The sequence below is a fragment of the Chryseobacterium sp. NFX27 genome (genome assembly GCF_049887855.1).
Lineage (GTDB): Bacteria > Bacteroidota > Bacteroidia > Flavobacteriales > Weeksellaceae > Chryseobacterium.
Genome location: NZ_JAGEKK010000006.1, coordinates 173,015 through 261,601 on the forward strand (window position 1 = coordinate 173,015; position 88,587 = coordinate 261,601).

The window sequence follows — 88,587 nt, forward strand, 5'->3', positions numbered from 1 at the left end:
TAAAATCTGTAGACCGACTTCGATAGCCTTACAACGATTTTTTGAGTGAGAACAGTTCCGAAAGGAGCTGTTTTTTTATACATAAGTTTTTTTGACGCAAAGTTTCATATTCGAACCGTATTATTTTTAAGTGAGGCAAAGTTGCCGGCTACGCCGTTGATTAAGCGGATGGTAATACGAGCGTTTATTCAATCAATCGAAGATTGATTTTTACTTTGCATCCTTAATTTTTACATTTTTAAATTAAACTTTGCGTTTAAAATAAACCATTAAGATTGAATAAGCTTTTAAGAATATTAAGTTCAGCTTCACTTAAAAGCAGATGATTTTCTTAATTATATTTACCCCCTTTAACCTTCTTAATGGTTCAAAAATGTATGCTCACCAGATATTTTATATCATTTCGTGCAACATTTCCGTTAAGAATACGACAGATTCTATTAAATTATACCAAAAAAATGAAAAAACTAACCTACCTTGCTCTGACCTTTTTCTCAGCATTTACCTTTGCTCAGGAAGTTTCCAAAGAAAGAGTAACCACAATTCTTGCAACCCTTGCTTCAGACGAAATGAAAGGCCGCGAGATCGGAACTCCTGAAAATGATAAGGCTGCAGAATATATTGCAACGCTTTTCAAAGAAAACAATCTTGAATACTGTACCGGAAATTCTTACCTGATCCCTTTCGATTACGAAGGAAAGAAAGCTTATAATGTATGTGGAATCAAAAAAGGAAAAACAGATAAATATCTAGGTTTCTCCGGACATTTCGACCATATCGGGACCAGTGACAAAACAGGTGACAATATTTATAACGGTGCAGATGATGATGCGAGCGGAATTACCACTTTAGCAGGTATCGCCGATTATTTTAAGAACAAAAAACCGGAATTTTCAATGGTTTTTATGGCCTTCAACGGGGAAGAAAAAGGGATGCTGGGGTCAAGAGCTATTTCCACAGATGTCGGTTTGGATAAGGTATATAATAATATGACAGCACTTTTCAATTTTGAAATGGTGGCTACAGAATCCCAGTTCGGTAAGAATGCTCTTTTTATGACAGGGGATGAGTTTTCTGATTTTGATGAACTTTTTAATAAGTATGCGGCCAACGGATTAAAAATCAATTCCGATCCCTATGCTGCACAAAAATTATTCTACAGATCAGACAATGTAAGTTTTGTAAAGAAAAAGATCATAGCTCACTCATTTTCTACCGTGGATATGACGAAAGCTTCCCATTACCATAACGAAAGTGATGATGTAAACGTTGTAGATTTTGACAATTTAACAACCATCATCAATAACGTTGGAAAGACTTTGGAAAAACTGACTCCAAAGAATTTTGCTCCGAAATATAATGACAAAGTAAAATTTTAAATAATAAAATGACAAAAACAAAACCGCCGGACTGGCGGTTTTTTCATACCCTGAACCCTTCTGATCATTAAAAATTAAACAAACGTTTGTAACAAAACATATCTAATTGAAACATATTAACTAAAGTAAAACAGGATTAAGAACGTCTTTTACTTTAATTTTACGTAATTTTGCTATCCAATTTTTCTTGAATGAAACCATTACAAAGAATACTTTATTTCGCGAAACCGCATCAAAAATACCTTTTCGGAAGTATGTTTTTCAATATACTATACTCCTTACTCAATATCTTATCTGTGGGAACTATGCTTCCTATTTTGGGACTGATGTTCGGCACGATTGAAAGACAGGGAAAAGAACCGGTATGGAGTGGAGCCTTCGGCGATTATTTCAATTATATAAAGGATAAAGCTTATTATTTTGTACAGACACAGATTGACCAGCATGGTGCTGTTTACGTACTTGCTGTTCTGTGTGCGATTACAGGAGTTTCATTTCTATTAAGGAATATTTTCAGATATATAGGCGCTTTTCTTTTGGTGAATTACCGTGTGGGCATTACCAAAGATCTTCGTACTGCGATGTACAATAAATTCCTGCAGCTTCCGGTTTCTTTCTTTACAGAACAGAGAAAGGGAGACATGATGTCCAGGATTTCCAATGATATCGGGGGTGTAGAAGGTGGAATTATGGGTGTATTAGTGGATATCATTAATGCTCCCTTTATGATCATCTCTTCATTGATTGCATTATTTTTACTGTCTCCTCAGCTGACCCTTTTTTCACTGATTGTTTTCCCGGTTATGGGATTGTTGATCTCATGGACCGGAAAAAGCTTAAAAAAGCAGGCTCATTATGCCCAGGCTGAGCTAGGAAACCTGTTTTCACTGGTAGACGAAACTTTAAAATCTTCTAAAGTGATTAAGATCTTCAATGCGGATAAGATCCTTAAGAACAGATTCAACGAAACAACGACCAACTGGCAGAAATTTGCCATTGATATGAGCAGAAGAAGAGAACTCGCGTCTCCTATGAGCGAATTTCTTGGTTCTATTACCATTCTTATCATTACCTGGTATGCCGGAACTCAAATTTTAGAGGAGCAGACTATGAAACCTCAGGCTTTCCTGGTTTTCATCGGAATGTTCTTCCAGATCCTGGATCCTGCCAAAAAACTTTCCAGTGCAATTTCTTCTATCCAGGGAGGAATGGCGAGTTTGGAAAGAGTGGCTGAAGTTCTTGATTATGATTTAAAGGTAGAAGAAATTGCTGAGCCTGTTTCAATCTCTACACTTAACAATCAAATTGAATTCAGAAACATTGGATTCTATTATGATAAAGACAATGTTATCCTTAAAAATTTCTCGCTGATCATTCCGAAAGGAAAAACCATAGCCCTTGTAGGACAGAGCGGAAGCGGAAAAACAACCATCGCCAACCTTCTGGCCAGATTCTATGACGTGAATGAGGGGGAAATTTTAATTGACGGAACTGACATTAAACATTTAAAATTAAAAGAATACCGTCAGCTTCTGGGAATGGTAACCCAGGAGTCTGTATTATTCAATGATTCTGTTTATAATAATATCCTAATGGGTAAACCTGATGCTACCAGAGAAGAGGTAGTAGAGGCTGCAAAAATTGCCAATGCTGATGCTTTTATTTCGAATCTTCCTGATGGATATGATGCCAATATCGGAGATGACGGGAATAAACTTTCCGGAGGTCAGAAACAGAGGGTTTCTATTGCAAGAGCCGTATTGAAAAACCCACCGGTAATGATTCTGGATGAAGCCACCTCCGCCCTGGATACGGAATCGGAAAGATTCGTTCAGGATGCTTTGGATAAAATGATGGAAAACAGAACGTCCCTGGTTATTGCCCACAGACTTTCGACGATCCAAAAAGCAGACTGGATCGTAGTAATGGAGAAAGGAATTGTAGTGGAACAGGGAACACATCATGATCTTATTGCCAAAAAAGGAATGTACCACAAGCTGGTAGAACTCCAAAATTTTGACTAATCGTTTATTGAATTAAATTCAACTAAATGAATCCTATACAAGAGTATTTCTACAGAATTAAAGAACCTGAAAGAAGTACTCTTTTGTTTTTACGCAAAAAAATCCTGGCATCCGACACGGAAAATATAACGGAAACCCTAAGCTTCGGACTTCCATTCTTCAAATACAAAAGGAAAATGCTGTGTTATCTCTATTACAGCAAAAAATATAAGCAGCATTACGTAAGTTTCTATCACGGGGACAGACTAGATCATCCTCTGTTGATTCAGGATGGCAGAAAGAAGTTTAAAATCCTTCTGATTGATATGGAAGAGGATTTGCCTGTTGATATTATTTTAAACCTTACAGAAGAAGTTAAGAAGCATATAAAATAAAAGCTGCGGCATGGTTTCACCATGCCGCAGCCCTGTTTAAAAACTTTTTTCACTACTGTGTATTAATTCCGCTGAATTCTGCCTGCTTAACCGCCCATGCGATCATATTTGCAAACAGTATGGAATTTTGCACCTGCATACCTCCGGCTGAATATCCGTTTCCTGCATAACCGTACGTAGCTTTCTGAACAGGAAAATATCCTCCTGAGCTTGGTGCAACAAATGGCTCTATAGTATTGCTTGAAAAAGGGCTTCCGTTTGCATTCTCATTGCTTAAGAATCCACCATCTCCAAACCATATAAAGTTCAGACTGCTGCTTCTCAGCCCGGAAATACCGGTTCTTGCTGTTGTACTGTTAATCGGCTGTGCATAGCTGTAAGGCACAAATCCGCTTGTAAGACCTGAAATTCCAATTGTTGTGGAAGCATCCTCACCCCAGTTTTTTCCTCTTACATCCCCGAAAGGGCCATTCAATATAGGATCATCAGTGTTAGAAAGAGCATACACCGATCCTGCTCCCGCTCCATTGGAAGCTGAAATAGTAGGATCTGAAAAAATCCCTCTGAATAGATTCTGTGCAGTTCCTGTATCATCAGTTAAGGCAATCACAATTCCTTTTTTATTGAGATAGGACGCAATATATCCTGCATCAGTAGCATTTGGAGTATAGGCATACCCGATAATTACAATATCCGGTTTATTGTTCAGGGCTGTCTGAAGCGCTGCTGAAGATGGTGAGTTTCCCAGCGACGTATGGGTAAAGCCTTCATATTTTACAATACTCGAAGCCGTTGTTCCAAAATTGGTTGGAGAATCCATAAGGCTTCTGGAAGGCCCTGTAAAAGCACTATACCCGTAAGCTGTCTCCAGACCTATATGTAAAACTGTTTTTTTAGGGATTACTACAATGATACTTACATTACAGGTTGTTGAAACTCCTCCCTGGCTGTCAGAAGTAATGGTCATTGTTTTCACAGCAGTAGAAGATGGTGTTCCCGTACCGCTTAAGATCACATTTTGACTTCCTGTAGCCGTAAATGTTCCGGAACCTCTGAATGAAATTCCATCTACCGTATTTGTGGTAATGGTATAACTTCCTAATGAAGAAACGTTCACAGGTAAGGTAATAGTATTGGACGCTGTAAGAGCTGTTCCCACTTTATAAACTCCATTGGCAACAGCACTTCCACAACTCATAGTATAGGTTCCGGCAGGGCTGAGAACAGTTATAGATACAGCAGGTGTACAGGTCACATCGCTTCCATTGGCATTCAGCGATACATCATCAGTCTGAATATTCAGAGGAGTTCCCTGCCCTGCAATCTGAATGGTTTGCACTCCTGTATTGAGGAATGTTCCCGTTCCATAAAAGTTATAGCCGTTGGGAGTGGTTCCCGAGATGGTATAATTTCCTGCTTTGGTCACATTGACAGCAATACTCAGATAGTTTGACGGGGTCAATTCCTTTCCTTTTACATAGGTTCCCATTGCTTTTGTATTGGAGCAGACCACTGTAAATACAGCTTTTCCCAGCTGGCCGCAGACACTTTTCCATTCATCATCGGCAAGGCTCCAGTAATTAAAGCAGTCTTCTGTTGTATTATAGATGGTAAGACCGTCATCCTTAAGCCTATTAATGCTTATTGCATCTCTTTGGATTTCGGTAAGACGTGGAATGAGTATTCCTTTATTGTTTCCTCCGGAGACTACATCCAAGACCGAATTTTCATTAGGTAAAGATGTATTGATCCCTACTGCACCGTTCTGAGAATAGAACTGTCCAAAAACCAAAAGCATCGCCAGAAGCAGAACTTTGATTTTCGCTGTTGTAGAATTTGTTTTCATCATTTTCGAAATAATTATGTTTGTTATTTTTTAAACTGGCATTTCCGCCAATACAAAAGTATCACCCATAAAGGTTTATTATCTCAAAAAAACTTACGCAATACTACGCATGAGTAGTAAAACGTACAATAAATCAGTTATTTATAGGAAACAGTCAAAATACATGAAATGTAATAATTTGAATTTTATTCAGAAAAAAATGGCAGAAGATTATCCCGTCTTATAAATAGACTTCCATTTGGCAATGGTATTCCGGCTGGTTTTGAAATGATTGGCTGTTTCAGTATTGGTCAGCTTATTTTTCTTCTGGTAATTAAGAATTTCACGGATGGACGATTCATCATAGGAACGCAGTCGCTGATTTTTAAATTCGACAGCATATTCCGGGCGGCCAAAGATGAATGTATTGAATTTTAAAATATCTATTGCTGTATTTAGAGAATCAAGCTTATTGATTATCACAGGATCATTTATTTTTTCCGGAAATTTCTCTTTGATAATATCAGTATATATTTGTTTAAAATCTGGCATGTCTATACTTTTTTCACCCATCTGCAAATGGTTGTCTTAGGAATCTTATACTTTATCATGATTTCTTTTGCAGTCATCTTCCCGGTTATTATCTTGTCCAGTATAAACACCTTAACCTCCTCGGTATACACACTCTTCCTGAAGGTAAGAGTAGATTGAGCCAATTTAATCCCGCTGCGCATAGTAGATGGAGGAGCATAGAGAATAAGATGCCCGGTATAAATTCTAAAGAAATCAAAGTGAAGGAGCTTACTCCATCTGAGCAGCTTCTGGGTTTCCATACTTTCCTTCAGATACATCTCTTCTATTTCATTTTCGGTACAATGAAAATAATTCATGATTCTTTCTGAAGGCATTCGGAGCTCTTCTGCTTTTGCTTTCACTAAACTTCCGATATGTATTTGTTTTAAATTCATTATGACAACAAAAATATCAACAACAAAACGAATTGAAAGCCTTTCATTCTACGTAATACTACTCAATCAAGTAAAAAAATTATATTTTGAGAATAAAACTGTTGATGTTCATTTCAGAAGGAATATTCAGCTTTTTCCTGATTCTGTATTTTTTACTTTCTACTGCTCTGATGCTGCTGTTCGTACACTGTGCAATTTTTTTAGTATCAAAATCAATCTTCATTAAAGCACAGAAATAAAGTTCGGAATGAATAAGGTTCGGATTTTTTGATAAAACAGCAGGAATAAAATGTGGGAAAAAGATCTGGAATTTATCAAAGAACAGCGGCGAGTTACTTTCTGCCAGACTATAGATTTCACGGATATTCTCTTCTGTAAGATGATTGATGAGCATTTGCTGTTTTAAGAGTTCGATATTGGTGTTTTCCAGAGCTTCTATGGTAGAATCCTTTATTCTCGTATCCTCCATAAGCCCATTAATCAGGTCATCTTTCTGAGTAATAAAAGAAATATCCATCAGAAATGATCCTATGGAAAATAGAATATTGAGCAGTTTTATGGTTTTGAAATCTCCATCCTCAAAAAAAATACTTTTAGGAAGAAAATTAAAGTCAAAATAGAGGCAGGCAATACAATTGGCACTGATGATAAAAGCAAGAATCAGGATTGAAATAAAATCTTCCTTATAATTGAAAAAGAATGGGATAGCAAATAAAAGTGAGAAATAGAAATATTCAACTCCTGCATTCTTAAAAGTATAAATATGAAAGAAACTGATGATAAAAGTGAGCAGAATAAAAACAAAAATAACACTTGTTTTCAATCTTTTTCTGTAGCGGTTTGTCTTTCCTTTAACAGCCATTAAAAAAAACCAGAAAAGAGTAATAATCGTTAAAAATGTAGAGATCACTGCATCTCCGAAGAAGATAATAATAAATATTGAGTAAAATAAGAACAGCAGGAAAAGGAAAAGAAGGTATTTATTAATAAGATTAAGATAATTACGTTCATCCTCATCATATAATTCCTCCGCTTCGCCGCTGATCATTCGAAAGAAACTTTTAAAAATCATTGCGTTTGTGTTTTTGTGTTATCATAATGCTCAGGTTGCTTTTTGTACAAAACAAGGCAACTTGAATCATATTAATACTCATCAAGCACACACAAAAACATCAGGACATATGAAATGCGTCTGCGGTTTTTGCTGAATGATAATTGATTGTGAAGAGGTGTTTTTTTTAAGCTATCAAGCAGATTGTCAGCTTAATAAATCCGTATAATTTTTCAGTCTATCTACGTAAATATATGGTATTATTCATAACATAATCAATTAACATGCAAAAAATTAGTATGCCACAAATACAATTGAATGAAAAAAATATCCTTACCCCCAACAATAACTTGATAAGAATAATATCCCTGCAAAAATATTGGTTTTAAGAAAAATCTACTATAAAATGAATACTCAATAGCACGCGTGCGTACAAAAACTTAGAAATGAAGTACAACAGATTAACATAAATGGATACAAAAAAAGGAGAAAAATTAATTTCCCCTTTTATATTGTGATAGTATTCTGTATTAATCTTTCATTCTGGCGATCACATCCAGACCTCCTTTTGTAATATCTCCGATCTTGCAGATGATTTCGGTGTCCAAAGGCAGGAAAACATCCATTCTCGAACCGAATTTAATGAAACCGAACTCATGTCCCGCTTTTGCCTGATCTCCTTCATTACAGTAGAAAACAATCCTTCTCGCCACATATCCTGCGATCTGCCTGAATACGACCTGATGATTGGTTTCCGTTTCTACAGCTACTGTTGTTCTTTCATTCTCTGTAGATGATTTTTCGTGCCATGCCACAAGATATTTTCCGGGATGGTATTTCTTGTAGATCACTTTTCCCGAAACCGGATATCTGCAGATGTGAACGTTCAGCGGTGACATGAAAATGGAAACCTGAATGGCTTTTTCTTTAATAAATTCAGTCTCGTCCACTTCTTTGATCATTACCACTTTTCCATCTACCGGAGCAATTACGTTTTCTCTGTGTTCAAGTATATCACGGTCCGGAACTCTGAAAAACCAGAATACCAAACTGTACACCACCAATAATGGCATAATGATCAGCAAAGACCATATTTTAAGAAAATAAATAGCCAATACACTTATGATGATAAACAGTATCGTTGCTACGGTAATCGTCCCTTTTGATTCCTTATGTAATTTCATGAGATTAAATAAATTTTTCTAAAATAAAGTACAAATATACGACAGGAACGCAGATTAAAAAACTGTCCAGTCTGTCCAGCACGCCTCCATGCCCCGGAATGATGTTTCCGCTGTCTTTCACCCCGAAATTTCTTTTAAGCTGACTCTCTACAAGATCGCCCAGCGGAGCGAATGCAGCAACAAGGAAACCTACCACCATCCAGTTCCCGCGAAGTTCGGGCTGATAATGCTCTACAAAGTAAGATAAAACCAACGTCAGGACAACTCCCCCTCCATATCCTTCCCAGGTTTTCTTTGGGGATATTTTAGGAGCCATTTTATGTTTCCCGAAAAACTTGCCGGTAAGATAAGCGAAAGTATCACTGCTCCAGATGAGGATAAACAGGAAAAGTACTTCCAGCGAAAAAGTTCCTTCAAAACTGGAAAACTTAGGCAGACCTAATGCAAAGCTGAAAGGCAATGCCACATAGATGACCGTAAAGATAAGTTTTCCGCTGTCATAATATAATTCGTTGGGATATTTGAATAACGTAACCACTGCAATCGCGATCAGGGAAATAGCCAGTATTTCGTTCAGTCTGAAATCGAAAAAGAAATCGTGGTGGAAATATCTTTTGGAAAAAACATAGTAAATAAAAATCACCAGTGGGAGTACGATCCATTTTTCATAGCCTTTCCCAAACTTCATGATCTTAACGCATTCCCAGGTACCTACCAGCAGCAAAAGAGTGATCAGACCATGATACAGATATTCCTGTCTGATAAGGTCCGGATGGATCTTGTTGATCAGCTGGGCACCCAGCGGTGTAGTGCAAAGAATAATAACGGCAACGTAAACAAGCCCGGAAATGGTTCTTTGAATAAGGTTTTTGTCCAAAATGTAAAATTTATAAGTTGATGCTTAATCTTCAAGCAGCAATAAAAACAGTTTTGTATTCGTATTGGAAGAAGTATCTAAGCTTGACTGACCTCCGCTGATGGAAGTAAGGTTCTTGATATTCCCGTTCCTTTTTATTTTTCCCATCGCATCATTAAGGTTGTTCACGATCTGTGAAACATTGGCCATGATAATGATTTTGCCTGGAAGTCTTGAAGAGTGGTAGTGCAGGATATTGTTGTGCGAAAGCATGATCCTGCCGTCATAGGCAATAAGATATTCGCAGGTAATAAAGGCGGCATCATTGGAGTGCTCCATTTCAGACGTATAGGGTATTTTCACCACACTTAAGAAGTTCTGAAGCTCCTTGTCCCAGCAGAAAACATTACTGATTCCTTCTATTTTCACAATCTGGTTTAAAGTCTGTAAGGCTTCCGCTTCATCTGCACAGTAATTAAAAAAGCCTCCTGAATGCGTAAATAATTGCGCAAACTTATAGTCAAGATCCGCATTTTTCAGCGAATCCCCGAGCTTCTCCAGACTCTGTTTTTCTTCTTCCTCAGGCTGGTTGGTAAGTTTGCTTACAATCCTCTTGAATAAATTCAACTTAATCTATTTTTAGTCAACTTTATACAAAAATAGAAAATTAATTACAATAGATTCTAAAAATAGTCCTTAAATATGAAAAAACCTGACAATTCTAAGAATGTCAGGTTTTTTTTTATATGTTTTTGGAAGTATTTTAAAGCTGATTTGGGCTTTCAGGAGCCTGAATTTCACTTTCTTCTTCTTTATCTTGGATAATGATCTGCTCATCGGGTTGTTTTGCCGTAGAAATCGTGCTGGTAACAGGTCTTTCTGTTAACTCAGGATCCCATGCTCTTTTACCGAATATATCTTCAAGATCCTCGCGGAAGATCACTTCTTTTTCTAAAAGCTTATTCGCCAGGGCATCAAGCTTATCTTTATTCTCCGTAAGAATTCTTACCGCTCTTTCATATTGATTTTCAATGATCGATTTGATCTCTGCATCAATTTTCGTAGCAGTCTCTTCTGAATAAGGTTTCCCGAAAGAATATTCAGACTGTCCTGAGCTGTCATAGTAAGAAATGTTTCCGATATTAGGGCTCAGACCGTAAACAGTAACCATAGCCTGCGTTCTTTTCGTTACCGATTCCAGATCAGACAATGCACCTGTTGAAATATTATTGAAAATAACCTGCTCTGCTGCTCTACCTCCTAAAGTTGCACACAGTTCGTCCAGCATTTGCTCAGTAGTGGTCAGCTGTCTTTCTTCCGGAAGATACCATGCTGCACCTAAAGAACGTCCTCTCGGAACGATAGTCACCTTTAAAAGTGGGGCTGCGTGTTCTACCAGCCATGAGATCGTCGCGTGACCTGCTTCATGATAAGCCACCCTTCTCTTTTCAGATGGTTTGATTGCCATATTTTTCTTCTCAAGACCTCCGATGATCCTGTCTACAGCATCAAGGAAATCCTGTTTTGTAACAGAGGTATGACTGTTTCTCGCTGCAATTAATGCTGCTTCATTACATACATTCGCAATATCTGCTCCACTGAAACCAGGGGTTTGTTTTGCAAGGAAATCTCTGTCAACAGTATCATCCAGCTTGATTTTTTTCAAGTGAACATCAAATATTTCTCTTCTTTCGTGCAGTTCCGGAAGATCTACATAGATTGAACGGTCAAAACGTCCGGCTCTCATCAGGGCTTTATCCAGGATATCCGCTCTGTTGGTAGCAGCCATTACGATAACGTTAACGTCTGTTCCGAAACCATCCATTTCTGTAAGAAGCTGGTTCAGGGTGTTCTCTCTTTCGTCATTTCCGCCTGAGAAATTATTTTTTCCTCTTGCACGTCCGATAGCATCAATCTCATCAATAAAGATGATAGCCGGAGATTTAGCTTTTGCCTGGGCAAAAAGGTCTCTAACTCTTGAAGCACCTACTCCAACGAACATTTCTACGAAATCTGAACCTGAAAGGGAGAAAAACGGTACTTTGGCTTCACCTGCAACAGCTTTTGCCAATAATGTTTTACCGGTTCCCGGAGGTCCTACCAGAAGTACACCTTTAGGAATTTTACCTCCCAGTTTTGTGTATTTTTCGGAATTCTTCAGGAAATCTACCACTTCCTGTACTTCTTCTTTAGCTCCTTCAAGACCTGCAACATCTTTAAATGTCACCTGGATTCTTTCTTTTTCATCAAAAAGTTTCGCTTTAGATTTTCCTATTGAGAAGATCTGTCCGCCAGGGCCTCCGCCTCCCCCCATCTTTCTGAAAAGAAGGAAGTAGAAAAGACCTAAGATCGCAATCCATATCAATGCTGAAACCAGAATATCCATGAACGGGTTCTTACCTGCTCCATAGTCTTTTGTGGTTTTGATAGTAGCATCTGCAGCTTTTATCTGATCAAATTTTTGTAGGAAAAGCTGAAGATCTCCATATTTTACGGAAAAATCTGCTTTTGGAGCCATTTCGAATGCAGAAAGAGGGTTGCTTTGGTTGGCCGTTTTATTGACCATTGCTGTCTTTGCTGCTTTTGTCAGGAAAACATCAGCTTTCTCTGTGTCTTTGTATATGATAACGTTTTGGACCTTTCCTGCCTGCATTTCCCTAAAGAAAGCATCCTCATCAATAGATTTTGCACTGTCGCCTCCTAAAAAATTGGAACCGAAAAATAACAAAAGAGCCACGATTGCAATTGGAAAAAACCAGTTGAATCCTTTATTGTTCATTTATACTTTTTAAAATTTAAAATTCATATTCTATTTTGGTAATTGCTGCATCTCCCCAAAGTTCTTCAATATCGTAATATTCACGTACTTCTTTCTGGAAAATATGCACTACCACTGTTACGTAATCTACCAAAACCCACATTGAGTTTTCGGTACCCTCTACATGCCAAGGTCTATCTTTAAGATCGTTTCTTACTTTTTTCTCTACACTTCCTGCCAATGCAGAAACTTGTGTATTGGAGTTTCCGCTACAAATTATAAAAGTTTCGGCGACAGAATTTTCAATTTTTGAAAGATCAAAAATCATTATATCTTCTCCTTTTACATCCTGGATGGCTTCAACAATTTTATCTATTAGCGCCTGCTTTTCTGCTGTTTTATTCATTAAAATATCTATAATCTGCAAATTTATTGTTTTTCTTTTACTTTAGCCTTATTTTTAGCCCTTTAAAGTCTTAAAGTTTTCTTAAATGGGTCAATTATTTTATTTAAAAGAGTGTTCTTCTACTAATGACGAAATATCTCAGTTTTTACTTTACGGAAATTCAGATTTTACGGCTTTATATACATTCAACCAAACCAAAGGCCGTGGACAATACGGAAATACATGGGCGACAGCGGCTGGAAAAAATATTGCCTATACGCTGGCTGTTAAGACTGAAAGCTTTCTGCTCTCAGATTTTATATTCAATTACTATACCGCAGTTATTATCCGGGATTTCCTTGCCAATTTGACTGATAACGATGTAAAGATAAAGTGGCCGAATGACATCATCCTTAAAAATAAAAAAATCGTTGGAATTTTAATTGAAAAGAAAAAAATTAACCAAAACAATTATTTTATCATTGGGGCAGGCTTCAATGTCCTGCAGGATCATTTTGATGAAATATCGCATGCAGGATCGCTTCTGACACAGACAGGACAGGTTTATGACCTTGATGATTTCGTATCAAACCTTCACGAATATCTGTCGGAAAAGCTGAAAAATATTCCCGCTGAACAGCAAATCACTGATCAATTCAACCGGAATTTATACCGTAAAGATGAAATCTCGGTCTTCGAAATTGAAAAAGAGAGACAAAATGGCATTATCCGGAATGCTGATGAAAAGGGAGAACTCTGGATAGAGCTTGAGAAAGACGGATTAAAATCTTTCTACCATAAAGAGGTCAAACTTCTTTATTGATTGGCTCTTTTCAGATACAGATATAAGGTAAGCGGAAAGAATACAATATTGGGGAGCCACATGGCCACAGCGGGCGAAAGACTTCTGTTCTCCGAAACTACTTTTAAGGCTTCAAAAGAGAAAACGAAAACAAATGCCAGGGAAATCCCTATCGCAAGGTTAACCCCAAGACCTCCTCTTTTCTTTTGTGATGCCAGCGAAAGTGCCAGAAATGTCAATATAATAATAGCAACAGGCATTGAAGTTCTCTGATGAAACTCATTAAGATAAGAATTCAGGTTACTGTTTCCTCTTTCTTTTTCCCTGTCGATGAATTTTATAAGCTCAGGAGTTGTTTTATTCTGGCCCAGCAACTCGTTCGGAAAAAGTTCTTCAGGGGAGTGCCCATACTTTTTTCTCATTTCAACCCCGTTACCCAGCTTTTCAGTATTGTCTTTATTGACGGTTTTTTCCAGGTAGTTGGTAATGATAAACTGTTTTTTAGCTTTATCCCAATATACTTCTGACCCCTTCAGCTCATAGATCATCTTTCTATTTTTATCAAATTTCTGATAAACAAAGCCTGAACCCCTGGTTTCTCTCTTATTCCAGGAATTCACGAAGATGTATTCTGATTTGCTAAACTGGGCAGATGCCGGACCTGTCCCCAGGATCTTTTCTTTGTTCGCCGCATTGTATGTATAGGCTTCCAGCTCATTTTTCTTGATATTAGCCCAGGGAAGCACCATATGATTCACCACAAGCGATATCGTTGCGATTAAGACAGAAGTATACAGATAAGGTTTTGCAAACCGGTGGAAACTGGCTCCACTGCTGATTATCGCTACAATTTCAGTATTATTTGCCATCCTGGAGGTGAAATAAATCACGGAAATAAATACAAGGATAGCCAGGAAGGTTACGACAAGGTTAATAATCCAGAACGGATAAAAATGGATCAGGAAATACATGACATCCAGCTTGGGATCTAATGCTTTTGCATTTTCTATCCTTGGGATTTTCTGTTGCACATCGATCACCAATACGACTATAGACAGCAATATCAGCATGAAACTGAATGTTCCAAGGTATTTTTTAATGATATATCTGTCTATAATTTTGATCATGATGTTTCTGTTTTAAAGTCTCTGTCTAAGAACTGGCACTACAGATTTTTTCCATTCATAGAAATCACCTGCCACAATATGCTCTCTTGCCACTTTTACAAGATCTAAATAAAATGCCAGATTATGAACGGACGCGATCTGTTTTGCAAGATATTCTTTTGACACAAATAAATGGCGTAAATATGCTTTTGAATATTCTCTGTCTACATAACTTGTTCCAAATTCGTCCAGAGGAGAAAAATCACGCTTCCATTTTTCATTTTTAAGATTCATTACACCCTGCCATGTAAAAAGCATTGCATTTCGCGCGTTTCTGGTAGGCATTACGCAATCCATCATATCGATCCCCAAACCGATAGACTCAAGGATATTCCACGGAGTTCCCACTCCCATAAGGTATCTCGGTTTATCTTTTGGAAGAATATCCGTTACTTCATCTGTAATTCTGTACATTTCCTCTTCCGGCTCTCCTACGGAAAGCCCTCCGATTGCATTTCCTTCTGCTCCTGCTTCGGATATAACTTCGGCTGATATTTTTCTAAGATCTGAATAGGTAGATCCCTGAACAATCGGGAAAAGTCTTTGTTTGTAGCCGTACATTTCTTTATTCTGCTCGGTCCATTCAATACATCTTTTCAGCCAACGGTGTGTAAGCTCCATGGATGTTTTGGCCTGATTGTATTCGCAGGGATAAGGGGTACACTCATCAAAAGCCATGAAAATATCTGCTCCGATCTGTCTCTGGATCTCCATAGACTTTTCCGGAGTGAATAGGTGATAACTTCCGTCGATATGTGATTTGAATTTTACGCCTTCTTCAGACATTTTTCTGCTTTTGGAAAGAGAAAACACCTGAAAACCTCCTGAATCGGTAAGGATCGGCAGATCCCAATTCATAAATTTATGCAGTCCTCCTGCTTCCTGCATGATATCCATTGTTGGACGAAGATACAGGTGGTAGGTGTTACCCAAAATAATCTGGGCTTTAATGTCTTCTTTTAATTCTCTCTGATGAACTGTTTTCACACTTGCTACAGTTCCTACAGGCATAAAGATTGGCGTCTGGATTTTTCCGTGATCTGTAGTGATCTCTCCTGCTCTTGCTTTTCCTTCAGAGGTTTTTTCTATATTAAAAAATTTCATTCGTCTATTCTTTTAATTCACCGCTATTAACGAGTCTGCTTTTGCCGGGCAGAAACGTTTCCGCATCATAATTACCTGTTTAAAGCTGGTAAGTTTTCACTGTTTTTCAGCCTGTCTTTTATGTATTTATCCGCTTTCGGATCTTTTTTCAATACTATTTTCTGTGCGTCTTCCGCAATATCTTTCATTTTGTCTTTAACGACATAATACTTAAAGCTTTCTACAAAATCATCTGATTTCACCTGGTGGTTTTTAAGGACAAACCTTGTTCCTTCTTCTAAGTTTTTGTTTTGATATATAATGACCGCCTGATCCGTAATAGCCAAGTCAGCCAGGATCTCAGCCATCTTTTCAGGCTCGATCAGGTTTTTAGGCTTGTCGATATAGTCGCCGCATGAGAACATACACAGCATGACGAAAATGAAGATCAGTCTTTTCATAATCTGTTGATTATTGATTTCCATTTTAAATTTAAAACTCCAAATACGGCTTCATGAATAATACCGCCGTTCATTTTACTTTCTCCTAAAATTCTGTTTGTAAATATAATAGGAACTTCTACAATTTTAAAGCCTTTTTTAAAAGCTCTGAACTTCATTTCGATCTGGAAGCCATATCCTTTAAGCTTCACATTATTCAAACCAATCTCTTCGAGAACTTTTCTTGAAAAACAGACAAATCCTGCAGTGGTATCATGAATAGGAAGCCCTAAAATAAACCTTACGTATTTGGAAGCAAAATAGGAAAGCAGAACCCGCCCCATGGGCCAGTTCACCACATTTACGCCTTTTGAATAGCGTGATCCTATTGCCATATCTGCATTTACGCAGGCTTCAAAAAGTTTGGGCAGATCACTTGGATTGTGTGAAAAATCGGCATCCATTTCAAAAATATAGTCATATTTGTTTTCGATAGCCCATTTAAATCCGTGGATATATGCTTTTCCCAAACCGTCTTTCACATGCCTTACCGACATATGGAGATGGTGCGGAAATTTTTTCTGAATTTCCCTTACGATCTCAGACGTTCCATCCGGAGAAGAATCATCCACTACCAAAATATGAAAGTCATCCTCCAATGCAAAAACCGCGGAAATAATATTTTCAATATTTTCCTTTTCGTTATAAGTAGGGATAATGACGAGTTTTTTCATTTCAATTTGCAAAGATAGTTTATTTAACCTTTTTATTTTATACAAAATAATCTATAATTTTGCAAAAAACATTCCTTTGCTGTTATCACAAAACTTTATAAACCACGTAAGAATACCTGAGAACAATGACTGGGTAATCTTTATACTGACAGGATGCATATTCCTGTATGTTTTCATGATGAATATCATAGAAAGGGATGCCAGTCTGAAAGACTTTCTGCTTCAGAAATATTTTGATGCCAGCAACAACCTTCCGAGCTGGATCATCACGTCCTGTGTAACGGCACTTACTTTATCTGCTTTACTTTCACAATATATTCCCATTGTTCCGAAATACATTAATGATCTGCAGCTTTTCGGGTATCAGCTTAATAAATTTGGGTATACATTACTGGCGGTTATATTTTTTTACACCTCAAAATCTGCGTTGGGCTTTTTATTTTACCAAAGCATAGGTGATGGCAAAAAATGGACTATTTTCTATTTTACCTCTACAAAATTCTACTTCATTCTTTCATTTTTGCTAATAATCCTGTGTGTAACCCACTATTATTTCCCGATAGACAGAAATAAAATATTTTTGTACTACTTCTACTTCTTTGCATTTGTCGCTGTTTTCAAAATTTTCTTCTATTTGTTTCACAAAAACAATATACTTCCCGAAAAATGGTATTATAAATTTTTGTATATTTGCACCCTCCAAATCGCACCTTTATTGTTGCTTTGGAAGTTGTTATTTTTTTAATAAAAGTCAATGATGAGAATAAAGTCTATATTGGTTTCTCAACCAGCGCCTAGTGAGTCTTCTCCATATCTGGATATAGCAAAGAAGGAAAAAATAAAGATTGATTTCCGTCCTTTCATCCACGTCGAAGGAGTTGACAACAAAGAACTAAGAACTCAGAAGATAGATCTGACGCAGTTTACTGGGATTATTTTCACCAGCAAAAATGCGATAGACCACTACTTCAGGCTTGCCGAAGAATTGCGCTTTGCAGTTCCGGATACGATGAGATATATCTGCCAGTCTGAGGCGATTGCCAACTATCTTCAGAAACATATCGTTTATAGAAAGAGAAAGATCAGCTTTGGGGAGAAAAACTTCTCGGATCTTCTTCCTCTGTTTAAAAAATTTCCTACTGAAAAATACCTTCTGCCGTCTTCGGACGTCTTAAGCCCGGATATCGTAAAAACGATGGAAACAGCCAATGTGGACTGGACCAGAGCAATTATGTACAGAACGGTGTGCAGCGATCTTACGGATATCAATGCTAAAGATTATGATATGCTGATCTTTTTCAGCCCTCAGGGAATCAAATCTCTTCAGCAGAATTTCCCGGATTTCAAGCAGGAAGAAACAAAGATCGGTGTTTTTGGAAACACTACCCTGGCAGCTGCAGAAGAAGCAGGCTTAAAGGTAGATCTTATGGCTCCTACAAAGGAAACTCCATCTATGACAATGGCCCTTGAAAAGTATATTAAAGCACTTCACAAATAGACTTTAATACTTAAGATAAAACAGCCGTCTTTTCAATACAGGAAAGATGGCTTTTTTTTAACTAAATTTGAACAAGAATTAATATTGAATAAAAATATCATGTCAACACCTCTGAAAAAGAGAAAAAGACAGAGTATATTACACCCGGTCAATAAAATTAAAATATTTGAATGAAAGCTCCACAGGCAAAAAAAATAGAGAAAATACTAGAAATACACGGCGACAGAAGAATTGATAATTACTTTTGGCTTAATGAAAGGGAAAATCCTGAAGTTATACAATACCTTGAGGAAGAAAATGCCTATGAAGAGTTCATGATGAAAGACACCGAAGCTTTTCAGGAAGAGCTTTTCGAAGAAATGAAAGCACGCTACAAAAAAGACGATGAGTCTCTCCCCTATTTCTTTAACGGATACTGGTATATTGTGCGTTATGAGGAAGGAAAAGAATATCCTATTTTCTGCAGAAAGCATAAAAGCCTTGATAATGAAGAGGAAATTATCGTTGATGTTAATGTTTTAGCAGAAGGCGAAACCTATTTTGAAGTGGGCAGCGTAGCTGTTTCTCCGAATAATGAACTGGTTTCTTTTTCATCGGACAATGTAAGCCGCAGGATCTATACCATTAACTTTAAAAACCTTGTAACAGGAGAAATCTTCCCAGACCAAATCCTGAACACTACCGGAAAGGCAGTTTGGGCAAATGATAATGAACACGTCTTTTATATCAGAAAGGATGAAAGCTTGCGTGCTTTTCAGGTGTACAGACATAAGCTTGGCACTGATGCTTCGGAAGATGTTTTGATTTTTCATGAAGAGGATGATACTTTTGATGTGAATGTCTTCAAGACAAAATCAATGCAGTATATTTTCATTGCCAGTTCAAGCACAATTTCTGATGAACACAGATTCATTCCTTCTGACGACGTTTTTGCAGAATGGAAAATTATCCAGCCCAGGATAGATGATCTGGAATATTCGGTAGAACATTTCGAAGATGAATTTTATATCATAACCAACGCAGATGACGCAATCAATTTTAAGATTGTTAAAACGAAAATCGACAATTGCGGAATGGAGAACTGGGTCGACGTTATTCCACACCGTCCTGAAGTTCTGCTGGAAGGTTTTGAAATTTTCAGGGATTATCTGGTTCTTGAAGAAAGAGAAGAAGGGCTTCTCCAGATCAAGATCATTGATGAAAAAAAACAGGAATCTTACTATCTTCCTTTTTCTGATCCAACCTATACGACTTATATCGGGATCAATATGGAGTTTGATACCGAGGTACTGCGTTACGGCTACACATCGCTGACACAGCCAAGCTCAACCTATGAGTATAACATGAAGGAGAAAACAACTCAGCTTTTAAAACAGCAGGAAGTTCTTGGCGGAAGATTTGCCCCTGAAAATTATATCTCAGAAAGAATCTGGGCAGAATCCAGAGACGGAGAAACAAGAATTCCGATCTCTTTAGTATATCACAAAGACACTCAAAAATCCGCAGACACGCCTTTGCTGTTATACGGTTACGGAAGCTATGGACATACAGTAGATGCGAGCTTTTCCAATGTAAGACTTTCTATTTTAGACAGAGGATTCATCTATGCCATCGCTCATATCCGCGGTGGGGAATATCTGGGCAGAGAATGGTATGAAGATGGTAAAATGCTTTTCAAGAAAAATACTTTCTTTGATTTCATTGATGCCGGAAAACATTTGATTAAGGAAAACTATACATCATCAAACCATATGTATGCGATGGGTGGAAGCGCTGGCGGACTTCTGGTAGGAGCCGTGGTAAATTATGAGCCCAAGCTTTTTAACGGAATTGTTGCACAGGTTCCATTTGTAGACGTGGTGACAACGATGCTGGATGAAACCATTCCACTGACAACCGGAGAATATGATGAATGGGGAAATCCAAATGACAAGGAATATTATCAGTACATGAAGGAATATTCGCCTTACGATAATGTTGAAGCGAAAGACTATCCTCATATGCTGATTACAACAGGCCTTCACGATTCCCAGGTACAGTATTGGGAACCGGCAAAATGGACTGCTAAACTGAGAGAACTTAAAACAGATGATCATCTTCTATTATTCAAAACCGACATGAGCTCGGGCCACGGCGGAGCCAGCGGAAGATTTGAATCATTGAAGGAAGATGCGTTGGAATATGCATTCTTGTTGAAAATAGATGATAATAGATAAAAAATGATTGATAATGAATGCAGACAACAATTACAATCAAGTATTTTCAAAAAGAACTAAATCTTTGACGATTACTATTATTAATGAGCTGTCTGAGATTCCTTATTCAGATAAGATATCAAATATCAGAAAACAGATTTTCAGATCAGCATCATCAACAGCCAGTAATTACAGAGCAATGTGCAGGGGCCGCTCTCTAAAAGAAAAATATTCTAAAATATGTATCGTTGTAGAAGAAGCTGATGAGACATTATTTTGGCTGGAACTCATTGATGAACTAAATTTGCTTGAAACAGAAAAAATAAATAGCCTCCTTAAAGAGGCTGATGAAATCGTAAAGTCAACATCGTCATATAAAAAGAAATTAGGCGAAGACTTAAAACGCTCCAATAATCAATTATAAATTATAAATTATCATTTACCAATTATATGAATGAATCTGAATACTGGAAAAAGATAGAACAGTTTTTTATAGACAATTTTGATACTGAGAAGAATCCTCCGATTGAAACACTTTTGTTTCTGATCGGGCTGCAGGAACTGGGAAGCGGTCAGCAGAAATACACCAAAGAGGACAAGGTAAACCTGATCCATATTGCAGTGTGCAGACTTCTGGAGCCTTTCGGTTACTATAAGTTTACCCATTATGAGGATGGATGGCCACAGTATGACAAGCTGGAAGAGCTTCCGGAATTAAAGCCAAACGAGCAGTCTCTTCTGATGAAAAAAGCAATTATACAGTACTTCCAGGAAGAGGAATTGATTTGATGTACTGATTACCATGTGCTGGTAGACAATTTGCGATTATGCATACTACAATGATATACAAAAAAGACGGCTGAGCCGTCTTTTTGTTTTGTAAAGCCAAAAGATAAAATTACATCCTGGCATTTAAAATTTCACATTATTTGAAAATTTCATCAAGCTGTGTCAGTCCCATCTTAAATCCTTCTTCAAAGCCCATTTCCAGCTGCTGCTTCATAGCTTCAGAAGTTGGAAAGTGAATATTGATGGTTACTTTTGTACCTTCCTCAACTCCTGTAAATCCAAGCAGCCATTTTGCCTGCGCAAAATCTTCATTGATATTTCCTTTTTCATCACAGAAAGAATCTACCCCGTCAAAACTTCTATGCTCCATGATTTCACCATACTTCACCTGGCCGTACAGTTTCTCACCTTCCGGTCCTACCATGGCATAGTGCCAGATTCCACCTTCTCTAAAATCCTGTTTCACCGTTTCACATTTCCAGGGCTTTGGAGCCCACCATTGATCCAATAATTCGGATTTGGTAAAATAGTCCCACACTTTTGAAACATCAGCGTCATATATTTTCATGACATAGACGCTGTTCGCATCAAAATCTTTGTTAAAAATGATATTAGATTCCATAAAAATTATTTTTATTAAAGCTACTTATTTATCCATTTACAGGACTTTTCATATGGCAAGTTCTTTTAAATTCATAAATAATTGTTAAAAAACTCCCTTTTAAGAGAAATTAAACAATTTTTTGGCTCGTTTTTTGTTTATCAAGTCTTAAAATAATTAATTTTAACATTCACTTTTTTCCAATATATAAAATTCAATAATGAATAATAAATTCATCCCAATAATTTCGGTGTTTATGACAATCTCACTGATTGTTTTTGTTACGCTCCAATTTTATTGGCTGAAAGGTTATTACGGTGCTCTGGAGCAGGAATTTTCCAATAAAGTATACGCTGCTTTAGAAAACACTTCAAAAAGTATTGAAGAAATTGAAGCTGATAAATACCTGAACCAGGATTATACTAATCTAAGAAACAATATCCTTGCCAGCAAAGACCAACCTTCTTTAACGACAATCCAGCAGGTAGAAGATTCCGGTACGCAGCGCCAGATCATCTATTCCAAAAATATCATATCAAAAACGCAGCTTCCGATCTCTAAGAAAGGTGATTCGGTCAATCTGACCACTCTGTATACTGATGATGCAACGTATAAAATAAAGAAAGATACCACCAACCGCGAACTCCTTACCACAGACCTTAATAATGATATTGAAAACGGGGATTACGCAATAAAAGAATTTGTAAAGGTGGTTGGTACCAATCTCCCCATCGATAAAAGAGTGGATAATAAGATTCTTGATTCAGTAATTGCTAAAGAACTGAAAGTAAAGGGCATTACTGCAAAATTCGGATATGGGGTAATTGACAAGAACAACAAACTTACAAGTGTTGTGAACAAGGTTTATAAGGAGAAAAAGGACAGCAATACCTATAGCTACCCTCTTTTTACAGACAAAAAAGACCGGACTTTATACAGTCTGGCTTTGGTATTTCCTAAAAAAGAATATTCCCTGGCAATGAACAATTGGCCAATGCTTCTGGGAACGTTCCTCTCATTATTGACTATTCTAGGAATTTATATTATTTCCATCAATTATATGATGAGACAGAAGAAACTGGCGGAAGTAAAGACCGATTTCATCAATAATATGTCCCATGAGTTTAAAACCCCTCTGGCCACGATTTCTGTAGCCACAGACTCTTTAGCCAATGACAAGATTGCAACCAATCCGGATAAAGTAAAATACTATTCGGAACTGATCAAGCAGGAAAATTTAAGGATGAAAAAGCAGGTTGAAAACGTCCTGAACATGTCCAAGCTTGAAAGAAACGAGGTAGAGCTGTTCTTAAGGGAAACCAATGTGCGGGAACTGATCAAAAGAACAACAGAATCCTTTAATCTTATTGTTCAGCAGAGAAACGGTTCTTTGACACAGGAATTCACTGCGACGAACTATACTTTTAAAATAGATGAGTTTCACATCTCCAATATGCTGGTGAACTTACTGGACAATGCCAACAAATATTCACCGGAGGCTCCAGAAATTAAAGTAAAAACAAGTAACGAAGGAAACTGGTATGTTATAGAAATTTCCGATAAGGGAATGGGAATGGAGACCCAGAATAAGACCAAGATCTTTGAAAAATTCTTCCGAGAAGAAACAGGAAATATCCACAATGTAAAAGGACAGGGACTGGGACTTTCTTACGTAAAGAAAATTGCAGAACTGCATAAGGGGCAAATAATCGTAGACTCCCACAAAGACAAAGGAAGTACATTTACGATCAAACTGCCGATGAGCTAAATCATAAGTGATGAGAGATAAATGATGAATGATCAGATGACAGTAAAGAATCAATGATCAATGATCATTATAAAAATAGAAACCAAATAACAAATATAGAAGATAGAGTGAGAAGGTTCATTCTTAATTTTTAATCATTAATTTTAATTATTAAAATCATGAGCAACAGAATATTATTAGTAGAAGATGATCAGAGTTTCGGGGCAGTGCTGAAGGATTATTTGACGATCAACAACTTTGAGGTAACCCTTGCCACAGACGGAGAGCAGGGTTTGAAAGAATTTACAGAAAATGAATTTGACATCTGTATTTTTGACGTGATGATGCCTAAAAAAGATGGGTTTTCATTAGCTGAAGACGTAAAAAAAATCGATAAAAATACCCCTATCATATTCCTTACAGCAAGAAATATGAGAGAAGATATCCTGAAAGGATACCAACTGGGTGCGGACGACTATATTACAAAGCCGTTTGATACAGAACTTCTTTTATATAAAATCAAAGCGATTCTGCAGAGAAGTTCTACTTTAGAGAATGAGGAGCAGGAGCAGTTCAAGATCAGTAACATTTTCTTCGACTCTATGCTGAGACAGCTGAAAGTAGGTGACAAAGAATACAAACTTTCTCCAAAAGAAAATGAGCTGTTAAAACTTCTTTGCATCCACAGAAACGATTTCATGCCGAGAGATCTTGCTTTGAGAAAAATCTGGAAAAAAGAAAACTACTTTACCGCAAGAAGTATGGATGTATATATTGCTAAACTTCGTAAACTGTTAAAAGACGACGAAGGATTGGAAATTATCAACGTTCACGGTGAAGGATTTAGGCTTTTAGTTAAAAATTAAGCCTAAAAACATATTATAAATATAAAATTAGCAAAACAATTAAAAATGTTTTGCTAATTTTGTTTCATACGATTGGATATGAAAAATACACTTTTAGGCATTATCGCCATTTCCTTATTAGCAATTTCATGCAATAAAGACGAAAAACCTACTTATATAAAGGAAGAGGCAGGGGTTCAACAGCCTGCTGTGGCAGTTAATTCAGCTCCCAAAACTTCCCTGCTGGATCAGGCAGGTGTACAGTCCAGTCCAAATCCGGCTTCAATTAGCGCAGCACCGGGCATTAAGAACCCTCCTCATGGACAGCCAGGTCACAGATGTGATATTCCGGTAGGACAGCCACTTAATGCAAGCCCTACCGCGATACAGACTGCTCCGGGGCAAAATCCCAATAATGCCATTAAAATAGATGCTAATTCTGTGTCTCCAGGAAAAGTTACGGTCAATAACGGGAGTCAGGCTAAAACACCTCCGGGTATGAATCCTCCTCACGGACAGCCTGGCCACAGATGTGATATTCCGGTAGGACAGCCTTTAAGCAGTAAACCGGCGCCCGCACCACAGCCTGTTCAAAGCGCAGCCCAGAACGTTCCGGGACCTGTAACAGCTGCTCAGCCAACAGGTGAAAAGCCCAAGCTGAATCCTGCCCATGGAGAACCTTGGCACAATTGTGCTTTAAAAGTTGGTGATCCTTTGTCTTAATTTTTGTATTTTTGCAGAGATGAAGCTGTTTCACATTCTTGCCGTTATTTTTTGCTTAGGAATTTTTTTAGTTCCTAAAGGCAGCTTCTACCCTCAATCCATGCAGGATACCTGCTGTAAAGCCAAGGCTGAAAAGAACGACTGCTGCAAAAATCACTCTTCAGAAGATGGCAAAGACCACCAAACAAATTCTTCATGTAATGACGACTGCTGTACAACGTGCATCGCATGCTATACTTATATAGAGACACCGTTTTCTAAGAATTTACATTTTGAACTGTCTTATTACAAAACGAATAAGAATCCGCAGTTCCAATACTCACCGCCTCATTTATCAGACCGTTTAAAAGAGATCTGGCAACCGCCTAAACTAGGTTAATTATCCAACTGATAGTCCGTTAAACATTTTAATGGACAGTTTTTAATTAATCTAAACTTTTAAACAAATGAAATTATATATTTCCAAGTTCATTCTTGGTCTAATGATCCTGTCTGTACACTTTATATCCGCTCAAAACCTTTCAAAAAACCAGTTTCAGGTCAAAGGGAACTGTGAGATGTGCAAATCCAGAATTGAAACTGCCGCTAAAAAAGCAGGGGCTAAAACCGCTGTTTACTCTGTTGATCTCCAGACTTTAACTCTGGAAACTGACAGCAAAGTTTCTACAGACGAAATTTTAAAGAAAGTAGCCGATGCAGGCCATGACAATGAAAAATTCAAATCATCCGATGCTACTTATAAAGGTCTTCCCGGATGCTGTCATTATGAAAGGGATCTTCAGCCTTCTCCTACAGAAGCTCACACACATCATGCAAAAAAAGAAAATGAGTTTTATGTAAAAGGAAATTGTGCTTCATGCAAAGCCAGAATCGAGAAAGCAGCAAAAACAGCCGGTGCAGATTCTGCAGAATGGAGTGCCGAAAAACAGACAGTCATTTTAAATTTTGACCCTTCAAAAACCTCATCAGATAAGGTTTTAAAGGCTATTGCGGAGGCGGGTCATGACAATGAAAAATACCAATCGTCCGATGATACTTATAAAGGTCTCCCGGGATGCTGTCTATATGACAGGGATATTCCTTTTGGAGAAGCCAATCCAAAGGTTCATTTCGAGGAAGAAACAAAACATGATGACCATCAAGATCATCAATCTACTCCTGCTGAAAACCATGAGCAACCTGAAAAAAACATTGAAGGCGTTACCATTACCGGTTCAAAAGCAGCCACTGCGTTAAGCAAAAAAGAGGCGGGTCTTGTTTTTAATATTGATAAGAAAGAGTTATTAAAAGCAGCTTGCTGTAACCTTTCTGAAAGCTTTGAAACCAATGCAACCGTAGATGTTTCATTCAGCAATGCCGTTACGGGAACCAAACAGCTGAAAATGCTAGGTCTGGATCAAAAATATACGAGTTTAACGAAGGAGCTTTTACCGGAGATCAGAGGCCTTGCTTCGGCTTACGGACTGAATTTCATTCCCGGAAGATGGATCGAAAGCATTCAGCTTACAAAAGGTGGAAGTACAGTAACAAACGGTTACGAAAGCATAACAGGACAGATCAATACCGAGCTTTTGAAAAATGCCAAAGAACCTGAAACTTCTTTGAATATTTTCGCTGATTTCAACGGAAGAGCGGAAGCCAATATCACCAGCGTCTCTCCTATCAATGAAAAATGGTCGCAGACATTCTTATTGCACGGAAACGGAACTTTTGGAGATACGGATATGAATCATGATACATTCCTGGACAGGCCGAAAGGAACACAGATCAATGCAGCTTATCTCCTTAATTACAATGACCTGGAAAAATCAGGATTCGGGTCTCATTTCGGAATCAATTTTCTAAGGGATGAGAGAACCGCCGGGCAGATCGGTTTTGATAAGAAACTGGGCCAGGATAAACAGGCTGCTTACGGTGTAGGCATTGATATATCAAGATTCCAGGTTTGGAATAAAACAGGATATGTTTTTAAAGGAAAACCTTACCAGAGTTTAGGCTGGATGAACCAGTATGTATACCATCAGCAGGACAGCTTTTTCGGACTGAGAAATTATGCCGGGAAGCAGCATACTTATTATTCAAATTTAATCTTTGAAAGCATCATTGGGAATACAAATCATAAGTATAAGGCCGGAGCGAGCTTTTTGTATGACGGATATGAGGAAACTTATCTAAAGGACGACATGAAAAGGAATGAAATCGTTCCCGGTATCTTCGCAGAATATACGTTGACAGGATTAAAGTATACTTTGGTGGCAGGAGCCAGAGCAGATTTTCATAATCTTGCGGGAACTCAGTTTACTCCGAGAGTTAATTTTAAATATGATTTCACACCGCAGACTATCTTAAGGCTTTCTGCCGGCCGGGGATTCAGAACGGCTAATGTTTTTGCAGAAAATCAGCAGTATTTTGCATCGAACCGGAATATACAGATTTTGCAGAACGGCGGAGATATTTATGGTTTGAGGCCTGAGATTGCCTGGAACTACGGAGCCAGCTTACAGCAGGAATTCAAGCTTTTCGGAAGGAAATCTTCCATTGTCGCTGATTTTTTCAGGACCGATTTCCAGGACCAGGTCCTGGTTGATCTTGACCGTTCTCCGCAACAGCTTACTTTTTATAATTTAGAAGGAAAATCTTTTGCCAATTCTTTCCAGACCCAGTGGGATTTTACCCCTTTCAAAAATTTTGATGTAAGGCTGGCTTATAAATATTATGATGTACAGGCGGATTATATCGATGGCAGAAGAGAAGTTCCTTTCATGGCCAAACACAGAGGTTTTGTGAATCTTGCCTATGCCACCAATAAAAATGACAGGGGCGGATTCTGGAGTTTTGACACCACCCTGAATTGGGTAGGAAAGCAGAGACTTCCCAATACCTCAGGCAACCCTGCTGAATTCCAGCTGCCGGTATATTCTGATTCTTATGCTGTGCTGAATGCACAGATCTCCAGAAATTTCAATAAAAAAATCAGAGCTTATTTAGGTGGGGAAAACCTTACGTCTTATTATCAGAAAAATGCAATTGTTGATTTCAGAAATCCTTTTGGAAATTATTTTGATGGCGGGATGGTGTATGCCCCTATCATGAAAGCTAATTTTTATGTGGGACTGGATGTGGCTTTCTAAATTTTCTTATCAACTAATAATTATAAATAGACTGTTTTTGAAGCAGTCTATTTTTTATTAAGTGAACCTGAGTTCAGGATAGGGACTAAATTAAACGCAATGATAAGCAAAACAGAGAAAGTATATTTATTGTCTTACTTTCCTGAATGAAATGTCCTTGTTTTTCTTATTAACATGCCGGAAATCTACTTTACTTATTTTGGCGATAAAAGCACTTCAGAACAAAATGACCGAGCTCAATTGTATGTTCACAAAAAGTATTTATCGAAATTATATCTGTAGATAAACATCGATGGTTCATCGATATATATCGATGCTTTTTATAGGGAGTTTTATTTTAGAAAGCTGTTACTTTGTATCAGTAAAATTAACCAAGTAAGAATTTATTCCAAACGGAAAATTTTACAAGAGACAAAAATGATGAAACAAAATCTTGATGTACAGATAATCTCAAGAACTTTTCGAAACTTAAAAACACAAATAAGTAAAAAAATTAACTTGGTTTTAGAGGTTATTTGACGCCAATAAAAAAGACTGTTTTTCGAAACAGTCTTTTTTTATTTTTACAGCTATTATCTTCCGAAATCGTCCTGTACTCTTACAATATCATCTTCATCAGAAGGATTGGAAGCATCGGTATGCTGCCATATTTCTGCTACTACACCCCAGCCGGATAATCCGATCAGTCTGTGTCTTTCACCCTGCTGAAGCTTGATCTGATCTTTTGGATGGTATTCTTTCAGTTCACCTTCTTCATCGGTATTGCTGGTTTTGATCCCAACGGTACCTTCCACTACCTGCCAGATCTCGGCTCTGCGGTGATGGTACTGCCAGCTTAGACGGGCATTGGGAGCAACCAAAAGGATCTTAGGGCTTAGTTTTCCTCCTATTCTTAGACTTTCTACATTGATTCCGTCAAAATACTGATTGGCAAAATCCTGAGCCTGATTCTCATCGATCACGAAAAACCCACCCCAGGGTCTTGTATCATCTTTTGCCGCAATAGTGAAACCCTGGCCCGCCAGCATTTTTTCTACCTTATCGAATATTTCTATTTTCTCTGCACTCATAATTTATTCCTGTTCTAAAATTATTTTTAAATATAAAATTTGTTGATCTTATTCCTTCGACATTGAATAGGGAAAATCTTTTTCCTGTGAGCCTCTTTCTTTATTGGGCTTATTATCCATCTCGAATTTCAAAACCGCTCCATTCATCAGTTCTTTGTGGCTGAGCCAGTTTTTCGAATAAGACCGAAGATTTACGTTCAAGGATTTAACATATAGATTTTCAGCACTGTTTTCCGGTGCCTCTATTACAATTTTCTTGCCGTTTTCCAAATGAATCACTGCTTCTTTGAAAAGAGGTGCGCCTAAAACATACTGATCTGTGGCTGGCGTTACGGGATAGAATCCTAAAGCTGAGAATACATACCACGCGGAAGTCTGTCCGTTATCTTCATCTCCGCAATAGCCATCCGGTGTTGCATAATATAGCTTATCCATTACCTGTCTCGTCCAGTACTGCGTTTTGTACGGCGCTCCGGCATAGTTGTATAAATAGATCATATGCTGGATCGGCTGGTTTCCGTGGGCATACTGTCCCATGTTCATGATCTGCATTTCACGGATTTCGTGGATAACACTTCCATAATAGCTGTCGTCAAAGACCGGCGGAAGCGAGAACACCTCATCCAGCTTAGCTTCGAATTTCTTTTTGCCACCCATTAATTTAGACAAACCGTCGATATCCTGAAAAACCGACCAAGTATAATGCCAGCTGTTCCCTTCTGTAAAGGCATCGCCCCATTTGAACGGATTGAATGGCGACTGGAATTTCCCGTCTTTATTTTTTCCACGCATCAGTCCGGATTCAGGATCGAAAACGTTTTTGTAGTTGTAGGCTCTTTTTTTATAAATATCAATTTCCGAAGCTGGTTTTCCCAGTGCTTTTCCTAACTGGTAAATTGCAAAATCATCGTAGGCATATTCCAGAGTTCGGGCAGCATTTTCATTGATCTTTACATCGTAGGGAACATATCCTAAAGTATTGTAATACTGCACTCCTCTACGGCCTACGGCATCGATCGGGCCTTCATTATCGGCCCCATGTTTCACTGCCTGCCAAAGGGTTTCCACATCATATCCGCGAAGTCCTTTGATATATGCATCTGCCACCACGGAAGCTGAATTGTTCCCGATCATTATGTCAGAATATCCCGGGCTGCTCCATTCCGGGAGAAATCCTCCTTCCTTAAAAGTATTGACCAAGCCTTCCTGCATTTCAACATTGATGCTTGGGTAGACCAGGTTCAGGAAAGGATACAGGGCACGGAAAGTATCCCAAAAACCTGTTCCTGCGAACATTTTTCCATCCAGTATTTTTCCGTTGTAGGGACTCCAGTGTTTCACTTTGTTCTCAGCATCGATCTCGTACAACTTCTGAGGGAAGAACAATGTTCTGTAGAGAGAGGAATAAAAAGTTCTGATCTGCTGATCTGTTCCGCCTTTTACTTCAATTCTGCCCAGAGTTTTATTCCATACATTTTTAGCGTCTTTTTTTACCTGTTCAAAATTTCTGCTCCCAATTTCTCTCTTCAGATTCAGTTCTGCCTGCTCGAAACTGATGAATGAGGAAGCCGTTCTTGCATAAACACTTTCTTTATTTTTTAATTTAAACCCAACAATTGCCCCGGCATGATCACTTGTAATTTCCAGCTGATTCTTTACAAAAACACTGTCTTTCCAGGTAGTCGTTAAATCAAAATCTTTATCAAACTGAATGACAAAGTAGTTTTTGAAATTATTATATTTTCCTCTGGAATACTTCGTCGTGTAACCCAGGATTTTTCTTTCTTTAGGAAGGATTTTGATGTAGGAACCTTTGTTTAATGCATCAATTACGACGTAAGCACTGTCTGTCTTGGGGAAATCAAATTTGAAGAAAGCGGCTCTTTCCGTTGGGGTAAGTTCTGTCGTAACATTGATATCTGCCAGGTAAACGCTGTAGCTGTAAGGCTTAGCATTCTCGGCTTTGTGGCTGAACCAGCTTGCCCGTTCTTCCTCCTTAAATTTTAGTTGACCTACTCCCGGCATGATGGTGAAGGCACCGTAATCATTCATCCAGGGAGATGGCTGGTGGGTCTGTTTAAACCCTTTTATCTTGTCTGCATCGTAGGTATAAGCCCATCCGTCCCCCATTTTTCCGGTCTGTGGCGTCCAGAGGTTCATTCCCCACGGCAGGCCAATGGCGGGATAGGTATTCCCATTGGATAAAGACGGTTTGGACTGGGTTCCCATTAAAGGATTCACATAATCCGCAAGAGGTATTTCCTGACTAAACGCAAAGACATTTAATAGAATAAAAAAACTTGAGAATAAAGACTTCATAATATCATTTTGTTAATTTATCTTTTGCTTTTCTTCAAAGCATAACCTGCAGCCCCCAGAATGGCTGCATCTTCAAAAATAGCGGAAATTTTAATAGGAATGTTGATTTTATGCTCTTCCAGATGCTGATTTAATCTGTTTTTAAAGTAAGGATAAACTTTGGCAATGTTTCCGCCTATCACCAAAACTTCAGGATCGTATTTTCTGACATACCTTACAATGAATTCCCCGAAAGAATCTGCATAATCAGCAAAAATCTGAGCTTGTATCTCTTCGGATTTGTCTAATAAGTCTTTGGTTCCCGATATTTCTTCACCTGTTAAAGCTCTATAATGATTCACGAACCAGCGTGTTGCGAGATAATCTTCACAGATAGACTCTTTGAAAGGTGAATCCCAGAGATCCTCATCCGTTGCTTCTTTTCCATTATAAAAAGCAGTTCCCAATCCCGTTCCTAAGGTAACTCCAAAAATCCTGCTGTACTTCTTTACACAGCCTCCAAAAACTTCCCCTTCCAGAAAAGCTCCGGCATCATTCACAAAATGAACCTGATTTTTTGAAATTGAAAGTCTTTCGGCCAACTCTTCTTTAATATTGACCTTATAAATATCTATAAATTTTCCCTGCTGCATCAGCGAAATCCCATTTTCATAATCGAAAGGGCCAGGCATGGCTATACCGATCAGAAGATCCTTTTTAACCAAATCAATGGCTACTTTTTCGATGGCTGAGATCCAGGACGAAAAAATCGTCTCCCGGTCCCCGAAAGAATCCACATGTTCTCTTATATAGGTAGAACTGATAATTTCCCGTTTCTCAGGATCAACCTGTGCCATGGTAATGTGTGAACCTCCAATGTCTATTCCTACAATATTCTGCATCATACTTTTGTTTTATTTTTCTCTGTAAATAATTCTTTCTCTTAAAAAAGACAGACAGGAAAGTATGTATACTCCCCGCCTGCCCATCCTAAAATCCCCTAATTTATTTCTACTTTTTATACGTCCACGAGGATTAACCTTTTATTCTATGATCACTTTTCCAGAGGATTTAACCTCACTGTCTTTTGAATGTATTTTATAGATATAGGTTCCTGCAGATAAATTCTGACTGCTGATCACCATATCATTTCTATCAACTTTTTTGCTGGCTACTAATTTCCCTGCCATATCATATAACGTAATTTCACCGGCAAATTTGTCTTTAATGGTAAAATGAATATCATTTCCTTTTTTAACAGGATTTGGATACACATCATTCATGTTGCTTTTTTCTGAAGCAATATCTTTTGTTGATAACGCTGCGGCACAGGCTACGTCTGTTCTCCAATTGGTATTAGACATTCCGATCAGGGTCGCAAAGTGCGTATTGGCTGTAGCATCCAGAGCACCGTTTCCACTGCCTTCATTCATTTTCCAGTTGGCTTCAAGGCTGGAAGCATTGACTGGAACATTACAGTTGTTGGGAAGAATTTCTGAGGCTGTCAAGGCTCTTTTCCAAACCCTGAATTCATCCAGGAACCCGTTAAGAGTACGGGCATTCTCATAATTCCTGCCCAGATAAAGAATGCCATTGGCCGTGAAATTCCCTGACGCTGCTGCACTGGCATCAAGAACACCATTGATGTAAATTTTCATAGTTGAGCCGTCATAGGTCGCTGCGATATGATTCCATGTATTGGTGGTCAATCCGGTAACACTGTTAAGTTTTACCTGAGCAGATCCGAAACTTAATATAAATTGCAGCTTATTATTAGCAAGGTTTCCATCTCCGAACCGCAGGATGGCAGAATTACTATCTCCCACTTCAATCCCAATTACCGATGATATGTAGGGAAAGTTAGACTTGAAAGCATTTACTTTTACCCAGCCTTCAAATGTCATTGCGTTTCCGCTAAGATTAAATTGTCCTGCATTCAGGTATTGAGTGCTTCCGTTAAACGAAAGGGATCTTGCACCAGGGCTCTGTACAGGAGCAAATCCACTGTTGAATGTTGACTCTCCTGAATACACACTGGTAGTTGTTCCGCCACATACGGCCTGTACTTTCCAAACATAATTTGTATTCTCCGTTAATCCCGGTAAGGTATAAGAGTTTGTGGCAATATTCTGAACATCAGTCCAGGTTGTTGCTGCAGCTGTTTTATACTGTAAATTATAAGAGGAAGCACTTGCTGCCGCATCCCAGGATACTTTGGTGGTTGTGCCCAAAAAGCTTTCGGATTTCATACCGGACGGCGTTCCACATGTACTTCCGGAATTAAAACGGGGAGCAAACAGGTAGGTACTTTTTATGGTTGCTGAACAGTTCGACTGTATTCTCCAGTCATAATTTGTATTCAGGGTCAGATTATTAACCATAATATTGTTTCCCGAATAATTGCTTGCAACGTTTGTCCATGTGGCAGAAGAAGCTGGTTTGTAATCAATATTGTAGGTTTGGGAAGCATTACCTGTCCAGTTTAATTTAGCTGAAGTTCCTGTGGTATTGGTTGCTTCAAGTCCTAAAGGTGGATTACATGCATCTCCCTGAGTCCATGAATAAAGCGGGCCGCTAAGGAGTGTATTTTCGTTATAAAGAATATTTGATCCTGTACTCAGATAGCTGGCATTGTTAACTCCATTAAGATCGTACCACATAAATACTCCATAGCCATCATTGATGGTATTGGTCGCAAGAGTGGAAAGTGTAGCGGCAGAAGTGGATTGAGGATTGGTGTTCTGTATCCAGGTAGCCGCAGCTGAAAGCTTGGTGTTGTTAAGTGGCGGCACTACGGGAGCACTGTATGTTCCATAGTACGGATTCCAGCTGTAATTGATATAATTTCCGGCTGCATCTCCGTTGTAACTTTGTCTTGATGTTGCCGGACCTAAATAATAAAAGGTGATCAGCTTATCCGGCATTGCGGCCTTTAATTCCTGCAAAAGCATCACAAAAGAGCTGCTGTTGGGCTGTCCTGTCCCGTTATTGCCATACCCTGCGTATTCGTCATCCAGATCAATACCATCCAAACCATAGGTGTAAACGGTATGAGCCAGCTGCTGTGCGAAATCCCGTGCTGCCTCACGATTCGGGAAGTTTGAAATTCCGGCTCCCTGATGGTTTCCTAAAATATCCAGCAACACTTTAATACCTTTTTGCTGTAAAGGCTTTACATAAGTGTTCACATCATTCAATACCTTGGTAACGTTGTTATTGTTGGAAATGTAAGCTCTGCTTTTAGAAACATCATAATTAATATTGGCAGCAAAAATAATCGCCACATCAAAAAGCTGTCTGTTGGTATTCTGAAGGGTATAAGATCCTACATTCAGCATATTGTTATTATTCACCTCTACATAGCAAATTCCCAGAGGATTAAGCTGCTGCGCATGAAGCATAGAGGTCATTTGAGTGGCCAGTGCGATCAGAGCAGTAAAAATGGAGTTTTTTTTCATATAATTTTAATTTTTATGGTGGGTAAAATCATTGGGCCTAAGCCCAATGACTGTTTTATTTTTATTTTACAATTAGTTTTTCTGTCTGTTTTAAACCTCCGTCATGAGATTCAAACTGAATGATATAAGTACCCATTGAAAGTTTAGAGAAATCGTACTGATGATCTCCGGCCTGCAATGTTTTTGTTTCTACAATATTTCCATTAAAATTATAAACTGATAATTTTCCTCTGTTGTATTCTTCAGGAACAGAAACACTAAGCGGGGAAGATGCGCTTACAGGATTGGGATACATTTTGATCTGCTTTTTAGCCGTTATCTGCTCCAGATCTATTGCTTTTTGATTTTTCGCCACAACCTGAGTTCCTGCCGGACATGGTATATCTGTTCCCCAGTTGGAAGCATCCACACCCGTTAATGTTAATATAACTCCATTTCCTGAACTGTCCTGAACCGATGAACCGCTGCCTTCATTAAATTTCCAATAGGCTGCAAGGGAAGCTGCCGGAAGGGTCACATTACACATATTCTGGCTGATTTCTGTCTGACTCAATGCTCTTTTCCAGACTCTAACCTCATCTACTTTACCGTTGAAATTTCTGGATGTACTGTATAAATATCCTACATTGAAAGCTCCGCTGGAAGAAACGCTTCCTGTCTGGGATTTAGTGGCATCAAGAACCCCATTGATATAGATTTTCATTGCAGAGCCATCATAAGTTGCGGCAACGTGGTACCATGTATTGGCGTTTAATGCTGTGGCAGCAGTCAGTTTTTGCTGTACATTATTGATACTAACCACAAACTGAAGCTTGTTATTGGCAATATTGGCATCTCCCAAACGCAGGAAAGCTGAATTGCTGTCGCTTACTTCTGTACCCATAACCGATGAAATATAGGGTGATGCAGATTTGAAAGACGATGGTTTTATCCATCCTTCCAGAGATAATGCTGATCCGCTTAAAGTAAGGTTTCCCGCTGCACCGGATTCACTGCTTCCGTCCAGGGAAAGAGCAGTAGAGCCTGAAGGAGCTGTCCCTGTTCCGCTGTTAAATCTCGGAGCAAAAATATAGGTGCTTTTTACGCTGCAGTTCGTTCTGATTCTCCAGTCATATTCAGTATTGGCGGTTAACCCTGATATTGTTACTGAAGTAGCAGAAACTGCCGTTGCAGCATTGGTCCAGGTGGCAGAAGAAGCCGGTTTATAATCTACATCATACGTATTGGTTCCTACTGCAGACCAGTTCAGTTTCGCACTGGTTCCGGTAAGGTTGCTGGTAAATAATCCGATAGGAGCATCACAATTGGTTCCCTGCGTCCACGACTGTAAAGGAGTGCTTAAAGTCGTCTGTTCTCCGTATAAGGTCTGAGTTCCGGCTGAAAGCTGTGATGTTTCATTGGTTCCATGAAGGTCATACCACATAAATACTCCGTATCCTCCATTTTTTGTCTGGGTAGCCAGGCTGGTGGTAGTAGAATTGGAAGTATTTCCCAGCCATACAGCCGCCGGAGAGATCTGCGCATTGGTAAGAGGCGGAACATTGGGTGCAGAGAAAGTTCCGTACATCGCATTCCAGCTGTGGTTGACATAATCTCCTACTCTAAGTCCGTTCCAGGAAAGTCTTGAAGCAGCAGGACCATAATAATAAAAAGTAATCATTTTATTCGGCAGTAAAGCCTTCAATTCCTGTACAAGCATCACAAAAGAGCTGGCATTGGGCTGGCCGGTGCCGTTCTGTCCATAATCTGAATACTCATCATCGAAGTCAATTCCATCCAGGCCGTAAGTGTTGACAGTATGGGCAAGCTGCTGGGCAAAGTCTCTGGCTGCCTCGCGGGTAGGAAAATTACAGAGACCTGCTCCCTGATGGTTTCCCAAAATGGTTAATACCACTTTCATTCCTTTTGCCTGAAGCGGTTTTATATAGGTATCTGCATTGGTCAGTACTTTCGTAACGTTATTATTACAGTACAGGTAAGGTCTGCTCCTGGCTGTATCATAATTGATATTCGCTGCAAAAATATTGACGACATTAAACAAATATTTACCTGATGTCTGCAATTTGTACGATCCGGCATTCAGGATATTGTTGTTGTTTACTTCCACATAGCAAATTCCTGTAGGGCTAAGCTGCTGTGCATACAGCACAGGGATTGCATTAATGATCATTAAGATCAATGTAGTAAGGGCTTTTTTCATAATGTTTTTTTTAAGTTATTTGATGTATTTATATGTATTCATCTCTCCGGAAAGGAGGAAAAATGATCAATTACGGACAGAAAATTTCATAAGGTTCTCCCTCAATGTATTCTCTGTAAAAACACTGCAACTAAAAAAACGGGAATAAAAGTTATGCTGGCGCCTGCTGCAAATATCAATTCTAAGTCAGTAAATCCTGATTCTCGTTAAAGGTTTTCCATAACAGCTCACCGAATAATGTATTCGCCCAGGCAAACCATTCTCTGGTGAATTTCTTATCGTTATCCTTATGGAAAGATTCATGCATAAAGCCGGTTCCTCCATGGGTTTTCTGTAAAGTTTCTATACACCACCTGATTTCTTTTCTGTCTTTTGTGGTAAGGGCTTTCATAATGATGCTCATCGGCCAGATCATATCAAGACCGATATGCGGGCCACCGATTCCTTCCGCCAGTTTTCCTTTGAAAAAGAACGGGTTGTCTTTTGACCAGACATAATTTCTGGTATTTATATAAACCGGATCATCAGCTTTTACGGCATCCAGGTAAGGAAGTCCCAGAAGGCTTGGGCAATTGGCGTCATCCATTAAATTATAACTGCCGAATCCGTTGGTTTCGAAGGCATAAATCTTTCCGTATTCAGGGTGGTCATAGATCCCATATTTCTTGATGGCTGCATCTACCTCATCGGCCAGGCTATTTAACTGCTGTGCCAGTGTTTTTTCATTTTTGATCTGTGAAACCATTTCTGCCGCCTGGCGTAAACTTACGACTGCAAATAAATTGGAAGGGATCAGGAAGGCATAGATCGTAGCATCATCACTTGGACGGAACATAGAATTAATCAGTCCCACAGGATTTGTCGGATAACCGTAGCCACCCATAGGAATTCCGTCTGTAGCCCAGGCTGTGGTACGCTCGAATTTATAGGGGCCCAGGTCTGTTTTTCTCTGCTGCTCTACGAAAGTCTGTAAGGTGAGCTTGATTCCCTGCAGCCAATTATTATCAAAAGGTTTTGCATCTCCCGTGGTTTTCCAGAAGTGGTAAGCTAAACGGATTGGGTAACACAATGAATCGATCTCCCATTTTCTTTCGTGAGTCCCAGGTTTCATATCTGTGTGATCATACTCTTTCCACTTGCTTATTTTATTGTTATCATTATAAAAAGCATTGGCATAAGGATCTTTCAGAATGAATTCTGTCTGTTTGTGAATAACACCGGAGATCAGTGTATGTAATTTTTCGTCTTTTTTAGAAAACTGCAGGTATGGGAAAACCTGTGCAGAGCTGTCGCGAAGCCACATGGCATCTATATCTCCTGTAATGACGTATGTATCGGGAGTTCCATTAATTTCTTTATAAAAAACAGTGGTATCTAAAGTATTGGGAAAGCAGTTTTCAAAAAGCCATGATAACTCTTTATTCTTCACTTTCTTTTTAAAAGCTGCAATGGCATTTTCTACCGCCTCACTGGTAAAATGTCTTTTATCTTTCGGAACGCGGACCACAGGAAAATCTTCCATGCTCAACGTTTTAGCAAAAACATTCTGAGTAAACAGTACTCCCGCTCCTGCCAATGCACTTGTCTTTATAAACTTTCTCCTTTCCATTATACTTTAATATTTCGTTATATTTTTGATCTATTTTACGGGCTTGCTTCCCATTACGAATTTCAGCTCTCCTCCATTCATAATATCACTGTGGTTAATTTCCCAGCTTTTGAATTCTTTCCCGTTCAGGAACATTTTCTGAACATACATGTTTTTATCCGAGATTTTATCCGCTATTACCGTGAATGTTTTTCCATTTTCCAGCTTTAAGGATGCTTTAGGAAACTGGGGTGCACCAATGGCATATACCGGTTTTCCGGGAGTCACCGGATAGAATCCTAATGAAGAGAAAATATACCACGCAGACATCTGACCGCAATCTTCGTTATTGACAATTCCGTCCGGTTTTGCTGCGTACATATTATCCCGTATGAATTTAACCATTTTCTGGGTTTTGTAAGGAGCTCCTGCGTAATTGTACAGGTAAGGAACATGATGTCCCGGCTCGTCACCGAATCCCAAGGATCCGATAAATCCTGAAATATCTACATGCTGCTCACCGATCATTTTAAGTTCTTCGGTAAAGGTTTTATCCAATTTTTCTTCAAATCCTTTTTTTCCTCCATATAAATTCATCATTTCATCGATCTTATGGGGAACAAAGAAATCATAAGCCCAGATATTTCCTGAAACCCAGTGTGGCTGAAGTTTTTTCCAGTCGTTCAAAGTAAAATCCGGAAGAAATTCTCCGTTTTTCTGCTTTGGCCAGAAATGGTTATTTTCTTTGTTGAAGGTATTAAGAAAGCTCATAGAACGTTTTTTATATACTTCTGCTTCTTCTTTTTTACCTAATTTTTCGGCAAGCTGCTGAATACACCAGTCATCGTATGCATATTCCAGTGTTGCAGAAACTGAAGCTCCGTTTTCTGATGGTGTGTAGCCTAATTTAATGTAATCATTAAGGCCTCCGCCTCCATCACTGCTGCTCATTTTGTCCGTTAGGGAAGCATCTTTCATTGCTGCAAATGCTTTCTCCTGATCGATTCCCGGTACACCTTTTGAAATGGCATCCCAGATTACGGATACACTGTGGTAGCCAAGCATACAGAAATTATCGTAACCGCACAGCTCCCAGATTGGCATGTGATCTTTACGGTCTGTATATCTGCTGATCAGCGAGTTGGCAAATTCTTTTGTGTGCTTCTGATCCATAATGGTCAGCAAAGGATGTGTCGCCCTGAATCCGTCCCAATAGGAATAGGTACTGTAGTTGGTAAACCATTTGGTATTCATATTTTCCTGAGCAGCCACATAATCTCCGTTGGTATCCATATACAGATTGGGTGCGATAAACGTATGATACACTCCCGTATAGAAAATTTTTCTCTGATCATCTGTACCGCCAGTCACCTGGAATCTGTTGATGAGATCCCTCCATGTATTCTGAGCCGTTTCTTTAGCTTTTGCAAAATCTACATTCTTAGCTTCGGCATCAAAATTTTCCTGGGCACCTTCCGTACTTACAGGAGATATAGAAACTTTTACTTCTATGCTTTCATTCTCCTGAGTTGAAAATCTTACGAAAGCTTTGGCATCTTTGGCAAGAGCAATTTTTTCATTGTCCTTTATTTTGCCTTCCGAATAAGTTCCGTAGGATTTAAATGGCTTTGAAAACTCCATCACGAAATAAGCGAATCTTTTGCCGCCCCAACCATTGCTGTAGCAGTATCCCTTAATTTTATTATCCCCTTCTATGCTTACAAGGGTATGGTAAATATTTCCGAAAATCTTATTGGTAGGATCTATAATGACATTGGACTCTTCACTCTTCGGGAAGGTATATTTATGGAAACCTACTCTTGGAGAAGCGGTCAGTTCAGCCTTAATTCCGTAGCTGTCCAGCATCACTGAATAATATCCCGGTGATGCCGTTTCTTTTTCATGGCTGAATGTTGAACGGTAGCCACTTTCCGGTTTGTCCTCGGAGCCTGGAAGCATCTTTATTTTTCCGACAGTTGGCATGACTAAAATATCTCCAAGATCCGCCCAGCCTGTTCCGCTGAGATGATTATGACTGAATCCCATGATGGTTTTACTGCTGTAATGATATCCTGAACACCAGTCCCAGTCGCCACTTTTGGTATTCTGATCCGGACTGAGCTGAATCATTCCAAAGGGCGTAGTTGCTCCGGGAAATGTATGGCCATGACCTCCTGTTCCTATGAACGGATCTACCCATGAAAGAACATCATCTTTCCGTTGTTGTGCATTTCCAACATGAAAAAGCAGAATCATTGATAAAAAAATAAGCAGTTCTTTTTTCATAATTATAATAGGGAAATCTTAAAAATTTCTCAAGATAGGAGTTTATTTAACAATATAAAAACCATAGCAATGATTTCAACCAGCGGAAAAACAAAGGCAACCGGCATATTCTTATATTTTTAATCGGTTCAAAGCGAGTTCTTTTTCATAAAATCAATAATTTCTGAAATATAGCCAAACGCCATGGCTACAACGGTATCCGCTGCCCCATAATATACTGTAACCTTATCGCCTTCTGAAAGGGCAGCACACGGGAAAACCACATTAGGGATATCTCCTGTGAGTTCGTACAGCTCTGCAGGAGCCAGCAGATAAGGTTTTGTTCTGTACAATACCTTCGACGGATCTTCAAGATCCAGAAGTGAAGCTCCCATAGAATAGCGGAATCCCCTGCAGGTATTGATCACACCGTGATAAAAGAGAAGCCATCCTTCTTTTGTTTTAATAGGAACAGGACCTGCCCCAATTTTGGTACACTGCCACGCACTGTCTTCAAACGGCGCTACCTTCATTACACAACGGTGTTCACCCCAGTATTTCATATCCGGACTGTAACTGATGTATATATCTCCGAAAGGCGTATGCCCATTATCACTGGGCCTGCTCAGCATAGCATATTTCCCGTTAATCTTTTCAGGGAAAAGAACCCCGTTTCTATTAAAAGGCAGAAAAGCATTTTCGCACTGAAAGAATTCTTTAAAATCAAAAGTATAGGCAATTCCTATTGTAGGACCATGATATCCGTTGCACCATGTGATCCAGTAGCGGTCTTCTATAAAGGCAACACGGGGATCATATTTATAATCTGATTCTATCATTTCAGTGTTTCCGGCTTGCATATCAATAGGATCATGATTGATCTCCCAATTGATCCCATCTTTACTGAAACCTGCAAAAATATTCATCTGCACTGCTTTGTTGTCGCAACGGAAAACTCCTGCGAATCCATCTTCAAAAGGAACCACCGCACTGTTAAAAATGCTGTTGGATGTAGGTATTGCATATCTGTTGATGATCGGATTTGCGGAGTAACGCCACATGATATCACGGCTGTCTTCCGGACGATCCTGCCAAGGGATCTTTGCTGGTTGAAATGTCATAAAGTATTTTTACTTTTATTTAATGTATTTAATAATGATTTAGTCTTCTTTTAGTTTTTCAGGATAGGAAAACGGAACCAGCAGCGTCACTATAAATGCCGGTATCGTAGCAATCAGAACCCAGATAAAGAATATTTTGTAACCTACCCAATCGCTGATCATCCCGCTGAACATTCCCGGAATCATCACACCGAGGTTCATAATACCGGTGGCAAATGCATAATGGGCAGTTTTGTGTTCTCCTGGGGCTATCTGCTGCATGATGTAAAGCATAAGCCCTACAAAGCCGAATCCGTAGCCAAAATATTCGACGACCACTGCAATACCTACCGGAAGCAGTTCTGCCGGCTGGAAATAAGCCAGCAATGCATAGACTATAAACGGGATATTAAAGGCAGAGCACAGCCAGATCAATGATCTTTTCAGTCCTCTCGCAGCGATAAAATAGCCGGCTAAAACAGATCCCAGAATAAATGCCGCCGAACCATATGTTCCGTAAATAAGTCCAATATCTGATGTGGATAATCCAAGACCTCCTGAAGTTCTCGGAGCTTTGAAAAACAGGGGAGCAATTTTTATGGCAAATCCTTCCGCAAAACGGTACAGGATAATAAAAAGTACCGCCCACATGATATTCTTTTTTTTAAAGAAAGAAGTAATGACTTTCAGTAATTCTTTACGGACATTTTCTGCTTTTCCAACTTCTTCTTGTCCTTTCTTTTTATTCTCTTTGGGTAAAACAGCATAATGATACAGACCCAGAGCAAAAAACAGGAGACCATAAATCCCCATGATGATCATCCAGGCATTGACAACTCCTTTTGTTTTTTCTAAAACGCCGGCAAAATAAACCAGAACTCCGCTGCTTATGATTTTGGCGAGGTTGTAAAAAGCTCCCTGCCAGCCAATGTATTTAGCCTGTTCTTTGTTCGTTAAAAAATTGATGTAGGTTCCGTCTGCAGCAATGTCATGCGTAGCTCCACAAAATGCAACCACCGCAAAAAGGGCAATGCTGTATTTGAAAAAATCCGGCATCGGCAAGCTTAGTGCAATCAAAGCGAACAGAATTCCTATGGCAAACTGTGTCGCTACCACGAAGAATTTTTTTGTTTTATAGATTTCCAGAAAAGGGCTCCAGAGAGGCTTTAGAGTCCAGGAAAGCATAATCAGCGCTGTCCAGAATGTGATCTTAGAATCTGAAATTCCCATGTCTTTGTACATGATCCCGGAGACCGCATTAATGGTTACAAAGGGAATTCCCATTGCAAAATATAATGTTGATATCCAAAAAATCGGTTTTACCGAACGAATTTCAGAGCTGTTGTTTCCCATATTCACACTAAAATGTTAAGAAAAAGAGAGCCTCTCAAAAGCATCATTCCGAATTGAAACGAAACTAAAATTGAAGAATCTTTAAAACAAGTGTTTATCCGATATTTCTCCTGCCGAAATGAAAAAAATTAAATCTAACTTTTGAGACGGCCTCTTTTATCTTTATAATTAATCTGCTTAAAATTATTATTTTTTATCCCACCATAATTTGGTTCCGCCAGTATCGGGGCCTCCAAGTAATTGGACAGCTTGTGCATAGTTCAACGTACTGTTACGGTATTTTGATGGAATAGGGATTCTTCTGATCATAGCATCAGTGCTTATCGTTCCCTGGCTGTCATTCAATACATTTTTGAATATGATTGGGTAGCCCGTTCTTCTTTGTTCTGCCCATGCTTCTGCACCATCAGGATAAAGCGCAATCCATTTTTGGGTCATAATTCTTTCTAATTTTCTTTCAAAAGAATCTGTGGCATTCCATTTTACGGTAATTGTACTTAGCTGTGGGTTTCCCGGCAAAATATCGTTAGAATGATTTTTAGGATCTATATAAGGTGCTTCTGTAGAGGTAGAATTATTTATATAGGCATCATAGCCTGCAGCCTTTCCCCACTCTTCTAAAGACACAGAAATTCCCTTGTTATAATTGGTTCCTGCATCACCAGCACCTGCATAACCTCTTACAGCAGCTTCTGCTTTCAAGAACCATGCTTCAGCAGCGGTAAAAATTTTGTTTTTACCATTTGAGCTAGAAAAGTAATCTCCATTAGCAGAAATCGCAGCTGCCTTTGAGTAGCTTCCGTAACCTGGGCTCAAATCCACACCTTGTCTTACTCCCACATATTGGTTTAATACACCGGCATCGGTTGCAGGCTGTGCATATAAGGAAATTCTGGGATCATTATAACCATTCATATATGCCATCAAAGGGGCTCCGATTTTACAATCACCCCAAGAATAAATAATATCAAACAATGGAGAGGCCTTTCCATAAGAAACCAAAGCATTTTCTGAAGTGTCATCGATTAATCCAGCAGATGACGCAAGTGCTTCTTCTGCATACTGTTTTGCTTTTGCAGGATCTGCATAGCTGATTCTGATGGCATATCTCAGTTTCAGAGAGTTTGCCAGCTTTGCCCAATTAACAGTATTTCCTCCAAAAACCAGGTCCGATTTAGAAATTACCGCTTTATCTTCTACTCCAATTGGTTTTTGTAATGCAACAATCGCTGCATTGAGATCGGTAACAAAATGATTATAGGCATCTTGTTGAGAGTCAAAATCTGTAATACCATTTGCGCCGGGTGTTTCAAATTTACTGTAAATTACCGGCCCGTGAGCATCTGAAACCTTTTGTGCTGCTAAAATTCTTGAAATATTAAGAACTGCTAAAGATTGAGAAAAATCTATTCCTGGATAATATTTCGGAGCGTTTAATTTGAAATTTTTGTATTGCTGATTAACATCTTCCAATTGATTGAGCATAATTCTCTCGTTCCAGCCATCCATCATAAAATATGTGGTATTGTTTATTCCTCCATTATAACGTGTTGCTGTACTGAAAAAACCACTGTACATATCTGCATTTAAATTAGTTTGCAATTGATAAATCCAGTTTTGAGGATTTTGTAAATTGCTTTGTATCTGTCTTAAAGGATTCGTAAGCAACGCGAAATCTGCCAAAAGCTGTTCGTCATAAACCCCATTGTATTCAGAATCTATTTCTTCAAAATTGCCGGTACAGTTCAATAAGGGTAAAAGTCCTATTGTACCTAACATTAATATTTTAAAATATTTATTTTTCATTATTATTGTATTAAAAGTTTGCTTTTACTGAGAAACCTATAGAACGGGTAACCGGCATACCAAGAATATCTACCCCAACTCCACCCGGATTTACACCGGACACCTGCTCCGGATCGAATGGCGCTTTGTTGTATAGGAAGAATAAATTGGTGCCGATCAAGCTTAGCGTTGCATCTTTGAAATATTTACCATTTATACTAAATTGATAAGAAATAGAAGCCTGTCTTAATCTTACATTTGTTGCATTATACATATACGCTTCATTAATGCCTCCTGAACCTCCTACTACGTCATAATATGCTCTTGCATCTGTTTTTCCTGTGTACGCCGTTCCATTTGCATAGGCTGCATTTGCAATAGAAATGCCTCCATTGTCTCGGGCATCTGCAGAAACTTGGCTTACTCCTTTTTTGTCATTCAAAGCCTGTGTAATCCCTAGTACTTTCCCCCCGAATTTACCATCAATCAGAAAATTAATATTTACTTTCCCAATATTAAATGTGTTATTAAAACCTAACATAAATTTAGGATTTGGATTTCCTAAAAACGTTTGTCTGTCTGCAGCCAATTGCGGAACTCCGTCTGCAGTGACTACAATTCTTCCTTGCGCATCTCTCAAGAAAGCAGTTCCGTAAATATCTCCGAAAGAACCACCTACTTTAATTCCGTTGTAGCCACCACCAGTCAAGAAAAACGGTTTTACATCGCCACTTCCTGTATAGAAACCGATTGGGAATACTTCTTTTATTTTATTTTTATTTGCAGAGGCATTTACAGCAACCGTCCAACCAAATTTATTAGAATCCATTACTTTGTAAGACAAGCTGGATTCGAAACCAGTATTCTGAATTTTTCCTGCACTGATGTCAATTCCTGCCAGATTTGTACCATATATACTGCCTCCTGTACTTACATTTTTTAGATATTGATTAGATACATTTGAATTATAGTACGTAAAGTCGAAACTCAATCTATTATTGAACAACCTGAATTCTGTTCCTGCTTCAAATGTTTTGTTCATTTCCGGTTTTGGAAACAGATAGGCAAATTGTGGAAAGTTTACAATATCAACAGGTGCTGAGCTATAAGATCCTGTAATTACACCACCATTAAAAATAGGTTGTGGATTTGTAGATGTAGGATCTAAAGCATTCCCCACAGTTGCATATGATGCTCTTACTTTCCAAAAGTTAATAGCTTCAGGAAGCTTGAAAACATCGCTTAAAATAGAATTAAGACCTGCGGAATAATAATCAAAGTTATTTTTAGGGGCTTTTGATAATGTTGAAGACCAATCGACTCTGTACGTAAGATCTAAATACAATAATCTTTTGTATCCGAAATTGGCACTCGCAAAAACCGACTGATCTTGACGATGTGGGGTATCAATTTTGTAGCCATTCCCTTCCCCATTCCAAGCAAGGTTATTTAAAGTAAAAAGATTGGCAGTAAATAACCTGTTGTTTTCTATATTGGTAATTGTATATTTAAGATCAGAAATACTTGTTCCAACCGTAAAATCAAAACTTAAATTATCACTGATTTTTGGGCTCCCCGCCAAAATAAAGTCACTATAAGTTGTGGTTTTCTCAATGGTGTTTTTTGATAATTTTCCATTGATGCCACCCACAGTATTATTAGAAAACGCATAAATATCACGCTGTGTATCAGAATTATAATAATTATAATTTCCTCTTAATTTTGCAGTTAACCAGTTGTTTAAGGCATAACTTAAACTTGCAGATCCGTAGAAATTTTTATTTTTGGTCGTAACAGGGTTTTTGTTGAGAATCCAATAAGGGTTTTGGGTTTCACTATCCTCAAAACCACCATCCGGTCTGATTGCCCACCAGTTTTGTGCAGGTAAAAAACGGGTATTGTTAAAATAGGTATAGTTATCTCCATTGAATTGATCAAAATCGATTCCTCTTGGCAACCAATATAAATTACTAATTGGCGAGAAGTAAGAACCCGGTGTTAATCTATTTTTAGAATTCTGCAAAGAAGCCATTACGTTGGCATCCAAGGTCAATTTATCGTCAAGAAATTTACTGGAATTTCTATAGTTAATATTATATTGATCAAATGTAGAAGTTGGGATAACACCTGTATTATTAGTACTACCCAAAGAGAAAAAATTAGTTGTTTTTTCATTCCCTGCCTGGAAGCTCAAACTATTGATCCTTGTAATTCCTGTATCGAAAAAATTTTTCACATAGTCTTTAGAAGTTCCTTTTGCGCCCCAGCTATCATAAGTACCTGTAGCCCCGGTAACAGCATTATAAGGGGTTGATTGTAAATAACTGTTTTGTAATTTTGGTAAATTGTAAACACCATCGAAAGTAATGCTGGATGAAAAAGCAATACTGCTCCTTCCTGCAACTCCTTTTTTCGTCACAATCAAAACTGCACCATTACTCCCTTGTGATCCATACAAGGCCGCCGCAGAAGCCCCTTTCAAGAAGTTGATACTTTCTATATCTTCAGGATTTATTGTGCTTAAAATATCTCCAGTATCTGGCATACCTGAAAAATAATCTACGTTTGGACCACCTGTTCCTGTAATACCTGTATTGTTTACGATAGGAACTCCATCAATAACATACAAAGGCTGGCTATTTCTTGTGGATTTATCACCCCTCATGGTGATTCTTACGGAACCTCCAACACCTCCATTGGTCTTATTAATCTGTACATTGGAAACCTTTCCGTTAATAGAGTTTAAAAGATTGGGCGTTTTTACTTCTGTAAGTTCATCTCCTCCTATTTGCTGACTAGAATAAGTAAGGGAGCGAGCCTGCCTTTTAATGCCCAAAGAGGTCACCACCACCTCTTCAATTTTGGTTGTTTTAGCAGTATCTGCCTGTTTTGTTTCCTGAGCGTAGGCAGATAAAGAAATAGCTAATAAAACCGGTATAACAGTTTTTCTCATAAGGTTAGTTTTATTAAGATTTATTTGAGAATCAACTACATTACTCTAAATATTATTTACATTTTAAAATAAGATTTATCTTCATTTTTCTTCAACATTACATCAGATTTGCATCAAATAATTAAAGTTTTGTTAAGATTTAATTCATATTAGCAAATCTAAATTTTGTTGGCAGTCTGATATAATGCTATTTTATCATAAAACGATATTATTTTTTCACTTGTTTTCTAAATACTTAATTTACGTATTGATTTGCAGCGCACTAACTTAATTTTCGGCATATTATTTTTAATAGTCACATAATGCTTTTTCATCATTTTTTGATTAAAATATACATGCTGCCCCATTAAAAATCCGGATAAAGGCTATCCGGATATCATGATTAAAAGGTATTTGCTTAATATAAAAGGATTATTCTATTTTTTTAACTCCTTTAAAAAGTTCTTTAAATTCTGTTGGCGTTGTTTTTTTAATAGATTTAAAAACTTTGTTGAAATTGGCTATATTATTAAAACCAGCTTCAAAAGCAGTCTCAAAAACGGTGAGATTCTTTTCCATCAGCCATCTTGCAGCATAGCTGATCCTGATCTCATTCAGATAATTTACAAAAGTTTTACCTGTCCTTTTCTTGATAAACCTGTTGAACGTTACACTGCTCATATTGATAAGCGATGCAGCATCATGAAGTGTTATTTTACTTTCAAAGTTCTTATGGACAAAGTCATGAACAGTCTTCATTTTATCATTATCCGCAAAAGTTTCAAGCTCTATGCTGTAAGAGGATAAAAGGGTTTTATCTTCAGCAATAGCCAGTTCATTAAGAATCTTCATGATTTCGATAAAAGATTCAAAGCTGTTCATTTTGGATAAATTGAGGAAAGAATCCTTTAGCTTTTCAGCTGTTTCCGATGAAAATAAAATTCCCCGGATCGATTCCTTCATCAGATTACTGATGGGTTTCAGAATATTTTTGTCCATCATGGACTGATTAAAAAAGTCCTGATTAAACTGCACCGTAATCTCATGGGTCTTCCGGTTTTTACATTTGTAGTTGGCCCAGCAATGCGGCAGATTGGGGCCCACCAACACCAGTTCGATGTCGCCTATTTCCCCTGTGTGGTCACCGATCATCCGTCGGTATCCCTTTCCTTTGCTGATAAAATTGATTTCGATCTCCGGATGGTAATGATAAGGAAAGTCAAAAGAAGCCTTTATCCGGTCAAATACGAGAAAGCTGTCCTCCGGAGATAATGGAGTTATTTCTCTCAAAATATTTTCTAGCTTGCTCATTAATCTTTGAAAAAATTAAAGTTATTATTCAATACAGTATTTTTTACAAATTTGATAAAAAACCAATCAACTAATATATAATTTTTATTTTTTCTTTGCTTTTAGTGAAAAAAGTGGAATAAAAATAAAAGCAATATCTATTACAGTATAATAATATCAAAACTCCTTTTTGTATCTTTAGCTAAAGTAATCATATGCAACAGCAGCTTATTTTTGAAATTATTATAAAATAGCAAAAACACCTGTCGGGAAAAAAGTACAATATTTAAGGCTTTTTATCCATTGAATCCGGCTTACAACTACTCTATCTTTGTATCATCAAAACAACATATAACAAACAACAAAAAGCAACATTATGAGACGTAACGCAACAGCCGTTTGGAACGGCAACATCAAAGAAGGTAAAGGACATTTAACTACTCAAAGCACAACTTTAAACGAAACCCAATATTCTTTTAACAGCCGTTTTGCTGACGGAGTGGGAACAAATCCTGAAGAGTTACTGGCGGCAGCACATGCAGGATGCTTCACAATGAAACTGAGTGCTGAGCTTTCCCAGGCTGGTTTTACTCCTGAAGAATTAAAAACAACCTCTGTGATCACTCTTGATCCAAGCGTTGGAAAGATCACAAAATCTGAACTGACTTTAACAGCAAAAGTTCCGGGACTTTCAGAAGAAGAATTCCAGAAATATGCTAAAATAGCTGAGGAAGGATGCCCGGTAAGTGCAGCTTTCAATTTTGAAATTACTTTGAATGCTACTTTAGCTTAAAAGAAACTATTTAGAAATAAAAATGTGTGAAAATTCACACATTTTTATTTCATTATATGCGACTAGTTTTGTCGTATATAAAGTCCATATTTGCATAGTACAAGCATAATCCGATTAATAAAATTTTTAGCTTTAATTTGTTTTATTGTTAGGAACAAAAAAATGTATAAATTTGTGTCTTAAGCAGATAACTCTTATTAGTTTAATATGTCAACAGAGAAGATTTTTATATCACCTAGACTTGAAGGCCATCGTTTTGATGATCACACACTCCCTGTTAGCCTTTTAGAAGATTTTTCTGCTTTTGAAGAACTAGTCTTTGAACTCGCAAAGAAAATATATTTAGACCACAACCCACAAAGAAAAAGAGTTCCTAAGGGATTTACTGATAATGTTTATTTAAAACTTTCAAAAATTGAAGAAGGTAGTACAATTCCTCATATACTAATTGCAGTAGCAACTAGTATATCGAATCCTACTATTCCTGTTGCTAATGATGAGTATTTTAGTTATTTTGAAGAAGCAAGGGATAAAGTTTTTGAACTGGTTGAAAATGCTAATTCTGGAAAGTCCGCTGAAATAGATAGTAAATTTTTAAATTACTTTAGTCGTATTGGTAAAAATTTAGAAGATGGTGAATCAATAGATTTCTTAAATTCTTCCTCTTCAACTAGAAATGTTAAATTAAATAAAAACACAAGAAGAAAAATACTTTTATCTAGAGAAGAAAAGCTCGTATATTCTGAGATAATTCATGAAAATGTACTGATATCTCTAATTGATAAAAAAAATAAAGTCTTCCATGTTGAATTAAAAGATTCCACATTTGAACAGCCAATAATTGATGATTTTTATGATACTATTTATTTAGCTTTTCAGGAATATGAAAACAAAACATTAGTTTCTTTAAAAGCAACTGGTATTTTTAATGAGCAAAACAAGCTTGTACATATTGAAGACATTCAATCAATGGATGTTTTAGATGCTTATGATATTAATGTTAGATTGCAAAGCCTGTTTCAATTAGAAGATAAATGGTATGATGGAGTTCAAGGCAAAGCTATAGACAAAGAAAAAGCAAATATTTTCGAAAGTTTTTTTAAAAATTATTTTAATTCTAATCTACAACTTCCTGCAATATTTCCAACACTAACTGGAGATCTTGTTCTTGAATGGAAAAAGGATGATATTGAAATCTCTCTAGATGTTAACTTGGATAATTTAAATGCCGAATTGTTTTATTTCGATATGGATAGTGATGACAATGATTTTCAAGAAAAAATTAATTTAAATCTCAGTTCAGACTGGGGGAAAATTAACAATCTTATTTCAAAAAGCATTATCTAATGAACGAAGAAACGTTATTACACAGACAAATACATCCTACTTGGGTTCAGAATGACACTATATCTTCTCAAGCTTTTCTAGCAGAGAACAACATTGCATCATTAGCATTTATTCCGTCTGAGAAAGATGACAAAAAATTATCTGTATATAATGGTCAAAAGTTTTCTCCTAAAGAATCATATATTCATTTTACAACTGATTATAAATCAGCTGGCGTATTGTCTGTAACAATTAGTGAAGTAAATTCGATAGGTGATTTAAATGTAGTAGAAGACAATAACCCTTTTGATGGCCACTCTGTTATAGATTACAATAATATTGAAAACCTAACGCAAATAAAAAAGAAGGCAAAAAAAATAAAAAATTTAGCCGTCCAAAGGGGATGGACTCATAAAGAAGACTAAATTATGTAATAAATCTGAGCATATTCAACAGTTCAGATTTAATTTTAAAATAAAATATACCAATCGGTATATTTTTGTATATTTGCATAGAAATTAAACACTTAAATGTCAAAAGCAGAAAAGACCAAACAGTTTATCATAGAGAGAACCGCTTCTTTGTTCAATACCAAGGGCTATATGGCCACATCTTTATCCGATATCACAGAAGCTACCGGCCTTACCAAAGGAAGCATCTACGGAAACTTTGATAATAAAGACCAGGTTGCTCTTGAAGTGTACAAATACAACTCCAGTCTTCTGTCCAAAAGTATGGCCAGATCTTTAGGAGATGAATTTTCGACTGCGATTGATAAATTAAATGCTTTTGTTAATTTTTACCGGAAAAACTGGGAAGCCGTCTTTGAAAACGGAGGCTGCCCTTTAATGAATGCCGCGACCGAAGCCGATGATACCTTTCCAAGCCTGAAGAAACAGGTTACCCAATCCTTTGAAGGCTGGATCAAAAAGATAACAGCCGTCATTGTTCAGGGGCAGAAAACCGGGGAAATACATGCGGATGTAGATGCTGATGAATACGGATCACTCTTCATTATGCTCGTTGAGGGCGGAATCCTTCTGGCTAAAACAACAGAAGAAGAAAAATACTTACATCTGGCTCTAGACAGAATATTATTCATGATCGATAAAGAGCTAAAAATACTTCCATCATAAAACTTTTCAATATGGAAACAAAAAAAGTGGCCATTGTAGGATACAGCAGAATTCCTTTTGCCAGAATTAATACAGCCTATGCAGACCTGGATAATCAGGAACTTCTTGAAGCAAGTCTCAACGGACTGATCAACAAGTACCGTTTACAGGGAAAACTTCTTGGTGAAGTAGCCGGCGGAGCTGTAATCAAACATATTTCTGAGAGTAACCTCATCAGAGAAACGGTGATGAATACCGCCCTTGATCCTGCCACTCCCGCATGCGATCTCCAGCAGGCCTGTGATACCGGAATTGAAGCAGCAGTTTATATTGGAAATAAGATTGCATTAGGGCAAATCGAAAGCGGTATTGCCTGTGGCGTTGAAGCAATGAGTAATATTCCGTTTGAATCTGCTCCAAGATTGAGAAAAGCCCTATTAAAAGCCAATAAAGAAAAATCAGTCTTCGGAAAGCTTAAACAGCTGTTAACCCCAAAACTGAAAGACTGGATGCCTGTTCCCTACAAAGGACAGGAGCCTAAAACCGGTCTGGTGATGGGCGGACATACGGAAATTACAGCAAAATATTATCAGATTTCCCGTGAAGAGCAGGATGAATTGGCATTCAAAAGTCACCAGAATATGGCCAAAGCTTATGATGAAGGTTTTTTTGATGATGTAATTATTCCCGCATTTGGATTAGATAAAGACAATAATCTCCGCAGGGATACCAGCCTTGAAAAACTATCCCAGCTGAAGCCTGCTTTTGATAAAGAGAACGGAACTTTGACGGCTGGAAATTCAACCCCTTTTACAGACGGAGCTTCTGCGGTACTTCTGGCCAGTGAAGAATGGGCGAATGCCAATGGACTTCCTGTTTTAGCCTATATCACTTTTTCAGAAGTCGCAGGGATTGAGTATGTAGAAAACAAACAAAATCTGCTTCTTGCCCCTGTTTTTGCAGCCGACAGAATGCTAAAAAAAGCAGGAATGCGCCTGGAAGATTTCGATTATTATGAAATTCATGAAGCTTTTGCCGCACAGGTCCTTGCCACTATTAAGATTTGGGAAAATGATGATCTGGCTAAAAAATTCGGACTGGAAAAAGCACTGGGAAAAATTGACAGGAATAAGCTGAATGTAAAAGGCGGAAGTCTTGCGGCAGCTCATCCTTTTGCAGCTACAGGAGGAAGAATTATCGGTACCTTAGCAAAACTGCTCCATGAAAAAGGAAGCGGAAAAGGCTTTATCTCTATTTGTGCCGCACGAGGACAGGGTGTAACTATGATTTTAGAAAAGTAAGATAAAAAATATGGACAGATTAGCACAACTGCAGCAATTCATCGGAAAGGAATTTGACCAGTCACCATCACCGTTTATGAAATGGCTCAACCCTATTATCATTGCTGCGGAAGAAGGACATCTTGAATTCCGGTATACAGTAAGACCGGAATGGCTGAATCCGATCGGAAATCTTCATGGCGGTGTAACGGCAGCCATCATTGACGACATTATTGGAGCTACTATGTTCTCGCTGAATGAAAATTCTTTTGTAACAACCATCAATAATGTGATTGATTATTTTTCAACTGCAAAAGAAAATGATAATATTGTAGCCGAAACGAAAATTATAAAAAGAGGGCGGCAGTTTGTCAATGCGCAATGCGAAATATGGAACGCAGACAAAACAAGGCTGATTGCCAGGGGAACCTCTAATCTATTCAAAATTAATAACTAGATATGAAAAGAGTTGTCATTACAGGACTGGGCGCGGTGACGCCTTTGGGGAACAATGTCGAAGATTTTTGGCAAAACAGTATTAACGGTGTCAGTGGTGCGGGTTTAATTACCCATTTTGATTCAGAGAAATTTAAAGTACACTTTGCCTGTGAAGTGAAGAATTTTGACCCGAAAGTTCATCTAACCCACAATGAAATAAAAAGAAGCGACTTATTTTCACAATATGCAATGTATGCTTCCACGGAGGCGGTCCAGGATTCGGGCCTTGAACTGGAAAAAATGGACCCGTTCGATACGGGCGTGATTTGGGGAACCGGACAGGGCGGTATGGTGACATTTGAAACTGAGGTTATGAATTTTGCAGACGGAGACGGAACACCAAAGTTTAATCCTTTCTTTGTTCCTAAATTTATTGCCAATATGGCTTCAGGGATGATTTCTATGAAATTTGGACTGAAGGGGATCAATTACACCACTATTTCAGCCTGTGCCACAGGAAATACAGCGCTGATGGATGCGTTCAACTATATCCGTCTCGGAAAAGCAAAAGTGATCATCAGTGGTGGTTCTGAAGCTGCAATCACACCTGCTTCAATAGGTGGTTTCTCAGTTATGAAAGCAATGTCTACAAGAAATGATGATTTCGCGACAGCAAGCCGTCCTTATGATGCAGAAAGAGACGGTTTTGTCATGGGTGAAGGAGCCGGTGCTTTGATTCTTGAAGAATATGAGCACGCCAAAGCAAGAGGCGCTAAAATTTATGCTGAACTGGCTGGTGCCGCTATGACGGCTGATGCCTATCACATGACAGCACCTCATCCGGAGGGAATCAGTGCGATTAAAGCCATGCAGCTGGCCATGAAAGAAGCAGGGGCCAATATTGAAGATCTTGATTATCTTAATCCTCATGCTACTTCCACTCCGCTTGGAGATCTGGTAGAACTGAAAGCAATCAGTAAATTATTCGGAGGAAATAAAAAACTTGACATCAGTGCCACGAAATCCATGACAGGCCATTTATTAGGCGCTGCCGGCGCTGCAGAAGCGATTCTTTCCATCAAGGCCGTGGAAAAAGGAATTATCCCTCCTACGATCAATCTTCATCAAATTGATGAAAGTATTCCAAAAGATATCAATATTATTTTTGGAGAAGCTAAAGAAAAGGACATTAATTTCGCTTTAAGCAATGCCTTCGGGTTTGGAGGACATAATGCCACTTTGGTTTTTAAAAAATTCAAATAAACCTATAAAAAAGCAGTCTAATCAGACTGCTTTTTATTTTATCAATTAATTTTAAAAAATTTAAACTCTTTCTCTACTTCGCATCAGGAATAAAAGAGTTTTCTGTATGATCAGCAATCGGGATATAAAGCCTTTCCCATTTTTCACTTCCTATCATATCCCAACTGTGACCTTCTCCTTTTGTATCTTCAGCCAAAAGAATAATTCCGGGCTCAATAAGAAATGTAGAACCATTGCTTACTTTGAACCTGATCTTTCCTTTTAATGTTACCACATACTGCCTTCTTGGAGCCGGATGAGTCACCTTTTCCCATTCTTCAACGGTAGTGCTTATCCAAAAAGTATTGATATTCACCGGCTTTAAAGTCGGAATCTTCCCTTTTTCGAAAGTACTTGTTCCATCGGGATTATTCATCAGCCTGACAGCAGAAATAAATTCTGAAGTATCTTCCATTCTCAGATCGTTATGATTTTAACCATTCTGATGAGGAAAGGTAATTCTGATCCGGATAATAGATGAAAAGACAGTTTCTACCTTTTATGGTATTAATGATCGGCTGCGTTAATGATCTCGGTACTGCCGGGCATCCCCAGCTTCTTCCGATTCTTTTGTGCATGGACGCAAACTCATCGCTTACATAATCTGCTCCGTGCATCACGATAGCTCTTCTATAGGCGGCATCATTAAAACCTTTATCCATTCCAAGCAATTTCAAAGAATACCCATTGTCTCCCTGGTAAGTGGCATCCGTGATATAAAATCCTAAGCTGGTCTGCAGCGAACTTTCCGTATTAGAAAAATTCGTCGCAAATTCTTCGCCTGTATTTTTTCCGTGTGCTACCAGTGAATTGAAGAGTACTTTTTTCTCATTAGTATCAATTACCCAAAGTCTTTTTGTATTCGAAGACATAGAAAAATCGCAGATAGTCAATAAATGCGAATCCTGGTTAAGCAATCCTGCTTTTTTTAAATTTTCAAATCCTGTTAATGCTTTTGCGAAAACTTCGTAATTAAGTTCATGTTCAGGATCAAATGGAATTGATTTGTACAATTCTTCTGATGAAGATGCTCTACCGGCGGTCTTCTCAGATTTCGTGTCTGCTGCTTTTTCAATTTTTGCTGTATTGACATTCTCACTCTTTACTGCCTTCCCCGGCGAAAGATAGAATGAAGTCGTGACCATATAAATCAGGCCTAATACACTATAAATTCCTTTCATTCAATAATATTAAATTCCAAATTAGTGTGGCAAAATTATAAAAACATAATTACCAGACACTTATAAGTCCACAAAGTTTAACTGAATTTAAGAAACTTTAACGTCCTGATTTTGTGAATTAAAGCTTTATATTTTTCTCAATCTGCAACAAATTCCAGGCTTATGGAATTCATGCAATAGCGTAGTCCCGTAGGTTTCGGACCATCGTCGAAAACGTGTCCAAGATGAGAGTCACAGCGTTTGCAAAGCACTTCCACCCTTTCCATTCCATAGGCCGTGTCTCTTGTATAATAAACGCCTTCTTTATCTGCTTCAAAAAAGCTCGGCCATCCGCAGCTGCTCGCAAATTTTGAGGTGGAACGGAAGAGATGATTACCGCAGACTGCACAGTAATAATCTCCAATCTCATCGAATTCATTATACTTTCCGGTAAACGCTCTTTCTGTAGCCGCCTCTCTGGCAATGGCATATAAATCCGGAGCAAGGATCTTTTTCCACTCATCATTAGAAATATCAAGCTTTGAAGTATCAGTTCTGGAATAGTATGGATTGTTTTTTGCTTCTTTATTTTCCATAGGAAGTGTTGTAATAGATTTAGGTTTCTGCGGACACGCCTGCAAAAAGGTTAATAATATAATAAAAACTAAAAATTTCATTGTAAATTTTAGTCCTGAATTTCATCCCGTTTAGGATGATGGTTTCATTACCAAATTTAGTAAATTTGAGAATATGAATGACGAAGCGAAAAGAAAACAGCTGAGAAAATATAAAATGTTTGCCACCGGATTATTTGTCCTGATGGCCGCTATTTTTATTGCCACCACTCTACTTCAGAAGTCGAATCCATCTCATTGGCTTGGCTACGTGAGGGCCTTTTCCGAAGCAGCAATGGTGGGAGCTTTAGCAGACTGGTTCGCCGTGACCGCTCTTTTCAGGCACCCGCTTGGACTTCCCATTCCGCATACGAACCTTATTGAAAACAGTAAACAGAGACTGGGTGATAATCTTGGCAGCTTTGTGGTGAGCAATTTCCTTTCCCCTCAAAATATACGTCCTTACATCCAGAAGCTTAAAATTTCTAATTTTGTCGGGGAATGGCTTGGAAAAGAAAAAAGCCAGGAAATCCTGATCAGGAATCTTTCGGATATTGTTCTGGATATTCTCAATAAACTTGATGATACTTCTGTGAGCCAGTTTATCAGCAAAAAAGTGACTGAAATGACGGATGATATCAAGCTCAATAAAGTAGTGGGAAACGGTATCAGCTATATTCTGGAAAAAAATGATCACCAGAGAATTGTTACCAATCTTTCCAAACAAATCAAAGAATATATCATAGAAAATGATGAAATGATCAAAGACCGGGTACAGAAAGGGAGCTATTCATTCATTCCTTCTTTTGTTGACAATAAAATTGCAGATAAAATTGCCAGTGGGCTTTCAGATTTTTTCAGGGAAATAGAAGAAGATCCCGGCCATGAAATCCGGAATCTGATCACACAAAAGATTCAGGATTTTTCTACTGACCTTAAGGAAGATCCGAAATGGGATGATGAATTTAAAACCATCAAAAATGGCCTTTTGAAAAATGATAAACTGGATGAATATTCCAGCGATATCTGGGTTTCCATTAAGAAAACTTTGATGAAGGAATTACAGGATGAGCAATCTTCTTTAAAAAATTACCTCACAAAAAACCTGAATGAATTTTCTGAAAATTTAAAAACGGATGAAAATCTTCAGAATAAGATCGATCATTGGGTAAGGGTGACGGCCTATAAATATATTCTTAAAAATACCCATCAGTTTGGGAGTCTCATCAGTTCTACCGTAGGAAATTGGCAGGGCAAAGAATTAAGCGAAAAAATGGAACTGGAAGTAGGAAAAGACCTGCAGTTTATCAGGGTAAACGGAACACTCGTTGGTGGACTGGTTGGACTGATCATCTATACCATTGCCAATTTCTTCCTCTAAAAAACGATCAAACCACCATGAAAAAACTATTAATCACCTTGCTTATTCCTCTTTCTGCCCTCTGTTTCTGTCAGAAAATTGAATTAAAAGCAATAACGGATTCTTCTCAGATCTTCAAAGGGGAAATCGCAGGAATGCCTGTCACGATGCAGCTTTATTTTGCCGGAATTGCTGACTGCAACCTCAATCAGTATTTTGTTGACGGCTGGTATTATTACGATAAATATCAGAAAAAAATACCCCTGATCGGTATTTATGATTACGGGAAACTTTCTTTATATAATTTTGGAAACAGGCAAAAGCAAAATTCAAAAGTATTTAAAGATCAGATCACTTCACCTCAAAAAGTGGAAAAAACCGCTGAAATTGCAGAAACTCTATCCCCGAAAGAGCGTATTGTATTTGAACAGGATGGTCCTAAGGAAAATTCAATCTCAGGAAACTTTTATTTGAATAAAAAAGCTCAACCTGCCAAGTTATTTACCGGCAATGATATGATTTACCGTTATAATAATTACCTGATACTACCCAACAATAAAAAGATCAATACGTTTGATTTTATTAATAAACATGGTGGGAACCAACTGATTTCTTTTGCTTCCGGAGAAAGTGGAAACCGGGTTTTACTGTATTTTGAACATTCTTCCAACTTCAATGCCTGCGGAAGATGCGGAGCCAGTGAAGGCGAAAAAGGATACAGGATTCTGTACTTTACCAAAGACTGGAATTATAAAAACTATGAAGAATTCCTTACTGAAAGCTGCCTGGAAAACATCTACGACACCCTGGAAACAAAATCCAAAGACCGGAAAATCTTAAAATATAAAATCAATAAATCTTCATCTTCTCCAGCCCATACCCTTACAGTTGACGTTAAAAATGCAACTGTTGTTAAATCAAAATAAAAAAGAGAACATTACGTTCTCTTTCTTTTTATCTTGGAAGCCTGCCGGCTCTTTTTAACAATTCTTTATTGATCTCATTGATCAGTTCCGGACCTTCATAAATAAATCCTGTATAAAGCTGTATCAGGCTTGCTCCGGCGTCCAGTTTCTCCATAGCATCTTTTGCACTATGGATGCCTCCTACTCCAATGATTGGGAACGCTCTGTTGCTTTTATCAGAAAGATATTTGATCATTTTTGTACTTCTTTCACGGATAGGCTTTCCGCTCAATCCGCCATTTCCAATTTGTTCCAAAACTTCAGGAGGAGTTTTCAGACCTTCCCGGTTGACAGAGGTGTTGGAAACAATTACACCGTCAATTTTTGTCTCTGCGATCAGGTCGACGATTTCATCTAACTGATTATGATTAAGATCGGGCGCAATTTTCAGTAATATGGGTTTCTGTACAGATTTTGACTGATTGATTTTCTTTACTTCTGTAATCAGCTCACGCAGATAGTCTACATCTTCCAGCTTGGCATGGCTTCCCACATTCGGGCAGCTGACGTTCAGTACAAAATAATCTACATGAGGATGCAGGCCTTCAAAACAGTCCAGATAATCCTGAGTATAGTTTTCCGGGCTTGTATCGGTGTTTTTTCCGATGTTCCCTCCGATGATTATTTTTCCTTTATTTCCTTTGAGTTTTTCTATAGCAGCGTGAAGACCATCGTTATTAAACCCCATTCTGTTGATAATACCGCCATCTTCAATTAAGCGGAACAATCTTTTCTTCGGATTTCCTGCCTGGGCTTTTGGTGTTACGGTTCCGATTTCTACAAATCCGAAACCCAGATCTCCCAACTCATTGAACAAGACTGCATTTTTATCAAAACCGGCAGCCAATCCTACAGGGTTTTTAAATTTCAATCCGAAAACTTCTCTTTCCAGACGCTTGTCTTCAATAGGTTTGGGTAAAAATAATTTGGTAAGAAATCCAAAATTTTTAAGCATTGAAAATGTAAAATGATGAACTTCCTCGGGATCAAATTTGAAGAGAATGGGTCTGATGATACTTTTGTACATTGAAAAAAAGTTTTACAAAAATACTCATTTTAAAATAAATGAAATCTTGATGTAAGATAGTTTAAATACAAATTTCACTATTGTTTTTCACGAATAGCACAAACTGCTAATCTGTGAATGTTTTTCACGCAAAGATTTTTATTTAACCGAGTGTGGGGTTAAGAAACCCTGACAAGGATATTTCTTAGACCTTGTACTTAAATTAAGAATACGAACTCAAATCGAAATTCAAAATATCCCCTATTCTTTTGAACTCATCATCTATAGTAGCATTTACCGTAATTCTTTCATTAGAAATTGGGTGACTAAAAACTAATTGATGGGCATGAAGTGTCATTTTGTTAATGCCAAATGTTTGAAGCCACAATTTATTTTGTTTATTGCATCCGTGTTTACGGCAGCCTAAAATAGGATGCAGAATATGTTTAAAATGCTTTCTCAACTGATGAAATCTACCCGTTTCCGGAATGGCTTCTACCAAACAGTATCTTGAAGTCTGATGTTTTAAAAATGGTAAGTCTATTTCTGATGTCTGCAAACGTTGATAATAGGTAATGGCATTCTGCTTTATTTCATTTTCATTAATTAAATCATAATCAATCGTTTCTTCTTCTTTTGTCCAACCACGAAGAATTGCCAGATATTTCTTCTCCACTTCGCGTGAGGCAAACTGTTCGCTCATCATTCTAAGCGTTTCTTTATCCAAAGTGAACAACAAGACCCCTGAGGTTTTTCGGTCTAACCGATGTACAGGAAACACTTTTTGCCCGATCTGGTTTCTCAATTCCTGAATAGCATAGGTATCGGCCTCCCCGGAATAAAAAGATTTATGCACCAGCAATCCACTGGGTTTATTGATGGCAATGAGATGCTCGTCGCGATAAAGAATTTCTAACATGGAGCAAAAGTAGAAATTTTATACTGATTTAGCCCTGATTGAACGGCATGTTTGAGCCCATTTTGAATGAATCTTCGCGGCGGCTCCGCCGCCGCGAAGATTCATTCAAAATGGCGAGTAGTGAAAGCAGGTTCCCAGCTCCTAATTCACATGTACATAAAAACTTCCATCTTCCCCCTCCATCTTCCTACATTTTCACTATTTTTGCACATCAGACGTAAAAAAATTATGGCAAAGCAAGAAGATGTTTTCAAGAAAGTGATTTCTCACGCTAAAGAATATGGTTTTATTTTTCCTTCCAGTGAGATCTATGACGGTTTATCCGCTGTTTATGATTATGGACAGAACGGTGCCGAATTAAAAAACAATATCAAACAATATTGGTGGAAAGCTATGGTACAGCTTAACGAAAATATTGTCGGCATTGATTCGGCGATCCTTATGCATCCTACCACATGGAAGGCATCGGGCCACGTAGACGCTTTCAACGATCCATTGATTGACAATAAGGATTCTAAAAAACGTTTCAGAGCAGATGTTCTGGTAGAAGACTACTGCGCTAAAATTGAAGATAAAGAGAACAAAGAGATTGAAAAAGCGGCCAAAAGATTCGGTGAGTCTTTTGATAAAGATCAGTTTGTTGCTACAAATCCAAAAGTTTTGGAATACCGTGCAAAAAGAGAAGCTATTCTTTCTAGATTGGCAAAATCGCTGGAAAATGAAGACCTTGCTGACGTAAAAGCTTTAATTGAAGAGCTTGAAATTGCTGACCCTGATACCGGTTCTAAAAACTGGACGGAGGTAAGACAGTTCAACCTGATGTTCGGAACTAAACTGGGTGCTTCCGCAGATTCTGCGATGGATCTTTATTTAAGACCTGAAACTGCCCAGGGTATCTTTGTTAATTTCCTGAATGTACAGAAAACTTCACGTCACAGACTTCCTTTTGGTATTGCGCAAATCGGTAAAGCATTCCGAAACGAGATTGTTGCCAGACAGTTTATCTTCAGAATGCGTGAATTCGAGCAAATGGAAATGCAGTTTTTTGTAGCTCCGGGAACTGAACTTGAATTCTACGAACAATGGAAAACAAAACGTCTGAACTGGCACCTTGCTTTAGGTCTAGGGAATGACAACTACAGATTCCATGATCATGAGAAACTGGCTCACTATGCCAATGCTGCGGCTGATATTGAATTTAATTTTCCATTCGGATTTAAGGAACTGGAAGGTATTCACTCAAGAACGGATTTCGATTTAAAAGCTCATGAAGAGTTTTCAGGAAGGAAGCTTCAGTTCTTCGATCCTGAAAGAAATGAAAACTATGTTCCTTACGTTGTGGAAACATCGGTAGGTTTAGACAGGTTATTCCTTTCCATCTTCTCTCATTGTCTGAGAGACGAAGTATTGGAAGACGGTTCAGAAAGAACAGTTCTATCTTTACCTCCGGCTTTAGCACCAATTAAAGCAGCAATTCTTCCGTTAATGAAAAAAGACGGTCTTGCTGAATATGCTGAACAGATCTTCAATGACCTGAAATATGATTTCAACTTATTCTACGAAGAAAAGGATGCCATCGGAAAACGTTACAGAAGACAGGACGCCATCGGTACGCCTTACTGTATCACCATCGACCACGACTCTCTGACGGATCATACGGTAACGATAAGAGACCGGGATACAATGCAGCAGGAAAGAGTTCCTGTTTCAGAATTAAGAAGGATCATCGACGAGAAAACTAATTTCAGAAATTTACTTTCTAAACTATAAATTAAAAACTCCGTTATCGGTTTTTTTTGTTTCTCATCTATAACATAAACATCTGCGTTATCTGCTAAATCTGCGAGCTTTTAAAATTCTCTCACAGATTTAGCAGATAACGCAGATTTCTTTTTTTGGTATTTAAATTATTACATTCCTGTTTACTCGAGTTTTTATGAAGAAAATTAACTGTATCGGCGTATTCCTTAATTTGTTATTTTTACCAAAATATGCATGATGAAAAAATATATCTTCTGTTGTCTGGATTGTTCCAAACTCCGATACAGAAATTCAACAAAAAGAAAAATCCAATACAATTCGTTTGGAACAACTGAAATATTTCTCCATTTAATTACTATTTTAAACAAAAAATTTTATCCATGAAAAAAATATATTTTCTGCTCTTTGGATTATTCCAGACTTTATCCTATTCCCAGACACAAGACCTTACCACACTCGCAGCCGGCGACCATGTGGGAATGAATGCACTGTTCGATGACAAAGACAATCTTTACGGTTATGTTTCTCTTTATTCTTATGGAAAAGCAGGTGACAGGACCAAAAAATTCGAATATGTAATCCTGGATAAAAACCTTAACCCTGTTGCCAATAAAGAATTTGAAGGAGATATTACAGCCGGTTCTTATCTTGGGTATGTTGATTTTAAGGGACAGATCATTCTAAAGCCATCCATGATGGATTATTCACTGGTAAGAAGCAGGGAGGTTTTCACACCGGTTTCTATGGTGATAGATCCGAAAACCAATACCATCAAAAGAAAAATATACTACGATTATCTTGAGGACGGCACATTCAAGGAGATCAATGAGCCTAAAAACTGGAAAGCGCAGCGCAAGGAAAACCGCGAGGAGAAAAAAGAAAAAGGCTATAACTATGTTTCCGCTGTAGGAGAAGTAAAGGAAGGAGGCTATTTTGCCATAGAATATAAAGACTACGGAAAATATGTGAACAACAACAGCATCATTAAATTTGATGACAATAAAAAGGAGCTCTGGAGGTATAAATACAATACTGATGGCAGCAAAAAGGTTTTCTCCACATTGTCCGTTCTGGAAAGGGATGAAAATTATATGTACTGCATCATGAAAAAGGCAGACGATGATAAAAAATCCTTCAGCCTTGTGGTGATTGATATGAAAACAGGAAAAGAAACGGCGAATAAGCCTATCACGGGGCTTTCCGATACGACCATCGACCTCATCGACAGTTTTTCTTTGGGCTACGGCAGCAGCCTTGACAATGATAAGACATTTGATGATAAAATTGTTTTGCTGGGAAGAAATTTTACTAAGTATGATTTTATAGGCTATGCCAGAATGATGGTCAATAAATCCGATTTTACCGTAGATACAAAAGAAATTAATTTCAGGCCGGATTTTGCATCATTCCTTCCCAAGATCAACGCTAACGGTATGGTAGAAAGCGGTTATATGCTTCAGACTAAGGATATGTATTTCATGAATGACGGAAGCGTTGGGATTCTTACAGAAAAATACAAACCGGCAGGGCAATACAATGCACCTAAAACTACTGATCTTGTTTATGTTTATACAGATAAAGATTTCAAGATCAAAAATGTTCAGGTTTTTGAAAAGGAAAAAACAAAATGGGTGAACAGCGATTATCTTTTTTCACAATACCTCAACGGCGGAAAAGATGTGGTCTTCTTTTACCGGGATTATCAGAAGGATGAAGTCACCAGGCAGAAAAAGTGGAACCTTTTCATCAATACGGTTATTGACGGAAAGTTCAAACAGGAAATCATTCCTATTTCTGAGAAAGACAATTACGCTGTTACACCATATGTCGGAAAAGAAGGCTATATCCTTCTCCGTGAGTATAACGAAAAAGAAAAATTCAATAAAATACGTTTAGAAAAACTGAACTACTAAAAAAATAAGAATCCTGATCATGTATCAGGATTCTTTTATTTGATAGCTGCTCTGGTAAAAGTCTGCTATGTTCTTTATATCATCAAGACTCAGATTCCACATAAAGCTCAGGAACTGCTGATAGCTTTCACTCTGATTCTTGGGTTCAATTCTGTCCAGATAGCGGTTCAGATTATAATTTTTCCGGGCCTCATATATCTTCGAAAAGCATTTGCCCAGCCAGCCTTTATAGTATTTTTCCTCTTCACCGTCCTGCAGGAACTGCATGGACACATAAATTCCCAGCCCGTAATCTTCGGAGTGATAGTAATTGGGAAGAATTTCCATCCGGGCCATTTTATTTAATGTGGTAAATGGATCAGAAGATTTTTCAGATTCCACCGAAGTTTTAAGTTCCGGGAATGTTTTTTTCAGTCTTTCAATTCTTCGGGACATTTCGGGATGTGAGGCAAGGGAATCTTTATCCAGCTTTTCTTTGTAAAAATTATAATTGTACAGCGAGAAATCTTCTTTCTTCATCCACTTTTCATTGAAAGCCTGCTTCGGAAGATCAAAAAGTTTTTTATAGGTTTCCACCTTTAATTTACGGGGAGAAATCGTATCAAAATCCTGCAGCCGCTGAAGTGCATTCACAAATTCAGTTTTCTTAAAATCACTGTTTTTAAAGATTATGTAGCCCAGCGAATCTGCCTTCATTTCCTGCTTCCTTCTTTCCTCTCCTTTTCTGTAAGCCCTGTTTTTCAGGATATCGAAAGCTTTCTGATTTTGACTTTGGCTGCGTCTCTCTGTTGTTTCTTTCAGGTTCTGAACGGTCATTTTATCCAGCTGATTCTGTTCAATGATGTTTAAAAATGTCTTCAGCGAATGCTCATCTATTTTATGCCCTAATTCATGGGTGATGACTGCAGCAATCTGATCTTCGCTGTTCAGCCAGTTATAGAGTCCCATATTGATCACAAAAGTGCCGTCAGCAAGGCAGTAAGCATTGGGAGTATTGTCCCTTGCCACTAAAATTTTCAGGTCCTGGGGAATATTCGGATTATTTTTTCTGAGACGCTGGATCAGGCTTTTTATTTCAGTTTCAAATTCAGACTTGAAGATAAAATCTTTATTCTTTACCTGCTTTTCGAAATCAGTTCCGAATTCTTTATAAATTTTAGATAATTCCGAACCGGTCTTCCCGGAATACTGTGATCTTAATTTTTTAATAAAAACCTCGTTATTTCCGGCAAAACTTTTTAAAAATTCTTTTCTCTGCAAATAATCTGCAGTGTCAATCATTTTATAGGTCTGGGCAGCTCCCATTACCGAAAAAATGAAAAACACAAATACAATCAATTTTCTGGTCATATTTTTCATCATTAATTACAAAAATAGTTTATTTACCTTTTCTTTCTCATTTTCTTATCAAAATTATTCTAAATTTGTTTGAGACTGATTCTCACAACCATATGAAGGTATTAAAATACGTAATAGGCGGAGCCGCCACAGGTGCAGCCGCAGCTTATCTTTTGGGATACGACTATTTATTCAGTGGAATTTCCAAAACATATTTCAGGGGAAAATCAAGCGCTTATATCGACGATGGAATCCTGTTCCCCGGAAACCTTATCGCTACAAAAGATCCGGAGCGGTGGACAGAAGATCCGGAATATAATAAAAAGGAGCTTCCAGAGAATGTTATCGAGAATTTAAAGCATTCCAAAACAGCTGCTTTTGTTGTTATAAAAAACGGAAAAATCCTTCATGAACAGTATTGGGACGGCTATAACCAGCTTTCACAGACCAATTCTTTCTCTATGGCAAAGGCTGTTACTGTCATGCTGCTGGGAAAAGCTTTGGAAGACGGTATCATAAAAGATATTGATGAAAAACTTTCTGATTTTCATCCTGAATTTAAGGAGAAACAGTTCGGGAAGGATGTTACGCTTAAAAACTTAGCCCAAATGGAAGCGGGACTTGACTGGGATGAAGATTACAATAATCCTTTTCTGCCGAACGCAAAAGCCTACTATGGCAAAGATCTTATTAAAGCTGTCTTTTCAAGAAAGTTTAAAGAAGAACCCGGCACCCGATTTGAATACCAGAGCGGAACTACCCAGCTCCTTGGATTTGCGCTGAAGAAAGCTCTGAACCGTACATTGGCAGGCTACTTATCAGAAAAGTTCTGGATCCCGATGGGAATGGAACAGAACGCCTCATGGAGCACAGACAGTTACGGGATGGAAAAAACATACTGCTGCATCCATTCCAACGCAAGAGATTATGCGAAACTGGGACAGCTGTTTTTAGATAACGGGAAGGTAGGAGAACATCAGATCCTTAACCGGGATTTTATCGAACAGATGAGGACACCTACCGAAAAATCCAAAGAGATCTACGGAATGGGGCTCTGGATCAACCATGACAATCCTATTAAACATTACTATTTCCTGGGGCTGCAGGGACAATACATCATTATGGTTCCCGAGCATAATATGGTGATTGTAAGAACAGGAAGCTACAGAAATAACCCTAAAAATGACAGAGGAAGACCGGATCAGGTAAAATTTCTTGTCAACGAAACCGTATCGTTATTCCGATAAACCATGGAAAAGCACAACATAAAAGTCGATGAATACATTGAGAAATCTCCGGATTTTGCACAACCCATTTTAAATTATCTCAGGGAGACTATCCATGAATACTGTCCTGAAACAGAAGAAGCCATAAAATGGAAATTTCCCACTTTCATGTATAAAGGAAAGATTCTTTGCTCGATTACTTCTTTCAAGCAGTATTGCAGCCTCGGATTCTGGCTGCATCAGGAGATGAAAACTTTAAAAGAAATAAAAACAACAGCCAAAGAAAGTTCAATGTTCAGTTTAGGCAAACTCACCAAAATGGAAGACCTGCCTTCAAAACCTCAGCTTAAAAAGGCGATTAAAGAAGCAATGGAACTTACAGATATGGGTGTTACCATGAAGAAAGCGGCACCTTCCAAAGTAGAAACTGAAATTCCTGATTATTTCCAATCTGCTTTGAATGAAAATAAAGATGCCTTAGCCGTTTTTGAGAAAAAATCTCCTTCTTACAGAAAAGAATATATCAACTGGGTTACAGAAGCTAAAACTGAAACAACCAGAAATAAAAGAATGGAACAGTCTTTGGAATGGATAGCCGAAGGAAAATCCAGAAACTGGAAATACGAAAAAAAATAAACACAATAAAAAACAGATGGGAAAAAAAACTATATTCTTTCTCTTCCTTATATTTTCACATTCCCTATTCTCTCAAAAACAATTTGATTTTGAGAGACAGTATAAATATGCCCGGTCACTGGCTTCTAAAAACCCGGACAGCTCGGAAATTATCCTGAATACCATCATAGATTCTGCTCAGAGAAAAAACCAGCCGAATTATATTGCCAAAGCTTATTATCTGAAATCATTCAACAGCTATTTAAGATCGGATGCCAAAGGCAGTCTTGATTTTGCAGAAAAAGCACTGAAAATTTCCACTGAACACAGCTATGCCCCGGGAAAGGCACTTGCCCACAGGATGTTGGGAACACAATATGCAAAACTAGGGCTGTTAAAAGAAGCTTCGCAAAGCCTGAATAAAGGTTTGTCCGAAATAAAAAACGAAAATACAGATGAAGGCCATGAACTGAAGGGAATGATCTACAATTCTTTTCTGATCCTTTTTAATCAGAATGAATATCAAAAGAAAGAATCTTATTCTAAAAATGCAGTCCGGGAATTTCAGCAGATCAAAAATGTTCCCAGAAGAAATGAACTTCTGGTTTCTGCGTATACCAATCTGGGTTATAATTTGTCAGAAGTTAAAAAGTTTGAGGAAGCCCAGTCTTTTTTTGCGAAGGCTCTCGCACTGGTTGGGAATGATAATTATTATCTGAAATCCAATATTCTTCATGATATAGGATTCTCGTATTCACAACAGAACAAACAGGACAGTGCTGTTTCATATTTTCAGGAAGCTTTAAAAATTGCCAATCAATATGGTTTTACGGAAAAGAAAATAGAGATTACAAAAAATCTTGAGGAAGCCTACAAAAAATTGAAGGACCCTGAAAATGTTCAGAAATATAAATTAGAAAACCTTGAATTAAAAGACAGCGTTGCCTACAATCAGAAAATGGCTGTCAATAAAACCCTTGCCCAAAAGGAGGAGAATTTTGACAGCCAACTCATTAAAAGCCACAGTCTCTCAAAAGGCCTGATTGCGGCCTGTATCATGCTGCTTCTCGTTTTGGGAGCGGTTATTTTTTATATGATCAGTCTCCAAAAAAAACACAAAAAAACAGTAACCCAAATTTATAAGCAGGGAATTACCCCTGTTGCGTACGAAGAAGATCCTCATGAAACTGAAGATCAATCGGGAAACAGTATTCCGGCTGATATAAAAATTTCACCTGAAGCAGAGGAACACATTTTAACAGGCTTAAAGGCCTTCGAAGAGAACTTTGACTTTAACAACAAAAACATTTCACGTTACAACGTATCTAATACCCTGAATGTGAACACAAAATATCTTTCCGCAGTTATCAGAAAACACAAAAATTTCAATTTTAATCAATATATCAATCATCTGAGGATCAATTATATTGTTGATAAGCTAAAAAATGACCCTCAATACCGTAAATACAAGATCAATCATCTCGCAGAAATTACAGGATACTCCTCACACAGTGCTTTCTCTCTTGAATTCAAAAAAATAACGGGAATACATCCTTCTGCATTCATCAAAGCTCTGGAAGGAATATCGTAATTACTGTTCCGCTATGGTCAGGTTATTATAGCCTCCCGTATTATTCAGTGAGAAACCTGCTGTATTTAAGCCATTTAAATTGAACCAGATATACGGCATCAAACGCTGCCCTGCAGTCATATAAAAGGAAGCTGTACAGTTACTTCCTGCATCAATATTTCCGTTACTGTTTGAAGACATGGTATTCACGCACTTTACGGTATTTACAATATTGGCCGGAAGCACTCCTGCTGTATTGTCATACAGCTGCCAGATTGCTTCTATCTGAATGGGGTTCAAAGGATCTGCTGTATAATTAATAGCAAGAGGAGCCAGATCTGTAGTAAAAGTAGCAACATAAACTCCGTTCCGCGGTGCTGTAAAAATTCCTGTAGAAGCATTAAAACTGCTTCCGGAGCTGCTTTCAAAAGCTTTCGTCCAGCCTACCAGATAATTACTTGCCCGGTTCTGCAGTCCTGTAGTCGTGGCTGCAGCAGGAGAAGCCAGCTTTACTGTATTATCCGTTTTTGCAGCGATAACAATAACCTTATTGGCTACTGGCTGAGCGGTAAGCAGGGGAAGCCACTGGTTGCCGTTGGAATATTCCATTCCGGTATTGTAGCGAACGGCGCCTTCGTCTGCCGCTGCTGCTGTAAGTGAAGAGGTTCCAAAACCGATTGCTCCGTCCCCGGAATTTCTGGCATCTACTTTTACAGCCGGGCTGTGTGTTCCCGCTCCTATTCTTCCGGTGTTTGTAATCAAAACATCATTAGCCTGCTGGGCAGATGTAAATGAAGATCCTGATACTGGGTTGTCCTTTTGTCCATCTGTATGAAGAATTCCTACTGGATTTGGTGTATTAACCCCAACCTGTGAAAGTGCAAAATTGAAGTTCAAGGCTAAAATTATTATTAAATATTTTTTTTTCATCATTCCTGTTTTTATAGTCCGAAAATACTTAGAGAAGTCAGTGAGCCATCCACGTCTAATGTTTTTGCAGTTCCTAAAGCCTGGTTGAGGCTTACCGTGATATTGTCTCCTTTGTTAAGGTTAAAAATCCCGGAACAGTTCCCTGCAACGCGGTTGGAAAGGGAGTTGGTCCCCGGATAGCTTCCTACACATTTGAAAACTTTATTGGTCGCTGAAGAGGTGGAGTTCGTCTGAATGAGGGTTTCATATCGTGCATCATTGGCAATAGTCCCGGAAGCCAGTGAAAATGTGAAAGAGACAATATATACTCCGGCTTTGGAAGCAATAAAAACTCCCGTTCCTGAATTAAAACTACCGTTAACATCTGTCTTTTTTGTCCAGTTAATAACAGCTGCCTGTGTTCCGCTGGTAAAACTCTGTGCCGAAGAGTTTTCAGCATCTACGAAATCGCTGGTGGCTTTATGTGCCAGCGTGACCCATGAAGTCCCATTGGAATAGCTTAAATCCTGTGTTCCGGAATTGTACCTCATCGCGCCTGCTTTTGCTGCAGAAGCAGTCTGTAATGTTCCGCCAATACCTATGGCATTCACGCGTTCAGCGGATCTTAAATCCAGTCTTACTTTGGGTGATTTGTTTCCAGCTCCCATATTTCCTGAAGAAGTAACGACTACATCATCATAATAGCTGGCCGGAACTGCCGAAGCCGTATTTTTTTTTCCGTCTACATGAAGTATTGCTTCGGGAGCAGACATATTGATTCCTATCTGTGCTTTAATAAACAGACTTCCACCCATCATTAAAGCAATTGCTAATCTTTTTTTCATATCAAGTGTGTTATTGTTCTACGATGGACAGATTTACAAAACCGTACTCATTACTGGCCGGGGTAGTATCTGTCCGCAGGCTTAAGCTTCCGTTATATACCGACTGGTAAATCTGGGGCTGGAAGGTATCTCCTTTATTGAGCTGCACTCCCGCCACGCATGAACCTGCAACCTGTGCCTGTTTTGAAGTATTCGAAAAAGATTTTACGCATTTCTTAACAACAGTATTTCCGTTCACAACGTATCTCGCTTCGGAAAAATATCCTGAAACAATAGGGATTCTTACAAAATCATAGGTAAAAGAAATTAAGTAAACACCGGTTCTTGGTGCTGTGAAAACGCCTGTTCCGGGAGTGAAATTAGCAGTAGGATCAGAAACTTCTGTCCATGCAGAGATTCCTGTAGAAACCTGATAAGGAACTTTAACGGCAAAATTAGCCGCCTGGAGATTGGCTACTACAACAGCCTTTGTAGGAGAAGAAATAAGATCCTGCCAGACAATTCCATCTGAATACTGCATTTTCCCTCCATTCAGAGGATTATATCTCATCGCTCCTGAGCCTGCCACAGAGGCTGTCTGGGTAGTCTCGCCTATCCCGATGGAGTTCTCTGTATTAGTAGCGGATCGTGCATCTATTTTTACTGCTGGAGTAAGAGTTCCCACGCCTATTTCTCCGTTGGCGGTGAACACCACATCATTAGCTGCCTGGGCAGCCGTTGGAATTCCGGAGGCAGGATTGTCTTTGGCACCATCGGTATGCAGTACGGCTTGAGGATTTGATGTATTTACACCAACTTGAGCATTGGTAAAACTCATCAAAAAACATCCTCCAGCCACTACACTTTTCATCAGTGTGTTTGTTTTTTTCATGTAATTTGTGGTTTTTAGAATGTGAAAATTCTTCTGCAAAGATAGATTGAAGTGAATCATCTGTACAATACACAGATTAACCAACAAAGCTTAAATAATTGATAATGTTACAATTACAAGCATTTAAACCATATCAAAATTCGGAATTTTAATAAATTATGATGGCAAAATTCAAAAAAGCGTGGATTTTTTTAACCAGGAGTTATATTTATAAGAAATGTTTGAACATTAATGAAACCTGAAATTGGCTTCAGGAAGTGTGTTATTTTTTAAGAAGGCTTCGTATTCGGGAGAAAGCCTGGCCCGTCCGAAGGTATTCTCTCCACTCATGCTTCCGAGACGTACTTTATCTTTCCCGAATTTTTTATTCATGGCATCCATTGCTCTCATCACGGGAAGATGCTGGTTTTGGGTATCTTCTTCAAAAAGGCTGATCAATCTTTCATTTTCAGGAACAAAATCATTGACGATAACTCCTGCTCTTTTGTAATGGAACCCTTCTCTGTAAATAGCCTCAAAAAGCTCGTTTACCACCCGGCCTATCAAAATAGAGGAATTGGTAGGGTTAGGAAGGATCTGCGTCATTGCATTTTTATATTCGGGAAGATCTTTTCTGAAGCGATTGGTCTGGACAAAAACGGTCACCATTCTGCAGCATGTATTTTGCTTACGGAGTCTTTCGGAGCAATACATCCCAAAGGTTTCCACACGCTCCCGGACTTCTTCTTTTTTAGTAAGCATTTCCATAAAGCTTCGGGTAACGGCAATTGACTTTTTAGGAGATGGGCTGTCTAATTCCAGCTGGCGGATTCCTTTCAATTCATTGATCATTCTTATGCCGTGGATCCCCATGATTTTCCGAACCCACATTTCAGGTTTCTGGAGAAGGTCCCAGGCTTTATAAACACCATTGTCCTGCATTTTTGCGGCAAGCTTACGTCCTATTCCCCAGACATCACCTATATTGAGCCATTTCAGGGCTTTTTCAATTTTTTCAGGGGTGTCAAGGGTATAAACTCCGTCAAACTGATCCGGAAATTCTTTTACGATCCTGTTAGCGACTTTGCACAACGTTTTGGTAGGGGCAATGCCTATGCTTACAGGGATATTTTCCTTATTCCAGATTTCATTTTTAATCTTAAGACAATAATCCCGGATATCTATATACTTAAAGCCTGAGAGTTCAAGAAACAGCTCATCAATACTATATACTTCATATTCCAGGACGTAGGACCTTGAGATGTCAATAACGCGTTGGCTTTTGTAATTATAGAGTTCAAATTTCGCAGAGAAACTTTTTACATCATGCTGCTTGAAAAGATCTTTATATTTGAAAGCAGGAGCCGCCATCGGAATACCCAGATCTTTTGCTTCTTTGCTTCTGGACACCACGCATCCGTCATTATTGGAAAGCACCACGACCGCTTTCCCCTCAAGAGAGGGGTCCAGAGTTCTCTCGCAGGAAACAAAAAAGTTGTTGCAATCTACTAAAGCATACATGAGAGTAGTGATCAATTTAAGGCAAAATTACATTTAAAAAAATAATTATCATCCTTTACCTTAAATATTAACAAGATATTTAACACCCTGACTATTATATAGTTAATTTTATTTAAATACGTCACATTTTGTCGCATTACCTTTATAATTTGCACACCCTAAACTTCATTTTAAATCATCTTCAGCCATTCTTCCTCCTGGCGGATGGCTTCTTCATTAATGGAGAGATGTCCATATTGGGTTCTGAAAGATACTGTCTCTGGCTTTTGAGCATTTCAACAAAAATTATTTTGTATTTGACTTAAAATTTATTGGATTGAAAAAAAGCTGACCATTGATTTTGCACATTAATTTTAAAATACCATCTATTATTTGGGTATAAGGTTGCATGAAAATTTTTATATTTAAGATATATTTTTTATTTAATAATTTCATTAAACACGTCAAGTTCCGTCGCCCTTAACCTATACTTTTGTTTCATAGAATAAATAATAATGAATCATGGATAAAGTAACGTCAGAAAGAATAAATAAGCTTCACCCTTCTGTAAGAGATGAAGTAAGGCAGATCATAAAAGAATGCGATGAAGCCCTTACCGGAAGAGCTAAAGTAAGAATCACTCAAGGCCTGAGATCTTTTGAAGAGCAGGAAAAACTATACGCCATCGGAAGGATTACATCCGGAAAAAAAGTAACAAACGCCAAAGCCGGTCAGAGTATCCATAATTACGGACTTGCTGTTGATATCTGCCTGATGATCGACGGAAAAATAGCAAGCTGGGATACGGTGAAAGACTGGGACAATGACAGGGTAGCCGACTGGTACGAATGTGTGAAAATTTTTGCAAGACACGGCTGGGACTGGGGCGGTAACTGGAAAACCTTCAGGGACCTTCCCCACTTTGAAAAAAAGAATATCCAGACCAAAAAAGGACTGGTGAAAACAAGCTGGCGAATATTATCCAAGATGCCAAAAGATAAACAAAATTACATCCTGTTTTAATTCCCTTTTAATTGAAAATAATTATAATACGACAAGTTCTGTCGCTTCCCCGGCCTACCTTTGTTTTGTAAGAAAATGTTAGTTAACTGAGACCTCAAATACTGAAACCAGCATCCGCTTTTAAAGGCAGAAAGTTGGTTTTAGTTGTCTCAGGACCTTAATTTTTCTTTTAAAAACCAACAAAACATCACATGAAAAAGACAACCATTCTTTCTTTGGACGGGGGCGGAATAAGAGGTATTATCACCTGCATTATTCTCCGCTACATAGAAGAGCAGCTTCAGTATCATGATACTCCGGGCGCCAAACTCGGTGATTATTTTGATCTGGTTGCAGGAAGCAGTACAGGAGGACTAATTGCTTCTATTATTCTATGTCCCGATGAACACCGGAAGGCAAAATATTCTATCCAGAAAGGGCTAGAATTATATGCTGAAAAGGGAGGCGACATCTTTCAGGTTTCTTTTTGGGAAAAGCTGGTCAATCCATTTGGCCTGCTTAATGAAAAAATTTCTCAGGATGCACTTGAAAAAAATTTGAATGACTTTTTTGGAACTTTAGAACTTAAAGAATTTATAAAACCATGTTTAATAACCAGTTATGATATTGAAAACAGAAGAGCAAAACTCTTTAATTCCTGGGAGGCTAATCTGAGTACGGATAACTTTTATGTAAAAGATATCTGCAGGGCGACAGCAGCAGCGCCTACTTATTTCAGTCCGGTGCAGATCAAATCGATGTACGGGCAGATCTTCAGCCTGATTGATGGCGGTATGTTTGCCAATAATCCTGCACTTTGTGCTTATGCAGAAGCCAGAAAAATTCCTTTTGCAGAAGTATTGAAGAATCATCAGAAGGCCAATCATCCCGGTGTAAATGATATGATCATGGTTTCTATCGGAACGGGTATTGAGGCGAAGCCTTATTCTTTCAGAAAACTTCAAAAGTCAGGAAAAATAGGCTGGGTGAATCCAATCATCGATATATTAATGTCTGCCAATGCAGAAACTGTAGATTATCAGCTTTGCCAGATGTTTCAGACTTTAGGCCAGCGAAACCAGAAAAATTATTACCGTCTGAATCCTTCGTTAAAAAATGCATCTCCGGCAATGGACAATGTCAGAAGATCAAACATTGAAAACCTGATTCAGGCAGGATTGAGCTATATTGATGATAACAGGGAAATTCTGAACCAGATTGTACAGAAGCTGATCAAAAATAAAATATAAGCTATTTGCCTTATAAAGGACCCATATAAGCTAAATAGCTAATATTTAAAAATGTAAAAAGTTTTTAAAATACGTCAAGTTTTGTCGTCTTCTCCCGCTACATTTGGAGTATAAACAAAGACACAAAAAAAACAATCATAAAAATTTTAAAAAGCCTTTGAATTCAACATTTATCAATGCTGGACAGCCAGAAATATGTTCACAACATCACCTCAACCTTAAAACACAAAATATGCAAACACCAGATCACAATTCAGATATTCTTTTCGATGAAGATCTCTATACTATTGAATGGAGCGATATTGAACATGCTGAGATGGACTATGAAAACTATCTCAATGACATTGAAAGCTTTTTCAGGGAAGACTTTGAAGACGCTATTCCTGAAGAAAATATATACTAAATAAATTTAATACGACGAGTTCTGACGCTGCCCGGAATTATCTTTGAAACACCAAATCAAGACATCCTACAGTATCCTATAATCATTCAAATACACCTTTGAATCTATCATTCACAAAATGCCGGACAGCCAGAACTATGTCTAAAAATCTATAAAAAATATGGAAATGTAATTGTAAGGTGGAAATGCAGTCAGTAACCACTAAAAAAATAAGACTAAAAACCTGAAGAGATTTTAATAAAAAACTCTTCAATTATAACTATTAATTAACAAAATCACACAATTTATTATGAAGACAAAAGAAGAATTAAGGCTTTTATTCGAGAACGGAGACAAGCCTATACAGGAAGATTTCTGGGCCTTGCTGGACTCTTACTGGCATAAGGACGAGAAAATCATTCAAGATTCTATTGAAAGTATTGAAAAAGTAGTTCCATTTCTCACCGAAGCCGGATTACTTGGCTCAGCAGTAGTAGTTACTATTCCTGCCGATACAAAAAAAATCCTTCCTGCTGGTTTCATCTATACAGGAATGTCATACCAAATCATAAAAGTGCTTTTCAATGAAGGACTTGAAGAGATAGGAGGATCTGCATTTTCCGGACAAAACATTAAAAGTATCAGAACTCCATCGACATTAAAAACCATAAAAGGACAGGCCTTTTTTGATCAAAGAAATAATATTAACGGCTCAGATGGATTAGAAGAAATCATTCTCAATGAGGGTTTAACAACCATTGAAAGTCAGGCGTTTTACTGCCCCAGAGTAGCCTATGTTGAAGATTTACACATTCCCAGCACAGTAACAACTGTAGGACCAAATGCATTTGCCATTCCCTCGCTAAAAACAGTTTCTGCTCCGGCTGGGCTGGATCTGAGTAATGCCGGAATTCCTGCAACAGCCATAATCACCTATAGATAAAATATTTATGAAAACAAAACAAGAACTAAGGCTCTTATTCGAAAACGGAGACAAGCCTGTACAGGAAGAGTTCTGGGAATGGCAGGAATCTTACTGGCATAAAAACGAAATGATCCCGTTAAACCAGATTGCAAACATTGATGCCTTAAGCGTTGAAGGTCTATTAGGAAATATAAAAACAGGAGGAGTTCGGGATTGGGTTCTGGGTTCCTACAAAACTGGTGAAGTTGTCAGATATCTTGGTGTTTTATGGAAAGCTAAAATAGATATTACAAGTGCAGTTCCAGGTAATAATGCTAACTGGGAGGTTTATTTCCCATTTCTTAAGTCCCCTGGTATTTTTACATCACATTCAACTACTTTGACGATTAACGTTGTTACTAACACAGTTACTTTAATTGGTACTTCAACAAATAAAATCATTACAAATCAAGGTGTATTTAATGTTCGAGCGCAGTCTGTTGATACTTCGGCTAATCCAGCATATTATGCGATTGTCTATAATACCTTAAGTACAAATGCAAGAGCAGTTACAATTTATAATAATGCTGCAGCACCCCTGGAGGTTAATGATTATGTTTTATTTTATGTATTAAATCTAAATTCAACATTGCAGGATGTTTTTGGAGCTAAAGGGTACACTTTAATCAATACAACAGGAACAACTGCTTACCCAATAAAGCCTGTAGCAGTTGCTGATGTTTTATATAATAAAATATTTTCAACCTGGCAAGAATCGAGAACTTCAGATGAAAAATTTTGGCTTAGTAAAGCAATTTTGGATGCTGAATTCTATAATGTAAAAGATAATACGGTTGTTACATTATATGGACTGGGAAAAAATGTTACAACTACTAATTCATACCTAGGTTTTATTTATGCAGAAACAGGTAAGCCCGCACTGTTCCTGTACGCAGATGAATTTAATAATGCATTCTCTATGCCTTATGATCCTGTATTGCATTCTGGAGTAAAAACGTATTATCTCAGATCAGGCACTAAAAGGGAATCCAATACAACAATATATGGAAAAGTAACGATTGACTGGTCTCAAGTTCCTAATCAGAAAAGAGTGGTTGAAAGTAATTCAGGCGTAATCAATAATAGTAATTTAAGCAGGACATTATATCAAAAATCAGAAGCCTTTAATAATCCTTTAGGGTTTGTAAAGTTTGCACGGTCCCGTAGTTTCAATGATTATTATTCTGCGCCAATACTAGAGAGTTATGCGGGTGCGGATGGGTCCGGAATTCCCAAAGTGCCCTATCAGGATTGTAGAGAATGGGCATTAAAATGGGATGAACTTGTCACCAATGTTCCGCTGGGATATTCAGTTATTAAGCAGACACTTACAACTGATGTTCCTACAGACACAAATACTGAGGGAAAATTACCAATTTACGGTTATACTTTTTCACCTAACAAGTTAACCGCCGGAGACCCTACAGGAAACAATGCTCAGACACTGCCACGAATTATTTTAAATTGCTCAATTCATGGCTTTGAAAAGACACCTTCATTTGTTGCTTACGAATTCATGAAACAAATTCTCACGAATTGGAAATCTCATCCTTTTTTAGAGTATTTGCGATTTAACGTTGAATTCGTGATTATACCGTTCGCAAACCCGCATGGATGGAACGCTGGATCCGGTGCAGGAACCCGCAAGAATTTTAACTTGGTTGATCTAAATAGGAATTTTCCGGCATTCTGGGCAGGCGGTGGCACTTCTGCTGACTCTACATATCCTGGTCAAGCGGCATTATCAGAAATTGAATCCCAGGCAATATATACATTCATGCAGGAAAAAATCACATCAAACACGATAATGGGTTTGGATTTCCACAATTTTCACGGCACACCTCAGGCAGATCCGAAAAATTATAATATGGCGTGGGTTGTGAATCTTGGCTCCGAATTAGGTCAAAGTTCCGCAAATGTTTTAATAAAGGAACTGTCAGCAAAATACAAGGCTAAATCTTTACTAATTCCACAGTCCGATGATTATTACATTGGACAATCGAATAATTATAACGGCCCTGGCTTTAGTGGTTCTGCAATGAAATCTCTGGGCGCTTTATATGCTTCAACGTTTGAGGTTTGTCAGAACTTCCGATTCAATACTGCTTTTAAAAGCCATGATAGTGATGCTATTACTTTTGGACTTGAAACATTTACGAACTATCTAAGAATTTTTCTAGCTGAGCATTTGGATGAATATAACAGAACAAAATAAAACTATAAAAATCTATTAATACATATTATATCTGTTTTTAGGACAAATGCATTCAATATCCTATTTCTAAACTGTATTCGACCTATCAGATTAGAAGTAATGGCTGGAATTCCTGCAACAGCAACCATAATACGCTATGTAGATATATAACAAAAATTCAAAATGAAAACAAAACAAGAACTAAAACAATATTTCGAAAACGGAGATATCCCAGTACAGGAAGAATTCTGGGAATGGCAGGAATCTTACTGGCACAAGGATGAAAAACTTCCTTTGGACAATATTAATTATGACTTTTCTCAAAAGGCAGATGCCAACGCTTCCAATATAAGCCCGCAAAATGCCCAGCTCTGGAAAGAAAAAATAGAAACACAGACATCAATTCAGAATCCGGAACTGAATGGAAATATTTTAACGGTATTTTACACCGGAGAGAATGGTGTGCAGCAAAGTAAATCGGTAGATTTAAGCACTTTGGCAACCAATAATATCCATATTGAGAATGCAGAGTATGATGCCTCTCAAAATATCATTACCATTACTCAGAGTGACGGATCTTCGTTTCCGATCAATCTTTCTGAATTTAGTATTGTCCCAACGACAAATGTAGACGGAACTGTTTCTTTGGCTCAGGAAGGTGTCGAAAAAGTAAAAATACACAAAGTTGGTATTTCAGGCAGCTATAATGATTTGACAGATAAACCTGCTAATAATAATGCTGATACTTTACAGCAAGTTATTGATCGCGGGAATACAACGACAAAACCGCTTATATTCAATACCGATCAGGGAAGAGCTGGCGAATTGGGATTTAACAAGAATACTTATTCACATTATTGGGGAAACATCAACGAAGCCCATACAGGAGTTTATGGTTTAGGTATTGGCTATAATACATTGTCAAAATTAACGACAGGTTCAAATAATATCGCACTTGGTTCTTATGCTTTAAATGAAGTAACCACAGGAAGGTGGAATACAGCAACAGGCATTTCAAGCGGAGCCAAGCTTACAACAGGAGATTTTAATGCTTTTTTTGGAACTCAGGCGGGAACTGAAACAACAACCGGAACCGGAAACACTTATATCGGAGATGAGGCAGGAACCAAAAACATAACAGGAGCCAATAATACCGCTCTCGGTATAGGAGCCGCTTATTCTTTAACAAATGGAACTAAAAACACATTTTTAGGAGCATTTTCCGGAAATATTTATGGTAAAGCAACGGGTTCCGGAGCATGGAACTGTAATACTGTCATAGGCTATAATGCCGCATCAACTACCCATGCAATGGGCGTGTGGGGAGATAATAATGTAGTTATCGGCTGTAATGCTCCATTAGGGGGCTCTACATCAAATAAGCTGGTTATTGACTCTTATACAACACCTCAAAGGCATGATATGGTAACGCCCTTCATTTATGGTGATTTTGCTGCAAGAACTTTGAATTTTGATGCTGTAATTACAGCTAGAAGGACACCTCTCGCCGACAGCACTTACTCAAGGGTCGCGGTAATGAACTCCAATAATACCATTGGTTATAAAAACCTTTCAGACTTTCAGAATTACCTTCCTATTTCAGGAACGGAGATAAATAAGCCTGTTTCAGGACATATACAATTTGAGAGTGGCGACGGACCAGAATATGAAACTCTTTTGTATAAAACAAATGTTATAGACGGAGTCCAAAATCAGGTAGGCTTTTTCCCAAATGGAGTCTTGATTACTTCAAGCAGTTTGGATTATGCTCAGATGTCAAAAGTAGATGTCAGCAAAGAAGATGGCGTTTTGGCAGCAGCTTATGGTGCAAAGATGTCTTTAAGTACCACAGGAGCTTCTTTAATGAATTTTTCCGGTTCTGAAGCAAAAGGAATTCTTGTCGGCAGCAATTCTGACGAACCTGTTTTAGTTGAACATCAAGCAACAAATCCAAGAGGTTTAAGTTCTAAAACTTATTTTGGAGATAACGCCCAAAAAAATGATTACATCCAAAAACAGTATGCAGACAAACAGCATTCCTACACTACCAAAGAAGAATTAACAGGCGGAACATGGATCAACGGCAAGCCGGTTTACAAAAAAACCTTGTTTGTAGACCAAATTCCGAGAACCGGCGAAATTGATTTCAAAATCGAATTTCCGGATATTGAAACCATTATTTCCAATGAGATGTTTACAGACTGGCAGGCAATAGATGCCTCTTTTGCAGGTAACCAATGGCGAACAAAAGTTTATATCACAATCGAAAGACGAATGGCGAAAATTGAGTTAATAAATGAGCCTGATTATGATTATTCTGTCATTGATTCATTTGCCCTGACCCTTGAATACACAAAAAAATAAATCATTAAAACAAAATATTAAAATGGCAACAAACAATGCACCAACAATGTCCGCATTTACTGTAGGAGAATCCTTAGTAGGCGAAGGCATTATTAACTATAAAGCAACAAATAATATGAGTACAGCAAGCAATGCATCACAAACGCTTTTCAGATTCGTCAGTTTGAGAAACCCTCAATTAACTGAGACTAAAGATAAAAACCTGGGATTTATCCACAGACCCAAAGGGGCAACAGGTATTTTTGATACTGCAGTTGCAGGAAGACCTGCCAAATCTACCAAATTCGGAGAAATGAAGAGAGCTGCCGGTGGATTTAACAATGTGGGATTTGAAACTGAAAAGAAAATCGAAGAAGGAGTATATAAAGACCTTCTGGCTATTGGGAGAAAACTTTCTAAAAGAGAAACACTGGACAGTAATGACTGGACTTATGTAACAGATTATTACAAAAGTCTTATTGACGCCAATAAAAATCTTAATCCTGAAGGAATTAAAACCTTCACTCTTCTTTGGAATAACTTTATTTATCAGATCGTTACTCAGGGAGATTTCTACATTAAAGAAGCAATCAGCCATGTTCTGATGGCAGTTCAGCTTGGTTTTGCAAACATCCAAGATCTTACTGATCCGGAAATCATCAGGGTAAATGGCGAAAAACCATTAGAAAAAGCGATGAATGGAAAAGTAATATTACCAACATCTTTATTTTCAGAAGATCATTCGGAAACATCTTTTTCAGCTTCGGCCACAGCATCTGAAGCTTCCGCTCCGGTCTTGGGCGCAAAAACCCTTCAAAGATTGGAATCTGAAGCAAGAACCTTATTGACAGCCAGCAGAGCGATCCACAGAAAAGAAGGTTTGAGCAAGCTGAATACTGAATTGGAAAAACTTCAGAAAAAGTATCACAAAGCCCGTTATGAGGCATACCAAGACGGCTATTCCAAATATATGGATGAAAACAGGGAACGTATAGATCTCTATGATAGAAAGTTGGCCGAAGTAGAAAGCAAAATCACCCTGGAAACTCCGGAAGAAGAAAAAGAACGTTTGTATAACAGCTTAAAGGAATATGAAGTTCCATCTTTTGTATTTTTATTCAGAAATGAAATTGATTTAGAAGATTTGCAGGCAAAACTTTCCCCGGAATCTTTCGATCTTTTTGTTGAGCTTTTTTCAGAATTTGATGCAGAAAAAGTATCTAATGTTCCTGCTACAGAAAAAGTTCAGCTTCTCTCTGACAACACATTAATGATTGGTGACCAGACCATTATCCTTGATGATGAAATACAAAGCTATGCTGATGCTTTGCTTGTTGTACAAAACAATATTTCCTCATCAATGGAGACCGCTCTGCAAAACAGCCCTCTTCTGGAGCAGCAGTATGCAAATATCGGTGGAGCTTCAGTTCCCCTTATTCAGAATACTTCCAGAACGCCTATGGCATATAGTTTATATGCACACAACTCTTTCAGGCTGTCCGGCAGTAGAGGATTTGTTAATTTTTCTTTTGAAGTTGAAGATGTTTCGTGGAGTGTTGCCAATGCCAAAATCATTGCCACCACAGACGCTGCCGGAACTTTTGAAGAAAACTACAGCAATCTTCAGGTCATTGATAATAAAATCACGCTACCGACATCTTTAGTAGATAAGTTCCGAAACAGCTTTAACTTCAGAATAGAAATCATTTTTGATAACGGAAGTCAGGCATACGGAGACATTCCTGTACAATATCCAAAAGAAGACCTAAACCTCACCGGAATGCTTACCCTGAAACGTGCTGTAGTTGAAAACCCTGGTGAACCAGAACCAGTGACAATCCAGAAACGTAAAAATTTCGGAATCAAAAGACTCGGAGTTGCAGATTATCAGAAAGTAGTCCAAAGTCTTCACGCGTATGTTCCAGGAGAAGTTTCGAATATTGAAAACGTTATGGCCAGCGAATTGAGACATAAGTCTTCCATTGCCAGAGATTATTCTGAAATTACAGATACCACATCCAAATCTGAAGAAACTGAGAAAATTTCCGATACTTCAAAAACCTCCAGAACAGACATGCAGACTGAGGTTGCCAAAGAAATTGACAAACAGCAAAGTATTACTGCCTATACAAGATTCAGCTATGGAAATGATAATGCCATGAAGTTTGAAATCGGAGCTGACTATGCCAATAATACAGCGCAGCATGACAGCACAAGACAGGCTATGATGAAGTCTCAGGAGATTACGGAAAGAGCAATGGAAAGAGTTCTTACCAAAATTTCCGAAGAAAGAGTGCAAAAAATCATCAAAGAATATACGGAAACCAATGTTCATGAATTTGACAATAGAGGAAAAGCTCTTACAACCAATCTACCGCCACAGCACATTACAGGAGTTTACAGATGGGTAGATAAAAAGATGAAAAACCAGATCTACAACTACGGTAAACGTACCATGTTTGAATTTATGGTCCCTGAGCCTTCAAGATTACACCGTCTGGCTCTTACTGTTGCTAAAGCTCAGGTGCTTACTGCTCCTGTAGATCCTAGAAAAGCTCCTGAACCATGGTATATGCCAGATCCAAAATCTGCAACGATAGTACAGATCCAGCATTGGGCACAGATTTACGGAGTAAATTTAGAAGCTTTTCCAGAGGCTACCAAGCAAGTTATATATAATGCTGCAAGTGTACCTCAAACCAATGATGATTTTGGAATAGATAATTGGCAGATTGGCATACCTGATAATTATGCTGGAAAAAATGCAAGTTTCAGCTGCAGATCATCCCGAAACAGAGGTGGTGGATGGGATGGGTCCCGGTATTCCGAGGTATTCTGCTCCAATTTAAAAGGAGATATGATTGGCCGATCTGAACGTGGTGATATTAATTTTGACGAAGGATCATCCGGTCTCAATGTAACCGGCCCTGTATCTTTCCAGGTGAGAGGACATAATGTTAAAAATTACAACATAAAAGTAACGGTAAATTGTGAGCTGAGTGATGCATACATCAACAACTGGAAAACCGAAAGTTTCAATGCCATTATTAAAGCGTATGAAGAAGCTTATGCAAAATTCCAGGAGGAGCAGGCAAGATTAGATGCAGAACAGAAAGAAAAAGAGGCACAGGCTAAAGAAAGACAAGATCATTTCTACCGTTATATGGAGCATGATGTATTAAAGCACAACTGTATTGCATATCTGCTGCAGGATTACCTTACTACATTAGGGCAGGCAACAACAAACGGAGCGGATGATAAAACAACCATGGATAACTTCCAGGTATACCTGAATGAAAACCTGGATAAATATACCGCCCTTGCCAAGTTTATGGAACAGGCATTTGAATGGGAAATCATGGATTATACCTTCTATCCGTACTATTGGGCTAACCGTAAGAGCTGGCAGGAATTCTACCTGAGTGAAAGCATGGATCCTTTGTTCAGAAGCTTCCTACAGGCAGGTATGGCAAGAATTATCGTTACCGTAAAACCAGGCTTTGAAAACGCCGTACAATTCTTCCTGGAAACAGGTCTTATCTGGAATGGCGGTGAAGTTCCGGTAATCGGAGATCCAATGTACATGAGTATTGTGGATGAAATGAGACAGCCAACCGGAGAAGCCCAAGGTAAATACTGGATTACCAGACTGCCTACTACACTTACCATTCTTCAGGACAAGTCTACAGGACTTCCGGTGGATCAGCCATTGCCTATTTTCCCGGAAACTGATCCGAAAAATTGTGAAAATCCTTCGGAACTTGAATTTGAAACAAGTTTCAGGTTAGATGAAGAGGCACAGTTATCACATAGTGATGAGCCTACAACATTACCAAGAGAATTAACATCAATATTTAAATAATAACAAAATGAGGCGGCTATTTACGCCGCCTCATTTACTAAATCAAAGAATTATGTATAATTATAGACCAATAGGTATTTACAGTGCAAAAACAATGGCCGATGAAGAAAGAGATGACAGAAAAAAGAGAGATTTTTTTGAAGATTCTGTGGATGATCAGCAACAGAAAAAGAAGAATGTAAACTTAATAATAGCTTTAGAGGCTGATGGAAAAGCACAATTTGATGACACCTATAATACAATATGGGAAGTCAGACATATTCCAAGTTTTGCTAATTATGAAAGTTTTGTTGATCTTGCAAAGAGATTTCATTTTAAAAATATTATAATAGTGCATCATGGTAATGCTTTTTCAGACCATACTTATCCCGATAGTACAAGAGTAGTTTTAAATGCTAATTTTTTATCTATTTTAACAAAATCTTACGATAATTTACCAAAAAAAGAATTGATCTCAATTGACAATCAATTCTTTGAAGATCTTAGAAAAGAGACTGAAAAATATTTTAATGGAGGTTTACTTTTAAAAGAAGTAAAGTCGTATATTAGTCTTCGTTTGTTATTTAGCCAGATGTTGGATAATGCTAATTTCTTTTCTGTTGCTTGTGATGAGGCAGATGATAGAGATTTTTTAACAGAATTGGCAAAGTTAACCAATAAAAAAATGAAAATTTTTGCAAATTCCAATTTCACTAGAATTGAAACAAGTAGATATTTCCCTCCAACTAATCCATTTGTTAGAGATTTTGGATCAATTTTGAATGAATATCTTACTCTCCCATCTTCATGGTTAAGTGATGATGGATGGTATTATTTTGATACAGCAAGTAAAAAGCAAATAGTTACAAAAAAAGATCTATGGCTTTATAGTATGCATAAAAGCAAGATATATGATCTTTTTGAAAGAAAGAAAAACTTTACACCTTCACAAGTACAAAAAATTAATGACAATCAATTATATCATTCTAAAAAATTTGAAAAAGCTTATATACAGCACGAAGGAAAAGCTCAATATGACTTATTAATAACCCAAATCATTAAAAGAAATCCAGAGTTAACACCTAAAAAAAAATAAAATGAAATCTTTAATATATTTTTTAATTTTTCCAGTTTGCTTTTACACACAGAATATAAAATCCAACTTAGACGATGCCAGGCTAATTAACTGTAAAAAAAAATGTAAAATATTTTCTGAAGAGCTGATTGATAAGAAAAACAATAATTCCTCTACACCTTCATATATGTTAGGAAAGCCACACTATCTTAAAATGTTTAATATTTCATTAAAAAATCGCCTAAAAATTTACCCTTTTAATGAATATGACTCCATTTATATAGCAACTCCCATATTTATAAAAGAGCTGGAAGAACCTAGAAATTATATAGAAGGAAAATATCATAACTCAGTCAGGATGTTAACTGAAGACGAAAAAATAGAATTATCAGATATTCTATTCAATTATCATAAAACTTATGATTTATATCGTATAGTTGAAAGAAATACAATTGGTTGTGATTGTGTACAATTGAAATATCCAAAAATTATTCTATTATTTAAGAAGGCTGGACAATTTAAAAAATATATTGCTTTTCCAGATGATGGGTGGAATAGATACGATTTTACCGATGAAGAATACCAAAATTTTGACTGGTCAGAGGAAAAAGAGAATATGATACTAAATATGTTTAAGAAAGATATTCTTCCAAATCAAAAGAAAAATTAATACCAAGAGGCTGTCTCAAAAGTGAGACAGTCTTTTTTGGAGTTGCTAACTTTGTTAGGACACGATTCTTATACTCTTTAACTTTAAGAGTATGAAAAAGATCAGAAAAAATTACAGTCTAGAGTTTAAGATCCAAGCAGTATCTTTAAGTGAGCAGCGAGGCA

At 37.9% G+C, this 88,587-nt stretch carries 74 protein-coding genes (1 of these 74 running past the window's edge); 38 read left to right on the forward strand and 36 right to left on the reverse strand.

All coding sequences use genetic code 11. The annotated features are described in order from the left end of the window. The 4 genes from J4Q03_RS08920 to J4Q03_RS08935 form a co-directional block, all read left to right on the forward strand. Window positions 1-26, forward strand: the final stretch of a protein-coding gene (locus J4Q03_RS08920; RefSeq protein ID WP_426047848.1) for a DUF4293 domain-containing protein. The gene continues 364 nt to the left of window position 1, outside the view; 26 of the gene's 390 nt are visible here — the last part of the coding sequence; its start codon lies off the left edge, out of view; its stop codon occupies window positions 24-26. Between the two features lie 432 nt (window positions 27-458). After that, window positions 459-1,379 (forward strand): M28 family peptidase, encoded by a 921-nt coding sequence (locus J4Q03_RS08925; protein WP_426047849.1) that lies wholly within the window; start codon window positions 459-461, stop codon window positions 1,377-1,379. A 191-nt stretch (window positions 1,380-1,570) separates the two neighbouring features. Further along, window positions 1,571-3,403: an ABC transporter ATP-binding protein gene (locus J4Q03_RS08930; protein WP_426047850.1), complete on the forward strand. Its 1,833-nt coding sequence runs from the start codon at window positions 1,571-1,573 to the stop codon at window positions 3,401-3,403. Between the two features lie 26 nt (window positions 3,404-3,429). Next, the gene (locus J4Q03_RS08935) at window positions 3,430-3,777 is read left to right on the forward strand and encodes a DUF1801 domain-containing protein (RefSeq protein WP_426047851.1); all 348 of its coding nucleotides are present in this window, start codon (window positions 3,430-3,432) and stop codon (window positions 3,775-3,777) included. 52 nt (window positions 3,778-3,829) lie between these two features. On the opposite strand, the gene J4Q03_RS08940 is transcribed toward J4Q03_RS08935, so the two are convergent. The 9 genes from J4Q03_RS08940 to rsfS form a co-directional block, all read right to left on the reverse strand. After that, entirely contained in the window at window positions 3,830-5,626 is a 1,797-nt protein-coding gene (locus tag J4Q03_RS08940) for a hypothetical protein (protein ID WP_426047852.1), read from the reverse strand. A gap of 207 nt (window positions 5,627-5,833) precedes the next feature. Then, on the reverse strand, window positions 5,834-6,154 hold the full coding sequence (locus J4Q03_RS08945; protein ID WP_426047853.1) for a helix-turn-helix domain-containing protein: 321 nt from the start codon (window positions 6,152-6,154) through the stop codon (window positions 5,834-5,836). A gap of 2 nt (window positions 6,155-6,156) precedes the next feature. After that, a complete protein-coding gene (locus tag J4Q03_RS08950) occupies window positions 6,157-6,570 on the reverse strand; it encodes a transposase (RefSeq protein WP_426047854.1) in 414 nt (137 codons plus the stop codon). Window positions 6,571-6,649: 79 nt separating this feature from the next. Then, a complete protein-coding gene (locus J4Q03_RS08955; protein ID WP_426047855.1) occupies window positions 6,650-7,618 on the reverse strand; it encodes a helix-turn-helix transcriptional regulator in 969 nt (322 codons plus the stop codon). Window positions 7,619-8,151: 533 nt separating this feature from the next. Continuing rightward, the gene (locus J4Q03_RS08960) at window positions 8,152-8,805 is read right to left on the reverse strand and encodes a phosphatidylserine decarboxylase family protein (RefSeq protein ID WP_426047856.1); all 654 of its coding nucleotides are present in this window, start codon (window positions 8,803-8,805) and stop codon (window positions 8,152-8,154) included. Window positions 8,806-8,809: 4 nt separating this feature from the next. After that, window positions 8,810-9,682, reverse strand: a complete 873-nt coding sequence (locus J4Q03_RS08965; RefSeq protein WP_306840586.1) for a phosphatidate cytidylyltransferase — start codon at window positions 9,680-9,682, stop codon at window positions 8,810-8,812. A gap of 24 nt (window positions 9,683-9,706) precedes the next feature. Beyond that, on the reverse strand, window positions 9,707-10,288 hold the full coding sequence (locus tag J4Q03_RS08970; RefSeq protein ID WP_174772325.1) for an LUD domain-containing protein: 582 nt from the start codon (window positions 10,286-10,288) through the stop codon (window positions 9,707-9,709). A 136-nt stretch (window positions 10,289-10,424) separates the two neighbouring features. Beyond that, a complete protein-coding gene (ftsH, locus tag J4Q03_RS08975; RefSeq protein ID WP_426047857.1) occupies window positions 10,425-12,440 on the reverse strand; it encodes an ATP-dependent zinc metalloprotease FtsH in 2,016 nt (671 codons plus the stop codon). 16 nt (window positions 12,441-12,456) lie between these two features. Next, window positions 12,457-12,825, reverse strand: coding sequence for a ribosome silencing factor (gene rsfS / locus J4Q03_RS08980; protein WP_111958808.1), 369 nt, complete (start codon window positions 12,823-12,825; stop codon window positions 12,457-12,459). Window positions 12,826-12,910: 85 nt separating this feature from the next. On the opposite strand from rsfS, the gene J4Q03_RS08985 reads away from it, so the two are divergent. Further along, the gene (locus J4Q03_RS08985) at window positions 12,911-13,627 is read left to right on the forward strand and encodes a biotin--[acetyl-CoA-carboxylase] ligase (protein ID WP_426047858.1); all 717 of its coding nucleotides are present in this window, start codon (window positions 12,911-12,913) and stop codon (window positions 13,625-13,627) included. Here the strand turns inward: J4Q03_RS08985 and J4Q03_RS08990 are convergent. The 4 genes from J4Q03_RS08990 to J4Q03_RS09005 all read right to left on the reverse strand — a co-directional run bounded on the left by J4Q03_RS08990 (window position 13,621) and on the right by J4Q03_RS09005 (window position 17,029). Next, window positions 13,621-14,730: an LptF/LptG family permease gene (locus tag J4Q03_RS08990; protein WP_426047915.1), complete on the reverse strand. Its 1,110-nt coding sequence runs from the start codon at window positions 14,728-14,730 to the stop codon at window positions 13,621-13,623. The two genes, J4Q03_RS08985 and J4Q03_RS08990, sit on opposite strands and share 7 nt — an antisense overlap. A 15-nt stretch (window positions 14,731-14,745) precedes the next feature. Then, entirely contained in the window at window positions 14,746-15,876 is a 1,131-nt protein-coding gene (gene tgt, locus J4Q03_RS08995) for a tRNA guanosine(34) transglycosylase Tgt (RefSeq protein WP_426047859.1), read from the reverse strand. A 71-nt stretch (window positions 15,877-15,947) separates the two neighbouring features. After that, window positions 15,948-16,316, reverse strand: a complete 369-nt coding sequence (locus J4Q03_RS09000) for a DUF4296 domain-containing protein (RefSeq protein ID WP_426047860.1) — start codon at window positions 16,314-16,316, stop codon at window positions 15,948-15,950. After that, window positions 16,313-17,029 (reverse strand): polyprenol monophosphomannose synthase, encoded by a 717-nt coding sequence (locus J4Q03_RS09005; RefSeq protein WP_426047861.1) that lies wholly within the window; start codon window positions 17,027-17,029, stop codon window positions 16,313-16,315. Before J4Q03_RS09005 ends, J4Q03_RS09000 begins: the two co-directional genes overlap by 4 nt. 76 nt (window positions 17,030-17,105) lie before the next feature. On the opposite strand from J4Q03_RS09005, the gene J4Q03_RS09010 reads away from it, so the two are divergent. The 5 genes from J4Q03_RS09010 (at window position 17,106) to J4Q03_RS09030 (ending at window position 21,511) form a co-directional block, all read left to right on the forward strand. Further along, a complete protein-coding gene (locus J4Q03_RS09010) occupies window positions 17,106-17,774 on the forward strand; it encodes a DUF4271 domain-containing protein (RefSeq protein ID WP_426047862.1) in 669 nt (222 codons plus the stop codon). Between the two features lie 12 nt (window positions 17,775-17,786). After that, entirely contained in the window at window positions 17,787-18,527 is a 741-nt protein-coding gene (locus J4Q03_RS09015) for a uroporphyrinogen-III synthase (RefSeq protein WP_034724052.1), read from the forward strand. 170 nt (window positions 18,528-18,697) lie between these two features. Next, the gene (locus tag J4Q03_RS09020; RefSeq protein WP_426047863.1) at window positions 18,698-20,743 is read left to right on the forward strand and encodes a S9 family peptidase; all 2,046 of its coding nucleotides are present in this window, start codon (window positions 18,698-18,700) and stop codon (window positions 20,741-20,743) included. A 13-nt stretch (window positions 20,744-20,756) separates the two neighbouring features. Further along, the gene (locus J4Q03_RS09025) at window positions 20,757-21,146 is read left to right on the forward strand and encodes a four helix bundle protein (RefSeq protein ID WP_426047864.1); all 390 of its coding nucleotides are present in this window, start codon (window positions 20,757-20,759) and stop codon (window positions 21,144-21,146) included. A gap of 26 nt (window positions 21,147-21,172) precedes the next feature. After that, window positions 21,173-21,511 (forward strand): hypothetical protein, encoded by a 339-nt coding sequence (locus tag J4Q03_RS09030; RefSeq protein ID WP_306840599.1) that lies wholly within the window; start codon window positions 21,173-21,175, stop codon window positions 21,509-21,511. Window positions 21,512-21,647: 136 nt separating this feature from the next. Here J4Q03_RS09030 and J4Q03_RS09035 read toward each other — a convergent pair whose 3' ends face one another. Further along, window positions 21,648-22,133, reverse strand: coding sequence for an SRPBCC family protein (locus J4Q03_RS09035; RefSeq protein ID WP_426047865.1), 486 nt, complete (start codon window positions 22,131-22,133; stop codon window positions 21,648-21,650). A 199-nt stretch (window positions 22,134-22,332) separates the two neighbouring features. Between J4Q03_RS09035 and J4Q03_RS09040 the strand changes: the two genes are divergently transcribed. The 5 genes from J4Q03_RS09040 (at window position 22,333) to J4Q03_RS09060 (ending at window position 28,558) form a co-directional block, all read left to right on the forward strand. After that, window positions 22,333-23,880: a sensor histidine kinase gene (locus J4Q03_RS09040; RefSeq protein ID WP_426047866.1), complete on the forward strand. Its 1,548-nt coding sequence runs from the start codon at window positions 22,333-22,335 to the stop codon at window positions 23,878-23,880. Between the two features lie 158 nt (window positions 23,881-24,038). Next, entirely contained in the window at window positions 24,039-24,725 is a 687-nt protein-coding gene (locus J4Q03_RS09045; RefSeq protein WP_002982671.1) for a response regulator transcription factor, read from the forward strand. Between the two features lie 78 nt (window positions 24,726-24,803). Beyond that, complete coding sequence (locus tag J4Q03_RS09050; RefSeq protein WP_426047867.1) at window positions 24,804-25,427, forward strand: hypothetical protein; 624 nt, start codon at window positions 24,804-24,806, stop codon at window positions 25,425-25,427. A gap of 19 nt (window positions 25,428-25,446) precedes the next feature. Then, entirely contained in the window at window positions 25,447-25,806 is a 360-nt protein-coding gene (locus J4Q03_RS09055; RefSeq protein WP_426047868.1) for a hypothetical protein, read from the forward strand. 67 nt (window positions 25,807-25,873) lie between these two features. Beyond that, a complete protein-coding gene (locus J4Q03_RS09060; protein WP_426047869.1) occupies window positions 25,874-28,558 on the forward strand; it encodes a TonB-dependent receptor domain-containing protein in 2,685 nt (894 codons plus the stop codon). A gap of 572 nt (window positions 28,559-29,130) precedes the next feature. On the opposite strand, the gene J4Q03_RS09065 is transcribed toward J4Q03_RS09060, so the two are convergent. The 12 genes from J4Q03_RS09065 to J4Q03_RS09120 form a co-directional block, all read right to left on the reverse strand. Next, window positions 29,131-29,628 (reverse strand): phosphoheptose isomerase, encoded by a 498-nt coding sequence (locus tag J4Q03_RS09065; protein WP_426047870.1) that lies wholly within the window; start codon window positions 29,626-29,628, stop codon window positions 29,131-29,133. Between the two features lie 48 nt (window positions 29,629-29,676). After that, entirely contained in the window at window positions 29,677-31,947 is a 2,271-nt protein-coding gene (locus J4Q03_RS09070; protein WP_426047871.1) for a GH92 family glycosyl hydrolase, read from the reverse strand. A 17-nt stretch (window positions 31,948-31,964) separates the two neighbouring features. After that, window positions 31,965-32,831: an ROK family protein gene (locus J4Q03_RS09075; protein WP_426047872.1), complete on the reverse strand. Its 867-nt coding sequence runs from the start codon at window positions 32,829-32,831 to the stop codon at window positions 31,965-31,967. 138 nt (window positions 32,832-32,969) lie between these two features. Continuing rightward, a complete protein-coding gene (locus tag J4Q03_RS09080) occupies window positions 32,970-35,384 on the reverse strand; it encodes an endo-beta-N-acetylglucosaminidase H (RefSeq protein ID WP_426047873.1) in 2,415 nt (804 codons plus the stop codon). A gap of 61 nt (window positions 35,385-35,445) precedes the next feature. After that, window positions 35,446-37,584: an endo-beta-N-acetylglucosaminidase H gene (locus J4Q03_RS09085; protein WP_426047874.1), complete on the reverse strand. Its 2,139-nt coding sequence runs from the start codon at window positions 37,582-37,584 to the stop codon at window positions 35,446-35,448. A gap of 181 nt (window positions 37,585-37,765) precedes the next feature. Next, window positions 37,766-39,193 (reverse strand): glycoside hydrolase family 125 protein, encoded by a 1,428-nt coding sequence (locus J4Q03_RS09090; protein WP_426047875.1) that lies wholly within the window; start codon window positions 39,191-39,193, stop codon window positions 37,766-37,768. 30 nt (window positions 39,194-39,223) lie between these two features. Then, window positions 39,224-41,458 (reverse strand): GH92 family glycosyl hydrolase, encoded by a 2,235-nt coding sequence (locus J4Q03_RS09095; protein ID WP_426047876.1) that lies wholly within the window; start codon window positions 41,456-41,458, stop codon window positions 39,224-39,226. 128 nt (window positions 41,459-41,586) lie between these two features. Next, complete coding sequence (locus tag J4Q03_RS09100) at window positions 41,587-42,558, reverse strand: glycoside hydrolase family 130 protein (protein ID WP_426047877.1); 972 nt, start codon at window positions 42,556-42,558, stop codon at window positions 41,587-41,589. A gap of 39 nt (window positions 42,559-42,597) precedes the next feature. Further along, entirely contained in the window at window positions 42,598-43,890 is a 1,293-nt protein-coding gene (locus tag J4Q03_RS09105; RefSeq protein WP_426047878.1) for an MFS transporter, read from the reverse strand. A 186-nt stretch (window positions 43,891-44,076) separates the two neighbouring features. Continuing rightward, the gene (locus J4Q03_RS09110; protein WP_426047879.1) at window positions 44,077-45,696 is read right to left on the reverse strand and encodes a SusD/RagB family nutrient-binding outer membrane lipoprotein; all 1,620 of its coding nucleotides are present in this window, start codon (window positions 45,694-45,696) and stop codon (window positions 44,077-44,079) included. A gap of 10 nt (window positions 45,697-45,706) precedes the next feature. Then, window positions 45,707-48,628 carry a SusC/RagA family TonB-linked outer membrane protein gene (locus J4Q03_RS09115; RefSeq protein WP_426047880.1) on the reverse strand — a complete coding sequence of 974 codons (2,922 nt, stop codon included), beginning with the start codon at window positions 48,626-48,628 and terminating at the stop codon, window positions 45,707-45,709. 411 nt (window positions 48,629-49,039) lie between these two features. Further along, a complete protein-coding gene (locus J4Q03_RS09120; RefSeq protein ID WP_426047881.1) occupies window positions 49,040-49,918 on the reverse strand; it encodes an AraC family transcriptional regulator in 879 nt (292 codons plus the stop codon). Window positions 49,919-50,273: 355 nt separating this feature from the next. On the opposite strand from J4Q03_RS09120, the gene J4Q03_RS09125 reads away from it, so the two are divergent. From J4Q03_RS09125 to fabF, 7 genes are all read left to right on the forward strand, one after another. Further along, a complete protein-coding gene (locus J4Q03_RS09125) occupies window positions 50,274-50,690 on the forward strand; it encodes an OsmC family protein (protein WP_426047882.1) in 417 nt (138 codons plus the stop codon). A 207-nt stretch (window positions 50,691-50,897) separates the two neighbouring features. Beyond that, window positions 50,898-52,037, forward strand: coding sequence for a hypothetical protein (locus J4Q03_RS09130; RefSeq protein ID WP_426047883.1), 1,140 nt, complete (start codon window positions 50,898-50,900; stop codon window positions 52,035-52,037). Further along, window positions 52,037-52,441, forward strand: coding sequence for a hypothetical protein (locus J4Q03_RS09135; RefSeq protein WP_426047884.1), 405 nt, complete (start codon window positions 52,037-52,039; stop codon window positions 52,439-52,441). Before J4Q03_RS09130 ends, J4Q03_RS09135 begins: the two co-directional genes overlap by 1 nt. A gap of 105 nt (window positions 52,442-52,546) precedes the next feature. Beyond that, on the forward strand, window positions 52,547-53,152 hold the full coding sequence (locus J4Q03_RS09140) for a TetR/AcrR family transcriptional regulator (RefSeq protein WP_426047885.1): 606 nt from the start codon (window positions 52,547-52,549) through the stop codon (window positions 53,150-53,152). Between the two features lie 11 nt (window positions 53,153-53,163). After that, on the forward strand, window positions 53,164-54,432 hold the full coding sequence (locus tag J4Q03_RS09145) for an acetyl-CoA C-acetyltransferase (protein WP_426047886.1): 1,269 nt from the start codon (window positions 53,164-53,166) through the stop codon (window positions 54,430-54,432). A 10-nt stretch (window positions 54,433-54,442) separates the two neighbouring features. Next, window positions 54,443-54,868 (forward strand): PaaI family thioesterase, encoded by a 426-nt coding sequence (locus J4Q03_RS09150; RefSeq protein WP_426047887.1) that lies wholly within the window; start codon window positions 54,443-54,445, stop codon window positions 54,866-54,868. 2 nt (window positions 54,869-54,870) lie between these two features. Continuing rightward, window positions 54,871-56,112 carry a beta-ketoacyl-ACP synthase II gene (fabF, locus tag J4Q03_RS09155; protein WP_426047888.1) on the forward strand — a complete coding sequence of 414 codons (1,242 nt, stop codon included), beginning with the start codon at window positions 54,871-54,873 and terminating at the stop codon, window positions 56,110-56,112. Window positions 56,113-56,185: 73 nt separating this feature from the next. Here fabF and J4Q03_RS09160 read toward each other — a convergent pair whose 3' ends face one another. The 3 genes from J4Q03_RS09160 to msrB all read right to left on the reverse strand — a co-directional run bounded on the left by J4Q03_RS09160 (window position 56,186) and on the right by msrB (window position 57,988). Next, window positions 56,186-56,566, reverse strand: a complete 381-nt coding sequence (locus J4Q03_RS09160) for a hypothetical protein (protein ID WP_426047889.1) — start codon at window positions 56,564-56,566, stop codon at window positions 56,186-56,188. Window positions 56,567-56,576: 10 nt separating this feature from the next. Beyond that, the gene (locus J4Q03_RS09165; protein ID WP_426047890.1) at window positions 56,577-57,332 is read right to left on the reverse strand and encodes a murein L,D-transpeptidase catalytic domain family protein; all 756 of its coding nucleotides are present in this window, start codon (window positions 57,330-57,332) and stop codon (window positions 56,577-56,579) included. Between the two features lie 137 nt (window positions 57,333-57,469). After that, window positions 57,470-57,988: a peptide-methionine (R)-S-oxide reductase MsrB gene (gene msrB, locus J4Q03_RS09170; protein ID WP_426047891.1), complete on the reverse strand. Its 519-nt coding sequence runs from the start codon at window positions 57,986-57,988 to the stop codon at window positions 57,470-57,472. Between the two features lie 73 nt (window positions 57,989-58,061). Here msrB and J4Q03_RS09175 point away from each other — a divergent pair, with 73 nt between their 5' ends. Continuing rightward, window positions 58,062-59,306, forward strand: coding sequence for a DUF445 domain-containing protein (locus J4Q03_RS09175; protein ID WP_426047892.1), 1,245 nt, complete (start codon window positions 58,062-58,064; stop codon window positions 59,304-59,306). Window positions 59,307-59,323: 17 nt separating this feature from the next. Beyond that, window positions 59,324-60,211, forward strand: a complete 888-nt coding sequence (locus tag J4Q03_RS09180; protein WP_426047893.1) for a hypothetical protein — start codon at window positions 59,324-59,326, stop codon at window positions 60,209-60,211. A 28-nt stretch (window positions 60,212-60,239) separates the two neighbouring features. On the opposite strand, the gene J4Q03_RS09185 is transcribed toward J4Q03_RS09180, so the two are convergent. Then, window positions 60,240-61,277, reverse strand: coding sequence for a quinone-dependent dihydroorotate dehydrogenase (locus tag J4Q03_RS09185; RefSeq protein WP_426047894.1), 1,038 nt, complete (start codon window positions 61,275-61,277; stop codon window positions 60,240-60,242). A 202-nt stretch (window positions 61,278-61,479) separates the two neighbouring features. Then, a complete protein-coding gene (locus J4Q03_RS09190; RefSeq protein ID WP_426047895.1) occupies window positions 61,480-62,175 on the reverse strand; it encodes a pseudouridine synthase in 696 nt (231 codons plus the stop codon). Window positions 62,176-62,403: 228 nt separating this feature from the next. Here J4Q03_RS09190 and J4Q03_RS09195 point away from each other — a divergent pair, with 228 nt between their 5' ends. Both J4Q03_RS09195 and J4Q03_RS09200 read left to right on the forward strand, forming a co-directional pair. After that, a complete protein-coding gene (locus J4Q03_RS09195; protein ID WP_426047896.1) occupies window positions 62,404-63,945 on the forward strand; it encodes a glycine--tRNA ligase in 1,542 nt (513 codons plus the stop codon). Between the two features lie 371 nt (window positions 63,946-64,316). After that, window positions 64,317-65,849, forward strand: a complete 1,533-nt coding sequence (locus J4Q03_RS09200) for a hypothetical protein (protein ID WP_426047897.1) — start codon at window positions 64,317-64,319, stop codon at window positions 65,847-65,849. A gap of 24 nt (window positions 65,850-65,873) precedes the next feature. On the opposite strand, the gene J4Q03_RS09205 is transcribed toward J4Q03_RS09200, so the two are convergent. Next, on the reverse strand, window positions 65,874-67,199 hold the full coding sequence (locus J4Q03_RS09205) for a M48 family metalloprotease (protein WP_426047898.1): 1,326 nt from the start codon (window positions 67,197-67,199) through the stop codon (window positions 65,874-65,876). Window positions 67,200-67,300: 101 nt separating this feature from the next. On the opposite strand from J4Q03_RS09205, the gene J4Q03_RS09210 reads away from it, so the two are divergent. From J4Q03_RS09210 to J4Q03_RS09220, 3 genes are read left to right on the forward strand one after another with little or no spacing between them, the layout of a single operon-like run. After that, window positions 67,301-68,434 (forward strand): serine hydrolase domain-containing protein, encoded by a 1,134-nt coding sequence (locus J4Q03_RS09210; protein WP_426047899.1) that lies wholly within the window; start codon window positions 67,301-67,303, stop codon window positions 68,432-68,434. A 3-nt stretch (window positions 68,435-68,437) separates the two neighbouring features. Continuing rightward, window positions 68,438-69,049, forward strand: a complete 612-nt coding sequence (locus tag J4Q03_RS09215; protein ID WP_426047900.1) for a YdeI/OmpD-associated family protein — start codon at window positions 68,438-68,440, stop codon at window positions 69,047-69,049. A 16-nt stretch (window positions 69,050-69,065) separates the two neighbouring features. Continuing rightward, window positions 69,066-70,619: a tetratricopeptide repeat protein gene (locus J4Q03_RS09220; RefSeq protein ID WP_426047901.1), complete on the forward strand. Its 1,554-nt coding sequence runs from the start codon at window positions 69,066-69,068 to the stop codon at window positions 70,617-70,619. On the opposite strand, the gene J4Q03_RS09225 is transcribed toward J4Q03_RS09220, so the two are convergent. From J4Q03_RS09225 to J4Q03_RS09240, 4 genes are all read right to left on the reverse strand, one after another. After that, window positions 70,620-71,531, reverse strand: a complete 912-nt coding sequence (locus tag J4Q03_RS09225; protein ID WP_426047902.1) for a hypothetical protein — start codon at window positions 71,529-71,531, stop codon at window positions 70,620-70,622. Between the two features lie 8 nt (window positions 71,532-71,539). Continuing rightward, a complete protein-coding gene (locus J4Q03_RS09230) occupies window positions 71,540-72,352 on the reverse strand; it encodes a hypothetical protein (protein ID WP_426047903.1) in 813 nt (270 codons plus the stop codon). Window positions 72,353-72,362: 10 nt separating this feature from the next. Continuing rightward, entirely contained in the window at window positions 72,363-73,223 is an 861-nt protein-coding gene (locus J4Q03_RS09235) for a hypothetical protein (RefSeq protein WP_426047904.1), read from the reverse strand. Window positions 73,224-73,451: 228 nt separating this feature from the next. Beyond that, window positions 73,452-74,723, reverse strand: a complete 1,272-nt coding sequence (locus tag J4Q03_RS09240; RefSeq protein ID WP_426047905.1) for an SOS mutagenesis and repair protein UmuC — start codon at window positions 74,721-74,723, stop codon at window positions 73,452-73,454. 501 nt (window positions 74,724-75,224) lie between these two features. Between J4Q03_RS09240 and J4Q03_RS09245 the strand changes: the two genes are divergently transcribed. From J4Q03_RS09245 to J4Q03_RS09285, 9 genes are all read left to right on the forward strand, one after another. Then, window positions 75,225-75,725 (forward strand): M15 family metallopeptidase, encoded by a 501-nt coding sequence (locus J4Q03_RS09245; RefSeq protein WP_426047906.1) that lies wholly within the window; start codon window positions 75,225-75,227, stop codon window positions 75,723-75,725. A 191-nt stretch (window positions 75,726-75,916) separates the two neighbouring features. Then, window positions 75,917-76,954 (forward strand): patatin-like phospholipase family protein, encoded by a 1,038-nt coding sequence (locus J4Q03_RS09250; RefSeq protein ID WP_426047907.1) that lies wholly within the window; start codon window positions 75,917-75,919, stop codon window positions 76,952-76,954. A gap of 232 nt (window positions 76,955-77,186) precedes the next feature. Beyond that, a complete protein-coding gene (locus J4Q03_RS09255) occupies window positions 77,187-77,357 on the forward strand; it encodes a hypothetical protein (protein ID WP_426047908.1) in 171 nt (56 codons plus the stop codon). A gap of 289 nt (window positions 77,358-77,646) precedes the next feature. Further along, complete coding sequence (locus J4Q03_RS09260) at window positions 77,647-78,279, forward strand: leucine-rich repeat domain-containing protein (RefSeq protein ID WP_426047909.1); 633 nt, start codon at window positions 77,647-77,649, stop codon at window positions 78,277-78,279. Window positions 78,280-78,286: 7 nt separating this feature from the next. Then, window positions 78,287-80,515 carry a M14 family metallopeptidase gene (locus J4Q03_RS09265; protein ID WP_426047910.1) on the forward strand — a complete coding sequence of 743 codons (2,229 nt, stop codon included), beginning with the start codon at window positions 78,287-78,289 and terminating at the stop codon, window positions 80,513-80,515. Window positions 80,516-80,677: 162 nt separating this feature from the next. Beyond that, window positions 80,678-82,858: a hypothetical protein gene (locus J4Q03_RS09270; RefSeq protein WP_426047911.1), complete on the forward strand. Its 2,181-nt coding sequence runs from the start codon at window positions 80,678-80,680 to the stop codon at window positions 82,856-82,858. 22 nt (window positions 82,859-82,880) lie between these two features. After that, window positions 82,881-86,699, forward strand: coding sequence for a hypothetical protein (locus J4Q03_RS09275; RefSeq protein WP_426047912.1), 3,819 nt, complete (start codon window positions 82,881-82,883; stop codon window positions 86,697-86,699). Window positions 86,700-86,751: 52 nt separating this feature from the next. Beyond that, window positions 86,752-87,774: a hypothetical protein gene (locus J4Q03_RS09280; protein WP_426047913.1), complete on the forward strand. Its 1,023-nt coding sequence runs from the start codon at window positions 86,752-86,754 to the stop codon at window positions 87,772-87,774. Window position 87,775: 1 nt separating this feature from the next. Next, a complete protein-coding gene (locus J4Q03_RS09285; protein ID WP_426047914.1) occupies window positions 87,776-88,423 on the forward strand; it encodes a hypothetical protein in 648 nt (215 codons plus the stop codon). The last annotated feature ends 164 nt before the right edge of the window (window positions 88,424-88,587 follow it).

Excerpts from the sequence above, each read along its gene's own strand:
- J4Q03_RS09065 (WP_426047870.1), bottom strand. The coding sequence starts at position 29,628 with ATGAGTGCAGAGAAAATAGAAATATTCGATAAGGTAGAAAAAATGCTG.
- J4Q03_RS09030 (WP_306840599.1), top strand. The coding sequence starts at position 21,173 with ATGAATGAATCTGAATACTGGAAAAAGATAGAACAGTTTTTTATAGAC.
- J4Q03_RS09240 (WP_426047905.1), bottom strand. The coding sequence starts at position 74,723 with ATGTATGCTTTAGTAGATTGCAACAACTTTTTTGTTTCCTGCGAGAGA.
- J4Q03_RS09210 (WP_426047899.1), top strand. The coding sequence starts at position 67,301 with ATGAAGGTATTAAAATACGTAATAGGCGGAGCCGCCACAGGTGCAGCC.
- J4Q03_RS09045 (WP_002982671.1), top strand. The coding sequence starts at position 24,039 with ATGAGCAACAGAATATTATTAGTAGAAGATGATCAGAGTTTCGGGGCA.
- J4Q03_RS09085 (WP_426047874.1), bottom strand. The coding sequence starts at position 37,584 with ATGAAAAAAGCCCTTACTACATTGATCTTAATGATCATTAATGCAATC.
- J4Q03_RS09255 (WP_426047908.1), top strand. The coding sequence starts at position 77,187 with ATGCAAACACCAGATCACAATTCAGATATTCTTTTCGATGAAGATCTC.
- J4Q03_RS09200 (WP_426047897.1), top strand. The coding sequence starts at position 64,317 with ATGAAAAAAATATATTTTCTGCTCTTTGGATTATTCCAGACTTTATCC.
- fabF (WP_426047888.1), top strand. The coding sequence starts at position 54,871 with ATGAAAAGAGTTGTCATTACAGGACTGGGCGCGGTGACGCCTTTGGGG.
- J4Q03_RS09015 (WP_034724052.1), top strand. The coding sequence starts at position 17,787 with ATGAGAATAAAGTCTATATTGGTTTCTCAACCAGCGCCTAGTGAGTCT.
- J4Q03_RS09195 (WP_426047896.1), top strand. The coding sequence starts at position 62,404 with ATGGCAAAGCAAGAAGATGTTTTCAAGAAAGTGATTTCTCACGCTAAA.
- J4Q03_RS09190 (WP_426047895.1), bottom strand. The coding sequence starts at position 62,175 with ATGTTAGAAATTCTTTATCGCGACGAGCATCTCATTGCCATCAATAAA.
- J4Q03_RS08940 (WP_426047852.1), bottom strand. The coding sequence starts at position 5,626 with ATGATGAAAACAAATTCTACAACAGCGAAAATCAAAGTTCTGCTTCTG.
- J4Q03_RS08955 (WP_426047855.1), bottom strand. The coding sequence starts at position 7,618 with ATGATCAGCGGCGAAGCGGAGGAATTATATGATGAGGATGAACGTAAT.
- J4Q03_RS09220 (WP_426047901.1), top strand. The coding sequence starts at position 69,066 with ATGGGAAAAAAAACTATATTCTTTCTCTTCCTTATATTTTCACATTCC.
- tgt (WP_426047859.1), bottom strand. The coding sequence starts at position 15,876 with ATGAAATTTTTTAATATAGAAAAAACCTCTGAAGGAAAAGCAAGAGCA.
- J4Q03_RS09230 (WP_426047903.1), bottom strand. The coding sequence starts at position 72,352 with ATGAAAAAAAGATTAGCAATTGCTTTAATGATGGGTGGAAGTCTGTTT.
- J4Q03_RS09140 (WP_426047885.1), top strand. The coding sequence starts at position 52,547 with ATGTCAAAAGCAGAAAAGACCAAACAGTTTATCATAGAGAGAACCGCT.
- J4Q03_RS09265 (WP_426047910.1), top strand. The coding sequence starts at position 78,287 with ATGAAAACAAAACAAGAACTAAGGCTCTTATTCGAAAACGGAGACAAG.
- J4Q03_RS09165 (WP_426047890.1), bottom strand. The coding sequence starts at position 57,332 with ATGAAAGGAATTTATAGTGTATTAGGCCTGATTTATATGGTCACGACT.
- J4Q03_RS08985 (WP_426047858.1), top strand. The coding sequence starts at position 12,911 with ATGGGTCAATTATTTTATTTAAAAGAGTGTTCTTCTACTAATGACGAA.
- J4Q03_RS09285 (WP_426047914.1), top strand. The coding sequence starts at position 87,776 with ATGAAATCTTTAATATATTTTTTAATTTTTCCAGTTTGCTTTTACACA.
- J4Q03_RS09125 (WP_426047882.1), top strand. The coding sequence starts at position 50,274 with ATGAGACGTAACGCAACAGCCGTTTGGAACGGCAACATCAAAGAAGGT.
- J4Q03_RS09040 (WP_426047866.1), top strand. The coding sequence starts at position 22,333 with ATGAATAATAAATTCATCCCAATAATTTCGGTGTTTATGACAATCTCA.
- J4Q03_RS09050 (WP_426047867.1), top strand. The coding sequence starts at position 24,804 with ATGAAAAATACACTTTTAGGCATTATCGCCATTTCCTTATTAGCAATT.
- J4Q03_RS09110 (WP_426047879.1), bottom strand. The coding sequence starts at position 45,696 with ATGAAAAATAAATATTTTAAAATATTAATGTTAGGTACAATAGGACTT.
- J4Q03_RS09175 (WP_426047892.1), top strand. The coding sequence starts at position 58,062 with ATGAATGACGAAGCGAAAAGAAAACAGCTGAGAAAATATAAAATGTTT.
- J4Q03_RS08960 (WP_426047856.1), bottom strand. The coding sequence starts at position 8,805 with ATGAAATTACATAAGGAATCAAAAGGGACGATTACCGTAGCAACGATA.
- J4Q03_RS09280 (WP_426047913.1), top strand. The coding sequence starts at position 86,752 with ATGTATAATTATAGACCAATAGGTATTTACAGTGCAAAAACAATGGCC.
- J4Q03_RS09095 (WP_426047876.1), bottom strand. The coding sequence starts at position 41,458 with ATGAAAAAAGAACTGCTTATTTTTTTATCAATGATTCTGCTTTTTCAT.
- J4Q03_RS09000 (WP_426047860.1), bottom strand. The coding sequence starts at position 16,316 with ATGAAAAGACTGATCTTCATTTTCGTCATGCTGTGTATGTTCTCATGC.
- J4Q03_RS09120 (WP_426047881.1), bottom strand. The coding sequence starts at position 49,918 with ATGAGCAAGCTAGAAAATATTTTGAGAGAAATAACTCCATTATCTCCG.
- J4Q03_RS09055 (WP_426047868.1), top strand. The coding sequence starts at position 25,447 with ATGAAGCTGTTTCACATTCTTGCCGTTATTTTTTGCTTAGGAATTTTT.
- J4Q03_RS09235 (WP_426047904.1), bottom strand. The coding sequence starts at position 73,223 with ATGAAAAAAACAAACACACTGATGAAAAGTGTAGTGGCTGGAGGATGT.
- J4Q03_RS08945 (WP_426047853.1), bottom strand. The coding sequence starts at position 6,154 with ATGCCAGATTTTAAACAAATATATACTGATATTATCAAAGAGAAATTT.
- J4Q03_RS09215 (WP_426047900.1), top strand. The coding sequence starts at position 68,438 with ATGGAAAAGCACAACATAAAAGTCGATGAATACATTGAGAAATCTCCG.
- J4Q03_RS09005 (WP_426047861.1), bottom strand. The coding sequence starts at position 17,029 with ATGAAAAAACTCGTCATTATCCCTACTTATAACGAAAAGGAAAATATT.
- J4Q03_RS09080 (WP_426047873.1), bottom strand. The coding sequence starts at position 35,384 with ATGAAAAAAAACTCCATTTTTACTGCTCTGATCGCACTGGCCACTCAA.
- J4Q03_RS09020 (WP_426047863.1), top strand. The coding sequence starts at position 18,698 with ATGAAAGCTCCACAGGCAAAAAAAATAGAGAAAATACTAGAAATACAC.
- J4Q03_RS09205 (WP_426047898.1), bottom strand. The coding sequence starts at position 67,199 with ATGACCAGAAAATTGATTGTATTTGTGTTTTTCATTTTTTCGGTAATG.
- J4Q03_RS09035 (WP_426047865.1), bottom strand. The coding sequence starts at position 22,133 with ATGGAATCTAATATCATTTTTAACAAAGATTTTGATGCGAACAGCGTC.
- J4Q03_RS09090 (WP_426047875.1), bottom strand. The coding sequence starts at position 39,193 with ATGGAAAGGAGAAAGTTTATAAAGACAAGTGCATTGGCAGGAGCGGGA.
- rsfS (WP_111958808.1), bottom strand. The coding sequence starts at position 12,825 with ATGAATAAAACAGCAGAAAAGCAGGCGCTAATAGATAAAATTGTTGAA.
- J4Q03_RS09180 (WP_426047893.1), top strand. The coding sequence starts at position 59,324 with ATGAAAAAACTATTAATCACCTTGCTTATTCCTCTTTCTGCCCTCTGT.
- J4Q03_RS09270 (WP_426047911.1), top strand. The coding sequence starts at position 80,678 with ATGAAAACAAAACAAGAACTAAAACAATATTTCGAAAACGGAGATATC.
- J4Q03_RS09025 (WP_426047864.1), top strand. The coding sequence starts at position 20,757 with ATGAATGCAGACAACAATTACAATCAAGTATTTTCAAAAAGAACTAAA.
- J4Q03_RS09150 (WP_426047887.1), top strand. The coding sequence starts at position 54,443 with ATGGACAGATTAGCACAACTGCAGCAATTCATCGGAAAGGAATTTGAC.
- J4Q03_RS08935 (WP_426047851.1), top strand. The coding sequence starts at position 3,430 with ATGAATCCTATACAAGAGTATTTCTACAGAATTAAAGAACCTGAAAGA.
- J4Q03_RS09185 (WP_426047894.1), bottom strand. The coding sequence starts at position 61,277 with ATGTACAAAAGTATCATCAGACCCATTCTCTTCAAATTTGATCCCGAG.
- J4Q03_RS09105 (WP_426047878.1), bottom strand. The coding sequence starts at position 43,890 with ATGGGAAACAACAGCTCTGAAATTCGTTCGGTAAAACCGATTTTTTGG.
- J4Q03_RS09135 (WP_426047884.1), top strand. The coding sequence starts at position 52,037 with ATGAACGAAGAAACGTTATTACACAGACAAATACATCCTACTTGGGTT.
- J4Q03_RS09100 (WP_426047877.1), bottom strand. The coding sequence starts at position 42,558 with ATGACATTTCAACCAGCAAAGATCCCTTGGCAGGATCGTCCGGAAGAC.
- J4Q03_RS09275 (WP_426047912.1), top strand. The coding sequence starts at position 82,881 with ATGGCAACAAACAATGCACCAACAATGTCCGCATTTACTGTAGGAGAA.
- J4Q03_RS08930 (WP_426047850.1), top strand. The coding sequence starts at position 1,571 with ATGAAACCATTACAAAGAATACTTTATTTCGCGAAACCGCATCAAAAA.
- J4Q03_RS09160 (WP_426047889.1), bottom strand. The coding sequence starts at position 56,566 with ATGGAAGATACTTCAGAATTTATTTCTGCTGTCAGGCTGATGAATAAT.
- J4Q03_RS08925 (WP_426047849.1), top strand. The coding sequence starts at position 459 with ATGAAAAAACTAACCTACCTTGCTCTGACCTTTTTCTCAGCATTTACC.
- J4Q03_RS08950 (WP_426047854.1), bottom strand. The coding sequence starts at position 6,570 with ATGAATTTAAAACAAATACATATCGGAAGTTTAGTGAAAGCAAAAGCA.
- J4Q03_RS09245 (WP_426047906.1), top strand. The coding sequence starts at position 75,225 with ATGGATAAAGTAACGTCAGAAAGAATAAATAAGCTTCACCCTTCTGTA.
- J4Q03_RS09225 (WP_426047902.1), bottom strand. The coding sequence starts at position 71,531 with ATGATGAAAAAAAAATATTTAATAATAATTTTAGCCTTGAACTTCAAT.
- J4Q03_RS09060 (WP_426047869.1), top strand. The coding sequence starts at position 25,874 with ATGAAATTATATATTTCCAAGTTCATTCTTGGTCTAATGATCCTGTCT.
- J4Q03_RS09115 (WP_426047880.1), bottom strand. The coding sequence starts at position 48,628 with ATGAGAAAAACTGTTATACCGGTTTTATTAGCTATTTCTTTATCTGCC.
- J4Q03_RS09250 (WP_426047907.1), top strand. The coding sequence starts at position 75,917 with ATGAAAAAGACAACCATTCTTTCTTTGGACGGGGGCGGAATAAGAGGT.
- J4Q03_RS09145 (WP_426047886.1), top strand. The coding sequence starts at position 53,164 with ATGGAAACAAAAAAAGTGGCCATTGTAGGATACAGCAGAATTCCTTTT.
- J4Q03_RS09130 (WP_426047883.1), top strand. The coding sequence starts at position 50,898 with ATGTCAACAGAGAAGATTTTTATATCACCTAGACTTGAAGGCCATCGT.
- J4Q03_RS09260 (WP_426047909.1), top strand. The coding sequence starts at position 77,647 with ATGAAGACAAAAGAAGAATTAAGGCTTTTATTCGAGAACGGAGACAAG.
- msrB (WP_426047891.1), bottom strand. The coding sequence starts at position 57,988 with ATGAAATTTTTAGTTTTTATTATATTATTAACCTTTTTGCAGGCGTGT.
- J4Q03_RS09070 (WP_426047871.1), bottom strand. The coding sequence starts at position 31,947 with ATGAAGTCTTTATTCTCAAGTTTTTTTATTCTATTAAATGTCTTTGCG.
- J4Q03_RS09075 (WP_426047872.1), bottom strand. The coding sequence starts at position 32,831 with ATGATGCAGAATATTGTAGGAATAGACATTGGAGGTTCACACATTACC.
- ftsH (WP_426047857.1), bottom strand. The coding sequence starts at position 12,440 with ATGAACAATAAAGGATTCAACTGGTTTTTTCCAATTGCAATCGTGGCT.